This is a genomic window from Faecalibacterium langellae (assembly GCF_002549775.1).
Taxonomy (GTDB): domain Bacteria; phylum Bacillota; class Clostridia; order Oscillospirales; family Ruminococcaceae; genus Faecalibacterium; species Faecalibacterium langellae.
This window is the reverse complement of the sequence record NZ_NMTR01000011.1, coordinates 1-103,062: the sequence shown is the minus strand read 5'-3', so window position 1 is coordinate 103,062 and position 103,062 is coordinate 1. Positions and strand designations below refer to the sequence as shown.

The 103,062-nt window shown below is 60.5% G+C and carries 92 protein-coding genes, 4 tRNA genes, 1 rRNA gene and 1 riboswitch; of the genes, 64 read left to right on the top strand and 33 right to left on the bottom strand.

The window, feature by feature from the left end; genetic code table 11:
* The 3 genes from rrf (at window position 1) to CGS49_RS04270 (ending at window position 1,536) form a co-directional block, all read left to right on the top strand.
* A 5S ribosomal RNA gene (gene rrf / locus CGS49_RS04280) occupies window positions 1-116 on the top strand.
* A gap of 39 nt (window positions 117-155) precedes the next feature.
* A tRNA-Lys gene (locus CGS49_RS04275) sits at window positions 156-231 on the top strand.
* 69 nt (window positions 232-300) lie between these two features.
* Window positions 301-1,536 (top strand): glycerate kinase type-2 family protein, encoded by a 1,236-nt coding sequence (locus CGS49_RS04270; RefSeq protein ID WP_097800675.1) that lies wholly within the window; start codon window positions 301-303, stop codon window positions 1,534-1,536.
* A 132-nt stretch (window positions 1,537-1,668) separates the two neighbouring features.
* On the opposite strand, the gene CGS49_RS04265 is transcribed toward CGS49_RS04270, so the two are convergent.
* The 9 genes from CGS49_RS04265 to CGS49_RS04225 form a co-directional block, all read right to left on the bottom strand.
* Entirely contained in the window at window positions 1,669-2,694 is a 1,026-nt protein-coding gene (locus CGS49_RS04265) for a zinc-binding alcohol dehydrogenase family protein (protein ID WP_097800674.1), read from the bottom strand.
* A 331-nt stretch (window positions 2,695-3,025) separates the two neighbouring features.
* On the bottom strand, window positions 3,026-4,315 hold the full coding sequence (locus CGS49_RS04260; RefSeq protein ID WP_097800673.1) for a TRAP transporter large permease: 1,290 nt from the start codon (window positions 4,313-4,315) through the stop codon (window positions 3,026-3,028).
* Between the two features lie 3 nt (window positions 4,316-4,318).
* Window positions 4,319-4,834 (bottom strand): TRAP transporter small permease, encoded by a 516-nt coding sequence (locus CGS49_RS04255; RefSeq protein WP_097800672.1) that lies wholly within the window; start codon window positions 4,832-4,834, stop codon window positions 4,319-4,321.
* Window positions 4,835-4,950: 116 nt separating this feature from the next.
* Complete coding sequence (dctP, locus tag CGS49_RS04250; RefSeq protein ID WP_097800671.1) at window positions 4,951-6,021, bottom strand: TRAP transporter substrate-binding protein DctP; 1,071 nt, start codon at window positions 6,019-6,021, stop codon at window positions 4,951-4,953.
* A 452-nt stretch (window positions 6,022-6,473) separates the two neighbouring features.
* Window positions 6,474-7,763: a TRAP transporter large permease gene (locus CGS49_RS04245; RefSeq protein ID WP_097800670.1), complete on the bottom strand. Its 1,290-nt coding sequence runs from the start codon at window positions 7,761-7,763 to the stop codon at window positions 6,474-6,476.
* A gap of 16 nt (window positions 7,764-7,779) precedes the next feature.
* On the bottom strand, window positions 7,780-8,286 hold the full coding sequence (locus CGS49_RS04240; protein ID WP_097800669.1) for a TRAP transporter small permease: 507 nt from the start codon (window positions 8,284-8,286) through the stop codon (window positions 7,780-7,782).
* 33 nt (window positions 8,287-8,319) lie between these two features.
* Window positions 8,320-9,381 carry a TRAP transporter substrate-binding protein DctP gene (gene dctP / locus CGS49_RS04235; RefSeq protein ID WP_179859027.1) on the bottom strand — a complete coding sequence of 354 codons (1,062 nt, stop codon included), beginning with the start codon at window positions 9,379-9,381 and terminating at the stop codon, window positions 8,320-8,322.
* A 378-nt stretch (window positions 9,382-9,759) separates the two neighbouring features.
* Window positions 9,760-10,491, bottom strand: coding sequence for an NERD domain-containing protein (locus CGS49_RS04230; RefSeq protein WP_097800667.1), 732 nt, complete (start codon window positions 10,489-10,491; stop codon window positions 9,760-9,762).
* A gap of 42 nt (window positions 10,492-10,533) precedes the next feature.
* Window positions 10,534-11,562, bottom strand: a complete 1,029-nt coding sequence (locus tag CGS49_RS04225) for a zinc-binding alcohol dehydrogenase family protein (RefSeq protein ID WP_242975360.1) — start codon at window positions 11,560-11,562, stop codon at window positions 10,534-10,536.
* Window positions 11,563-11,794: 232 nt separating this feature from the next.
* On the opposite strand from CGS49_RS04225, the gene CGS49_RS04220 reads away from it, so the two are divergent.
* The 5 genes from CGS49_RS04220 (at window position 11,795) to CGS49_RS04200 (ending at window position 16,484) form a co-directional block, all read left to right on the top strand.
* Complete coding sequence (locus CGS49_RS04220) at window positions 11,795-12,520, top strand: GntR family transcriptional regulator (RefSeq protein WP_097800666.1); 726 nt, start codon at window positions 11,795-11,797, stop codon at window positions 12,518-12,520.
* 49 nt (window positions 12,521-12,569) lie between these two features.
* Window positions 12,570-13,250 carry a GntR family transcriptional regulator gene (locus CGS49_RS04215; protein ID WP_097800665.1) on the top strand — a complete coding sequence of 227 codons (681 nt, stop codon included), beginning with the start codon at window positions 12,570-12,572 and terminating at the stop codon, window positions 13,248-13,250.
* A gap of 178 nt (window positions 13,251-13,428) precedes the next feature.
* Complete coding sequence (locus tag CGS49_RS04210; protein WP_097800664.1) at window positions 13,429-14,889, top strand: NAD(P)/FAD-dependent oxidoreductase; 1,461 nt, start codon at window positions 13,429-13,431, stop codon at window positions 14,887-14,889.
* Between the two features lie 3 nt (window positions 14,890-14,892).
* Window positions 14,893-16,125: an NAD(P)/FAD-dependent oxidoreductase gene (locus CGS49_RS04205; protein WP_097800663.1), complete on the top strand. Its 1,233-nt coding sequence runs from the start codon at window positions 14,893-14,895 to the stop codon at window positions 16,123-16,125.
* Window positions 16,122-16,484 carry a DUF1667 domain-containing protein gene (locus tag CGS49_RS04200; protein WP_097800662.1) on the top strand — a complete coding sequence of 121 codons (363 nt, stop codon included), beginning with the start codon at window positions 16,122-16,124 and terminating at the stop codon, window positions 16,482-16,484. The genes CGS49_RS04205 and CGS49_RS04200 overlap by 4 nt, the downstream gene beginning before the upstream one ends.
* 105 nt (window positions 16,485-16,589) lie before the next feature.
* Here the strand turns inward: CGS49_RS04200 and CGS49_RS04195 are convergent, their stop codons facing one another.
* Entirely contained in the window at window positions 16,590-17,150 is a 561-nt protein-coding gene (locus CGS49_RS04195) for a GNAT family N-acetyltransferase (protein WP_097800661.1), read from the bottom strand.
* 243 nt (window positions 17,151-17,393) lie between these two features.
* Here CGS49_RS04195 and CGS49_RS04190 point away from each other — a divergent pair, with 243 nt between their 5' ends.
* On the top strand, window positions 17,394-18,911 hold the full coding sequence (locus CGS49_RS04190) for a sodium/proline symporter (RefSeq protein WP_097800660.1): 1,518 nt from the start codon (window positions 17,394-17,396) through the stop codon (window positions 18,909-18,911).
* Window positions 18,912-19,064: 153 nt separating this feature from the next.
* The gene (locus CGS49_RS04185) at window positions 19,065-19,715 is read left to right on the top strand and encodes a zinc-ribbon domain-containing protein (protein WP_179859026.1); all 651 of its coding nucleotides are present in this window, start codon (window positions 19,065-19,067) and stop codon (window positions 19,713-19,715) included.
* 349 nt (window positions 19,716-20,064) lie between these two features.
* On the opposite strand, the gene pckA is transcribed toward CGS49_RS04185, so the two are convergent.
* Window positions 20,065-21,669: a phosphoenolpyruvate carboxykinase (ATP) gene (gene pckA, locus CGS49_RS04180; RefSeq protein ID WP_097800658.1), complete on the bottom strand. Its 1,605-nt coding sequence runs from the start codon at window positions 21,667-21,669 to the stop codon at window positions 20,065-20,067.
* 389 nt (window positions 21,670-22,058) lie between these two features.
* On the opposite strand from pckA, the gene CGS49_RS04175 reads away from it, so the two are divergent.
* The 4 genes from CGS49_RS04175 to CGS49_RS04160 are packed head-to-tail and all read left to right on the top strand — an operon-like array spanning window position 22,059 to window position 25,492.
* Complete coding sequence (locus CGS49_RS04175; RefSeq protein WP_179859025.1) at window positions 22,059-22,592, top strand: RNA polymerase sigma factor; 534 nt, start codon at window positions 22,059-22,061, stop codon at window positions 22,590-22,592.
* Window positions 22,589-23,350: a hypothetical protein gene (locus CGS49_RS04170; protein WP_097800656.1), complete on the top strand. Its 762-nt coding sequence runs from the start codon at window positions 22,589-22,591 to the stop codon at window positions 23,348-23,350. Before CGS49_RS04175 ends, CGS49_RS04170 begins: the two co-directional genes overlap by 4 nt.
* 13 nt (window positions 23,351-23,363) lie before the next feature.
* Window positions 23,364-24,245 (top strand): ABC transporter ATP-binding protein, encoded by an 882-nt coding sequence (locus CGS49_RS04165; protein WP_097800655.1) that lies wholly within the window; start codon window positions 23,364-23,366, stop codon window positions 24,243-24,245.
* The gene (locus CGS49_RS04160) at window positions 24,242-25,492 is read left to right on the top strand and encodes an ABC transporter permease subunit (RefSeq protein ID WP_097800654.1); all 1,251 of its coding nucleotides are present in this window, start codon (window positions 24,242-24,244) and stop codon (window positions 25,490-25,492) included. Before CGS49_RS04165 ends, CGS49_RS04160 begins: the two co-directional genes overlap by 4 nt.
* 142 nt (window positions 25,493-25,634) lie before the next feature.
* Here CGS49_RS04160 and CGS49_RS14160 read toward each other — a convergent pair whose 3' ends face one another.
* Window positions 25,635-25,775 (bottom strand): hypothetical protein, encoded by a 141-nt coding sequence (locus CGS49_RS14160; protein ID WP_179859024.1) that lies wholly within the window; start codon window positions 25,773-25,775, stop codon window positions 25,635-25,637.
* 121 nt (window positions 25,776-25,896) lie between these two features.
* Here CGS49_RS14160 and CGS49_RS04155 point away from each other — a divergent pair, with 121 nt between their 5' ends.
* The 6 genes from CGS49_RS04155 (at window position 25,897) to CGS49_RS04130 (ending at window position 30,058) form a co-directional block, all read left to right on the top strand.
* On the top strand, window positions 25,897-26,529 hold the full coding sequence (locus tag CGS49_RS04155; RefSeq protein WP_097800653.1) for a hypothetical protein: 633 nt from the start codon (window positions 25,897-25,899) through the stop codon (window positions 26,527-26,529).
* Window positions 26,530-26,617: 88 nt separating this feature from the next.
* Window positions 26,618-26,692: transfer RNA gene (locus tag CGS49_RS04150), tRNA-Glu, on the top strand.
* A gap of 42 nt (window positions 26,693-26,734) precedes the next feature.
* A tRNA-Asn gene (locus tag CGS49_RS04145) sits at window positions 26,735-26,811 on the top strand.
* Between the two features lie 137 nt (window positions 26,812-26,948).
* Window positions 26,949-28,010 carry a tryptophan--tRNA ligase gene (gene trpS, locus CGS49_RS04140; protein ID WP_097800652.1) on the top strand — a complete coding sequence of 354 codons (1,062 nt, stop codon included), beginning with the start codon at window positions 26,949-26,951 and terminating at the stop codon, window positions 28,008-28,010.
* 67 nt (window positions 28,011-28,077) lie between these two features.
* A complete protein-coding gene (gene mgrA / locus CGS49_RS04135) occupies window positions 28,078-29,076 on the top strand; it encodes an L-glyceraldehyde 3-phosphate reductase (protein WP_097800651.1) in 999 nt (332 codons plus the stop codon).
* 220 nt (window positions 29,077-29,296) lie between these two features.
* Complete coding sequence (locus tag CGS49_RS04130; RefSeq protein ID WP_097800650.1) at window positions 29,297-30,058, top strand: SDR family NAD(P)-dependent oxidoreductase; 762 nt, start codon at window positions 29,297-29,299, stop codon at window positions 30,056-30,058.
* A 50-nt stretch (window positions 30,059-30,108) separates the two neighbouring features.
* Here the strand turns inward: CGS49_RS04130 and CGS49_RS04125 are convergent, their stop codons facing one another.
* Window positions 30,109-30,861, bottom strand: coding sequence for an Ig-like domain-containing protein (locus tag CGS49_RS04125; RefSeq protein ID WP_097800649.1), 753 nt, complete (start codon window positions 30,859-30,861; stop codon window positions 30,109-30,111).
* Window positions 30,862-31,255: 394 nt separating this feature from the next.
* On the opposite strand from CGS49_RS04125, the gene CGS49_RS04120 reads away from it, so the two are divergent.
* From CGS49_RS04120 to thrS, 6 genes are all read left to right on the top strand, one after another.
* Window positions 31,256-32,065, top strand: coding sequence for a gluconate 5-dehydrogenase (locus CGS49_RS04120; RefSeq protein ID WP_097800648.1), 810 nt, complete (start codon window positions 31,256-31,258; stop codon window positions 32,063-32,065).
* Window positions 32,066-32,181: 116 nt separating this feature from the next.
* Window positions 32,182-32,526, top strand: a complete 345-nt coding sequence (locus CGS49_RS04115; RefSeq protein ID WP_097800647.1) for a cupin domain-containing protein — start codon at window positions 32,182-32,184, stop codon at window positions 32,524-32,526.
* A 46-nt stretch (window positions 32,527-32,572) separates the two neighbouring features.
* Window positions 32,573-33,208 (top strand): RpiB/LacA/LacB family sugar-phosphate isomerase, encoded by a 636-nt coding sequence (locus CGS49_RS04110; protein WP_097800646.1) that lies wholly within the window; start codon window positions 32,573-32,575, stop codon window positions 33,206-33,208.
* A gap of 18 nt (window positions 33,209-33,226) precedes the next feature.
* Complete coding sequence (locus CGS49_RS04105) at window positions 33,227-33,631, top strand: DUF1622 domain-containing protein (protein WP_097800645.1); 405 nt, start codon at window positions 33,227-33,229, stop codon at window positions 33,629-33,631.
* Between the two features lie 309 nt (window positions 33,632-33,940).
* Window positions 33,941-35,686 (top strand): ammonium transporter, encoded by a 1,746-nt coding sequence (locus CGS49_RS04100; RefSeq protein WP_097800644.1) that lies wholly within the window; start codon window positions 33,941-33,943, stop codon window positions 35,684-35,686.
* A gap of 585 nt (window positions 35,687-36,271) precedes the next feature.
* Window positions 36,272-38,056 (top strand): threonine--tRNA ligase, encoded by a 1,785-nt coding sequence (gene thrS / locus CGS49_RS04095; RefSeq protein WP_097800643.1) that lies wholly within the window; start codon window positions 36,272-36,274, stop codon window positions 38,054-38,056.
* 97 nt (window positions 38,057-38,153) lie between these two features.
* Here the strand turns inward: thrS and CGS49_RS04090 are convergent, their stop codons facing one another.
* Window positions 38,154-38,675: a hypothetical protein gene (locus tag CGS49_RS04090; RefSeq protein ID WP_097800642.1), complete on the bottom strand. Its 522-nt coding sequence runs from the start codon at window positions 38,673-38,675 to the stop codon at window positions 38,154-38,156.
* A gap of 316 nt (window positions 38,676-38,991) precedes the next feature.
* Between CGS49_RS04090 and CGS49_RS04085 the strand changes: the two genes are divergently transcribed.
* A complete protein-coding gene (locus CGS49_RS04085; protein WP_097800641.1) occupies window positions 38,992-39,912 on the top strand; it encodes a nucleotidyltransferase family protein in 921 nt (306 codons plus the stop codon).
* Between the two features lie 63 nt (window positions 39,913-39,975).
* On the opposite strand, the gene CGS49_RS04080 is transcribed toward CGS49_RS04085, so the two are convergent.
* The 4 genes from CGS49_RS04080 to CGS49_RS04065 all read right to left on the bottom strand — a co-directional run bounded on the left by CGS49_RS04080 (window position 39,976) and on the right by CGS49_RS04065 (window position 43,570).
* Complete coding sequence (locus CGS49_RS04080; protein ID WP_097800640.1) at window positions 39,976-41,058, bottom strand: putative ABC transporter permease; 1,083 nt, start codon at window positions 41,056-41,058, stop codon at window positions 39,976-39,978.
* A 118-nt stretch (window positions 41,059-41,176) separates the two neighbouring features.
* Window positions 41,177-41,356, bottom strand: a complete 180-nt coding sequence (locus CGS49_RS04075; protein WP_097800639.1) for a DUF6472 family protein — start codon at window positions 41,354-41,356, stop codon at window positions 41,177-41,179.
* A complete protein-coding gene (gene trmB, locus CGS49_RS04070) occupies window positions 41,349-42,119 on the bottom strand; it encodes a tRNA (guanosine(46)-N7)-methyltransferase TrmB (protein ID WP_097800638.1) in 771 nt (256 codons plus the stop codon). Before trmB ends, CGS49_RS04075 begins: the two co-directional genes overlap by 8 nt.
* A 266-nt stretch (window positions 42,120-42,385) precedes the next feature.
* The gene (locus tag CGS49_RS04065; protein ID WP_097800637.1) at window positions 42,386-43,570 is read right to left on the bottom strand and encodes an alanyl-tRNA editing protein; all 1,185 of its coding nucleotides are present in this window, start codon (window positions 43,568-43,570) and stop codon (window positions 42,386-42,388) included.
* 673 nt (window positions 43,571-44,243) lie between these two features.
* On the opposite strand from CGS49_RS04065, the gene malQ reads away from it, so the two are divergent.
* The 3 genes from malQ (at window position 44,244) to CGS49_RS04050 (ending at window position 47,363) form a co-directional block, all read left to right on the top strand.
* Window positions 44,244-45,785, top strand: a complete 1,542-nt coding sequence (malQ, locus tag CGS49_RS04060; protein WP_097800636.1) for a 4-alpha-glucanotransferase — start codon at window positions 44,244-44,246, stop codon at window positions 45,783-45,785.
* A 290-nt stretch (window positions 45,786-46,075) separates the two neighbouring features.
* Window positions 46,076-46,864, top strand: a complete 789-nt coding sequence (locus tag CGS49_RS04055) for a sensor domain-containing diguanylate cyclase (protein ID WP_097800635.1) — start codon at window positions 46,076-46,078, stop codon at window positions 46,862-46,864.
* 58 nt (window positions 46,865-46,922) lie between these two features.
* Window positions 46,923-47,363 carry a hypothetical protein gene (locus CGS49_RS04050; protein ID WP_097800634.1) on the top strand — a complete coding sequence of 147 codons (441 nt, stop codon included), beginning with the start codon at window positions 46,923-46,925 and terminating at the stop codon, window positions 47,361-47,363.
* Window positions 47,364-47,564: 201 nt separating this feature from the next.
* Here the strand turns inward: CGS49_RS04050 and CGS49_RS04045 are convergent, their stop codons facing one another.
* Window positions 47,565-48,248, bottom strand: a complete 684-nt coding sequence (locus tag CGS49_RS04045; RefSeq protein ID WP_097800633.1) for a 5'-methylthioadenosine/adenosylhomocysteine nucleosidase — start codon at window positions 48,246-48,248, stop codon at window positions 47,565-47,567.
* A gap of 10 nt (window positions 48,249-48,258) precedes the next feature.
* The gene (gene ychF / locus CGS49_RS04040; RefSeq protein WP_097800632.1) at window positions 48,259-49,392 is read right to left on the bottom strand and encodes a redox-regulated ATPase YchF; all 1,134 of its coding nucleotides are present in this window, start codon (window positions 49,390-49,392) and stop codon (window positions 48,259-48,261) included.
* Between the two features lie 217 nt (window positions 49,393-49,609).
* On the opposite strand from ychF, the gene CGS49_RS04035 reads away from it, so the two are divergent.
* Complete coding sequence (locus CGS49_RS04035; RefSeq protein ID WP_097800631.1) at window positions 49,610-50,890, top strand: L-cysteine desulfidase family protein; 1,281 nt, start codon at window positions 49,610-49,612, stop codon at window positions 50,888-50,890.
* 66 nt (window positions 50,891-50,956) lie between these two features.
* Here the strand turns inward: CGS49_RS04035 and CGS49_RS04030 are convergent, their stop codons facing one another.
* Window positions 50,957-51,181, bottom strand: coding sequence for a helix-turn-helix domain-containing protein (locus CGS49_RS04030; protein ID WP_097800630.1), 225 nt, complete (start codon window positions 51,179-51,181; stop codon window positions 50,957-50,959).
* Window positions 51,182-51,319: 138 nt separating this feature from the next.
* Between CGS49_RS04030 and CGS49_RS13910 the strand changes: the two genes are divergently transcribed.
* From CGS49_RS13910 to CGS49_RS03970, 12 genes are all read left to right on the top strand, one after another.
* Complete coding sequence (locus tag CGS49_RS13910) at window positions 51,320-51,928, top strand: leucine-rich repeat domain-containing protein (protein ID WP_143405809.1); 609 nt, start codon at window positions 51,320-51,322, stop codon at window positions 51,926-51,928.
* Window positions 51,929-52,146: 218 nt separating this feature from the next.
* Window positions 52,147-52,845 carry a response regulator transcription factor gene (locus CGS49_RS04020; protein WP_097800628.1) on the top strand — a complete coding sequence of 233 codons (699 nt, stop codon included), beginning with the start codon at window positions 52,147-52,149 and terminating at the stop codon, window positions 52,843-52,845.
* Window positions 52,845-54,365, top strand: a complete 1,521-nt coding sequence (locus CGS49_RS04015) for a sensor histidine kinase (RefSeq protein ID WP_097800627.1) — start codon at window positions 52,845-52,847, stop codon at window positions 54,363-54,365. The genes CGS49_RS04020 and CGS49_RS04015 overlap by 1 nt, the downstream gene beginning before the upstream one ends.
* A gap of 62 nt (window positions 54,366-54,427) precedes the next feature.
* On the top strand, window positions 54,428-54,925 hold the full coding sequence (locus tag CGS49_RS13905) for a hypothetical protein (RefSeq protein WP_143405808.1): 498 nt from the start codon (window positions 54,428-54,430) through the stop codon (window positions 54,923-54,925).
* Window positions 54,926-55,031: 106 nt separating this feature from the next.
* Window positions 55,032-55,682: a ribulose-phosphate 3-epimerase gene (gene rpe, locus CGS49_RS04005; protein ID WP_097800625.1), complete on the top strand. Its 651-nt coding sequence runs from the start codon at window positions 55,032-55,034 to the stop codon at window positions 55,680-55,682.
* Between the two features lie 12 nt (window positions 55,683-55,694).
* A complete protein-coding gene (locus CGS49_RS04000) occupies window positions 55,695-56,714 on the top strand; it encodes an RnfABCDGE type electron transport complex subunit D (RefSeq protein ID WP_097800624.1) in 1,020 nt (339 codons plus the stop codon).
* Window positions 56,711-57,436: an Rnf-Nqr domain containing protein gene (locus CGS49_RS03995; protein WP_097800623.1), complete on the top strand. Its 726-nt coding sequence runs from the start codon at window positions 56,711-56,713 to the stop codon at window positions 57,434-57,436. Before CGS49_RS04000 ends, CGS49_RS03995 begins: the two co-directional genes overlap by 4 nt.
* A complete protein-coding gene (locus CGS49_RS03990) occupies window positions 57,433-58,044 on the top strand; it encodes an electron transport complex protein RnfA (RefSeq protein ID WP_097800622.1) in 612 nt (203 codons plus the stop codon). Before CGS49_RS03995 ends, CGS49_RS03990 begins: the two co-directional genes overlap by 4 nt.
* A 25-nt stretch (window positions 58,045-58,069) precedes the next feature.
* Window positions 58,070-59,152: a putative glycoside hydrolase gene (locus CGS49_RS03985; RefSeq protein ID WP_097800621.1), complete on the top strand. Its 1,083-nt coding sequence runs from the start codon at window positions 58,070-58,072 to the stop codon at window positions 59,150-59,152.
* 46 nt (window positions 59,153-59,198) lie between these two features.
* Window positions 59,199-60,491, top strand: a complete 1,293-nt coding sequence (locus CGS49_RS03980) for a DUF1015 domain-containing protein (RefSeq protein WP_097800620.1) — start codon at window positions 59,199-59,201, stop codon at window positions 60,489-60,491.
* Window positions 60,492-60,676: 185 nt separating this feature from the next.
* Window positions 60,677-62,593, top strand: a complete 1,917-nt coding sequence (locus CGS49_RS03975) for a DEAD/DEAH box helicase (RefSeq protein ID WP_097800619.1) — start codon at window positions 60,677-60,679, stop codon at window positions 62,591-62,593.
* Entirely contained in the window at window positions 62,590-63,438 is an 849-nt protein-coding gene (locus tag CGS49_RS03970) for a putative RNA methyltransferase (protein WP_097800618.1), read from the top strand. Before CGS49_RS03975 ends, CGS49_RS03970 begins: the two co-directional genes overlap by 4 nt.
* Window positions 63,439-63,488: 50 nt before the next feature.
* Here CGS49_RS03970 and CGS49_RS03965 read toward each other — a convergent pair whose 3' ends face one another.
* Complete coding sequence (locus CGS49_RS03965; protein ID WP_097800617.1) at window positions 63,489-64,850, bottom strand: MATE family efflux transporter; 1,362 nt, start codon at window positions 64,848-64,850, stop codon at window positions 63,489-63,491.
* A 158-nt stretch (window positions 64,851-65,008) separates the two neighbouring features.
* Window positions 65,009-65,662, bottom strand: a complete 654-nt coding sequence (locus CGS49_RS03960) for an ECF transporter S component (RefSeq protein ID WP_242975358.1) — start codon at window positions 65,660-65,662, stop codon at window positions 65,009-65,011.
* A gap of 207 nt (window positions 65,663-65,869) precedes the next feature.
* On the opposite strand from CGS49_RS03960, the gene pdxR reads away from it, so the two are divergent.
* Window positions 65,870-67,309 (top strand): MocR-like pyridoxine biosynthesis transcription factor PdxR, encoded by a 1,440-nt coding sequence (pdxR, locus tag CGS49_RS03955; RefSeq protein ID WP_097800615.1) that lies wholly within the window; start codon window positions 65,870-65,872, stop codon window positions 67,307-67,309.
* Here the strand turns inward: pdxR and CGS49_RS03950 are convergent.
* Complete coding sequence (locus tag CGS49_RS03950; protein WP_097800614.1) at window positions 67,216-68,142, bottom strand: hypothetical protein; 927 nt, start codon at window positions 68,140-68,142, stop codon at window positions 67,216-67,218. The two genes, pdxR and CGS49_RS03950, sit on opposite strands and share 94 nt — an antisense overlap.
* 480 nt (window positions 68,143-68,622) lie before the next feature.
* Window positions 68,623-68,720: riboswitch (glycine riboswitch) on the top strand.
* 136 nt (window positions 68,721-68,856) lie between these two features.
* Here CGS49_RS03950 and CGS49_RS03945 point away from each other — a divergent pair.
* The 12 genes from CGS49_RS03945 (at window position 68,857) to CGS49_RS03890 (ending at window position 84,081) form a co-directional block, all read left to right on the top strand.
* The gene (locus tag CGS49_RS03945) at window positions 68,857-70,374 is read left to right on the top strand and encodes an alanine/glycine:cation symporter family protein (RefSeq protein ID WP_097800613.1); all 1,518 of its coding nucleotides are present in this window, start codon (window positions 68,857-68,859) and stop codon (window positions 70,372-70,374) included.
* Window positions 70,375-70,565: 191 nt separating this feature from the next.
* The gene (gene sdaAB, locus CGS49_RS03940; RefSeq protein ID WP_097800612.1) at window positions 70,566-71,234 is read left to right on the top strand and encodes an L-serine ammonia-lyase, iron-sulfur-dependent subunit beta; all 669 of its coding nucleotides are present in this window, start codon (window positions 70,566-70,568) and stop codon (window positions 71,232-71,234) included.
* A 14-nt stretch (window positions 71,235-71,248) separates the two neighbouring features.
* Window positions 71,249-72,130, top strand: a complete 882-nt coding sequence (sdaAA, locus tag CGS49_RS03935; RefSeq protein WP_430407818.1) for an L-serine ammonia-lyase, iron-sulfur-dependent, subunit alpha — start codon at window positions 71,249-71,251, stop codon at window positions 72,128-72,130.
* Between the two features lie 231 nt (window positions 72,131-72,361).
* Window positions 72,362-73,090, top strand: a complete 729-nt coding sequence (gene nagB / locus CGS49_RS03930) for a glucosamine-6-phosphate deaminase (protein ID WP_097800611.1) — start codon at window positions 72,362-72,364, stop codon at window positions 73,088-73,090.
* Between the two features lie 121 nt (window positions 73,091-73,211).
* A complete protein-coding gene (locus CGS49_RS03925; protein WP_097800610.1) occupies window positions 73,212-74,969 on the top strand; it encodes a tyrosine-protein phosphatase in 1,758 nt (585 codons plus the stop codon).
* A gap of 392 nt (window positions 74,970-75,361) precedes the next feature.
* Complete coding sequence (gene rny, locus CGS49_RS03920; protein ID WP_097800609.1) at window positions 75,362-76,933, top strand: ribonuclease Y; 1,572 nt, start codon at window positions 75,362-75,364, stop codon at window positions 76,931-76,933.
* Between the two features lie 235 nt (window positions 76,934-77,168).
* The gene (locus CGS49_RS03915) at window positions 77,169-77,705 is read left to right on the top strand and encodes a hypothetical protein (RefSeq protein WP_097800608.1); all 537 of its coding nucleotides are present in this window, start codon (window positions 77,169-77,171) and stop codon (window positions 77,703-77,705) included.
* Window positions 77,706-78,132: 427 nt separating this feature from the next.
* Window positions 78,133-79,833 (top strand): peptide ABC transporter substrate-binding protein, encoded by a 1,701-nt coding sequence (locus CGS49_RS03910; RefSeq protein WP_097800607.1) that lies wholly within the window; start codon window positions 78,133-78,135, stop codon window positions 79,831-79,833.
* A 163-nt stretch (window positions 79,834-79,996) separates the two neighbouring features.
* Window positions 79,997-80,932 (top strand): ABC transporter permease, encoded by a 936-nt coding sequence (locus CGS49_RS03905; protein ID WP_097800606.1) that lies wholly within the window; start codon window positions 79,997-79,999, stop codon window positions 80,930-80,932.
* 1 nt (window position 80,933) lies between these two features.
* Window positions 80,934-82,037, top strand: coding sequence for an ABC transporter permease (locus CGS49_RS03900; protein ID WP_097800605.1), 1,104 nt, complete (start codon window positions 80,934-80,936; stop codon window positions 82,035-82,037).
* A 13-nt stretch (window positions 82,038-82,050) separates the two neighbouring features.
* Entirely contained in the window at window positions 82,051-83,148 is a 1,098-nt protein-coding gene (locus tag CGS49_RS03895; protein WP_097800604.1) for an ABC transporter ATP-binding protein, read from the top strand.
* The gene (locus tag CGS49_RS03890; RefSeq protein WP_097800603.1) at window positions 83,149-84,081 is read left to right on the top strand and encodes an ABC transporter ATP-binding protein; all 933 of its coding nucleotides are present in this window, start codon (window positions 83,149-83,151) and stop codon (window positions 84,079-84,081) included.
* A 64-nt stretch (window positions 84,082-84,145) separates the two neighbouring features.
* Here CGS49_RS03890 and CGS49_RS03885 read toward each other — a convergent pair.
* Window positions 84,146-84,219: transfer RNA gene (locus CGS49_RS03885), tRNA-Ile, on the bottom strand.
* A 71-nt stretch (window positions 84,220-84,290) separates the two neighbouring features.
* A complete protein-coding gene (locus CGS49_RS03880) occupies window positions 84,291-84,710 on the bottom strand; it encodes a hypothetical protein (RefSeq protein WP_097800602.1) in 420 nt (139 codons plus the stop codon).
* A gap of 132 nt (window positions 84,711-84,842) precedes the next feature.
* Between CGS49_RS03880 and CGS49_RS03875 the strand changes: the two genes are divergently transcribed.
* The 6 genes from CGS49_RS03875 to CGS49_RS03850 all read left to right on the top strand — a co-directional run bounded on the left by CGS49_RS03875 (window position 84,843) and on the right by CGS49_RS03850 (window position 90,338).
* Window positions 84,843-85,343 (top strand): conjugal transfer protein TraD, encoded by a 501-nt coding sequence (locus CGS49_RS03875; RefSeq protein WP_097800601.1) that lies wholly within the window; start codon window positions 84,843-84,845, stop codon window positions 85,341-85,343.
* Window positions 85,340-86,620 (top strand): glycoside hydrolase family 10-like protein, encoded by a 1,281-nt coding sequence (locus tag CGS49_RS03870; protein WP_097800600.1) that lies wholly within the window; start codon window positions 85,340-85,342, stop codon window positions 86,618-86,620. The genes CGS49_RS03875 and CGS49_RS03870 overlap by 4 nt, the downstream gene beginning before the upstream one ends.
* 190 nt (window positions 86,621-86,810) lie before the next feature.
* Complete coding sequence (locus CGS49_RS03865; RefSeq protein ID WP_097800599.1) at window positions 86,811-87,350, top strand: hypothetical protein; 540 nt, start codon at window positions 86,811-86,813, stop codon at window positions 87,348-87,350.
* The gene (locus CGS49_RS03860) at window positions 87,350-88,270 is read left to right on the top strand and encodes a DMT family transporter (RefSeq protein ID WP_097800598.1); all 921 of its coding nucleotides are present in this window, start codon (window positions 87,350-87,352) and stop codon (window positions 88,268-88,270) included. Before CGS49_RS03865 ends, CGS49_RS03860 begins: the two co-directional genes overlap by 1 nt.
* Before the next feature lie 4 nt (window positions 88,271-88,274).
* Window positions 88,275-88,829 carry a M48 family metallopeptidase gene (locus tag CGS49_RS03855; protein ID WP_097800597.1) on the top strand — a complete coding sequence of 185 codons (555 nt, stop codon included), beginning with the start codon at window positions 88,275-88,277 and terminating at the stop codon, window positions 88,827-88,829.
* 18 nt (window positions 88,830-88,847) lie between these two features.
* Window positions 88,848-90,338, top strand: coding sequence for a lipopolysaccharide biosynthesis protein (locus tag CGS49_RS03850; protein ID WP_097800596.1), 1,491 nt, complete (start codon window positions 88,848-88,850; stop codon window positions 90,336-90,338).
* An 80-nt stretch (window positions 90,339-90,418) separates the two neighbouring features.
* Here CGS49_RS03850 and CGS49_RS03845 read toward each other — a convergent pair whose 3' ends face one another.
* From CGS49_RS03845 to CGS49_RS03820, 5 genes are all read right to left on the bottom strand, one after another.
* The gene (locus CGS49_RS03845) at window positions 90,419-92,644 is read right to left on the bottom strand and encodes a right-handed parallel beta-helix repeat-containing protein (protein ID WP_097800595.1); all 2,226 of its coding nucleotides are present in this window, start codon (window positions 92,642-92,644) and stop codon (window positions 90,419-90,421) included.
* Window positions 92,645-92,921: 277 nt separating this feature from the next.
* Window positions 92,922-93,854: an alpha/beta fold hydrolase gene (locus CGS49_RS03840; protein ID WP_097800594.1), complete on the bottom strand. Its 933-nt coding sequence runs from the start codon at window positions 93,852-93,854 to the stop codon at window positions 92,922-92,924.
* 22 nt (window positions 93,855-93,876) lie between these two features.
* A complete protein-coding gene (locus tag CGS49_RS03835; protein WP_097800593.1) occupies window positions 93,877-94,128 on the bottom strand; it encodes an AbrB/MazE/SpoVT family DNA-binding domain-containing protein in 252 nt (83 codons plus the stop codon).
* A 732-nt stretch (window positions 94,129-94,860) separates the two neighbouring features.
* On the bottom strand, window positions 94,861-96,147 hold the full coding sequence (locus CGS49_RS03825) for a cation:proton antiporter (protein WP_242975355.1): 1,287 nt from the start codon (window positions 96,145-96,147) through the stop codon (window positions 94,861-94,863).
* Window positions 96,148-96,498: 351 nt separating this feature from the next.
* Window positions 96,499-97,527: a glycosyltransferase family 2 protein gene (locus CGS49_RS03820; protein ID WP_097800676.1), complete on the bottom strand. Its 1,029-nt coding sequence runs from the start codon at window positions 97,525-97,527 to the stop codon at window positions 96,499-96,501.
* Between the two features lie 227 nt (window positions 97,528-97,754).
* Here CGS49_RS03820 and CGS49_RS03815 point away from each other — a divergent pair, with 227 nt between their 5' ends.
* Window positions 97,755-99,338, top strand: a complete 1,584-nt coding sequence (locus CGS49_RS03815; protein WP_097800590.1) for a RecQ family ATP-dependent DNA helicase — start codon at window positions 97,755-97,757, stop codon at window positions 99,336-99,338.
* A gap of 77 nt (window positions 99,339-99,415) precedes the next feature.
* Here the strand turns inward: CGS49_RS03815 and nrdG are convergent, their stop codons facing one another.
* Complete coding sequence (nrdG, locus tag CGS49_RS03810; RefSeq protein ID WP_097800589.1) at window positions 99,416-99,973, bottom strand: anaerobic ribonucleoside-triphosphate reductase activating protein; 558 nt, start codon at window positions 99,971-99,973, stop codon at window positions 99,416-99,418.
* Window positions 99,974-100,144: 171 nt separating this feature from the next.
* Window positions 100,145-102,316 carry an anaerobic ribonucleoside-triphosphate reductase gene (nrdD, locus tag CGS49_RS03805; RefSeq protein WP_097800588.1) on the bottom strand — a complete coding sequence of 724 codons (2,172 nt, stop codon included), beginning with the start codon at window positions 102,314-102,316 and terminating at the stop codon, window positions 100,145-100,147.
* A 384-nt stretch (window positions 102,317-102,700) separates the two neighbouring features.
* Here nrdD and CGS49_RS13900 point away from each other — a divergent pair, with 384 nt between their 5' ends.
* Window positions 102,701-102,970 carry a hypothetical protein gene (locus CGS49_RS13900; protein ID WP_143405805.1) on the top strand — a complete coding sequence of 90 codons (270 nt, stop codon included), beginning with the start codon at window positions 102,701-102,703 and terminating at the stop codon, window positions 102,968-102,970.
* Window positions 102,971-103,062 lie beyond the last annotated feature (92 nt).

Genomic DNA, 103,062 nt, shown 5'->3' with positions numbered 1-103,062 from the left:
TCGGTGTCGATGACGGTGAGGTTCCACCTGTTCCCATTCCGAACACAGAAGTTAAGCTCACTTGTGCCGAAGATAGTTCGCTGGAAACGGCGCGTGAAAATAGGTAGTCGCCGACTTGAATTTGTCAGGATGAAGAAACCGCATCTTGACAATATGCACCTCTAGCTCAGTTGGTAGAGCAACTGACTCTTAATCAGTGGGCCCAGGGTTCGAGTCCCTGGAGGTGCACCAACAAAAGAGCGTTGAATCGTTTGATTCGACGCTCTTTTTCTATATCAGAAAACTGGGGAGGGCTGTTTTATGGATCGGACACTGCGTGAGGATGCGGATGCCATCATCGCATCCAGCCTGAAGGCGGTTTTGCCGGACGAAGCCGTGCGCCGCGCGCTGGCACAGTTCCGGCCCGGGCGGGGCCGAGTGCTGCTGGTGGCGGCGGGCAAGGCTGCCTGGCAGATGACCCATGCTGCTGTGGAAGCGCTGAGCCGGGTGGATGGCGGTGTGGTCGTGACGAAATACGGCCACGTGAAGGGTGAGATCCCCGGCGTGATCTGCTGCGAGGCGGGCCACCCAGTGCCGGATGAAAACGGGTTTGCGGCCACGGAGAAGGCGCTGGAGCTCGTCCACGGCCTGCAGCCGGAAGACACCGTGCTGTTCCTGCTCTCCGGCGGCGGCAGTGCGCTGTTTGAAAAGCCGCTGCTGCCCGGCGCAGAGCTGCAGGACATCACCGGCCAGCTGCTGGCCAGCGGGGCGGATATCGTGGAGATAAACATCATCCGCAAGCGGCTCTCGGGCGTGAAGGGCGGGCGATTTGCGCAGGCCTGTGCCCCGGCACGGGTGTTCAGCATCGTGCTCAGCGATGTTCTGGGTGACCCGCTGGACATGATCGCCAGCGGCCCGGCCGTGCCGGACACATCCACCTGCGCGCAGGCGCAGGCTGTTGCCGAGAAATATCACCTGCAGCTCTCTGCGCGGGCAAAGGCGCTCCTGGCACAGGAAACACCCAAAGCGCTGGATAACGTGACCACCCGCATCACTGGCAGTGTGCGTGAGCTCTGCGCTGCTGCAGCCGATGCCTGCCGGGCGCGGGGCTATGAGCCCCTTCTGCTGACCGACCGGCTCTGCTGCGAGGCGCGAGAGGCAGGCAGCTTTCTGGGCACCATTGCCCGCACCCACGCAGGGCAGGGGAAAAAGCTGGCTTTCCTTGCGGGCGGCGAAACCGTGGTGCACCTCACCGGCAAGGGCCTTGGCGGCCGCAGCCAGGAGCTGGCCCTTGCCGCAGCCCCGGCCATCGCCGGGCAGAAGGCAGCCGTCTTTTCCGTGGGCAGCGACGGCACCGACGGCCCCACGGATGCCGCCGGAGGCTATGTGGATGGCGACACCGCAGCGGCGCTGGCAGCACGGGGCCTGCGGGTGTTTGACGTGCTGCAAAACAACGATGCCTACCACGCGCTGCAGGCGGTGGGCGGGCTGATCGTCACTGGAGCCACGGGGACCAACGTCAACGATGTGGCTGTGGCACTGGTCGAAGGAGAATAAGCGATACGCAAACAAGCCGTCCGGCGGGAGATTTCCCGAGCCGGACGGCCTGTTCTTTATGGGAGGTTTATAAAGCGCACCGAGAGCGGCGCAAACCGCCCTCAGAGCGCGGAGAATGCAGGAAAAGGGACTTTACTTCTTGAAGGTCAGAACGCCCTTACGGTAGGAAGGATCGTGGCTGTCCACGAAGTCGAAGGCTGCCTGTGCGTCCTCGAAGTTCCAGGTGTGGGAGATGCTGCCGCGCAGATCCACCTTGCCCTCGTTGACCAGGTCGATGACGTCCTGGAACTTGCGGTTCTGCAGGCGGCTGCCGCGGACGTCCAGCTCCTTGGAGGTGATGACGAACTGGTTGACCTCGGTGGGTGCCACGGAGAAGCCCATGGTGATGACGCGGCCGGCATTGCCGGTGGCCTGCAGAGCGGTCAGCAGGCTGCCCTTGACGCAGGCGGCGTCGATGGTCACGGTGGGGCCGTAGCCGTCGGTCAGCTCGTGAGCCTTGGTGGGAACGTCTTCCTTCAGGCTGTTGATAGTGTAGGTTGCGCCGTTCTTCTTGGCTTCCTCCAGCTTTGCGTCGTCGATATCGGTGACGATGATGGCCTTGGGGTTGTACAGCTTGACGATGCGCAGGATGGAGCTGCCCAGAGCGCCGCTGCCAATGATCATGACGGTGTCCTCGCTCTCCAGCTGGGCACGGCTGCAGCACTGCACGGCGATGGTGGTGGGCTCGATCATGACGGCTTCCTCGTCGCTCAGGATCTCAGGCACCAGGTAGCAGTCGCGGTCCGGCACAGCCATGTACTCGCGGTAGCCGCCGTCGATGTGCACGCCGCGCACCTTCAGGTTGCCGCAGACGTTGGGGCGGCCCTTGCGGCAGGCGTAGCAGTGGCCGCAGGCGGTGACCTGGTCGATGATGACGCGGTCGCCCACCTTCACGCGGGTCACGCCCTCGCCGATCTCCTCAACGATGCCCATGTTCTCGTGGCCGATGATGCGGGGATAGGTGGCGGCAGCATTGGTGCCGTGGTAGATGCCCACGTCGGAGCCGCAGATGCCGGCGGCGACCATGCGGACCAGGACATTATTTTCTTTGTCGATCTGAGGCTTCTCGAGATCAACGATCTGCAGTTTATTCGGTTCAACGATCTGAACGCCCTTCATAAAATCTTCCTCCTGAAATTGATGATGGTTTTAAAGATTTTCATGACTTTCTCTGCACGGTGGGCGGATGGCTCCGGGCCGTGCTGACACTAACATATTACCACAGACGAAACGAAAAGTAAATTGCTTTTTGAAAAAAGAAAATATTTTCTTTTTTCCACAAAAACGACCTGTACAACGGCTTTATTTCGTATTTCTGCGGATTTGCAGCGGAAATATGTAACATATCACGGCGGCTAAAATCTGGCTAAAAATAGAAAGCGCCTGCAGCTTTCACCGCAGGCGCTTCCGGACGAAGTAAGAGAGTTTCTCTGAAACGTTAGGGGTGGGATCAGCCCATGAGCAGGTTGGCGACGCCAACGGTCAGGGCAGGCACATAGGTGACCAGGAACAGAACGCCGAAGTTGACGATCAGCAGCGGGACCAGAGCCTTCACGCTGTCGGACAGGGTGCACTTGCCGTAGCGGGAACCGATGTTGGTTGCAGCGAACAGGCAGACGCCAACAGGGGGAGTGCACAGGCCCAGGACCAGGTTCATGACCACGATGATACCGAACTGGATGGGATCGACGCCCACGGCGGTGGCCACAGCCAGCAGGGTGGGGAACAGGATCAGGATGGCGGCGATGGTCTCCATGAACATGCCCACGAAAATCAGGAAGATGTTGATGAGCAGCAGGATCAGGTACTTGTTGGTGGTCAGGCGCAGCATTGCGTCAGCGATCATGCTGGGGATGTGCTCCTTGGTCAGGATGAAGGCAAAGACGTTTGCGAAAGCGACCAGAGCCATGATGGCGGAAGCGGAAGAAACGGTATCCTTCAGGCAGGCGTACATCTCCTTGGGGCCCATCTTGCGGTAGATGAACACAGAGACGACCAGGCCGTAGACCACGCAGATGATGGAAGCTTCGGTCGGGGTGACGATACCGCCCATGATGCCGAACAGGATGATGGCCACCATGATCAGTGCCCAGATGGCTTCCTTGGTTGCGTGCCAGATGTGAGACCAGCTTGCAGCCTTATCACGCTTGGGGTAGTGGCGCTTGACGGACAGCACATAGCAGGTGCCGCACATGCCGAGACCCAGCAGCAGGCCGGGGACGATGCCAGCCATGAACATCTTGGAGACGGACAGGCCGGTCATGGTAGCGGCCATGATCATGGGCACGGACGGGGGAATGATGGGGCCCAGGCAGGAAGATGCAGCGGTGATTGCCACCGAGAAGGGCACGTCGTAGCCCTGGTTGACCATCATGGGGATCTCGACGCCGCCCAGTGCCACGGTATCGGACAGAGCGGTGCCGGAGATGCCGGCGAAGACCATGGATGCCAGAACGTTTGCGTAGGCCAGGCCGCCGGTGATGTGGCCCACCAGTGCGTCTGCAAAGTCCAGCAGCTTCTCAGAGATACCGCCCTGGTTCATCAGGTTGCCGGCAAAGGTGAAGCCGGGGATGCACAGCAGGGTGAAGGAGTCCAGACCCTTGAAGAAGTACTGTGCGAAGTTGATCATCTGGATGTGGGAGCCCAGCATGTAGGCCACGGAAGCGAGGCCCAGACTGAACGCCACGGGCACGCCGATCGCCAGCGCGACGACGAAAACAATAAACAGAACAGCGACCATTGCTTAGTCCTCCTTTTCAGCCGGGGTGTCGTTCCAGCTCAGTGCGGTGCGGACGATGTCCAGCAGGTAGCTCACCGGCAGGATGACGAAGGTGAGGAACTGGGAGAAGTAGATGTACTTCATCGGGATGTTGGTGGCGGTGGAGTTCATTGCGAAGGTGGGGAAGCAGTATTTCGGCTCGGCCATCACCAGGATGATCAGGCACATGGCGAGGATGACGACCTCGATGACCATGTTCAGCACCTTCAGAGCCTTGGGGTTCTTCTTTTTCAAAAAGTCGCCCATGAACTCAACGTTGACGAACTCATGCTTCAAAGCAGCCAGGCCAACGCCGAAGGCCACCATGTAGATGAAGGAATAACGGGCCAGCTCCTCAGTCCAGGAGGGGGCATTGGGCAGGAAGTTGCGGCTGATGACCTGCACCAGAACGCAGAAGCAGAAACCGATGTAGAAGATGGAGCTCAGTGCGTACAGAACTTCCATGTAGCCCTTGATGAACTTATTCAGGCTTTTTTTCATAAAGGATACGACCTCTCTTTCCTTGAGGATGGTATGGACGATAAAGAAGGGGCAGACTGCAAGTCTGTCAGCCTGCCCCGTTGGAACTTAACTTTTTATCGTCAGTCGATCAGCGATCAGGCCAGAGCTTCGATCTCGTCGTAGATCTTCTTCTGGCTGTCGGTCAGGACGGGCAGCACGCCGCTGATCATAGCGTCGGCGAACTCCTTGGTGTCGACCTCGATGAACTCCATGCCCTGCTCCTGCAGCTGGTTGTAGTACTTCTCCTCGTTGTCCAGGAACAGTTCATGCTCGTGTGCCTGGCACTCGGCACCGGCGGCATCCACCACAGCGCGCTGGCTGTCGGACAGGCGGTTGTACTGAGTCAGACCCATTGCAATGTAGACCCATGCACGCAGGTGAGCGGTCAGGATCAGGTAGGGGCAGACCTCGTAGAAGCTCTGGGTCTCGATCATGGCCAGGGGGTTCTCCTGTGCCTCGATGGTGCCCTGCTGCAGAGAGGTGAAGACCTCAGACAGTGCCATGGGGGTGGGCTTTGCGCCCAGAGCCTGGAAAGCGGCAACGGTCATAGCGGACTGCGGGGTGCGGATGACCAGGTTGTTGCAGTCGGCAACGCAGGTCAGCTTCTTGGTGGAGGTGATGTAACGGGGACCACGGGTGAAGTAGCCCAGGCACTTCATGCCGCAGGCCTCCATCAGGCCCTCGAACTCCTGGCCGACTTCACCGGTCAGCACCTTCTCCATCTGCTCATCGCTCTGGATCAGGTAGGGCATGCCGATCATGCCCAGGTCGGGCTGGTAGGTCTGCATGGACTCGCCGGTGAAGGTGATATCCACCGTGCCGCTGTCGGACAGGATGCCCTGGATCATATCGACCTCGGGTCCCAGCTGGCTGTTGGGGAAGACATCGACTTCGATGGTGCCGTTGGAGTTTGCTTCGCAGTACTCCTTGAACTTCAGAGCGCCCTGGTGCCAGGAGTCGCTCTCGTCGTTGATGTGGCCGATGTTGATGACGACCTTATCGCCGGTGACCTCGCCGCCTGCAGCTGCGGTGGAACCGGAAGCTGCGGTGCTGGTGGAAGCGGCAGTGCTGGCGGAGGAGCCGCCGCAGGCAGCCAGACCCATGGCCAGAGCAGAAACACCTGCAACCTTCATGAAGTTGCGACGAGTGATCTTGTGGATACGCATAACATTCTCTCCTTTTACTTCGTAAAAACCTTTTCCGTAAAGTGCTGAGCGGCAGGTTCGTGCGTCTGCGGCTCAGCTTTCCTGCAAATATACTAACATATCAGATGCCCGATGTCCAGAGAAAAAAGCAAAGTTTCTTTGCCAAATTCTTAGCCGAATCTTTGTGCGAAATGTAAAAAATCTTAGGAGCCTTGGATACAACGCCCCAAAATTTTCGTCAAAGAGGGTGGAAATTACAAATAGATTACAATAAAAGTCCTTGTTTGGGAAACAATCCTGCTCCCCGCGCGGAAAAGATCGGCAAAGAGGAGATGATATGTTACGTAAATTTTTGACAATGTCAGAGCCCGGAAAATCCTCTGCGAAAAGCCCGGCCCGGCAAACTGATATGCAAAAAAAAGGCTCCCCCCGCATCGTGCGAGGGGAGCCATAAGGAGAAGAATGAAGCTTTATCAGCCCATGATGAAGTTTGCGACGCCGACGCTCAGAGCGGGCACATAGGTGACCAGGAACAGAACGCCGAAGTTGACGGCCAGCAGCGGCAGCAGTGCGATGACACTGTCAGACAGGGTGCACTTGCCGTAGCGGGAACCGATGTTGGTTGCAGCGAACAGGCAGACACCAACAGGGGGAGTGCACAGGCCCAGGACCAGGTTCATGACCACGATGATGCCGAACTGGATGGGATCGACGCCCACGGCGGTGGCCACAGCCAGCAGGGTGGGGAACAGGATCAGGATGGCGGCGATGGTCTCCATGAACATGCCCACGAAAATCAGGAAGATGTTGATGAGCAGCAGGATCAGGTACTTGTTGGTGGTCAGGCGCAGCATTGCGTCAGCGATCATGCTGGGGATGTGCTCCTTGGTCAGGATGAAGGCAAAGACGTTTGCAAAGGCGACCAGAGCCATGATGGCGGAAGCAGAAGAAACGGTGTCCTTCAGGCAGGCATACATCTCCTTGGGGCCCATCTTGCGGTAGATGAACACAGAGACGAACAGGCCGTAGACCACGCAGATGATGGAAGCCTCGGTCGGGGTGACGATGCCGCCCATGATGCCGAACAGGATGATGGCCACCATGATCAGTGCCCAGATGGCCTCACGGGTGGCGTGCCAGATGTGGCTCCAGGTGGGGGGCGTCTCACGCTTGGGGTAGTGACGCTTGACCGACAGCACATAGCACACGGTGCACATGCCCACGCCCAGCAGGATGCCGGGGACGATGCCGGCCATGAACATCTTGGAGACGGACAGGCCGGTCATGGTAGCGGCCATGATCATGGGCACGGACGGGGGAATGATGGGGCCCAGGCAGGAAGATGCGGCAGTGATGGCGACCGAGAAGGGCACGTCATAGCCCTGATTGACCATCATGGGGATCTCGACGCCGCCCAGTGCGACGGTGTCGGACAGGGCCGTGCCGGAGATACCGGCGAAGACCATGGATGCCAGAACGTTTGCGTAAGCCAGACCGCCGGTGATGTGGCCGACCAGTGCGTCTGCAAAGTCCAGCAGCTTATCGGAGATGCCGCCCTGATTCATCAGGTTGCCGGCAAAGGTGAAGCCGGGGATGCACAGCAGGGTGAAGGAGTCCAGACCCTTGAAAAAATACTGTGCGAAGTTGATCATCTGGATGTGGGAGCCCAGCATGTAGGCCACGGAAGCGAGGCCCAGACTGAACGCCACGGGCACGCCGATCGCCAGTGCGACGACGAAAACAATAAACAGAACTGCAACCATTGCGTTTTGACCTCCTTTACGCAGCCGGCTTCTCGGTCCAGCCGATCAGGGTGCGGACGATGTCCAGCACATAGCTGACGGGCAGCACGATGAAGGTGAGGAACTGGGAGAAGTAGATGTACTTCATGGGGATGTTGGTGGCGGTGGAGTTCATCGCAAAGGTGGGGAAGCAGTATTTCGGCTCGGCCATCACCAGAATGATCAGGCACATGGCGAGGATGATGACCTCGATGACGAGGTTCAGCACATCCAGTGCCTTCTGATTTTTTGCCTTGAGGAAATCGCCGAGGAATTCGACGTTGACGAACTCGTGCTTCAGGGCAGCCAGACCGACACCGAAGGCCACCATGTAAATAAAGGAGTAGCGGGCCAGCTCCTCGGTCCAGGAGGGGGCATTGGGCAGGAAGTTTCGGCTGATGACCTGCACCAGAACGCAGAAGCAGAAGCCTGCATAGAAGATGGAACTCAAGGCGTACAGGATCTCCATGTAGACCTTGATGAATTTATCCAAGCCTTTCTTCATGATTTCAACCTCGTTTCAGATTTCAAAGCCGCATCAGGCCAGAGCTTCGATCTCGTCGTAGATCTTCTTCTGGCTGTCGGTCAGGATGGGCAGCACGCCGTTGACCATGGCATCGGCGAACTCCTTGGTGTCGACCTCGATGAACTCCATACCCTGCTCCTGCAGCTGGTTGTAGTACTTCTCCTCGTTGTCCAGGAACAGCTCGTGCTCGTGTGCCTGGCACTCTGCACCGGCGGCATCCACCACAGCGCGCTGGCTGTCGGACAGGCGGTTGTACTGGGTCAGACCCATTGCAATGTAGACCCATGCACGCAGGTGAGCGGTCAGGATCAGGTAGGGGCAGACCTCGTAGAAGCTCTGGGTCTCGATCATAGCCAGCGGGTTCTCCTGCGCCTCGATGGTGCCCTGCTGCAGAGAGGTGAAGACCTCGGACAGTGCCATGGGGGTGGGCTTTGCGCCGATGGCCTGGAAGGCGGCCACGGTCATGGCAGACTGCGGGGTGCGGATGACCAGGTTGTTGCAGTCGGCAACGTTGGTGATCTTCTTGGTGGAGGTGATGTAGCGCGGGCCACGGGTGAAGTAGCCCAGGCACTTCATGCCGCAGGCCTCCATCAGGCCCTCGAACTCCTGGCCGACTTCGCCGGTCAGGACCTTCTCCATCTGCTCGTCGCTCTGGATCAGGTAGGGCATGCCGATCATGCCAAGGTCCGGCTGGTAGGTCTGCATGGACTCGCCGGTGAAGGTGATATCCACCGTGCCGCTGTCGGACAGGATGCCCTGGATCATATCGACCTCAGGTCCCAGCTGGCTGTTGGGGAAGACATCGACTTCGATGGTGCCGTTGGAGTTTGCTTCGCAGTACTCCTTGAACTTCAGAGCGCCCTGGTGCCAGGAGTCGCTCTGGTCATTGATGTGGCCGATGTTGATGACGACCTTATCGCCGGTCACTTCGCCGCCTGCTGCTGCGCCGGAACCGGCGGTGGAAGCAGCCGTGCTGGTGGAGGAGCTGCCGCCGCAGGCAGCCAGACCCATGGCCAGAGCCGAGACACCGGCGGCCTTCATGAAGTTGCGACGAGTGATCTTGTGGATACGCATAGAAATTCTCTCCTTTTCGTTGGTTTTATCATGCCTGCGCTCTAGGCGGAACGCTGCTGCGCCGGTTCGTGCAGCCGTGCGCCGCGTGCCGTCTGCGACATGTTTCCCTTGGCGATATACTAACATATCAGATTACCGGAGACAAGATGAAACGGCCTTTCTTATCTGAATCTTTACCGGGCGTTCCAGGGGAAGGACCGGTGCGCTTTTCCGTGGACTCGCCCGAAAAAACTTCTGAATGGAGCAGAAAAACCGGATAAAACAAAAAAAGCAGGCCTGTACATGGGTGTCGTACAGGTCTGCTCGAGGAAAGTTCAGAGAATGCGGCAGCAGCGCTCCGCAAAACCGGAAGGCCGCTTGTAACATTTCAGACGCAGATCATTTCTTTTTCTTCTTGGGTTTCTCGGCTTTGTACACCGTCACCAGGCTCTTGAGCTTCACGCCAGTCTCGTGGGTATCCTCCACCGGGCCGGAATGGTAGCGCTCCTGCTCCAGATAGGCGATCATGCCGTCACGGTCGAAGCACTTCTGGGCCGAGATGCCGGTCAGCCGGGCTTCCTTGCTGGTGAACACGGCGATCACCTCCACCGGGATGCCGCTCAGGCCCGCCTTGTCCATGGCGCGGCGCAGCAGCACCTGCTGCTTTTCGCTGGCGGTGACCGGGTTCGGGATGCGGTTGTCCGTGTGGTTGATGTGCTGGCGCCACTGGTCATTGGGCTGGTCGCCGGGGTGGATCTCACCGGCAAAGCCGAAGCAGTTCAGGCCCACCACGCCGCCCGGGGTGACCACCAGCGCCAGCGTAGTGGTCAGCTGGCCGCTTTCCTGAATGGTGCCGGGGTACACCAGCGTATAGTGCTGGCGCTTGGTAAAGGTGATGAGCTGCGAGACGATCGCGGTCAACTCGCCCTGCATGCTGTTGTTCACATGGCGCTCCGGCTTTTTCTCCGGCTCCACCTCAAGCCCCAGCGGGCCGCGCTTTTTCTTGCGGTGCAGCGGGGCCATCAGGGCCTGGGTGAAGCTTTTGGTGCCGTTGCGCGCTGCCACCATGGGCAGGATCAGCAGCAGGATCAGGGCCAGAACGACCACAACAAGAATATTCCATGCGTCCAAAACGGTACTCTCCTTATAAATCAATGTAGGGGAGGGGCGGCTTTACTCCATCGTGACAACGACCTTCATGTAGTTGCCGGGGTTCTTCTCGATGTCGATGATGGTCTCAGGCACTTCCTCCAGCGTGACGGTCTTGGTGAGCAGCTTGAGCATATCCACCTTCTTGGAAGCGATCAGCTCCAGAGCCTCGGGGAACTCGCCGGCGCTGGTGCGGGCACCGCGCAGGTCGATCTCCTTGCGGGTGATGGTGTCGGTGGGCAGGCTGGTCTCCTTCTTGGGCCAGCCGGTGAAGGTGATGCGGCCTGCATGGCTCACGAGGTCCAGCGTGCTGCGGATGGCCGGGTTTGCACCGGAGCACTCCATGACCTGCTGTGCGCCCTCGCCGCCGGTGATCTCGTGCACGCGGGCATTGGCATCTTCCTTGCCGGAGTTGATAGTGTACTCCACGCCCAGAGACTTTGCAAAGTCCAGGCGCTCCTGCACCAGATCCAGCAGGATGGCGTGTGCGCCGTAAGCCTGTGCGACCATGGCAGCTGCCAGACCGATGGGGCCTGCACCGATGATGGCGCAGTACTCGCCGGCCTTCAGGCCGCCGCGGTGGATGCCGTGCAGGCTGATGGTCAGGGGCTCGGCCATGGCAGCCTGCACCCAGCTCATGCCGTCCGGGATCTTGATGAGCATATCAGCGGGGTGGCAGAAGTACTCGGCCATGCCGCCCTCGACGTGCACACCCAGAACATGCAGGTTGTCGCAGCAGTTGGTGCGGCCGATGGAGCAGGGGTAGCAGTGGCCGCAGTACAGGTAGGGGTCCACGACCACGCGGTCGCCCACCTTGATGCCGTTCTTGTTGTTCTCCGGGATGGAGACGACCACACCGGCCAGCTCGTGGCCGATGACGCGGGGATAGCTCACCAGACCGTTGGTGCCGCGGAAAGCGCCGATGTCGCTGCCGCAGATGCCGGCGGCCATGATCTTGATGAGCGCCTCGCCGGGCTTGGGTTCCGGCATGGGGATCTTGACGCAGGAGACCTGCCAGGGTTCTGCAAAGCGGATCGCATTGATTTCAGACATGAGATTGACCTCCTATAGCCAACTGATATGTTACTTTCTGAGCTTATTATAACGCCTTCTGGCCGGAAATGCAACTTGTTTTACGTTTTTTAACCGGAAATTCTGGATTATGGTTGCTTTTTGTAAAAAAGAGTTTTGACAAGTGATATGTTATGCTTTATAATAGAACCAACAAATCTGTGCCCGAGCGCTTTCCCGCCGGAGAGCAAAACGACTGTAAGGGGATTTTTCTATGAAAGATGACAAGGCCCGTTCCCTGCCGCTGCTGATGGACCCGCGTCAGCCGGATGAGAACAACCGGGCTTACGCCTACCGCATCCTGCGCAAAAATATCATGAACATCCAGCTGCAGCCCGGCTGCCAGCTGAGCGAAGCTGACCTGAGCGAGCGGCTGGTCATGAGCCGCACCCCCATCCACGAAGCGCTGATGATGCTCAAGGGCGAATGGCTGGTGGATGTGCTGCCCCAGCGCGGCAGCATCGTCTCCAAAATTTCGATCCAATATATCAACGAAGGCTATGCCATGCGCAAGATGCTGGAACCGGCCTTGCTGCGCAGCCTGTCCGGCCACCTGAACCAGGAGCAGCTCAGCGAGCTGCACGGCCTGCTGGAACAGCAGGATGCTGCGGCCTGCGTCAGCCACGATGTGCTGGGCGATTACTTCATCAACCTGGATAACGAGTTCCACAAGCGCCTGTACACCTATGCCGGTTACGACCGCATCTGGCAGGCCATGCACAACGTCACCACCCACATGGACCGCGTGCGCTATCTGGACACGGCCCTGTGCCAGCTGGATATGGAGACCTTCCGCGAGGAGCACGAGCAGCTGTACAAGTACCTGATGGTGGGCCTGCCCAAGGATGTGGATGTGGACGAGTTCTTTGAGCATCACCTGGGCGCTTATCGGGAGCACTTCCAGAGCCTGCTGGACCGCTTCCCGGATTTCTTCGTCTGAGCGGGGCTGCTTCCTTATATAAGAAGGAAGGGCCCGAAGGAGGGAAAGCATGGATGTGACCGCACAGCGCGGAGAGCATGAATCGGCCAAGAGCTATGTCCTGCGCGTTCTCATCGACAATATCATCAACACCCGGCTGGCCCCGGGCGAAAAGCTGAACGAGCCGGAGCTGTGCGAAAAGCTGGGCGTCAGTCGCACCCCGTTCCGGGAGGCCGAACTGGAACTGGCCCAGCGGCGGCTCATTGAGATCCGGCCCAAGATCGGCACCTATGTGTCCCTCATCGACGCGGGGCTGGTGGAAGAAGTCCGCCACCTGCGCGCGGTGCTGGAAGCCGAGATCGCCGGCATGGCCTGCGAAAAGCTCACCCCGGCGGACCTCGACCACCTGTGGGAGAACGTGGCCATGTGGCACATGTACATCGAGCGCGCACAGGAAGACAAGATTTTTGAGCTGGACAAGGAGTTCCACCGGATGCTCTATGTGCAGTGCGGGTGCCCGTACTGGTACGATCTGGTGGAAAACCTCGCCCCGCACTTTGACCGCACTACCATCCTCAGTTTCCGCTGTCGGCCTGCAAAGGCCATCTATGAAGATCATGTGGGCCTTTTGAAGGCCATTGAACAGAAGGATACGGCAGCAGCGCAGCGCATTGCCGGCCAGCACATGCAGCGCTACACGGAGAACCTTTCCGCCATCCGGAAAGCCTTCCCCGAATATTTCAAAGTCTGAATTGACTGCACATCGTTCAGAAATGCCGCATTCTTGCCGAAGGATGCGGCATATTTTTGTGCAGTTTTTTTCGCAAAAGCCCCTTGACAGAATCCACGAAACGTTATATATTTGATGCAATGAAATATATAACACAACGCCGGATTCCCATACAAGAAAAAGGAGAAAGGTGGATACCATGAAAAAACAATACGATGTGGTCATCATCGGTGCGGGCGTCGTCGGCAGCGCCATCGCGCGCGAGCTGTCCCGCTACAAGCTGAGCATTGCAGTGCTGGAGAAAAATCTGGATGTCTGCAATGAGACCAGCGGCCGCAACTCGGCCGTGGTGCATGGCGGCTTTGCGAACCCCACCGGCAGCCTGAAGGCAAAATGCTGCGTGGAGGGCAACAAGATCATGGATCAGCTGGCCGAGGAGCTGGACTTCCCGTTCAAGCGCTGCGGCAAGGTCCTGGTGGGCAACACCCCCGAGGACATGGAACAGCTGGAGCGCACCATGAAGCAGGGCGCGGTCAACGGCTGCACCGGCCTCGAGATGATCGACGAGAAAAAGCTGCATGAGCTGGTGCCCGCCGTGGTGGGCAAGTTCGCCATGTGGTCCAAGAACAGCGGTATCATGGACCCGTTCCTGTACACCGTGGCTCTGGCTGAGAACGCACATGCCAACGGCGTAGACTTCTTCTTTGACCACAAGGTCACGGCCATCACCCGTGAGAACGAGCTGTACTACCTGCACACCGAGCACGGCGATGTGTGCACCCGCTGGGTGGTCAACGCCGCAGGTCTGGGCGCAAAGCAGATCTCCGACCTGCTGGGCCTGACCGGCTACCGTGTCATCGGCTCCCGCAGCAACTACATCATCCTGCACAAGCGCATGGGCAAGCTGCTGCCTATGCCGGTGTACCCCGTGCCCAGCAACACCTACATGGGCATCCACATCACCCCGACTGTGGACGGCAACGTGACCATCGGCCCGGACGCCGAGAACACCGACGTGCTGGACGACTACAGCGTGCCGCAGGCCAACATGGACAGTCTGGCCGTGGAGGGCGCAAAGCTGTGGCCCCACATCGCCAAGAAAGACCAGATCCGCACCTTCGCCGGCATCCAGCCCAAGTGGGTGGATGAGAACGGTGCCATCCAGGACTGGAAGGTCGAGATCCGCGACGATGTGGCACCCAATGCCGTCAACCTCGTGGGCATCGAGTCTCCGGGTCTGACCGGCAGCGTGCCGCTGGCCCGCTACGTTATCAATATGATGCTGGAGCACGAGAAGTTCGAGGCAAACCCCGACTTCGACCCGCACCACAAAGGCATCGTCAAGTTTGCAGAGTGCACCCCCGAGCAGCAGGCAGAGCTTATCGCCCAGAACCCCGATTACGGCGAGATGATCTGCAGCTGTGAGGAAGTGACCAAGGCGGAGATCATCCAGGCCATCCACAACCCGCTGGGTGTCTCCACCATGACCGGCATCAAGTACCGCACCCGCGCCATGATGGGCGGCTGCCAGGGTGGTTTCTGCCAGATGAAGATCGAGAACTTCATCGAGCAGGAGCTGGGCACTGAGCCGGAGGACATTCGTTACAGCCGTCAGGGCTCGTGGGTCCTGACCGGAACCATGCGGAAGGAGGAGAACTGAGCGATGGAACAGAAAGACGTTGTGATTATCGGCGGTGGTCCCGCAGGTCTTGCCGCAGCTGTCGAGCTGCACAAGCAGGGCATCCGCAACATGATCATTCTGGAGCGCGAGGCGATGCTGGGCGGCATCCTGCGCCAGTGCATCCATGACGGCTTCGGTCTGGGCCGCTTCGGCGAGAGCCTGTCCGGCCCCGAGTATGCACAGGCCTTCATTGATGAAGTGAACAAGCGCGAGATCCCCTATGAGACCAGCGCCACCGTGCTGAGCCTGACGGCGGACCGCGTTGTCACCGCCTCCACCCGCAATGGCCTGCGCCAGTATCAGGCCAAGGCCGTCGTGCTGGCCATGGGCTGCAAGGAGCGCAGCCGCGGCGCACTGGGCATCCCCGGTGAGCGCCCGGCCGGTGTCTTCACCGCCGGCACCGCACAGGCTTACATGAACCTGTACAACCGTATGCCCGGCAAGGAGGTCATCATCCTCGGTTCCGGCGATATCGGCATGATCATGGCCCGCCGCATGACGCTGGAAGGCGCTCATGTGCAGGCAGTGTTCGAACTGATGCCGTATCCCTCCGGCCTGCCGCGCAACATCGTGCAGTGCCTGGATGACTACAACATCCCGCTCTACCTGAGCCATACCGTCACCGAGATCCATGGCCGCGACCGCCTGACCGGCGTGACCATCTCCGAGGTGGATGCAAACCGCCGTCCCATCCCCGGCACCGAGAAGGAGTATAAGTGCGATACCCTGATCCTCTCCGTCGGCCTGATCCCCGAGAACAAGCTGCTGGAAGATGCCGGCATCGCCATTGACCCCCACACCAACGGCGCATTCGTGGACGAGAACCTGCAGACCAACGTGCCCGGCGTGTTCTCTGCCGGCAACGTGCTGCATGTGCACGACCTGGTGGACTTTGTGTCCATGGAGTCCGAAGCGCTGGCACGCCACGCTGCTGCTTATGTTGAGGGCAAGGGCATCGACCCCTGCACGCTGGACGTGAAGTGCGGCGAGGGCGTGGGCCACACCATTCCGCAGAAGGTCAGCGGCAAGAACGATTTCAACCTGTCGCTGCGTGTGCGGAACCACTACCGTGACTGCCGCATCGTGGTGCGCCAGAACGGCGTGGAAGTTGCTGCCAAGAAGATGAAGAAGGCCATTCCTGCAGAGATGATCCAGTTCAAGGTCTCGGGTGCCAAGCTGCAGGAGGAAGGCGCACTGGAGGTGTCGGTCGAATGAAAAAGCAATTTACCTGTATCGTCTGCCCCAACGGCTGCGAGATCGAAGCTGAAGTTGAAAATGGTCAGGTGATCTCGGTCACCGGCCAGACCTGCCCGCGCGGTGAGCAGTATGTCCGTCAGGAGCTGACCGCGCCCCGCCGCACCATTGCCAGCTCGGTGCTGGTCAAGGGCGGCGAGCTGCCCGTCACCAGCGTCCGCCTGACCAAGGCCATCCCCAAGGATATGATCTTCCCGGTGATGGACGAGATCCGCAAGGTGGTCCTGACCGCCCCGGTCAAGGCAGGCACCATCGTGCTGCACAACGTCTGCGGTCTGGAAAGCGATGTCATGGTCACCAAGAACGTTGCCGCAAAGTAAACTCTTTGCACGCTTCTCCAAAATGTAAAAAGCACCCGCTGTCCAAGGCTCGAAGAAAGCCCGGCAGCGGGTGCTTTTGTTCTGCAGAGAGGTCAGAAAAACGGCTCAGTACCGATAGGGCTGGACGGCGGGCTGGTCGGCCTTGTGCTCGCCGATGATCTTTTCCATCCACACCATGTCGTACCAGCGGCCGAACTTGTACCCGCAGTTGCGGAAGGTGCCGCACAGCGCAAAGCCGAGATGTTCGTGGAACTGGGCGCTGTTCCGGGTCAGGTATTCGTCCTCCACCTGCGGGTAGCCGATGCAGGCGTACAGGTTCAGAATGCCCATGGCCTTCAGCCGGTCGGCCAGCGCCTGATACAGCATCCGACCCATGCCGCACTTCTGGGCATTGTGGTCCAGGTAGATGGTCAGCTCGCAGGCCCAGTCGTAGGCGGCGCGGCCCACAAAGGCCCCGGCGTAGGCGTAGCCCTCGATGCGGCCGTCCTTCTCGATGACGAGATACGGATACTTTTCCATGGTGTGCCGCATCCGGCCCTCAAATTCTTCCAGCGAGGGCACGGTGTACTCAAAGGTGATGACCGTGTGCTCGACATAATAGGCGTAAATTTCCAGAATGCGCGGCGCATCGGCGAGGGTCGCATTGCGGACGGTGATATCTGCCATAAAAGCCCCTTCTTTCCCCATAAAGCTAGTCTGATTATAGCACGCGGAAAGGCTGTTATCAATTTGCCCGGCGGGTAAGGGCGACGGATTTTCGGCAGACTTTTTGGCTTTTTCTGTCTAAAACCCGGAAAAACGGCAGTTCACGCGCCTGAATTGCCCGAAAAGCTTGCAGGAATGCGGGTTTTTGTGGTAAAATAAACAATATATTCCCAATGAGGGGAAGAAAGAGAGGGGTAATCTGAAATGATCAACATCTGCATCATTGCCACCATCGTGATCTATCTGGTGGGAATGCTGCTGGTTGGCTTTGTCTATAGCAAATCCAACGAGGACAGCAGCGATTTCTACCTCGGCGGCCGTAAGATGGGCCCGCTGGTCACGGCCATGAGCGCCGAGGCCAGCGATATGTCCAGCTGGCTGCTGATGGGTATGCCGGGCCTTGCGTACCTCACCGGTATTGCATCCCCGGGCTGGACGGCCATCGGCCTTGCCGTGGGCACTTGGCTCAACTGGCTCATCGTGGCCCGCCGCCTGCGCCGCTACTCGGCAAACCTGAACGCCATCACGGTGCCGCAGTTTTTGTCGCTGCGCTTCCATGACCAGCGCAACCTGCTCAACGCCCTGGGCGCGGTCATCATCATCGTGTTCTTCATCCCGTACACCGCCTCCGGCTTTGCGGCCTGCGGCAAGCTGTTCAACAGCCTGTTTGGCGTGGACTACATGATCGCCATGATCCTGTCTGCCGTGGTCATTGTGGGCTACACCATCATGGGCGGCTTCCGCGCCGTGTCCACCACCGACCTGATCCAGTCCGTCGTCATGAGCATGGCCCTGATCGCCGTGCTGGTGTACGGCGTCGGTGTGGCCGGCGGCTGGGATGTGGTGCTGGACAATGCCCGCAGCCTGCCGGGCTACCTGACCATGATGGCCAGCCACAATGTGGCCGATAACAGTGCCACCTCCTACAGCCTGCTGGATATCGCTTCTACCATGGCATGGGGCCTTGGCTATTTCGGCATGCCGCACATCCTGCTGCGCTTTATGGCCATTGAAGATGAGAAGAAGCTGGTGCTCAGCCGCCGCATTGCCAGTGTGTGGGTGGTCATTGCCATGACCGCTTCCATCGTCATCGGCATGGTGGGCCTGGGCATGACCAAGGCGGGTGCGCTGGAATTTTTGAGCGGTTCTTCCAGCGAGACCCTGATCGTGCGCATTGCGAACCTGATCGCCCAGCACGGCGTGCTGGCGGCCATTCTGGCAGGCCTGATCCTGGCCGGCATCCTTGCCGCCACGATGTCCACGGCTGACAGCCAGATGCTGGCAGCGGCTTCCAGTGTGTCCCAGAACATCCTGCAGGAGTTCGGCCACATGAAGCTCAGCGAGAAGCAGAGCCTGTTTGCAGCCCGCCTGACCATCGTCTGCATCAGCGTGGTGGGCGTGGTGCTGGCCCGCGACCCCAACTCCAGCGTGTTTGGCATCGTCAGCTTTGCATGGGCCGGTTTCGGCGGCTCCTACGGTGCCGTGGTGCTGTGTGCCCTGTTCTGGAAGCGCTGCAACTGGCAGGGCGCGCTGGCCGGTATGCTCTCCGGCGGTTTGATGGTCTTCGTGTGGAAGTACATCGTCAGCCCGCTGGGCGGCGTGTTCGGCATCTATGAGCTGCTGCCCGCCTTCCTGACCTCGCTGCTGGTCTGCGTCGTGGTGAGCCTGGTCACCCCGGCTCCTTCGGCCGAGATCGAAGCGGAGTTCGAGGCAGCCAAGTAACATAAAACAAAAAAGCGGGCTTTTGCAAAAGGGGCAAAGGCCCGCTTTTCTGTGTGCGGCAGAAATGCTGCGGATGCCTTGCATTGACGCGCGAAAATTGATAGAATGAGGGTACACCTTTTATTCATACCGGCACACAGGAGGAATGTTTTTATGACGTTTTGCAATCATTGCGGCAAACCCGTCCCGGACAATGCGGCGTTCTGTCCGGGCTGCGGCAGCCGCCTGACCCCCGCCGCACCGAACGGTGCATACAACAGCAATGCGCAGCAGCAGCCGCGCGTGCAGGTCCCGCAGGTGCAGACCCCGCCCACGCAGCAGTACAATGCCCCGCCCGCCCCGGATTTTACCAAACCGCAGGCGCTGCCCATGAACTATTATAAGTTCGCCATCTGGGTGCAGCTGTTCCTGGGCGCACTGGTCTATGCCGTGCAGGGTCTGGGCCTTTTGTTTGGCTTCTGGTACGAGGCGGTGTCGGGCATCAATGCACAGTGGTTCTATCTGTTCTTCCCGGCAATGCACATTGTGGATATCCTGTTCGGCCTGCTGTATCTGGCCATGGCCGTGGGTGCGGTCTACACCCGGCAGCAGATGGCTCATTTCAAAAAGAACGGCCCGGACCTGTATTACCTGTTCCTGATCGCAGGCATGGTGCTGTCGTTCCTGTATGCCGTGCTGCAGGGCATCATCTGCTCGACGGGCAGCGGCATTTCCAGTGCGATCGGCTCGCTGGTCGGCAGCGGCGTTGTGCTGGTGCTGTGCCGCATTTACTTTGAAAAGCGCCGCAGCATGTTCTGCAACTGAGCCGGAGCTCCCCGGAGATCAAAAGCAGCCGCACCGGAAGGTGCGGCTGCTTTTTGTGTGCGCAGAAAAACGCGTTTCCATTGACTTTTCCGCAAAGGTATGGTACTGTTGGTTAGTAATGCTTAACTGCACCTTTGTATGAGGGGGAGAACGCTATGACACCGGAAGAATACAAGAATCTTTCCATCAAGGAATTCACCGAGGCGGCCAAGGTCTACGACAGCGGCCCCGCCAAAAATCGAAACCGCCTGCGCCGCTGCCTTTGCAGCCCGGCAGGCAAACAAAAAAGGACGTGCTCCCTTGCGGGAACACGTCCTTTTATTGCTTACCTAAGTATCAGGCAGTCAGCTTACAGCTGGGGGCCGGCAGAGACCAGAGCCTTGCCGTGCTCGTTGCCTTCGTACTTCTTGAAGTTCTTGATGAAGCGGCTTGCCAGATCCTTAGCCTTCTCCTCCCACTGGGAAGCGTCAGCATAGGTATCGCGGGGATCCAGGATGCCGGTGTCCACACCGTTCAGCACGGTGGGGACTTCGAAGTCGAAGTAGGGGATCTTCTTGGTGGGCACGTTGTTGATATCGCCGTTCAGGATAGCGTCGATGATGCCGCGGGTATCCTTGATGGAGATACGCTTGCCGGTGCCGTTCCAGCCGGTGTTGACCAGGTAAGCCTTTGCGCCGCTGGCCTGCATCTTCTTCACCAGTTCCTCAGCGTACTTGGTGGGATGCAGCTCCAGGAAGGCCTGGCCGAAGCATGCAGAGAAGGTCGGGGTGGGCTCGGTGATGCCGCGCTCGGTGCCTGCCAGCTTTGCAGTGAAGCCGGACAGGAAGTAGTACTGGGTCTGCTCGGGGCTCAGGATAGAGACCGGGGGCAGAACGCCGAATGCGTCAGCAGACAGGAAGATGACGTTCTTGGCTGCAGGTGCAGAAGAAATGGGGCGGACGATGTTCTTGATGTGGTTGATGGGGTAGGACACACGGGTGTTCTCGGTGACGGACTTGTCAGCGAAGTCGATGTGGCCCTCAGCATCCAGGGTGACGTTCTCCAGCAGAGCGTTGCGCTTGATGGCGTTGTAGATATCGGGCTCGGAGTCCTTATCCAGGTTGATGACCTTTGCGTAGCAGCCGCCCTCAAAGTTGAACACGCCGTTGTCGTCCCAGCCGTGCTCGTCATCGCCGATCAGCAGACGCTTGGGATCGGTGGACAGGGTGGTCTTGCCGGTGCCGGACAGACCGAAGAAGATAGCGGTGTTCTCGCCGTTCAGGTCGGTGTTGGCAGAGCAGTGCATGGAAGCCATGCCCTTCAGCGGCAGGAAGTAGTTCATCATGGAGAACATGCCCTTCTTCATCTCGCCGCCGTACCAGGTGTTGACGATGACCTGCTCCTTGCTGGTGATGTTGAACACAACAGCAGTCTCAGAGTTCAGGCCCAGCTCCTTGTAGTTCTCGACCTTGGCCTTGGATGCGTTGTAGACAACGAAATCAGGCTCAAAGTTCTCCAGCTCCTCAGCGGTGGGCTTGATGAACATGTTGGTGACGAAGTGTGCCTGCCATGCAACTTCCATGACAAAGCGGATGGCCATGCGGGTATCCTTGTTGGCACCGCAGAATGCATCCACGACGTACAGGCGCTTGTTGGACAGCTCCTTCTGAGCGATGGCCTTCACAGCAGCCCATGCTTCCTGAGAAGCGGGGTGGTTGTCGTTCTTGTACTCGTCGGAAGTCCACCACACGGTGTCCTTGGAGTTCTCGTCCATGACGATGAACTTGTCCTTGGGGGAACGGCCGGTGTAGATGCCGGTCATAACGTTCACAGCACCCAGCTCGCTGACCTGGCCCTTCTCATAGCCTTCCAGGCCGGGCTTGGTCTCCTCCTCGAACAGCTGCTCGTAGGAAGGGTTGTACACGATCTCGGTCGTGCCGGTAATGCCATACTTGGTAAGATCCAACTTTGCCATATTGCGATACCTCTACTTTCGTTTGATCCTTACGTCCTTTGCAGGGTGCAGCGCTTCCGGTCTGCCGGGCGCTGCGCAAGGGGTTTGCAGTTTGTAAATGCAAATTCTCCTGTTTACCATTATACATAAAAGCCTTGCAAAATCAATAAATAAACCGTACTATTTGCAGAAAAGAAACAAATTTCATTAAGAAATTTAACTGCCTGAAACAATTTCAGGAAACAAAAGCAGGGGGCAAGACCTGAAAAAATAAGGTGGAACGGCGGGAAAACAATTTTTTGATAAAATTTTGACAAGCTGGTATCCATGGAGAAAACGTGACATTTTTCAAAAAAGAAATCCTTTTTGGTCCCTTGTGCGTTTTAATAGACAGAAGGGAGGTGAGCCGGATGCAGACCGAAACGCTGCTGCGCCGTGTCCAGACCGGGGACGCAGACGCACTGGATGCACTGGTGCGGGAATATTATCCGCAGATTTTGAACTACTGCCGCTGGCATGTGCCGGACGCTCAGCAGGCCCAGGACGCCGCGCAGGAGACCTTTTATAAGGCGGTGCGCTGGCTGGACGGCTGCGGCGGCTTTGCCGGGCAGTTCCGGCCCTTCCTTTATAAGATCGCGAAAAACGTCTGCGCCGACTGGCACCGCGCTTCGGCCCGGGACGGCCCCGCGCTGGAAAGCCTGCCCGAGGAGCCGGGTTATCAGGAAGCGGGCTTTGACCAGACCGAAGACGCGCTGAGCCTGCGGGCCCTGACCGCAAGGCTCGACCCGGAGACGCGGGAGCTGGTGCTGCTGCGGTTTGGCCAGCAGCTCAAACTGCGGGAGATCGCGCAGGTGACCGGCCTGCCCATGCGCACGGTGCAGTCCCGCCTGCGTGCCGCGCTCAAGATTTTGAAGAATCAGCTGGAACAGGAGGAATTGCCATGAGTGCATCAAATCGCAAATTGAAGCAGCAGCTCACCCGCGCGCTGGCCGCGCCGCCGCAAAGTCGGACTGCCGCAGTGCCGGAAACGCTGCTGCACCGCTGCCGGGCTGCGTACCACCCGTGCCCGCGCGGGGGCTGGAAAAATCTGCTGTACTGGCAGCTGCGGCTGCTGGGGTGGAAAGCCGCTGGGCTGGAAGCCTTTGCTGCGCTGGCGCTCTACAGTGTGGGCCGGGCGCTGGGCCTGTGGGAAGCCGCATGGAGCCTGCGCAATGCGCTGTTCGGGCTGACGGCCCTTGCCATGTGCACAGCCCTGCTGGGCCTGCCGTTTTTGTGCCGGGCCAGCCAGTACCGGATGCTGGAACTGGAACGCGCCACGCATGTTGGGATCGGCACGCCGCTGGTGCTGCGTTTTCTGCTGCTGCTGGCCGGGGAAGTGGTGCTGCTGGCAGTGCTGGCAATCAGCGTGTACGCAGCCGCGCCGCTCAAACTTGGCCAGCTGGTGTGCCTGCTGGCGGTGCCGTTCCTGCTGGCGAACAACGAGCTGTTGCTGCTTTTGCGCCGCGTGCGCCCGGAACGGCTGGTGCTGGCCGCCGTGCCGCTGTTTGCTGGGCAATTGTGCCTGCTGCGCCTGATCGAGGTCGAAGAAGAATTGCCGCAGCTGCCCGCCGGTCTGCCGCTGGCGGCCGGTGTGCTGGCGGTGTGTCTGGGCGGACAGTGCGCCCGCCTTGCCGCCCGGCCGGAATACGTGGCAGAAATGTGAAAGGAGCCTTTGTATGAAACTGGAAATACGCCATGTGACCAAGCGCTATCGTGACAAGATGGCGGCGGCAGACGTGTCCCTCACCCTGACAGCCGGTGTATGGGGCCTGTTGGGGGCCAACGGTGCGGGCAAGACCACCCTGATGCGGATGCTGGCGGGTATTCTGCGGCCCACCGAGGGGCAGATCTTGTGCGACGGGGTGGAGATCGGCGCGCTGGGCGCAGCCTACCGTGAAAAGCTGGGCTATCTGCCGCAGGAATTCGGGTTCTACCCGGAGTTCACGGTGCAGGACTATCTGGAGTATATGGCCGCGCTGAAGGGCCTGCCCCGGGCCGAAGCCGCCCGGCAAATTGATGCATTGCTGGAGCGCGTGAGCCTTGCCGAGGTGCGCCGCAAAAAAATTGTCAAGCTTTCCGGCGGCATGAAGCGCCGGGTGGGCATCGCACAGGCCCTGCTCAACGACCCGGAAATTCTGATCCTGGACGAGCCCACGGCGGGCCTTGACCCCGGCGAGCGGGTACGGTTCCGCAATCTGCTGTCCGAGTTTGCGCAGGACCGCATCGTTTTGATTTCCACCCACATCGTGTCGGATGTGGAATACATTGCGGCCGAAAACGCCGTGATGAAGGATGGAAAAATCATCGCCGTGGACACCACCGAGGGGCTGGTGCAGCAAATTGAAGGAAAGGTCTGGCAGGGGAGTGCCCCGGCGGGCGAACTGCCCCGGTGGGAGCACTGTTTGCAGGTGGTCAACCTGCGCAACGAGCCGGACGGCACCGTGACACTGCGCTATCTGGCCGAGGCACCGCAGCTGCCCGGCAGCATCCCGGCCCGGCCCAAACTGGAAGACCTGTATCTGTGGCTGTTCCCGGAAGAAACGGAGGCTGTACAATGAACCTGTACAAACTGGAACTGAAGCGGGTGTGCAAGACCCGCATGACCGCCATTCTGCTGGCCATTGCGTTGGTGCTGGCTGTGGTCATGGCATATCTGCCGGTGACCTTTATCGGCTGGACGGAACTGGATGCCAGCGGAAACAAAGTGAGTTACACGGGTCTGAAAGCAATCAGGAAACGGCAGGAGCAGCAGGTATCCGATACCATCACGCCGGATGTTATGCAGGAAGCACTGGAAGCCTATCAGCGGGTGTACCGGCAGTATGATGCAAGCTCCATCAACGATATCCCGGTCGAGGTATTTTATAAAGAACTTGCCCGGTATCAGCCTCTTGTGAACAACGCAAAGGAAGCCTTTGCCGACCCGAAAACCGGCATGGCACCGGGCGTGATGGGGCTGACCGCAGAGGATATGCAGAACTTTTACAGCCAGCTCCCCAAACGGCTGGAATCGGTGATCTGGCTGGAACAAGACGGAAAGCCCGGCTATGAGCAGGCGCAGGCCATTGCACAGAAAAAGTTCGATGCTGTACAAAAACCGTTCACCTATTCATTTGGGGTCAGTTCAGACGCAATGGATTACCAGACCCTGTTGAGCTTGCTGCTCACCCTGCTGTGCGCGGTGATTGCGGCCCCGGTGTTTGCATCGGATGCACAGACCGGGGCGCAGGACATCCAACTGTGCACAAAAAACGGCGGTCTGTGGCTAGCAGCGGCAAAGCTGGCAGCGGCGTTTAGTATCACAGGGGCGGCGTATCTGCTCTGCGGCGTGGTGTGGATCCTGGTCACGAATGCTCTGTTTGGCTGGGAAAGTACCCAAACTTCCGTGCAATGGCTGTTTTCTGTGACCAGCCTGCTGCCGTATACCGTTGGTCAGATGGAGTGGGTCATGCTGGTGGCAAACTTCCTGATCTTCTTTGCGGAGGTGGCCTTTGTGCTGATGGCATCCGTATGGGCCAAGAACAACCTGACCGCTTTGTCTGTGGCGCTGATCAGTGTGGTGGCCCCGCTCATTGTCTATATGGTGGTGCCCGGGTCGCTGGGAGAGTGGTTGTCCACTCTGCTCCCGGCGGGCGGCATCGGCCTGTCCAACGCCCTGCTTTATAAGATGTACAGCTTTGACTTCCTCTTTGCGGGCGGACATGCCTTCTTCCAGGCCGATGTGCTGCGGGTGCTGGCTCCGGTCAAGATCGTGCTGTTTTTAGCCTTGGCGGTGTGGGGCTACCGGAGGAAGATGGTGCGGTGAGCGAACCTGCCGCACCTCTTGACAAAAATCCGCGATGCCACTATACTAAAGACAAAGGAAAGGCACTGGCTGCTCATGTGGTCAGCTCCTTACCGGCATTAAGTCAAAAGATTGACCGCCTGGGTTTGGGAGACAGAGGCGGTCAATCTTTTTTGCTTTTGGAATAATGTTTTGCTTTCGCAGTCGCTTTGGGCCTGCCCCGAAAGACATCCCTTGCGATCATCCAGGTGATCTGGACCACGCCAATAAGAAGGTTCAGTGCGGAAAAAACAATATCTTTCATGCAATTTTCGCGGCAATCCATCCGTTTTTATGGCAAAGGAACTTTGTTTCTGGTATACTGAAACCAGAGAGATATTTTTCCGCCTTTTTACCGGGCCCTTACATATTGAAGGAACACTGCCATGAAAACCATCTACATCCTGCTCACCCGCTCGGGCACGCTGCTGTCCAACCTGGTCTACGCCGTCACCGGGGCAAACTATACCCATGCGTCCCTTGCCTTTGACGAAGACCTTGGCTGCCTGTACAGCTCCACCCGCAAGAATGGCTATACCATGTTCCCGGCAGGCCCCAGCAGGGAATACCTGAACCGGGGCGCGTTCCGCCTGCGGGAAAATGTGCCTTGCGCCCTGTATGCGCTGGAAGTGACGGACGAAGCTTACGCCCGCGCCCGCCGCCGTGCCGACCACATGATGGCCCATGGCAATCTGTACCGGTTCAACGTGCTGGGCCTTGCGCTGTGCGGGCTGCACATCCGGTGGAAGCGCCGCCGCCACTATTTCTGCTCCCAGTTCGTCAGCGAGGTGCTGGAAAAAAGCGGCTCCATGCAGCTGCCCAAGCACAGCACCCTGATGCACCCGAACGACTACACCCGGCTGGAACAGCTGCGCTGTGTCTATGAAGGCCCCCTGGCCGGTCTGCCCCAGCGCCGGAAGATGGCGTTTGACGAGAGCGAGACGGTGGTCAGCGTCTATCTGGGGCTGGCGCTGGGCCTCGTCCGCGCGGGCGTTTCCGGCGTGAAAAACATTTTTTGAAAAAATTGAAATTTTGTGTTGACAAAGTACGACCTCTATGCTAAAATAATCGAGTCGGGAGCGAACGCCCGATGCAAAATGGACGTATGGCCCGTTGGTCAAGCGGTTAAGACAGAGGCCTCTCACGCCTTTAACATCGGTTCGATTCCGGTACGGGTCACCATTTTTTAGTAGTAAAACGGTCGTTTGGCCGTTTTATATAGATGCCTCTTTAGCTCAGTCGGTTAGAGCACCTGACTGTTAATCAGGGTGTCGCCTGTTCGAGTCAGGCAAGAGGCGCCAGCAAAGCGATGGGAATTTTCCATCGCTTTTTTCTTTTTCCCGGCGGCTTTTGTTGACAGGGCCCGCGGGGCGGGATATACTTACAATAATAAATGTAAGTGAAAATCTCTCGTTTCTGAGAGCTAAAGGAGAACACCATGAAAAAAGTTATTCTGACCGGCGACCGTCCTACCGGCCGCCTGCATGTGGGCCACTACGTCGGCTCCCTGAAAGAGCGTGTGCGCCTGCAGAACTCCGGCGAGTACGACGAAATTTACGTCATGATCGCCGATGCACAGGCCCTGACCGACAACGCCGATAACCCCGAGAAGGTGCGCCAGAACATCCTGCAGGTGGCACTGGACTACCTGGCCTGCGGCATCGACCCGGCCAAGACCCACATCTTCATCCAGTCCATGGTGCCCGAGCTCACCGAGCTGAGCTTCTATTACATGAACCTCGTCACCGTGAGCCGCCTGCAGCGCAACCCTACCGTGAAGACCGAGATCCAGATGCGCAACTTTGAGACCAGCATCCCGGTGGGCTTCTTCTGCTACCCCATCAGTCAGGCTGCCGATATCACCGCCTTCAAGGCCACCACCGTGCCCGCCGGTGAGGACCAGAAGCCCATGATCGAGCAGTGCTGCGAGATCGTGCACAAGTTCAACGCTGTCTACGGCGAAACGCTGGTGGAGCCCGAGATCGTTCTGCCCCAGAACGCCGCCTGCCTGCGCCTGCCCGGCATCGACGGCAAGGCCAAGATGAGCAAATCTCTCGGCAACTGCATCTACCTCTCCGAGGAGCCGGAGGACATCAAGAAGAAGGTCATGTCCATGTACACCGACCCGAACCACCTGCGTGTGCAGGACCCCGGCAAGGTGGAGGGCAACCCGGTGTTCATCTATCTGGACGCTTTCTGCCGCCCGGAGCACTTCGCCGAGTTCTGGCCCGAGTACCAGAACCTCGACGAGCTGAAGGCCCACTACCAGCGCGGCGGCCTGGGCGATGTGAAGGTGAAGAAGTTCCTCAACAGCGTCATGCAGGCCGAGCTGGAGCCCATCCGCACCCGCCGCAAGGAGTGGGAGCAGCGCCTGCCGGAAGTGGTGGAAATTCTGAAAGAGGGCAGTGCCTACGCCGAAAAGACTGCCGCCGCCACCCTGGCCGATGTCCGCAAGTCCATGCGCATCGACTACTTTGACAACGATAACCTGCTGAAATAAAAACGAAGGGGGCTGTTACACGGTATCTGTGTAACGGCCCCTTTTTGCACGAAAGGAGTAGGTTCTAATGTATCAGGCATCCGATGCACGCTATTCTTCCATGCCGTATCACCGCTGCGGCAAAAGCGGCCTGCTGCTGCCGGCTGTCTCGCTGGGCTTCTGGCACAATTTTGGCGACACCGGCCACTACGAGACCATGAAGCAGCTCTGCTTCACGGCCTTCGACCACGGCATCACTCACTTTGACCTTGCCAACAACTATGGCCCGGAGCCGGGCAGTGCCGAGAAGAACCTCGGCCGCATCCTGCACGAGAACTTTATGCCCTACCGCGATGAGCTCATCATCAGCACCAAGGCGGGCTACACCATGTGGGACGGCCCCTACGGCGACTGGGGCAGCCGCAAGTATCTGCTGGCAAGCCTGGACCAGAGCTTGAAGCGTCTGGGCCTGGACTACGTGGACATCTACTACCACCACCGCATGGACCCCAACACCCCGCTGGAGGAGACCATGGGGGCCCTTGCCACTGCCGTGCAGAGCGGCAAGGCGCTGTACGCGGGCCTGTCCAATTATAACGGCGAAACGCTGGAAAAGGCCGCCGCCATCCTGAACGAGCTGCATGTGCCCTTCGTCATCAACCAGAACCGCTATTCCATCTTTGACCGCACCATCGAGCAGAATGGCCTGAAGAAGACAGCCGTGCGCCTGAACAAGGGCATCATCGCCTTCAGCCCGCTGGCACAGGGCCTGCTGACCAACCGCTACCTCAACGGCATCCCGGAGGACAGCCGTGTGCGCACCGATGGCCGCTTTTTGAAGGAATCTGCCCTCACCGAAGAAAAACTGGCGCAGATCCGCGCCCTGAACGAGATCGCGGCGTCCCGCGGGCAGACGCTGGCCGAGATGGCGCTGGCGTGGGTCCTGAAGGACGGCGAAGTGACCAGTGTGCTGATCGGTGCCTCCCGCCCGGAGCAGATTCTGGACAACATCAAGGCGCTGGAAAACACCACCTTTACAAAAGAAGAACTGGAAGCCATTGATAAGGCTTCCGGGTTTGCAAAATAATAGGCTTCCCCCTTGGGAAAGACTCTCCCCGGTCGGGGAGAGATGTCGCAATAGCGACAAAGCGGGGAATAGCTGTCGCGAAAGCGACGGATGAGGGAAAGCTATCTTTAGATTTCGCTCGGCTAGAGCAGCATCTGACCACAACTGCCCCTCATCCGTCTGCTCCCGTTGGCCGCATCCACCTTCCCCCGAGGGGGAAGGCTATCCAAAGGAGAATTTTATGTCCAAAACCGTCTGGATCACCGGCGCAAGCTCCGGCATCGGGCAGGAGTTTGCGCGCCGCTACGCAAAAATTGGCTGTCGGCTCATCCTCACCGCCCGCCGCACCGACCGGCTCGAAGCCCTCGCGGCCGAGCTGGGCACGCCCTGCCGCATCCTGCCCGCCGACCTTGCCGACGAAGCGGACTGCGCCCGGCTGTGCGCCGCGCTGGCAGGGGAGAACATCGACATTTTTATCAACAACGCGGGCTTCGGCGTCTGCGGCAGCTATCTGGAAACGGATGCTGCCCGGGAAGAAGAAATGATCAAAGTGAACGTGGCCGCCATGGCCCGGCTGTTCCACTTTGCGGTGCGCAAGATGGACGCGGCAGGCGGCGGCACCATCCTCAACGTGGCATCCTCGGCGGGGCTGCTGCCCGGCGGGCCCTACATGGCGGGCTACTACGCCAGCAAGGCTTATGTGGTCAGTCTGACCCGGGGCGTGGCCGAAGAACTGCGGGAGAACCGCAGCCCGGTATACGTCTGCGCCCTCTGCCCGGGACCGGTGAACACCGAGTTCAACGACCGGGCAGGCGTGGTGTTTGCCCTCAAGGGCATCACGCCGGAGTTTTGCGTGGAGGAAGCCCTGCTGGGTATGATGCACCACAAGACCGTCATCGTGCCGTCGGCCTTCATGCGGCTGTGCACCGGCGCGCAGAAGCTTCTGCCCACCCCGCTGCTGATGCCCATCGTGGCGCGGCAGCAGAAAAAGAAGCTGGGATGATAGAAGAAGACCGGACTGCAGTTTTGCAGTCCGGTCTTTTGCATCTGCTATTAAAGTGCGATGCCCAGCAGCAGGAACAACGCACCCAGAACGCCCATGCCGCCAAGCGCGGCTCTGGTGAGCTGCTTGTCCCGCTTTTCGTAATCTGCGGCGGCCTGCCCGACGTATACGGTGCAGTCTGCGCTGCGGCCCTCCGGGGTGCGGACCGTGACGATGGCTTTTCCGTCAGCCACGGCAGTGACGGTGCCGCTGGCGTCCACGACGGCTACGGAGGGGTCAGAGCTTGTCCATTGCAGTGCCACAGCGGAGGGCTCCTGCACAGCCACAGTGGGGATCAGGTCCTGCTGGCTGCCCACGCTGTGCAGCAGAAGAACGTCTGCATCCAGCGTGACTTTGCCGATCTCGGAAGTGACCGTTACGGTGCAGGTCAGCGTTTCGCCCTGCGTGGTGTATGCATGGATGACTGCTTTGCCGGGGGCCAGCGCCGTGACAAGGCCGCTGGCATCCACCGAAGCGACGGCCGGGGCAGAGCTGCTCCACTGGTAAACGGAACACCCGGCACGGGAGACAGACTTTAGTGCCAGCTGGCGGCGGGGGTTGGGATTCTGCCACGTCTGGGTCATTTCCAGTGCGGTCAGTTCCAGCTCAGAGCGTTCGGTCACGGGCAGTTCCGGCTGCACGGTGATGATGTAAAGTGAGGAGGTCTCGGTCTGGCCGGGGGAGACGGCCCCGGCAGCCAGCGGTGCGGACAGTACCAGACAGCTCAAAGCCAGAGAAGCGAAAATGATTGCGTGTTTTTTCATGGCAGGACTCCTTTTCTTTTGTGAGAATCATTCTTGATCGTGAGAATACAGGAAAGTCGTACTTATGTCAAGAAGAAACAGAGCGATGCCTGCAACTTTGTCAACAAGCCCAAATTTCAGCGCACGGTTTTGTGCGTTCTGATGATGAATGAAAAGTTGCATACAAGTGATTCTGCACTTTTGGCAGATTTGCGCAGTTTTTGATGAAAAAATCTGCCATGCAAAAGAAATTACAGTAAAAATGCGTAAGAAAATGCCTTGACAGCGCCGGAAAAGAATGTTAGTCTAGTATACAAGAGAGGTGCGGCCACGCTTCGGCGTCTGCCGCGCCCTGCAAAGCTGAACGGGGAGATCTTCCCCCGCTGAAAGAACAATTTGATTGGAGGACTTATTTATGGCACAGTGCACTCCCAAATCTTTTGACCTGACCGGCAAGGTGGCTCTGATCACCGGCGCATCCTACGGCATCGGCATGGCTATTGCAAAGGCTATGGCCGCTAACGGTGCGACCATCGTCTTCAACGACATCAAGCAGGAGCTGGTCGATAAGGGCCTGGCTGCTTATGAGGAAGCCGGCATCAAGGCACACGGCTACGTCTGCGACGTGACCGATGAGGACGCTGTCAATGCTCTGGTGGCAAAGATCACCGAGGAAGTCGGCCACATCAACATTCTGGTCAACAACGCCGGCATCATCAAGCGCATCCCCATGACCGAGATGAGCGCTGCCCAGTTCCGTCAGGTCATCGACGTGGACCTGAACGCTCCCTTCATCGTGGCAAAGGCTGTCATCCCCGATATGATCGCTCAGGGCGGCGGCAAGATCATCAACATCTGCTCCATGATGAGCGAGCTGGGCCGTGAGACCGTCTCCGCTTACGCTGCTGCCAAGGGCGGCCTGAAGATGCTCACCAAGAACATCGCTTCCGAGTACGGCGCCTACAACATCCAGTGCAACGGCATCGGACCCGGCTACATTGCTACCCCGCAGACCGCACCCCTGCGCGAGATCCAGCCCGACGGCAGCCGTCATCCCTTCGACCAGTTCATCGTTGCCAAGACCCCCGCAGGCCGCTGGGGCGAGGCCGAGGATCTGGGCGGACCCGCTGTCTTCCTGGCATCTGCCGCTTCTGACTTTGTCAACGGCCTGATCCTGTACGTTGACGGCGGCATCCTGGCTTACATCGGCAAGCAGCCCCAGTAATTGCTGAGGGCGCTCCCGCAGAAAAGCCTGAATCAATGAGCGCGGCGGCAGCCGGGCAGGCCTGGCCTGCTGGCTGCCGCTTTTTGTATTTGTATGCGAAAGGATGTTATGCTATAATGGAAAAACAGCATAAGGACGCGGCGTGGGTCCCCCATGCCGAGATCGAGCCCGAAGTCTGCGGCAAAGGCGTCAAGCGCCGGGTGCTGGCCTACAGCAAGGACGCCATGTGCGTGGAAAACACCTTTGAGACCGGCGGTGTAGGTGCCATGCACTGCCATCCCCACACCCAGATCACCTACATCGTCTCCGGCCGCTACCGCTTCACCATCGGGGACGAGACCCGCGAGGTGGGCCCCGGCGACACCCTGCTCAAGCAGAACGGCGTCATGCACGGCTGCGTCTGCCTGGAAGGCGGCGTGATGCTGGATTTCTTCACCCCCATGCGGGAAGACTTTGTCTGATGCCTGCCCTGCGCAGGAAGTAAAAATAAGAAGGAGATTCACTGTTATGAAGATCGCACTCATCAACGAGAACAGCCAGGCCGCCAAGAACGGCATCATCGAGGCTGCCCTGAAGAAGGTCGTGGAGCCCATGGGCCACGAGGTGGTCAACTACGGCATGTACGCAGCCGACGACAAGGCACAGCTGACCTATGTCCAGTGCGGCATTCTGGCTGCCATCCTGCTGAACAGCGGCGCAGCCGATTACGTCATCACCGGCTGCGGAACCGGCGAGGGTGCCATGCTGGCCCTGAACAGCTTCCCCGGCGTCATCTGCGGCCATGTGGAAGACCCCGTGGATGCCTACACCTTTGCCCACGTCAACGACGGCAACGCCGTTGCCATGCCCTTTGCCAAGGGCTTCGGCTGGGGCGGCGAGCTGAACCTTGAGTACTGCTTCGAGAAGCTGTTCGGCTTCGGCCACGGCCAGGGCTACCCCAAGGAGCGCGTGGAGCCCGAGCAGCGCAACAAGAAGATCCTGGACGGCGTGCGCGCCGTGGCCTTCAAGCCGCTGGTGGAGATCCTGCAGGGCATCGATCAGGACCTGGTGAAGGGTGCCGTTGCCGGTGAGAAGTTCAGCGAGCTGTTCTTTGCTTCCTGCAAGGACGATGCGTTGGCCGCTTACATCAAGACCCTGCTGTAAAGCGCGGGGGATGACACCATGGAATGGCTTTATCATCTGAACGCAGGCGCCACCCACGGGCTGGAAATGTTTCTGGAGACGGCGGTGCCGATGATCGCGGGCCTTGCCGAAGTGATCGGCCTGTTCATCATCATCACCAGCCTTGCCAAGGCGACCTACCACTATGTGCGCGCCACCTTTTTCCACGATCACCACGACTTCCATCATGAGATGAGCAGCGGCCTGACCACCGCGCTGGAATTTCTGATGTCGGCCGAGATCGCCAAGACCTTCCTGCTGCAAAATCTGGAATCGGTCATCCCGCTGGCGGCCACCTTCGCGCTGCGCGCCATGATGAGCCTGATGCTGCACTGGGAAATGCAGGGCGGCCACCGCTCCGGCCGCAAAAAAGAGGAAAATGACGCGGGCGAAGAAAAAGAATGACTCACAAAGTTTTGCCAAACTTTTGCCCGGTCCACTTTCCCTGTGTTGTGAAAAACGTAAAACCTTAACGTGAACTCTTGACAGGGTTGCACAAAGAGACTATACTCGTGCCATCGAAAGCAAAGGCGCTGACGGAAGCAATTCCGCCAGCGCCTTTTGTGTTTCCGGGGATATTGCCGCTCGGGAGGAATAGAGGGCCTTCTGAACGGTGAAAACAACGCTCCTGCGTGCGATCGGCATGAGGAGCGCGGCACGCGCTGCAGGGTTCTGGTGCTTTGCGGCAACACATCGTGGGGAGGTTAGAAAGTTATGTTCAGCTCCGTCAACACCTGTTGGACGCTCGTGGGAGCGTTCCTCGTCTACTTCATGCAGGCGGGCTTCGCCTTGTGTGAAGCCGGTTTTACCCGTGCGAAGAACACCGGCAATATTCTGATGAAGAACATGATGGACTTCTGCATCGGCACCCCGTGCTACTGGCTCATCGGCTTTGGCCTGATGTTCGGCGGCACCGGCGCTCTGATCGGCGGCTTCGACCCGTTCATCCAGGGCGACTACAGCCATCTGGGTCTGGATATCCCGCTGTGGGTCTACATCGTGTTCCAGACCGTGTTCTGCGCAACGGCCGCCACCATCGTCTCCGGCTCCATGGCAGAGCGCACCAACTTCAAGGCTTACTGTGTTTATTCCGCAGCCATCTCGCTGGTGGTTTATCCCATCTGCGGCCACTGGATGTGGGGCGGCGGCTGGCTGCAGAGCATGGGCTTCCATGACTTTGCCGGTTCCGCAGCCGTGCACAACGTGGGCGGCGTCATCGCCCTGCTGGGTGCCTGGATGCTGGGCCCCCGCATTGGCAAGTACGACAAGAACGGCAAGCCCCATGCCATCCCCGGCCACAACCTGACCGCCGGTGCACTGGGCGTGTTCATCCTGTGGTTCTGCTGGTTCGGCTTCAACGGCGGTTCTTCCCTGAGCCTGTCCACCGACGCCACCATGACCCTGACCGGTCTGGTCTGCTTCAACACGAACCTCGCCGCAGCCGTTGCCACCTGCGTGACCATGATCTTCACCTGGGTGCGCTACGGCAAACCCGATGTCTCCATGACCCTGAACGGTTCTCTGGCGGGTCTGGTGGCCATCACCGCAGGCTGCGACACCGTTTCGCCCTTCGGCGCTTTCTTCATCGGTCTGGTGGCCGGTTTCCTCGTTGTGCTGAGCGTTGAGTTCTTCGACAACATCGCCAAGGTGGATGACCCCGTTGGTGCGGTCTCCGTCCACTTTGCAAACGGCGTGTGGGGCACCATCGCCGTGGGCCTGTTCTCCACCGGTGCCAACACCGAGCACGCCGGCCTGTTCTACGGCGGCGGCCTGGCGCAGCTGGGCACCCAGCTGCTGGGTCTGGTCTGCGTGGACCTGTACGTTGTCATCGTGATGTTCATCATCTTCAAGCTCATTGATAAGTTCATCGGCCTGCGCGTTCCGGCCGAGGTGGAGATCGACGGTCTGGATATCCACGAGCACGGTCTGGCATCCGCTTACGCTGGCTTCTCCATCTCCGACGCAAACTCTGCCGCCATGGTGCCCAACGAGAACACCGACCTCGGCGAGGACGATGTGACCAAGGCCACCGACCGCCAGATCAGCGCCGCAGTGCCTGTGGTGCGTGAGCCTTCGCCCGTCATCCACGATGGCGTGTACGACACCGGTATGCACAAGGTGTCCATCATTGCAAAGCTGTCCAAGTTCGATCAGCTCAAGACTGCCCTCAACGATCTGGGCGTCACCGGCATGACCGTTACTCAGGTGATGGGCTGCGGCATCCAGAAGGGCACTTCTGAAAAGTACCGCGGCGTGCCCGTGGACAGCACCCTGCTGCCCAAGATCAAGGTGGAGGTCATCGTCTCCAAGATCAGCGTGGACGCTGTGGTGGAGGCCGCCAAGAAGGCCCTGTACACCGGCCACATCGGCGACGGCAAGATCTTTGTCTACAACGTGACCCGTGTGGTCAAGATCCGCACCGGCGAGGAAGACTTCGCCGCCCTGCAGGATGTGGAGTAACGCTCCACGGCTCTAACAGCTGTCCTGCTGCAGTGCAGGTGCACCGGCCCGACACCGGTTCCTGCCCTGTGGTGTGACAAATAGATTTGTTCTCCTTTTTCCTTTTTTCTGATCCGAAATCTCAAACTGGCAACCAAATCAAAGGCCCCGCTTCTGCGCACAAAGAAGCGGGGCTTTTGGCGTATAAAAAACCGTTCAGCGCAGAAAAATCATTTTTCCAGCATCTATCCCTTGATTTTTTCGCACCGGCGTGCTACAATCAGCGTAGTTTCATCCTGTTGAAAATGTTGATGCGGACAAACCGAAGCTCCGTACCCCATGCCGCAGAGAGGGCTGCCCCGTTTCCGGGTGCTGCAAGCAGCCTGCCATGGCCCCGGCTTCTACCACCGCAGAGTGCAGAGGCGAACCTCTGCCGGGCGTGCCCGTTACAGCGCAGCGAGCGGCGTACCTTTTAGAAAAGGCGCGCAATTCGGGTGGAACCGTGGAACGCTGTTGATGATTTTATCAGGCGCTTCATCCCGTTATTGGTGCGGGGTGAAGCGTCTTTTTTGTTTTTTATTTTATCTTGTCAAAGGAGCAAACACCATGAAGATCATCTATAAGGACGGCCATGTGGACGAGTGCCCGCAGGACCAGGAACTGCACGTCATCCGCCACACCGCAGCCCACATCATGGCACAGGCCATCAAGCGCCTGTACCCGCAGGCTGATTTCGCCTTTGGCCCTGCCACCGAGAACGGCTTCTACTACGATGTCGATCTGGGCGACACCAAGCTCTCCGACGAAGACCTTGCCAACATTGAAAAAGAGATGCGCAAGATCGTCAAGGAGAATCTGCCCATCAAGCCCTTCATCCTGCCCCGCGCCGAGGCCGTCAAGCTGATGGAGGAGCGCAAGGAGAACTACAAGATCGAGCACATGGCTGACCTGGCCGATGAGACCGAGTTCAGCTTCTTCCAGCAGGGCGAGTACGTGGATATGTGCATCGGACCCCACCTGACCTACACCAAGGCGCTGAAGGCCTTCAAGATCACCCAGCAGTCCGGCGCTTACTGGAAGAACGACAAGGAAAACAAGATGCTCACCCGTATCAACGGCGTGGCTTTCCGCAATCAGGAAGAGCTGGACGCATGGGAGAAGGAGCAGCAGGAGGCCCGTGAGCGCGATCACCGCAAGATCGGCAAGGAGATGGGCCTGTTCATGACCGATGATCTGGTGGGCCGCGGCCTGCCCATGTTCCTGCCCGCAGGCTACACCGTCTGGCAGGAGCTGGAGAACTATATCAAGGAGAAGGAGCGTGCACGCGGCTACCTGCACGTGATGACTCCCTGCATCGGCACTGTGAACCTGTATAAGACCTCCGGTCACTGGGATCACTACCGTGAGAACATGTTCCCCGCCATGGAGATGGAGGGCGAGAGCTATGTTCTGCGCCCGATGAACTGCCCCCACCACATGATGATCTACGCAAACCGTCCCCACTCCTACCGTGACCTGCCCATGCGCATCGGTGAGATCGCACACGACTTCCGTTACGAGTCCTCCGGCACCCTGAAGGGCATCGAGCGCGGCCGTCACTTCTGCCAGAACGATGCCCACCTGTTCTGCACCCCGGAGCAGATCAAGAGCGAGGTCGCAAATGTGTGCGACCTGATCTTTGAGGTGTACAAGGACTTCAACATTACCGATTACCGCTGCGTGCTGAGCCTGCGTGATCCTGCCGATAAGAAGAAGTACCACGACGATGATGCCATGTGGAACCATGCAGAGCAGGCCCTGCGCGAAGTGCTGACCGAGCTGGGCATCCACTTCACCGAGGAGATCGGCGAGGCTGCCTTCTACGGCCCCAAGCTGGACGTGAACGTCAAGCCCGCTGTGGGTGCGGAGTACACCCTGTCCACCTGCCAGCTGGACTTCTGCCTGCCCGCCAAGTTCCACCTGACCTATGTGGACAAGGACGGCACCGAGAAGACCCCCGTGGTGCTGCACCGCGCCATCCTGGGCTCTCTGGACCGCTTCATGGCCTACCTGATCGAGGAGACCAAGGGCAAGTTCCCCACCTGGCTGGCTCCCACCCAGGTCAAGGTGCTGCCGGTTTCCGAAAAGACCCTGGACTACGCCCAGGGCGTGACCGAGAAGCTGGCCGAGGCCGGCGTCCGCGTGGTGCTGGACGACGACAACCAGAAGATCGGCTACAAGATCCGTGCTGCACAGCAGGTGGACCGCGTGCCTTATATGCTGGTTCTGGGTGCCAAGGAGGCCGAGGCAGGCAATGTCTCCGTGCGTGACCGCAAGGGCGAGACCACCACGATGGAACTGGATGCATTCATCGCAAAGGTGACTGCCGAGATCCGCAGCCGCAGCCTGTAAGCAGAAGCTTGTAAAATAGACGAAAAACAGGAAAGGCCCTGTTCCGATCGGAACGGGGCCTTTCCTGTTGCTATATGTTCTGTAAAGGGGCAGGAAATTATGCGTTTTCCTTCTGGACGCTCTTGACGGCCAGGGCCTTGGCGGGCTTCATCAGCAGCACGCAGACGCCGTTGAAGATGACGGAACCCACGATGAAGGTGATGAAGAACTGGGGCAGGTGGGTGGCCAGGGCGGTGGTGTCGATGCAGGCCACGGTCAGGTAGGCAAAGCCCACGTTATTCAGCACCTTGGGGGCATAGGGGTGCAGGATGATGAGGATGAACAGCACCACGGCCAGCGGGATGAGGAAGCCGAAGAAGCCGCCCAGCACCGGGGTCAGCGCGGTGATGCTCAGCAGGGCTACGACGGTGAGGACAAGGCCCACCAGACCGCCCAGCTCCACCGTCCAGAAGCGGTCTTTCACGTCGCCTTCCAGTGTGAACATCATGATATTGCTCAGGAAGATGAGCCAGCTGTATTCCATGCCGGTCACGTGGATGATGGCGTTGGCAATGAGGATCCACGCCAGCAGCATCAGGCGGAAGTACAGCAGAAAGCGCTTGGTCACGGCTTCATTCATGATAAAATACCTCTTTCCTGGTTGGATTGGAAAGCGAAACTTTCCTTCAAAACGGATTTTTGGCAGGTAAAACCTGCGGTCGATGCTATCAGTATACAATATTTACATGCTGAAAACAATACTTTCGCAAGAATAAATTGCATATTTTGGAAATTTTACCTTGCCAAAAGGAAAGAGACTTCTCACCCGGCACACTCGCCTTGCTGCGCGTTTTGAGAAAGCGGGTGAATGCTCTTGCCCCCGCCCTGCAACGGGAGTATAATAAGCCAAAGAGCATTCTGCCGCATCTGCGGCTTGAACAGGGGAGGAACCTGATATGAACAAACCGGTACTGGTGGTCATGGCGGCCGGCATGGGCAGCCGTTACGGCGGCATGAAGCAGATCGACCCGGTGGGCCCGAACGGCCAGGTCATCGTGGACTATTCGCTCTACGACGCCCGCCGCGCAGGCTTTGAGACGGTGATCTTCGTCATCAAGCATGAGATCGAGGCGGCGTTCAAGGCCGCCATCGGCGACCGCGTGTCCAAGGCTATGAACGTGAAATACGCCTTCCAGCAGCTGGACGAACTGCCCGCAGGCTTTGCCATCCCGGAGGGGCGCGTCAAGCCCTGGGGCACCTGCCACGCCGTGCTGGCAGCAAAGGACCTCATCGACGGTCCGTTCGCGGTCATCAACGCCGACGACTACTACGGCCCCGAGGCCTTCCGGGTGATGTACGATTACCTGTCCACCCACGAGGACGGCGATTTCTACGACTACTGTATGGTGAGCTACCTGCTCAAAAACACCGTGTCCGAAAACGGCAGCGTGGCCCGCGGCGTGTGCGTCACCAACCCCGATGGCACTTTGCACAGCGTCACCGAGCGCACCCGCATCGAGACTTACGAGGGCGGCGTGCACTACACCGAGGATGGCGGCGCAAGCTGGACCGACCTGCCCGGCGAGACGCCTGTGAGCATGAACCTGTGGGGCTTCGGCCGCAGCTTCCTGGATGAAGCCGAGCAGCGCTTTGCAGGCTGGCTGACCGAGAACCTGCCGAAAAATCCGCTCAAGTGCGAGTATTTCCTGCCGCTTGTGGTGACGGAACTCATCGAAGAAGGCAAGGCAAAAATTCAGGTGCTGCGCAGCACCGATAAATGGTACGGCGTGACCTACCGCGAGGATAAGCCGCTGGTGGTGCAGGCCATTGCCCGCAAGACCGCCGAAGGCCAGTACCCGGAAGATCTCTGGCAGTAAGAGCAGCAAAAATCAAAAGCAGCCGTTCCCCGGCCGGGGAACGGCTGCTTTTTTGCGTGCGGGTCAGGCCTGTTTGTCGGTGTCCTGCGGGTCCTCGTCTTTCTTGGCAAGGAGCTGGCGCAGCGACTTCAGGCTGGTGTTTTTCACGCCGTGCTTCAGGTCCGGGAAGGCGCGGATCATGCGGCGCGGTCCGATGATGCGGGGCGTGCGCAGCAGTTGGGCCTGCATCTCGTCGCTGCGGGCCTGCAGCTCTGCGGCCAGCTGTTCCAGCTTCAGCAGTTCGGCGGCGCGCTCGGCCGTGCCCTTGGCGGCCAGCTGGGCAGCCTTGGCGGCTTCGGCCGCGTTGAGCTTGGCGATCTCCGAAGCGTGCTTGGCGGCGTCCATGGCCTCGTCGGTCTTGGCGCGGACGGCGGCCATGGTCTCACGCAGGCTGCGCTTTTCCGGCGCAGCGTCGCGGGCCTCGGCGGCGGCCAGCTTGAGCTGCAGGCGCTGCTCGTCCAGCTTCTGGTCGGCAGTCAGGGTGGTGATGCCCAGCAGCTGGGTCATGGCGTCGCTCACGGCGTGGATGCTGTCTGCCAGCTGTTCCATGGCGTCCAGCGTCTTGGAAAGGCCGGATGCCGCAAAGGCAGTGACCACCACATCGGCCGCATACACGGCGTAGAGCACGCACATGAGCACAAGCCCGGCGAAGGGCGGGATCATATCCACAAAGCTGGCAATGACCGGGTGGACGATGCGCATGACCACCAGCGTGCCCACGCCCCACAGCAGGCAGAATTCCAGGCAGATGTAGCCGCCGATGTTGAAGGGGAAGTCGCTGTAGTCCCACCAGCGGGTGTGGTAGACCTTATACAGCAGCCAGCCGCCCACCAGTTCCAGGGCGCTGGGCAGGATGACGCCGCCGATGTACAGCAGCAGGATGCTGCCCTGCAGCGGGGTGAGCAGGAACAGTACCAAAATCATGCCAAAACCGTAGATGGGGCACACCGGGCCGTTGAGAAAGCCGCGGTTCACCAGCTGGCCGGTGGTGGCGGCGGCGTAGATGACCTCCAGACACCAGCCGATGCAGGAGTAGATCAGGAAGTACGCCAGGATGTGGTACAGCGAAAAACCGAATACCACGGTGTCCGTCAGAAAGGAAAGCATAAAATACCTCCAACTTTAAGTTCCTCGCCTTCTCCGTCATTGCTGACGCAATGCCACCTCTCCCTTCGGGAGAGCTGTCGAGCGAAGCGAGACTGAGAGGGCGGGATGACTGCTTTTGTCAGATCTGCTTGTTTACAATTTTGTATTCATCGCCCGGTTCAAAGAACGGGCAGGCGGCGGTTGCGTGGGAGAGATAGCGTGCCATCTCGTCCTCGTCCAGGGAGCCGCCCTCGGCGCAGTAATAGCTGCCGTATTCGTCCTGCACGTTGTTCAGGCAGACTTCGCAGGGGTCATTCATGGGCTTCGCCTTCCTGTGCGGCTTTGGCGGCAGCCTCGGCGGCTTCGCGGGCCTGCCGCTTGAGCACCTTGGGTTCGATCCAGGTCACGCTGGCGGGGTCCGGGTTCTTGCGGGCGATCAGGGCCTTGATCTTGATGCCCATTTCGGTGAACATGCCTTCGTGCTCGGTGCGGATGTTCCACGCCGGCTCGTTCTCGTGCAGGTCAAAGGTCATCCACTCGATGTCGTAGCCGGAAGCGGGGAAGTACTCCAGACTGTCGCGGAACAGGTCGTCGTCGTCGGTCTTGAAATAAATTTCGCCGCCGTCCTTCAAAAACTCGCGGTAGTTGATGAGCTGGCGCGGGTAGGTGAGGCGGTGCTTGTGGGAGGAGCCGTTCTTGCTCCACGGGTTGCAGAAGTTGATGTAGATGCGGCTGACTTCGTCCTCGGCGGTGATGACGCCCTTGATGCGCTCGATGTCGGTGCTCATGATCTTGACGTTGTCGATGGGGCGGTTCGCGGCTTGATAGGCGGCTTCGATCTTGCGCTTGGCGAGGATGAGCACCTTGTCGGTGATGTCGATGCCGAGGTAGTTGTTCTCCGGGTGGGCGCAGGCCAGCTGGGAGATGAAGCCGCCTTTGCCGCAGCCCAGCTCCAGCACGAAGGGCTGCTCCGGGCGGGCGTACTGGGCGTGCCACCTGCCGCCCCAGATCAGCGGCTCGTGCACATGGAAGTCGGCTGCCATCAGCTCGTCGTGGGCATAGGGTTTGAAACGCATTCTCATAGTTTGTTGTTCTCCTTGATGTTGTGAACCCTCTCAGCCTCGCATTCGCTCGGCAGCTCCCCCGAAAGGGGGAGCTTTTTGACCATAAGAGGGAAAGCTATTCGGTTTTGCAATAGAAGCCCCCTGAGAGGAAAGACTTCCCCCGGTCGGGACAGATTCTCCCCGCGCCGGGGAGAAATGTCACTGCAGGTGACAAAGAGAGGAACAGATGTCACGCGAGTGACAAAAAGGGGAGCAGTGGCATCGAGCAGCGATGACGGAAGGAGTTATTTCGTCTTTCTTAAAAATTCCTCCACCTGTTCCGGTGCAGCGGCGCAGCTGCCCTGACAGATGCCGGGCTTGCCGCCGCCGCGTCCGTTCAGGGCGGCATTCAGGGCTTTGGTCAGGGCGCGCACGTCGCCGTCGGCCTGCGCGATGCAGTAGCCGGTGCCCTTTTCGGTGGGCGTCAGCGCGGCACACAGGCCGGTGGTGGCTTCGGTCAGGCGCACCGCCAGCCGGTGCAGGCCGTCCGGGTCAAGGCCCGGCACGGTGCGGATGGCATCCTCACCGGGGTTTACCAGCTGGGCAAGGGCGTCAAACAGCTGGGCACACATGCCAAAATGTGTAAACTTGAGAGCAGTATACTCGTCGTAGACACGATGCACGGCCACAGCGGTCTGGTCGGCCTTGGCCGAGAGCAGCGCGCCGATATCGGCCTGCCGGGCGCGCATGGCCTGCGCGGCCAGCAGTGCCCGCTGCCCGCACACCACGCTCAGCCGCACGCCGCCCTTGTAGTTCTCGGATGCCAGAATTTTGATCTGGCCCACCTGCCCGGATGTGGCGGTGTGGGTGCCGCAGCAGGCGCACACGTCCGCGCCCGGGATGGTCACGATGCGCACTTGGCCCTCGATCTCCTTTTTGGAGCGGTAGGTCATCTGGGCCAGCTCCTCCCGGGTCGGGTAGGTGATGACCACCGGCACATTCTGCCAGATGATGCGGTTGGCGGCAAGTTCCGCTGCCTGCAGGCCCTCGGGCGGGATGGGCACACTGGTGTCCATGCGCACGGCTTCGGCCCCGATGTGGAAGCCCACATTCTCGGCCCCGAACATCTGGTGCAGGATGCCGGAAAGGATGTGCTCGCCGGTGTGCTGCTGCATTTTGTCGAACCGCCATTCCCAGTCGATGCGGCCGGTGACGGCGGTGCCGGGCACCGCGCTTTCCGGCAGAGCATCCACGCTGTGCCAGATGATGCCGTCATGCTCGTGCACATCGGTCACGTTCAGCACGGTGCCGTCCGGCAGGGTCAGGGTGCCCCGGTCGGCGGGCTGGCCGCCGCCCTCGGGGTAAAACACCGTGCCGTCCAGCGCGATGCGCCCGCCGCCGGTCTTGGTGTCGGCTTCGGCGGCGAGGATATGGCCTTCGCCCTCGGTGCGGAAGGCGTCGCGTTCAAAATATTTTTCAGTGCGCTGCATAGCGCGAGTACCTCCTGTAGATAGAACGATTGAAAATGCCCTCCGCTTGTGCTCTGGGCATATTCAGCGGAAAAATTATTTTTAATTTCGCGTTTGTCGCGGCCTGCGGGCCGCTCCAAACGCATTTTCACGGGTGGGGTCGTGACCCCAAACTGCATTTGCAGTGCCGCTTTCTACGAAAGCGCGGCGCTGCGGGCGAGCGCTTGCTCCCCCGGGGGGAGCTGTCGCGCAGCGACTGAGGGGCTTTAAATGGAGAAGCGAAAAAAGCGTTAAAGCGATAGCGCCGACTGGCGCAGCGCTAGCTTTTTTGTGCTTCGACTTCTGCTTTAGGATTGTCAAGGGCGAGTAGCCCTTGGCCCGTTGCGGGGTGGGTGGAGTCCAGAGGTAGGGAGGGGGGAGTCGGAACACCCCTCCCTGCCTCTGGCCCAGCGGAGCGTCCCTGCACGCTTGCGGCAAGTAGGAACTTCCCGGCTAAAGCGAAAAGCTTGCGGGCGCGCCAGAGGCTCCCTCCCCGAGGGAGCTGTCAAAACCGTCAGGTTTTGACTGAGGGAGTTCAAAGCGTCATCTTTTTCAGTATACCACGTTTTTTGCCTGTGGAAAATAGTCTGCGGATATGTTATGATAAGAAACAACGATATTCCCATAAAATGTTAAAAATGAGGAAGGTAATAGCATGCGTGAAAGTGGAATCCTGATGCCGGTGTCCAGCCTGCCCGGCCCTTACGGTATTGGCTGCTTTGGCAAGGAAGCATTCAAGTTTGTGGATTTTCTGGCACAAGCGGGCCAGAAGATCTGGCAGATCCTGCCGCTCAGTCCCACCGGCTACGGTGACAGCCCCTATCAGAGCTGCTCGGCCTTTGCGGGCAACCCCTATTTTATCGACCTCGACGCTTTGAAGGAAGAAGGCCTGCTCACCGCCGCCCAGCTCAAGGCCGAAAAATGGGGCACAGACCCCAAAGAGGTGGACTACGGCACTTTGTATGTGAGCCGCTTTAAAGTCCTGCGCACCGCCTACGCCGCATGGCGCAAGCAGTGCACCGGGCTGCACGGCTGCAGCTATTACTTCCCGGATGATTATTATGCCTTTACCCTCGCCAATGAGGAATGGCTGGACGACTACGCCCTGTACATGGCCCTGAAAGTGGCCAACGGCATGAAGAACTGGGTGGAGTGGGACAAGCCCTACCGTCTGCGCGACAGGAAGGCCCTTGCCGCCTTTGCCGCCGAAAACGCGGAGGAGATCGGCTTCTGGAAATTTGTGCAGTACAAGTTCGCCACCCAGTGGCAGGCCGTGAAGGCCTATGCCAACGAAAAGGGCGTAAAGATTTTGGGCGATATCCCCATCTACGTCTCTGCCGACTCGGTGGATGCATGGGTGGGCGGCGCGCTGTTTGAGCTGGATGCCGACGGCGGCTTTGCCCGTGTGGCGGGCTGCCCGCCGGATTACTTCTCTGCCGACGGTCAGCTGTGGGGCAACCCGCTGTACAACTGGGCCTACCACAAAAAGACTGGCTACGCGTGGTGGGTGCGCCGGGTGCGCCACGCACTGGGCATCTACGACCTGCTGCGCATCGACCACTTCCGCGGCTTCGATACCTATTGGGCCATTCCGGCGGACAGCACCACCGCCCGCACCGGCAAGTGGGAGAACGGCCCCGGCATGGAGCTGTTCGATGCGCTGGAAGCTGCCCTTGGCAAGCTGCCCATCATTGCCGAGGACTTGGGCGAACTGTTCCCCAGTGTGCGAAAGCTGCTGGCCGACAGCACCTTCCCGGGCATGAAGGTGCTGCAGTTCGCCTTCAGCGGTGGGGACAGCGAGTATCTGCCCCACAACCACGTCAAGAACAGCGTAGTGTATCCCGGCACCCACGATAACACCACCCTGACCGACTGGTGGGAGAACGGCGCTTCCGAAAAGGAAAAGGCTGCCGCTGCCGCTTACCTGCACCTGACCGGCGTAAAGCCCACCGCAAAGGAGCTGGCGGCCATCCGGACCGATGATGTCCGCATCGCTCTGCTGCGCGCAGCGCTGGGGTCGGTGGCTGACCGGGCCATCATCCCCATGTACGACTGGCTGGGTCTGGGCGCGGAAGCACACCTGAACACCCCGGGCCGCCTGGGCGGCAACTGGGCCTGGCGTGCGGCCTCCGGCTTTGACACCAAGGCACTGGCAAAAACCATTGCCGACGAATGCAGTGTGTATTGCCGCGTATAATCCGAAGGCTGGAAGCGGAAGATGTTCGACAATCTGACGAAAATGTGAAAACTCCGGCAAAAATTTGTGCGTTTTGCTGGTAAACGGTTCGATGCAATGGTATAATGTCGCTAAAGCAAGGCGGCATTATACCGTTTTTTATTTGCTGTCCGGCAGGGCATGACCGCTGCAACGGAATGGCAGAGGAATTTGCGGTATAATGAGCAGAGCGTTTCCCGAAGTGATGCGGGAAACTGGAAATGGCACACAGCGTATGGGAGTGCTGTGTGCGCAGATGATGGGGAAAAATTATGAAAAAAGAATGGACCGAGCAGGACCTGCGCAGTCTGGCACAGACGGCACAGGCGGCCTTTGAAACGGTTACCCTGACCGAAGAACAGCCGGGTGACGGCTGGCAGGACGACGGCCTGCGTGTGGATTACGAGCTGCGCAACGGCCGGGTGGACTGCGTGCTGCGCCGCCAGGTGGAAGCCGACGGCAAGTGCTTTGAACTGCAGATGGCGGCCCCGCTGGCGGGCAATGTCCTGCCCGAGGAGCGTATGACCCCCCGGGAGCGGGAGCTGTGCCGCGAGGATATGAGCCACGACTTCCTCACCGGCGTGTACAACCGCCGCTATCTGGAGACCGTGTTTGCCGCCAAGCTGGAGCAGTGCGCCGCCGAGGGCCGCAAGGCCGCCGTGGCGCTGGTGTCCATTGACAACGGCCAGAAGCTGCGGGACACCTACGGCCAGCCCGTGATGGACCAGCTGCACTGCTTCGTGGGCAACCAGTGGAAAAAGAGCTTCGACACCCCCGCTGCCCGCATCGTCTGCCGCCTGACCGGCAGCATCTTTGTGGTGGGCAGCCTGGACGCCGACGCAAAGCAGCTGGCCGACGAGATGCGCCTGCTCTACGAGCAGATGCCTCACGCCTGCATCACCACGGTGGGCATGATGCACCGGGTGCCCTTCACTCTGAGCTGCGGCGTGGCCGGGCTGGAGGATGTGCAGGCCAAAAACTGGCAGACACTGTACGAAAAATGCGACGAACGCCTGCGGGCGGCCCAGGCCGTCGGCGGCGACTGCATCCGGGAACACTGAATGACAGAATAAAATCCCCCTTCCGGCACAAGCTAAAGCCAGAAGGGGGATTTTTTGTATGGAAAATCAGAAAAACGACAACCTGAACCTTTTGGAAGCTGTGGTGCAGAACACCGAGATGGGCAAGAACACGCTGGAGCAGATCGTGCCCATGACCGACGATGTGCAGTTCAAGGCCGAGCTGCTGCGCCAGCGCAACGTATACCACCAGCTCAATCAGGAAGCCCACACCGCCATCGAGGCCTGCGGCGGCACCGCCCAGGGCCAGAGCGCCATGGCAAAATTCAACACCAAAATGGGCATCAGCATGAAGACCCTGACCGACAAATCTACCCGCAACCTGGCCGAGATGCTCACCCAGGGCAGCGGCATGGGCGTGGTGGACTGCGTAAAGGCCCAGAAGGACTACCCCAACGCCGCCCCGGGCACCAAGCGCCTTGTGCAGCGCCTGCAGGACTTTCAGGAGGACAGCCGGGTAAAGCTGGAACAGTTTTTGTAATGATGTGATCCTTTGCAGGATCATGATGTTTTTCACGGAAAAATGATGGAATGATGTGCGCTGCGGCGCATGAGAAAACGAAGCCGCCTGTCAGGCAGTGATACCTGACAGGCGGCTTTATTGCCGCAGAAGCGGCACATCATTTTGCAAAGCAAAACATCATCTGCGGCAGCAGACATCATACCGCAGGTACATCGTTTTTTACAGGCTCTCCACCATAGCAGCCACGATCTTCGTCGCGGTGGCCACATACTCCGCGATGCTGAATTTCTTCACCACCAGCACTTCGTGGCCGTCCTCGTCGGCGTTGTCGCTCATGGCGCGCAGGATGACGCAGGGCACGCCGTTCTTGGCGGCGATCTGGCTCACGGCGGCACCTTCCATCTCCACGCAGTCGGGGGCACACTTGGCCTCGATGGCGGCTTTGGTCTCGCTGTCGCCCACGAACAGGTCGCCGGTGGCGATCTTGCCCACCAGCGCCTTCACACCCGCGTCGGCGCAGGCCTTTTCGGCGGCGGCGATCAGCGCCGGGTCGCCGGTGTACTCCTTGAGGAACGGCGGGTTCTGGCAGATCATGTCCAGCTGGGCGTCGTGGTACAGCACGGTCTTGCCGATGACCACGTCGCCGATGCCGATCTTGCTGGTCATGTTGCCGGCGATGCCGGAGAAGATGATCTTCTCGGCACCAAATTTGGTGATGAGCACCTGCGTGGTGGCGGCGGCGTTGGCCTTGCCCATACCGGCGCAGCACACCACCACCTGCTTGCCTGCCAGCGTGCCCTTGTGGTACTCCACGCCGCCGTAGGGCTCCAAGGTGACATTTTCCAGCTTTGCACACAGCTGATCGACTTCATCGGGCATTGCGCCCATAATACCGAAAATCATAGGAAACTCCTTACACATTGAACAGGAACTCGATCACATCACCGTCGTTGACGACGTACTCCTTGCCTTCGGTGCGCTGCAGGCCCTTGGCCTTGACGGCGGCATAGTCAAAGTTGTTGGCTTCCAGGTCGCTGTAACCGATGACGCTGGCACGGATGAAGCCGCGCTCGAAATCGCTGTGGATCTTACCGGCTGCCTGCGGAGCCTTGGTGCCCTTGCGGATGGTCCAGGCGCGGCACTCCTTCTTGCCGTCGGTCAGGAAGGAGATCAGGCCCAGCAGGTCATAGCTGGCAGTGATGAGGTTGTCCAGACCGCTGGCTTCGATGCCCATCTCGGCCAGGAACTCCTTCTTTTCCTCGGGGGAGTAATCGGCAATGTCTTCCTCGGTCTTGGCGCAGATGGGGATATAGCGTGCGCCCTCCTCCTTGGCGCGGGCGGCCACCAGCGGGACATACTTGTTATTCTCGATGCCCTCCATCAGGTCGTCCTCGCCCACGTTGCAGGCGTACAGCACCGGCTTTGCGCTCAGCAGGCCCATCTCGTGCAGCACGGTCTGCTGCTCGGTGTCGCTCTCATCAAAGTCAAAGCTGCGGGCGGGCTTGCCGGTGCTCAGGTGGTCGGCCAGCTTCTGCAGCCAGGCGGCCTCGGCGGCAGCGCCCTTGTTGTTGCCGCTCTTGGCGGCCTTTGCCATGCGGCCTGCACGGTTCTGCACCACTTCCAGGTCGGAGAGGATCAGCTCATAGTCGATGGCGTCGATGTCGGCGATGGGGTCCACAGCCTCGGCCTTGGAGACATCCTCCACCACATGGATGATGTTGTCGTCGTCAAAGCAGCGCACCACGTGCACGATGGCGTCGCACTCGCGGATGTGGCCCAGGAACTTATTGCCCAGGCCTGCGCCCTGGCTGGCACCCTTTACCAGACCTGCAATGTCCACGAACTCCACGATAGCGGGGGTCTTTTTGTTGGTCTGCCAGATCTCGGCCAGCTTGTCCAGGCGCTTGTCCGGCACGGCCACGATGCCGCTGTTGGGCTCGATGGTACAGAAGGGGTAGTTGGCAGCTTCCGCATTCTTGGTGGAAGTGATGGCATTGAACAGAGTGGACTTGCCGACGTTGGGAAGTCCCACGATACCGAGTTTCATATAAAATACGCTCCTTACACGTTTTTCTGATACACGCTCTGCCCGGAAAGGGCATAAAAATACATCTATCATTATACGCGAAGAAAACAGCGAGCGCAAGGGCTTTTCCGCGCGGGCGGCCCGCCGGGCAAAAACAAACCATTTTACATCGGGCAGGTTCTATAGTATACTATCCCTATTGGTAAATATTAAAATAACAGGAAAGGCTGGGAAGGATATGGAACGCAGCGACCCGCGCTATCAGGCGTATGTGGGAATTTTGAAAGAGGAGCTCATCCCGGCAATGGGCTGCACCGAGCCCATTGCGCTGGCCTATGCCGCCGCGAAGGCCCGCGAGGTGCTGGGCGTGCTGCCCGAGAGCGTGCAGCTGCAGGTGAGCGGCAGCATCATCAAGAACGTGAAAAGCGTCATCGTGCCCAACACCGGCCACCTGAAGGGCATGGAAGCTGCGGCCGCCGCAGGCATCATCGCCGGTTCCGCCGAGAAGGAGCTGGAGGTCATCGCCGAGGTCAGTGCGGACAAGCAGGCTGCCATCCGGGATTACCTGCAGACGGTGCCCATCTCCATTGAGCACATCGAACAGGGCCATGTGTTCGATATCATCGTCACCGAGCGCTGCGGGCAGGACTACGCCCGGGTGCGCATCGCGGACTTCCACACCAACATCTGCCTGATCGAAAAGGACGGCAAGGTGCTCTACGAAAAGCCGCTGGCGGACGAAGCGGTGCAGGAGAGCAGCCGGGCGGACCGCAGTCTTCTGAACATGAAGGATATCTGGGAGTTTGCCGAGACCGCCGACCTGCGGGATGTGGCCGACCTGCTGGAGCGGCAGATCCGCTACAACAACGCCATCGCGGAAGAAGGCCTTCTGGGCGACTACGGTGCCAACATCGGACGGGTGCTGCTCTCTACTTACGGCAACGATGTCTCCAACCGGGCCAAAGCAAAGGCCGCCGCCGGTTCCGACGCCCGCATGAACGGCTGTGAGTTGCCGGTCATCATCAACTCCGGCAGCGGCAACCAGGGCATCACCTGCTCGGTGCCCCTCATCGAGTACGCCAAGGAGCTGCACAGCGGCAAGGAGAAGCTCTACCGCGCCCTCATCATCTCCAACCTGGTGGCCATCCACGAAAAGACCGGCATCGGCACCCTGTCGGCCTACTGCGGTGCCGTCAGCGCCGGTGCCGGTGCGGGCGCAGGCATCGTCTACCTCTGCGGCGATGGCTACGAAGCGGCCATCCACACGGTGGTCAACGCACTGGCCATCGTGTCCGGCATCGTCTGCGACGGCGCAAAGGCCTCCTGCGCGGCGAAGATCGCCTCCTCGGTGGACGCGGCGCTGCTGGGCTACAACATGTATAAGTGCCATCAGGAGTTCAAGGGCGGCGACGGCATTGTGATGAAGGACATCGAGACCACCATCAAAGGCATCGGCCGCCTGGGCAAGGACGGCATGAAGGAAACCAACGAGGAGATCATCCGGCTGATGATTGAGTGAGAACGAAATCAAACAGAAAAACAGCCTTTCGCGGACGATGGATGCCGGCGGAAGGCTGTTTGTTTTTTATAAGGATTTTGGCGGGGCGGGGTCGTCTGTGCGGTTCAGAAGATAATCGGTCGAGGTCTTGTAAAGATCGGCCAGCTGAACGAGGGTGACGGTGGGGATATCGCGCAGGCCTTGTTCATAGCGGTTGTACTGCGGCTGCGGCATATGCAGGATGGCAGCAAGCTGGCGCTGGGTCAGGTCGTGGTCCTCGCGCAGGTCGCGGATGCGGCGGTAGTATGCCATAAAGTCTTCCTCCTGATATCTGAATGGATATCTTGACAGTACCGCGAAAAGATGGTATTCTGAACATATGATAACCGAATGGGTATCAAACATTCGGAATTATTGAGACCTCAGAAATGCAACGGGAGGAATGCAACAATGAAAAAGATGGAACGCCGCAAATTTTTAAAGCTGGCAGGCACGGCAGCACTTGCGGCATCGCTGAACAGTGTTTTGGCTGGCTGTGGCGGTGGAGCCGGTACGCCGGCGCCTTCCGATCATCAGCCGACGCCGTCGGAACCCGGAAGCAGTTCGTCGGCATCGTCGAACCCGGCATCAAGTTCTTCGGAAGCATCGTCCGGGAACCTTTCGACAAAGATTATCTGGAAAATCTCTGACAATCGGGACGGAACAGCTGTGCTGACAGGATATGATGCTGCGGGAAGTCAGCCTACGGGCGAGCTGACCCTACCGACAGAATGGTCTGGAAGAACAATCGTGGGCCTGAATGGAGGTCTTGGTGGAAAAATTACAAAACTGATCATTCCGGGAACCTACAAAAACGTATGCGTCAACTTAAGGGCGGTTTACATTCCGAGCACTCTGCGGACGATCCAGACGGATTGCTTCTCTGGCTGTAAAAATCTGACGGACGTATACTATCAGGCAAGCTCGCAAGAGTGGGCGTCCATATCGGTTGACAACAACAACACGCTCCTTCAGGCAGCACAGATGCATTATTATGCATCTCTAACAAGTATGAGCTAAAAAATAATGTATAAAAAGCGATCCTGTGATGGAGGGCTTTGCCCTGCTGCGCAGGGGCGCTTTTTTGATGCAAAGATGAAAATGGGAGGCCGACGGCAAAAAATTCATACAAATCCTTCTTTATTTTGTCATAACTCTCCCGTATAATAAAAAGTGGAGACCATTGCCAGTTTTGCCCGCGCGCGGGCATTCAGACATAAAAACGGGAGGAAACCATTATGGCGAACGAAAAGATCCTCGTCGTGGACGACGATACCAACATCTGCGAACTGCTGCGGCTGTACCTGACCAAGGAGGGCTATCAGGTCACGGTGGCCAACGACGGCGAGGAAGGCCTGGAGAAGTTCAATCAGGTCAAACCCGACATGGTGCTGCTGGACGTGATGATGCCCCGCATGGACGGCCTGGAAGTGTGCCGCCGCATCCGCAAGGCAGGCAACACCCCGGTGATGATGCTCACCGCCAAGGGCGAGACCTTTGATAAAGTGCTGGGCCTGGAGCTGGGTGCCGACGACTACATGGTCAAGCCCTTTGACGCCAAGGAAGTGGTGGCCCGCATCAAAGCGGTGCTGCGCCGCTGCCAGACCACCACGGCTGCGGCCGAGAGCACCGAGGGCGTCATTGAATTCGACAACCTGCGGCTGGATATGAACAGCTACGAGCTGCGGGTGAAGGGCAAGGTGGTGGAGGCTCCCCCCAAGGAGCTGGAACTGCTCAACTGCCTGGCCTCCCACCCGAACCGCGTTTACACCCGCGACCAGCTGCTGGACGAGGTGTGGGGCTTTGAGTATTACGGCGACAGCCGCACCATCGACGTGCACGTCAAGCGCCTGCGCGAAAAGCTGGCCGGGGCTTCCGACAAGTGGGAGCTGAAGACCGTGTGGGGCGTGGGCTATAAGTTCGAGGTGCGTCAGTAATGCGCAAAAGTGTTTCCACCGCGTTCTTCTCGCTGGTGTCCACCCTCATGGTGCTGGGCATCGTGCTGATGGGCGCTTCCGAGTGGGTGCTGTTCAAGAACTACTTTGCCAAGGACCGCTACGAAACGCTGGATCAGGTGGTGGGCGTCACCCAGCGCACGGCCCAGTATCTGGCCCAGCAGGCCGCGCTGCCGGAAGGCGACGAGCTGGATGCTTTGAGCACAAAGCTTGAGATCATCGGCGAGAGCGCCGAAGCCTATCTGTTCTTTACGGACAACGACGGCAATGTGATGATCGCATCCAGCCCGGACAAGCTGGAAGCCGACGCCGTGCCGGGCGAGATGATGGAGAAGATCGACGCTTCCGGCCCGGATTACTACCATGTGTTCGGCACGCTGGACGGCGTGCTGAGCGAGAAAAGCTACATCACGGTCAGCGAGATGTGCAACGAACACGGCCAGCCCAGCGGCTATGTGTTCCTGTGCTCCTCCGGCAACCAGCTGACCCAGTTCAAGCAGCAGTTCTGGTCCAACTTCCTGCTTTCTGCCTGCGTGATGCTGCTGTGCGCCAGCCTGCTGACAAAGCTTTTGATGCGCAGCCTGACCGACCCGCTGCAGAAGGTGACGGATGCCGCCCAGCGCTTTGGCGGCGGCGATCTTTCGGTGCGCGTCGAGGGCGTGGAGGGCGAAGGCGAAGTGGCCGACCTTGCCCGCACCTTCAACCGCATGGCCGAGAACATCCAGAACAACGACAACTCCCGGGGCCAGTTCATGGGTAACATCGCCCATGAGCTGCGCACCCCCATGACCACCATCAAGGGCTTTGTGGACGGCATTCTGGACGGCACCATCCCGCCGGACATGCAGAACCACTACCTGCAGCTGGTCAGCGAGGAGACGGGACGTCTGGCGCGGCTCATCCAGAACATGCTGGACCTTTCCAAGCTGGAAAGCGGCGAATATCAGGTCAACGCCCGGATGTTCAACATCTGGGAGACCCTCACCGGCGTGGCGCTCTCGGCCGAGCAGCGCATCAACGACGGCATGATCGAGATCGAAGGCCTGACCATGGACGAAAAGGTGCTGGTCTACGCGGACCCGGACCTGATCCATCAGGTGGCCTACAACCTGCTGGACAACGCTATCAAGTTCACCCCGGCGGGCGGCACCATCCGCTTCCATGTGGAAAAGCTGGGCCCGGAGGCCGAGATCTCCATCTGGAACTCCGGCCAGGGCATCAGCCCGGAGGCGCTGCCCTATGTGTTCCAGCGGTTCTACAAAGAGGACCGCTCCCGCGGCCTGCACGCCCGGGGCGCAGGCCTTGGCCTGAACATCTGCAAGGTACTGGTGAACCTTTCCGGCGGCCAGATCCGGGTGGAGAGCGAACAGGGCGAGTGGTGCAAATTCGTGTTCACCCTGCCCACCGTGGCCCCGAACCCCGGCGGCATGAAGCGCCTGCCGGACGAAGCGGGCGGCGAACCCACCGTGGAAGACCCCGCCAGCATGAAGCCTGTTGAATGAACCCGCAGCCAGACTGCCCCAGCATCGGGGCGGTCTGGCTGCTTTTGCGTTGACGATTGAAAATGGCCGCCGCGTTCGCTTTGGCCATAAATAGCGGAAATAAAATTTTTTATTCGCAAATCGAAAAAATCTGCGGATTTTTTCGATTTGCCTTTTCACGGGAGGGGCCGTCAAGAGAAACGGCATCTGCTGCCGCTGGCTCCCTTCGGGAGCGTCCGCGCAGCAAGGATAAAGATGCAGTTTACCATACCGGCCTTTTGGGTGAAAGTGCGTTTGGAGCGCTCCGCGTTTGCGTAGCAATGAAAGCCCCAGTGGGGCTTTTAAGCGGCGAGCGGTCTGCGTCGGCAGATGGAGGGGCTTTGCCCCGACAAGTTCCGCAGAGCGCGACAAACGCGAAATTAAAAATAAAATTTCCGCTGAAGATGGCCAGAACGAAGTGGAGGCCATTTAAAATGGTCTGCCTGACAAAGGAAATGCCGCAAATGGACAAATCTTGCCATTTACGTCATTTCGGTGAAAAAGACGGCGGCGGGTTTGATTTTTTGCGCGTTTTCATGTAAACTAAAGAGTAACCATGCCTTCGTGGATTTTGCCGCAGAAAATGCGGCGAAATGTGAAACGCATGGGACAAAAACTGCTAAAGATAACGGAGCGTAAAGATATACTATGGCAATCGTAAGTCCTTCGATCCTTTCGGCCGATTTTGGCAAACTGGGTGCGGACTGCCGCATGGTGCTGGACGCCGGTGCGCAGATGCTGCATTACGACGTGATGGACGGCCACTTCGTGCCCAACATCAGCTTTGGCGTGCCGGTGCTCAAGAGCCTGCACAAGAACCTGCCCGATGCCTTCTATGACGTGCATCTGATGATCAGCCACCCGCTGCAGTATGCCGAAGCCTTCATCAAGGCGGGTGCGACCCTGTACAACTTCCACCTCGAGTGCGAAGACGACATCCAGCAGACCATCGACGCCGTGAAGGCGCTGGGCTGCAAGGTGGGCCTGACCATCAAGCCCGGCACTCAGCCGGAAGCGCTGGCACCGTATCTGGACCAGCTGGACCTTGTGCTGGTGATGAGCGTGGAGCCCGGCTTCGGCGGGCAGAAGTTCATGCCCTCGGCGCTGGAGAAGCTCTCCTGGCTCAAGGCCGAGCGGGAAAAGCGCGGCCTTGCCTACCTGCTGGAAGTGGACGGCGGTGTGGACAGCACCACCGCACCCCTGTGCGTGGCCGCCGGTGTGGACATTCTGGTGGCGGGCAGCGCCGTGTTCGGCGCGGCCGACCCGGCTGCAGCCGTGCAGCGCCTTGCCGCCCTTTGAGAGGTGCCGTGTATGGATGAAGCTTTGATCCAAGAGCAGGAAGCCCAGCTGCAGAAGACCGGCCGCTACTACAAGCACATCTGCTTTATGGCCATTCCGCTGCTGTGCATGTCCTGCTACCTGTACGGTCTGCGCCCGCTGCTGCTGTGCGGCATCGCGGTGCTCACCGGAAATTTGTGCGACCGTCTGGTGTCGCTGCTGCGCCGCCGCGTGTATCAGGCCAGCGATTTTTCCAACGAGAGCTTCGGCCTTGTCATCGCCCTGCTCATGCCCGCCACGGTGGACATCTATGTGCTGGTGGCGGCGGTGCTGGCCGGTGTGCTCATCGGCAAGGAGATCTTCGGCGGCTACGGCAGCTACCCCTTTAACCCTGCCGCTGTGGGCTATGTGGTGGCAGCGGTGTCCTGGCCGGAACAGGTGTTCCGCTATCCGCAGCCCTACACCGCCATCCCGCTGTGGGATGCCTCGTCGGTGCCGATATCCAGCGCCATCGAGGACACCCTGCGCAGCGGCGGTATGCTGAACATCGGTTCGCTGGCGCTGGGGCTGGGCGAATATGCCGCCCCCATGGGCACCGGCGCAGCCCTGATCATTCTGGCCTGCGGGCTGTTTTTGTGGACGCAGAAGGATGCCCACATGTCGGCATCCGTGAGCTTTCTGGCCACCTGTGCACTCATCGCCTTCTTCTTCCCGCGGCAGGCAGGCCTGGCCGACAGCGCCGTGCTGACGAACGCCCTGCCCCGTCTGCAGTGCATGCGGGACGAGCTGCTCACCGGTGCCATCCTGTTCAGCGCGGTGTTCCTGCTCAACGAGCCCTACACCTGTGCCCACCACCGGATGGGCCGGGTGCTGTACGGCGTGCTGGTGGGCCTTGTGTCCATGGGCTTCCGCTACTATGGCGTGTATGAGACCGGCGTGTGCTTTGCACTGCTGGTGGTCAACAGCATTTCGGCCTGGATCGACCGCACCGAGACGGGCCTGTACCGCATGACCCATCGGCAGCCCGGGCCGGGAAAGGAGGCCGCACAATGAGAAAAGTGACGGCAGAACTCATCGTAAAAGACCCGGCCAAGTTTGCCCACCACGACCGCGTATTTCTGAATAACCCGGTGGTCATGCAGGGCATGGGCCTGGCCCCGCTGGTGGTGCTTGCCACCTCCGGCCAGAACGCCGTGATGCTGGCCGCCGCCGTGGCGCTGCTGCTGGTGCCCTCCCGCGTGGTGGCCTGCCTTTTGAGCCGTCTGGTACCCCTGCGGGACGAAGACCCCTCGCAGGAAGAACTGCAGAAAAAGCTGCTGCCCCGTGCACTGATCTATGCCTTCAGCCCGGCGGTGGTGTATCTGGCGGCGTACCCCATCCTGAACGCCGTGTTCGGCACGGGCCTTTTGAGCCTGGGCATCTACCTGCCCCTGCTCACGGTGGAGCCGCTTTTGACCTACCGCTTCGGCCGCGTGCAGGAGACGGTGCACAAGGCGGTGTCCAAGGGCCTCCGCATCACGGTGGGCTATGCGCTTTTGCTGGTGCTGCTGGGCTGCGTGCGCGAATGGCTGAGTGCGGGCACCGTGTTCGGGGCTGCTGTGGGCAGCCGGGCGCTGCTGCCCATGGCCAGCATGCCGGCGGGCGGCTTCATCGTGCTGGGCGTGCTGTGCGCCGTCTGGCGTGCGCTGGCGAAAAAGCGCCGTGAATATCTGGAAAAGGAAGCCCGCAGCCTTGTGGCCGTGAATCACCAGAAGGAGGCGGAGCACGGAGAATGAGAGACGTTGTGATCACTTCGGCTGAATTTTTCAGCTATGCCGTGCTGGCGGTGTTTGCGCAGAACGCCGTCTTTACCCGTGCGCTGGGCGTTTCGCGCCTGGTGCAGCTGGTGGGCGACGACCGCACCAGCAGCTGGCTGTTCGGCCTGCAGCTGTGCATCACCCAGGTGCTGGTGGCCCCCATCGCCTGGTATGCGGGCAGCGGGATCGCCCCGCTGGCAAACCGTGCCCAGCTGCGCCCGCTGGTGTATATCGCCAGCATCGCGGTGGTGTGCTTTGCCGAGTATGCGGTGCTGTGGCTGGCAAAGGGCCTGCCCCACCGCAGCGCCCTGCTGCGCATCCTGCCGCTGGCCGCGCTGAACAGCTGTGTGCTGGGCACTGTGCTGGTGGAGCGCACCCAGAGCTTTACGCTGGGCCAGAGCTGGGGCTTCGGCTTTGGCAGCGGCCTTGGCTATGTGCTGGCCGTGCTGCTGGTGACGGAGGCCCGCCACCGCCTGCGCAGCAAGGCCATCCCGGAAGCGTTCCGGGGCCTGCCCATCACGCTGGTCTACATCGGCGTGCTGGCGCTGGCGATCTATGGTTTTACCGGACATTCGGTGATCCTGTAACATCGGCAGGAAAGGAGAATGCACTATGGCAAGATACAAACGCAGGCCGAAGGTCAAGCGTTACCACCGCAGCTTCTACAGCCGCACCGCCCGCATCAAGCGGGGCGTGGGCATCGTGGTGCTGGTGCTGGCGGTGCTGGGCGCGGCCTGGCTGGCAGCACCCCATGTGCTGGACTGGGCCACCCACACCTGGTACACTGTGGTGAAGAACCGCGATCTGGAAGCGGAATCCGCCTCCCGCGCGGCGTCTTCGGAAGCGGCGGCCTCCTCTGCTGCGGCCGAGGCAGCTTCCTCGCAGGCGGCCTCGGAGCCCGCAGAGCCGGAGCTGGACGGCAAAGCCATCACCGGCGGCAGCTGGGCCGAGGTGGATGTGACCACCCTGACCGATGACGCCGCCATCCGTGCCGCGGCGCAGCAGCTGAAGGCTGCGGGCGCAGACTACGGCGTCGTGACCCTGAAGGATGCATCCGGCACGGTCTACTATGCGTCTGCGGTGGCGGCTGCTGCCAACGGCATCGTGGAGAGCCCGGCCGACCCGGCCCGCATCGCGGCCATCTTCCGGGAGGAGGGCATCATCCCGGTGGCGCAGATCGCGGCCTTCAAGGACCCCATCTCCTCCCGCACCGACCGCAGCATGGCCATCCATTACGGCGACGGCCTGTGGCTGGACGCCCAGAAGGACGGCAATGCCTGGCTGAACCCCTACTCCGCTGCGGCAGTGGAGTATGTGGGCGACCTGGTGGCGGAAGTGCAGGGCATGGGCTTTGAGCAGGTGATCCTGACCAATGTCCAGTTCCCGAAGCTCAGCCGCAAACAGGACTACGGCGAGACCGGCGGCGTCTCCCGTGCGGATCAGCTCAAGGCGGACATCGCTGCCCTGCAGAGCCGCTTTGCAGGCAGTGTGACATTGTGGTTCAGCTATACGCTGGACCAGTGCAATACCAGCAGCGTGGCGCTGGATGTGCCCGCTGTGACCCTGGGCATGGACAACCTGCTGGTGACGGCGGACAAGGCGCTGGATGCCGACAGCCGCACCGCGCTGGAACAGTCTGCCGCCGAACAGGGCGTGCAGCACCTGGTACTGCACAGCACCGACACGTTCCAGTAAGTTTTTTGGAACGTTTCTGGCTTTTATAGAGAGGGAGGAATCTGCTATGAATTCGAAATCCTGCTTTGCACCGGCCCACATCCTTCTGCCTTCTGCGCAGATCCCGCTGGAACAGTGGGGCTGCATCGCCTGCGACCAGTTCACCAGCGACCGCGAATACTGGCAGAAGGCCGAGGCTGCCGCAGCAGGCAGCCCCAGCACCCTGAACCTGATTTTGCCGGAAGTCTATCTGGAGGACGGCGACGCGGACGCCCGTGTTGAAACGATCCACGCCACCATGAAGGATTACGAGCAGAACGTGCTCACCCGCAGCGTGGACGGTTTTATCTACGTCGAGCGCACCGAGCAGAGCGGCCGGGTGCGGCAGGGCCTTGTGGGCATGGTGGATCTGGAAGCCTACAGCTACCGCCGCGGCGCACCCTGCGCCGTGCGCCCCAGCGAGAGCACGGTGGAAAGCCGCATCCCGCCCCGCATGAAGGTGCGCACCGGCGCGGCGCTGGAAACGCCCCACATCATGATGCTGGCCGATGACCCGGGCTGCACCCTCATCGAGCCGGTGGCGGCGCATAAGGCGGAGCTGCCCAAGGTGTATGAGGGTGAGCTGATGCTGGGCGGCGGCCACATCGCAGGATGGGCTGTGGAGGACCCTGCCCTCATCGCGCAGATCGAGCATGCGCTGGACGTGCTGGGCAGCCAGGAAGAATTTGACAAAAAGTACCCGGATGCCACCCGCCGCGACCCGCTGACCCTGGCTGTGGGCGACGGCAACCACTCGCTGGCCACCGCAAAGGCCTGCTGGGAGGAACTGAAAAAGACCCTGACGCCGGAGCAGGCCGCGAACCATCCGGCCCGCTGGTGTCTGGCAGAGGTGTGCAACGTGCACTCGCCCGCCATCGAGATCGAGCCCATCCACCGCGTGCTGTTCAATGTGGACTGTGCGGCGGTGCTGCTGGCGCTGATCACCTGGAGCGACGCCAACATGGCAGGCTGCTGCTTTGGCGGCAGCAAGAAGCAGCCCTTCACGCTGGCCGGGCCCCACATGGCCAATGTGCTCAGCTTTGAGGACCCCACCGCCCCGCTGACCGTGGGCACCATCGACGAATTCATTGAATACTACCTCGAACACCACAAGGAGGCCCGCGTGGATTACGTCCACGACGAGCCTGCCGTCCGTGCCCTGTGCAAGAAGGGCGCTGTGGCGTTCCTGATGCCGCCGTTTGCCAAGAGCGACCTGTTCAAGGGCGTCGTGATGGGCGGTGTGCTGCCCCGCAAGACCTTCAGCATGGGCCACGCGGAGGAAAAGCGGTACTACATCGAGTGCCGGAAAATTGTAAAATAAGAACGCTCCCCCAAAAGCCTTCCCCCAGCCGGGGGAAGGTGGCATTGAGCAAAGCGAAATGACGGATGAGGGTGATGGGACAGCAGATGTGTGCAACTGACGCGCCCTCATCAGTCTGCTGTGCAGACAGCTTCCCCCGACCGGGGGAAGCCAATGGGGAAGTGCCACTTGAAATTAGGAGAACCATGACATTTAAAGAATTGAATCTGTCCGCCCCGCTGCTGCGCGCTGTGCAGGAGGCGGGCTACGAGACCCCGTCGCCCATCCAGGCGGCTGCCATCCCGCCGGTGCTGTCCGGCCGGGATCTGATGGGCTGCGCCCAGACCGGCACCGGCAAGACGGCTGCCTTTGCGCTGCCCATGCTGGACCGCCTCACAGCCAACCCGCCCCGCCGCAAGGGGGCTATCCGGGCCCTGATCCTCACGCCCACCCGCGAGCTTGCTTTGCAGATCGGCGAGAGCTTTGAAGCCTACGGCAAGTACCTCAAGCTGCGCAGCACCGTCATCTTTGGCGGCGTGGGCCAGGCACCGCAGGTGGAAGCGCTGAAAAAGGGCGTGGACATCCTCATTGCCTGCCCGGGACGCCTGAACGACCTGATCGGTCAGGGCTTCATTGATCTGTCGGACCTTGAAATTTTCGTGCTGGACGAAGCCGACCGCATGCTGGATATGGGCTTTGTGCACGATGTGAAAAAGGTGATCGCCAAGCTGCCCAAGGAGCGCCAGAACCTGATGTTCAGCGCCACCATGCCCGCCGAGATCGAGCAGCTGGCCGCCGGCATCCTGCGCAAGCCCGCCTTCGTCAAGGTGGACCCGGTGTCCAGCACGGTGGACCGCATCCAGCAGAGCCTTTACCATGTGGAGAAGGGCAACAAGAAGTTCCTGCTGCCCTGGCTCATCAAGAACCTGCAGCCCCCCGTGGTGAACGCGCTGGTGTTCAGCCGCACCAAGCACGGCGCGGATAAGATCGCCAAAGACCTCACCAAGCAGGGCATCCCGGCAGCGGCCATCCACGGCAACAAGAGCCAGACCGCCCGCGTCACCGCGCTGGAAAACTTCAAGGCCGGGAAGACCCGCGTGCTGGTGGCCACCGATATAGCCGCCCGCGGCATCGACATCAGTGAGCTGTCCCATGTGTTCAACTACGACCTGCCCGAGGTGCCGGAGACCTACGTGCACCGCATCGGCCGCACGGCCCGCGCCGGTGCCGACGGCACGGCTGTCAGCTTCTGCGCGCCCGAGGAGCAGGAGTATCTGGCGGGCATCGAAAAGCTGAACCGCCGCAAGATCCCCGTGGTGAGCGGCCACCCCTGGGACGGCGTGCCCGCCCCGGTGCGCCCGGAGCCGCCCGTGCGCGGCAAAAAGCCGAAGGCGGCTGCCGCACAGGCCGACACGCAGCCCGAACCGCAGGCACAGAAGGCCGCCAAGGCTGAAAAACCTGCAGCCGCAAAGGCAAAGCCTGAAAAAAAGGCTGCCGCCGCGCCCAAGGCGCAGGCAAAGCAGCCCGCAAAACTGGAAAAAGAGGAACAACCCATGGATGATACCAAGCGTACTTCCGGCGGACGCAGCAATGACCGCCGTTCCAATAATAACAGCCGCCCCCGCCGGGAACAGAATGCCCCGGCCCGCGGCAGCAATGCACAGCCCAAGTTCGACCCCCACTTTGTGAGCGCGCCGGAGGCCACCCCGCTGCGCTCTGCCAAGAAGACCCCGGCAGCCCCTGCTGCCCCGGCCATCCGCAGTGCCGCTCAGCCGGCCCAGAACAATGCACAGGGCCAGCAGAAGGGCCGCCGCAATGACCGCAGTGACCGCCCGGCCCGTGGTGCCCAGAACGGCCAGAGCACCCAGAATGCAGAGCAGAGCCGCAGCCGAAATGACCAGCGCGGCCGCAGCCAGAACGCTGGCCGCAGTGCCCAGCCCGCCCGCGCCCCCAAGGCAGAGCCTGCCCGCCGGGGCCGCGGCGCTGCCGCCCGCGATGAGGACCCGGGCCTTGTGCTCATCAGCCGCCGCCCGCCGCAGCAGAAGTTCACGAACTTTGAGGAGTATATGAACGCCCACGGCGGTGCCACCGCCCCCATTGAGGACCACAGCGACGAAGTATGAGCAGAAGTGAACCGTTCGCCCCGTGGCAGTGCCCGCTGTGCGGCGCGCGCCTTTCCGGGGACAGCGTCCTGAAATGCGAAAAAAGCCACTGCTTTGACCGCGCCAAAGAGGGCTACTGGCATCTTCTGCCGGTGCAGAGCATGCGCACCAAAGCTCCCGGCGACAGCAAAGAGATGGTGGCGGCCCGCCGCGCCTTTCTGAACGCCGGGTACTACGGCATCTTCGGCAAGGCGCTGGGCGAGCTGTGCGTCGAGTATGGCGTGCCTGCCGCCCCGGATGCGCCGCTGCACCTGCTGGATGCAGGCTGCGGCGAGGGCTGGTACGACCGGTGCATCGCGCAGAAATTTGCCGAGACCGGCCGCCCGCTGCAGCTGGCGGGCTTTGACATCGCAAAGCCGGCGGTGCGTCTGGCCGCGAAGGCCCTGCCCACCGCGCAGTACGCCGTGGCGTCCAGCTTTGGCCAGCCCGTGCGCACCGGCTGGGCCGATCTGCTGCTGAACTGCTTTTCGCCCTTTGCGCAGGAGGAATTTCTGCGGGTGCTGCGCCCGGGCGGGCGGATGATCTACGTGGTGCCCGGGGCCGAGCACCTTTATCAGATGAAGGCGGTGCTGTACGAAAAGCCCTACAAGAACCCGGTGCAGGAGATCGCCTACGAAGGCTTCAAGGCCATCGGAGAGCGGGAAGTTGCGGGGCGCATCACGGTGCCCCACGGCCAGCTGGAAGCGCTGTTCGCCATGACGCCTTATTACTGGAAGACCCCGCGCGGCGGTGCCGAGCGTCTGGCCGCACTGCCGGAACTGGAAACGGAAATTTCGTTCCGGTTCCTGGTGTTTGAAAAACTTTGAGAAATAAAAAACTCCCCCGGCAACGCCGGGGGAGTTTTTGCGTCATAACGTCAGGTATGATATTCCATCCATTTGCCTTTCCAGGCGTAAAGAGCCATCAGCACGGCACCCAGCCCCCAGCTGACCGGGTACAACAGGAAGATGCCGTTGATGGTGGAAAAGGAGGGCAGCACCCACTGGATCCACACAATGCGGAACAGGCACAGCGACACCAGCAGCACCACCATGGGCGGCACGCTGGCCCCGGTGCCGCGCACCGCGCCTGCCAGCCCGTGCAGGATGCTGAGCAGGAAGTAGAACGGGCAGAACCAGTGCATGGCCAGCTTACCGAAGGCAATGACGGCTTCGTCCCGGGTGAACAGGTGCAGAATGAAGTCCTGTCCGGCCAGCAGAGCCGCGCCGGTGCACAGGGTGTAAAGGATGCCGATGCCCAAGGTCACCCAGACGGCCTTTTTCACCCGGTCCAGCCGCCCGGCACCGTAGTTCTGGCCCACAAAGGTGGTGGCCGCCATGCTGATGCTGGTCACGGGCAGGATGTTGAAGCCGTCGATCTTCATGTAAGCGCCGAACCCTGCCATGGCGGCGGCACCGTAGCCGTTCACACCGGCCTGCACCAGCACGTTGGAAATGGAGATGACCATGTTCTGGATGCCGGTGGGCAGGCCCACCCGGATGATGCGGCCTGCCATGCTGCGGTGCAGCCGGATGCCGGAAAGCTCCACATGGCAGGCGTCGTCGGTCTTCATCAAAAAGCGCAGGCTCAGCACGCAGGAGACCAGCTGGCTCAGGTCGGTGGCGATGGCGGCACCGGCCACCCCCATTTTCAGCCCGGCGATGAGCACCAGGTCCAGCACGATGTTGGTCACCGACGCAGCGGCCAGATACACCAGTGACCGGCGGGAGTTGCCCGCCGCGTTCAGGATGCCGGCCGTCATGTTATACACCACGCTGAACAGCACGCCGCCGAAGTAAAGCCGCAGGTAGGTCACTGCGTCGCCCATCACCTCGGCGGGGGTATTCATGGCGGTAAGCAGCGCCCGGCAGCAGGCTACGCCGCCGATGGTCAGCACAAGGCCCATGAGGACCGCAATGGCCAGCGAGGTGTGCACGGCCTCCCGGGTCTCTTTGTGGTCCCCGGCACCCAGATACTGGGAGATGACAACGCCCGCACCCACGGCCACACCCTGGCTGAAGCCGATCAGCAGGTAGATGGGTGAGCCACTGGAGCCCACGGCGGCCAGCGCATTGCTGCCCACAAAATTGCCCACAATGATGCTGTCGGCGGTGTTGTACATCTGCTGCAGCAGGTTGCCCAGGATCAGCGGCAGGGCAAACAGCAGCAGGTTCTTCACGATGCTGCCCTCGGTCATCAGGTTGGTGTTCTGGTTGGATGGTGCTTTGACAGCAGCCATGATGGATCCTCCTCTCAAAAATCGACTGTATTTTTAAGCATAGCACAAATGCGGCAGCTGCACAAGAACGCAGAAAACACCACTGCCCCCGCCGCCGGAGGATAGGAGATGTCCGGCAAAGCGAGGGCAGCGGTGCTGTATCAGGATAGAGAGATAGCTTAGTGTTTTTCGCCCTTGGGCAGCAGACCGGCGCGCTCCAGAGCCGGACGCAGGGCGAGGTACAGGATGACAGCGCACACGGTGGAGGCCACGCTGTTCACGAAGGTGACGCCGCCGGCGATCTTGGAGAGCGCCTGCGCCACGGTGTATTCCTGACCGAAGATGTACACATTGCGGAAGTAGCCCAGGAACGGGTCGGTGACCACGTTCAGCAGCAGGCCGGAACCGGCGGCCGCGATGACCTTGACGAGGTAGCCTGCGCTGTGCTTATCGAGATCGCGCAGCTTGAAGGCCTTGTGGGCCACGGCACCACAGGTGATGCCGATGATGAACTTGAGCACGAAGGTGGTGATGGCATAGCCCGGGTCACCGGCCAGGATGTCGGCCAGGGCCAGACCGATGGCACCGGCCAGACCGCCGGAAACGCCGTCCAGCAGCAGGGCGGTCAGGGCCGTGAAGGTGTTGCCCAGATGGAACGAGGAGCCGCCGTAGAACGGGATGCGGAAGAACAGGTAAGCCACAAGGCTCAGCGCGGCCATGACGCCGGTGAGGGCCAGCTCCTTGGTAGTAAAGGTGCGCTTATACAGCACACTGGCAAACAGAATGACGATGACAACGACTGCCAGCAGCAGCCACATTGCGGTAGTAGACATGATGTACGTTCCCTCCAATTTCCAATGAAAGCTCCAAAGACTCTCATTTTCCCGCGGACTTGCAGATAAACCTACAATCCTACTTGACATTTGGGTGTCCGGCGGGTATGCTCCTATTATACGCAGAACTGGCACCATGAAAATACCCAGAACAAAGTTTTTTTATGGGGTCAGTTTGGCAGAATGCCCAGACAGGAGGAAGGTTTTATGGTCCATCTGACCACGGCACTGGATGCAGACTCCGGCGTGCCATTGTACGAGCAACTCTATCGCAGCCTGGCCGGGGAGATGCGCAGCGGCACGCTGGCGGCGGGCACCCGGATGCCCGGCAAGCGGCGGCTGGCGGCGGAGCTGTCCGTCTCGGTGAACACAGTGGATGCCGCCTACCAGATGCTGGCGGCGGAAGGGTATCTGGAATCGCGGGAGCGCAGCGGCTTTTATGTACAGGAATATCTGGCCCTGCCGCAGGCGGCCGCGCCGGAAGCCGCAGCGCTGCCCAGACAGCCGCAGCCCCAGCCGCCCGCGCCGCCGGTGCGATACGATCTTTCCACCCGGGGTGTGGACCCGGGGCTGTTCCCGTTCCGCACCTGGGCGCGGCTGCAGAAGGAGCTGCTGTATTCCTCGCCCGAGCTGCTCACCCACGGCGATGCCCAGGGCGACCCGGCTTTGCGGCAGGCGCTGGCCGATTATCTTTCCGAGTATCGCGGCGTGCAGTGCGGGCCGCACCAGATCGTGGTGGGTGCGGGATTGGAATACCTGCTGGGCCTGCTGGCCCCGCTGCTGCCCGGCCCGGCGGCAGTGGAGACGCCGGGCTACCCCCGTGCAAAGCAGGTGCTGGAAAACAACGGCGTGCCCTGCTGCTGTGTGCCGGTGGACGGCGACGGCCTTTCGGTGGCGGCACTGAACCGCTCGGATGCGGCGGTGTGCTACGTCACGCCCAGCCATCAGTTCCCCACCGGCGTCACCATGCCGGCAGGCCGCCGGGCAGAGCTTTTGCACTGGGCGGCCCGCAAACCGAGGCAGCGGTACATTATAGAGGACGACTACGACTCCGAGTTCCGTTTCGACACCCGCCCGCTGCCCAGCCTGCAGGGCATGGCGGGCGCGGACGGCCCGGTGGTGTACCTTTCCACCTGCTCCCGCAGCCTCGCGCCCAGCATCCGCATCGCCTACATGGTGCTGCCGGAGCATCTGCTGCCCGCCTGGCGGGAAAAGTACCGGCTCTATTCCGGCACGGTGAGCCGCTTCGAGCAGCAGACGCTGGCCCGGTTCATCACCGAGGGCTACTTCACCCGGCATCTGGCCCGGGAACGGGTGGCCTACAAGGCCCGGCGCGACGCCCTGACCGCAGCGTTGACGGCAGCTTTCGCACCGGGTGAGCTGACCCTCGCAGGGCTGCACACCGGGCTGCACCTGCTGGCAGCGCTCAGGGACCCGCCGCCGGATGCCGCCCTGCGCCGCGCCGCTGCGGCTGCGGGCATGGAGCTGGGCCTGCTGAGTGACTACGACCTGACCGGCGACGCACCTTCGGCAGCGGGCACGCTGGTGCTGGGTTACGGTTCGCTGAAAGACGACGCCTGCGCCTCGGTGGGCGAGACGTTGAAGAAGGTCTGCACCGCCGCGCGGGAAGCATCGGTGACGGTGTAAGTGCCGGTGGCCGTGTCCCAATCGCCGGGCAGGGCTTGTGCTTCGATGCTGGCGGCGTTGTTCGCGAGGAATTCCAATGTGCGCTCCAGCGTGTCGTAGTCCAGTGCGGTCAGGTCAGTGAGCAGGGAAGAACTGACCCCGCGCAGGGCGTCCGGCAGGGTGGTGGGCAGCAGGTCGAGGTTCTGCCGGAAAAAGGCGTCCCACACGGCGGCCCGGGCGGCGGCGGTGCGCTGGGGTGAAAGGGCCGCATCGGCCTGCAGCTGGCAGAGCAGTTCGTGGGCGTCCCCGGCCGAGATGCCCTGCACCGCCCGGCTGCGGCCATAGCGGGCCAGCTCGTCGTCGGTCAGCGCGCCGGAAAGGCTCACCCGCACCGGCCCGTAGCGGCCCGCGATGCGTTCCAGCACAGCAGGCGAGAGGGCCAGGTAATGGGTATCCTGCGGCAGGGCCAGCGTTTCAGTCAGGGCTTCGCGGCAGCGGGCCGGGCCTGCGGCGGTGTAGCACTGGGCGAGGGTGGCTTCGCCCTCGGCAAAGGGCACAGTCAGCACAGAGGGCACGCTGAGCAGGTGCACGCAGTTCTGGCTGGCGTTCAGGTAGGCCAGCAGAAAGCTGGGCTGTTCGCCGGGCACGCACAGCAGCACGGTGAGCTGGTCGTCGGCCTTCGGCAGCCGGATGAGGATGCCGCTCTCACTGCGGGCGGCTTGCCGCAGCTGGGTGTGCAATTGCTGGCGGCTGAGCAGCGCCGTGCCGCCCACCAGCGGCACCAGCACCAAAAGGGTCGCCAGCAGCGACGCCCAGAACGGGTCCCAGCCCCGGCGCTTGTGCCGTTTGTGCATGAAACATCCCTGCCTTTCCGGTGGGGAGTATTGACTGGAATGGAAGGGAATATGCAATTTTCCGGCCAGTAGGCAGGGAGTTTCTCCGAGGACCGTCCGCTGGGGTGGGACCCTGTTGCCCGAAGGGCAATAGGGCGGGCGATGGAATGGCCTGCAACAACAGAGACCGCCGCCAGTGGCGGAAACAGGGAGCTGTTGTTGGGGCCGTGGCCAGCAAGCTGCGAGCGAATGTGAAGCAGATGCTGGGTGCCACAACCCGTACTCGTGTCCGAGGAGAAAGCTACCGGCACGCTGGCCTTACTACGCCGCTGTGAAAAGTCATACAAAAATAAAATTCACCCTGTGGCATAACAGATGAAACCGCCGCATAAATTGGAGTGAATGTCTTGCGCAGGCGGACAAAATATGGTATCATCTTTCTATCGCGCACATCTGTGCGCAGCAGGAGAACTGAAAAGACGTGTGCGGCAAAGGGAAAGATCCGCGCACTCTGGAGAAACCCGCGCAGCGGGTGCCGAAGGTGTAAGGCCGCCGGGAAAGCGGCTGTATCTCTCAGGCAAAAGGACAGAGCATCGTCTTTTGCGCACAAGGGCGTGCGGCCGGGAACACGGCGCACCCGGCGGCGGAAAGAAATGAGAGCGCTCCGGATTTTGCGGGCAGAGCCTTTGGCGGGCTTTGCCCGTTTTGTTTTTGTGTATAGGGGGAAAGAGAGTTATGGTCGAGATCGTCACGCAGGTGAACAACGCCGTCAACGGCGTGGTGTGGGGGCCCTTCGGGCTGGCACTGCTGTTCTGCACCGGGTTCTGGATGAGCGCCCGCACGGGCTTTTTCCAGTTCCGCAAAATGGGCTACTGGCTCAGGCACACCATCGGTGCCATTTTCACCAACAAGGATGTCACCACCCACACCAGCAAAGAGGATATGGCCATCAGCCAGTTCCAGAGCATGTGCACCGCGCTGGCGGGCACCATCGGCACCGGCAACATCGTGGGTGTGGCCACGGCCATCGTCTCCGGCGGCCCGGGTGCTATCTTCTGGATGTGGGTCATGGCATTGCTTGGCATGATGACCAGCTTTTCCGAGAACGTACTGGGCGTCTACTACCGCCGCAAGAACGAAAAAGGCGAGTGGTCGGGCGGTGCCATGTATTACCTCACCGACGGCCTGGGCGCGAAGAAGGGCTGCAAGCAGCTGGGCAAGGTGCTGGCTGTGCTGTTTGCCTGCTTTTGCATCCTGGCGTCCTTCGGCATCGGTAACATGAGCCAGATCAACTCCATTGCCGGCAACATGAACGCGGCCTTCGGTGTGCCCACCCTCGTCACCGGCCTGTGCCTGATGGTGGTCACGGCCCTCATCGTCATCGGCGGGCTGAAGCGTGTGGCCGCCGTCACCGAAAAGCTGGTGCCCCTCATGGCGCTGTTCTACATCGCAGGTGCCCTCGTCATCGTGGTGGTGCACGCGGGCAATATCCCGGCGGCCTTTGCCGCCATCTTCAAGGGTGCCTTCAACCTGAACGCCGCCGGCGGCGGTGCGCTGGGCTACGGCATCAGCCAGACCATCACCTGGGGCTTCAAGCGCGGCGCCTTCTCCAACGAAGCGGGCCTGGGCTCTGCGGTCATGGTCAACTCCGCCTCCAACGTCAAGGAGCCGGTGCATCAGGGCATGTGGGGCGTGTTTGAGGTGTTCGCGGATACCATCGTGGTCTGCACCCTCACGGCACTGGTCATTCTGACCACCGGTGTGGTCGATTTGGAAAGCGGAGCCGTGCTGGCCGGTGTGCAGGACAACGCGCTGGTGGGCCAGGCATTCACCGCTGCCTTCGGCAGCTTTGGCCCCAAGTTCATCGCCATTTCCATCCTGCTGTTCGCCTACTCCACCACCCTCGGCTGGAGCCACTACGGCACCAAAGCTGTGGAATATCTGTTCGGCACCACCGGCAGCCGCATCTATAAAGTGGTCTTCGTGGGCATGACCGTGGTGGGTGCCACCATGAAGCTGGGCCTTGCGTGGGACCTGTCCGACACCTTCAACGGCCTGATGATGATCCCGAACCTCATCGGCGTGCTGGCACTGTCCGGCACCGTGGTGGCCATCACCCGCAACTACTTCGACCGCCGCGTGAAGGGCAAAGACATCGAGCCCATGTGGTCGGCCTTCCCGGAGTACCAGAAGCAGGAAGAAGCCGAAGCCGCCGCCGAGGAGGCAGAGCAGGAGAAGGCCGCGAACCAGTAAACGCAAAAACCAAAAATGTCAGCCGCAGGGCCGTCCGCAGACGCGGGCGGCCCTGCTTTTGCCTGCCCCGCCTTGCGAAGTGTGTGCATCCGTGATACACTGAGGGCAAAAGGAGAGCATTTGCTGAAAAACGATTTTCCAAAGAGCGGGCGTGTGCGGCCCCTCGGACAGACAAGGAGAGGACAAGCCCCATGGCATTCATCAGCGTTTTCGATGTTCTGGGCCCGAACATGATCGGCCCGTCCAGTTCCCACACCGCAGGCGCGGAGATCATCGCCTTTCTGGCCCAGAAGATGATCGCCCCGCCGCTGCGCCGGGCAGACTTTACCCTGTACGGCTCCTTCGCCAAAACTTACCACGGCCACGGCACCGACCGCGCCCTGCTGGGCGGTATCATGGGCTTTTCGGCCGATGACACCCGCATCCGGGATTCCTTCGCCATCGCCGAACAGCGGGGCCTTGTCTACAGCTTTACCCCCAACGAGACCGAGACCGACCTTCACCCCAACACGGTGGACATCCGCATGGAGAACGCCGCCGGGCAGGTGATGACCGTGCGCGGCGAGTCGCTGGGCGGCGGCAAGGTGCGCATCGTGCGCATCAACGGCGTGGCGGTGGACTTTACTGGCGAGTACAACGCCCTCATCGTGGTGCAGCAGGACAAGCCCGGCGTGGTGGCCCACATCACCAAAATTCTCAGCGACCGCGGCGTGAACATCGCGTTCATGCGCCTGTTCCGCGAGGAAAAGGGCCACACCGCCTACACCATCGTGGAGTCGGACGAGCGCCTGCCCGAGGACGTGGCGCAGCTGCTGCAGGAGAACCCGAACATCCACGATGTGATGGTCGTGCAGCCGTAAGGAGGGGGAGCGAAATGAACATGGATTTCAAATCCGCAAAGGAACTGCTGGCGCTGTGCGCCGAGAACGCACTGCCCATCTCCGAGGTGATGCGCCGGCGCGAATGCCTGCTGGGCGAAGTGGAGCAGGACGCCGTGGACCGCCGCATGGCAAAAGCGTGGGACATCATGCGCGCTTCTGCCACCCAGCCGCTGGAAACGCCCATCAAATCCATGGGCGGGCTCATCGGCGGCGAGGCGAAGACCCTGCAGGCCCACGCGGCCGAGGGCAAGGGCATCTGCGGCGACGTGCTGCAGAAGGCCATGACCTACGCCATGGCCGTGCTGGAAGTGAACGCCTCCATGGGCCTGATCGTGGCCGCGCCCACGGCCGGCTCGGCGGGCGTGGTGCCGGGCCTGCTGCTGGCCCTGCAGGAGTGCTATGACCTGCCGGATGGGCGCATCGTGGAGGCGCTGTTCAACGCCGGTGCGGTGGGCTACCTTGCCATGCGCAACGCCACCGTGGCCGGTGCCGTGGGCGGCTGTCAGGCCGAGGTGGGCATCGCGTCGGCCATGGCGGCGTCGGCCGCCGTGGAACTGCTGGGCGGCACGCCGCAGCAGTGTCTGGATGCGGCTTCCACCGTGCTGATGAACATGCTGGGCCTTGTGTGCGACCCGGTGGGGGGCCTTGTGGAGTACCCCTGCCAGAACCGCAACGCCGCCGGTGTGGCCAACGCCCTTGTTGCGGCGGAGATGGCCCTTTCCGGCATCCGGCAGCTGATCCCCTTTGACCAGATGCTGGATGCCATGTACGCCGTGGGCAAGCGCCTGCCCGCCGAGCTGCGCGAGACCGCCCTTGGCGGCTGTGCCGCCACCCCCGCCGCCTGTGCCGCCTGCGGCCTGTGCAGCGGGAACTGATCTTTCAACATGCAGCGCCGCCGGTGTGGAAACGCCCGGCGGCGTTTTTGCGCGTTCGTGACCGGAAATGCCGGCCCAAACGGCGGGGCTTTGCATCTTTTTGTGCAAACACACCGAAAAGATGGCCGGGATGACTGGCGCTTGTCTGCGAAATGTGATAAACTAAACGCAGAAGTGCTCTGCGCAGCCCGTGCAGAGCGGCAAAAAAGATGATAAGTGAGGTCGTTTGTAATGAAGATCATTCGTGCAAAAGATTATGCGGATATGTCCCGCAAGGCAGCCAATATCATTTCGGCACAGGTCATTATGAAGCCGAACTGCGTGCTGGGCCTGGCCACCGGCGGCACCCCCGTGGGCGCATATGCCCAGCTGGTGGAGTGGTACAACAAGGGCGACATTGATTTCTCCGAGGTCACCACCGTCAACCTGGACGAGTACCGCGGCCTGCCCAAGGAGCACCCGGAAAGCTACTGGAGCTTCATGCACAAGAACCTGTTCGACAAGGTGAACATCGACCCGGCCAAGATCAACCTGCCGGACGGCACCAACCCCGACGCCGAGGACGCCTGCACCAAGTACAACCAGATCATCCACGCTGTGGGCGGCATCGACCTGCAGCTGCTGGGCATCGGCCACGACGGCCACATCGGCTTCAACGAGCCGGGTGAGGCCTTTGAGCTGGAGACCCACTGTGTGGACCTGACCCAGGAGACCATTGAGGCCAACAAGCGCTTCTTTGACGGCAACGTGGACCTTGTGCCCAAGCAGGCCTACACCATGGGCATCAAGACCATCATGCAGGCGCGCAAGGTGCTGATGGTGGCCAACGGCAAAGGCAAGGCCGAGATCATCAAGAAAGCCTTCTTCGGCCCCGTCACCCCGGAGGTGCCCGCCAGCATCCTGCAGATGCACCCGGACTTCATCCTTGTGGGCGATGAGGAAGCCCTGAGCCTGATCTGATCGTTTTGCGCTCCGGCTGCCGCACAGTGTGATGCTGTGCGGCAGCTTTTTGTTTCCAGCGGCTTTACAATCAGGCCAAAAGGCGGTATTCTTTATATGATACTTTTCTCAGGAGGAAACCATGGACATCCGCCAGCTGCACTATTTTTTGGTCTTGTGCGATGAAATGAACTACAGCCGCGCGGCACAGCGGCTGTTTTTGTCGCGGCAGGCTCTGCGCCAGAGCATCACGGCGCTGGAAGCAGAGCTGTGCGGCCCGCTGTTCCTCAGCGCGCACCACAAGCTCACCCTCACCGACCGCGGCATCAGCCTGCAGCGCCACGCGGCGCCGGTGGTGGAGCAGTTCCAGCAGATGCAGGCGGCGCTGCGGGCCGAGATCCAGTCCGCCCAGCCGGTGTGCATCGGCATCAGTGTGTCGCTGGTGCCGGACTACCTGCCCGGGCTGGAAACGCAGCTGGACAAGTTCCGCCAGCAGTACCCCCATGTGGAGATGCGCTTCCGCATGATGGACAACGACGCTGTGGCCGACGAAGTGGAGCAGGGCGAGCTGGACGCGGGCCTTGTCATCGACCTGGGGTGCGCCGCGCCGGTGCTGGCCCGCACCACCCTGCGGGCGGACCCGGCCTGCCTGCTGGTGCCCCGGGGCCACCCGTTCTGGGAGAAGGAGAGCATCCCCCTTGCCGACCTGCGGGGCCAGCGGGTGCTGCTGCCCAGCCTGCGGCAGGACCTGTTCAGCCCGCTGTGGTCGGCCTGCGCCCGGGCGGGCTTTGCGCCCAACGCCGAGATCGGCCCCAGCTTTTACCAGGCCTACTACCTGGTACAGGAGCAGCTGTGCACCTGCCTGACCCGCTATGAGCCCGGTGCCCGGCGGGAGCTGGACCGCGTGCGCGATGTGCTGCTGGAAGACCTGCCGCCCCTGTGCGTTTCGCTGGTGCAGCGGCGGGACACGAGCTCTGCCTACATCGACCTGCTGCGCAGCTACCTGATGGAGGTGCTGGGGGCTTCGGCCAGCCTGCCGCCGCGCCGGGGCCGCCCGGCAAAGCCCTTCTACAACTTCCCGGTGCTGTCCAGCGCGGCAGCAAAGCCTGCCCCGGCCCACCCGGCTCCGGGCACCCAGCTGGCGTTTGCGGGCGGGAACAACTTCCGCGAGCTGGGCGGCTATCTGGCCGACGAAGGCAAGCACGTGAAGTGGGGGCAAATTTACCGCGGCATCCCCACGGGCAAGCTCACCGGCGAGGCCGACCGCAGACTGCTGGATTCGCTGGGCCTGCGGCTCATTCTGGACCTGCGCAGCAGCGGGGAAGCAAAGAAGGAGCCGGACTATGTGCCGGACGGCGCGCGCCTGGTGCAGATCTGCGGCCTGTGCGCCGAGGACGGTGCCGAGATCGCCTTTGCGCCCGGCGACATTGAAAAGCTGATGCAGACCGCAGAGGAAGGCGAGAGCATCTCCCAGCGGCTGTACCGCCGAATGCTCACCGGCAACAAGGCGTTCAAAGAGCTGTTCCGCGCGCTGGAAGCGGGCGAGACGCCCATCCTGTTCCACTGCACGTCCGGCAAGGACCGCACCGGTGTGGCTGCCATGCTGATCCTGCTGGCACTGGGCGCGTCGGACGAAGTGATCTGCGCCGATTTTGAACAGACCAATGCCTGCCGCAAGGCCGAGATCGACGCGGTGCTGGCCGAGCACGCGGCCGAGATCGCGGCAGACCCTGCCTGCCGGGTGCGCTATTATGCCATGGCGGGCGTGGACCCGGCGGCGGCCCCCTTTGTGCTGGACACCATCCGCAGGAAGTTCGGCAGCGCGGAGAACTATCTGGAAACGGAATACGGCCTGACCCCGGCGCGCCTGATGCGCCTGCGCCGGATGTATCTGGAATAACAAAACGCTCTGTCCGGCCCGGCAGCAGGTCCTGCCCGGGCCGGACATTTTTGTTTTTGTGCACAAAATGTTGCGCAGGGAGCCTTTTCCCCTTGACAAGCGGGCAAATGTTTCGTACTATAATCAGTAGTATGGAATAAAAGACGCTGGATGCAGGTCGTCCCGTGAACCCCGAGTTCTTTCAGGCATGTGATGCCTGTTTATTATAAGACAGAACCGTAGAGAGAAAAGCTGCAGTCTGCCCGCACGGTGCTCCCACCGCGCGTGTGGTTCTGCTGTCACTTTTTGGATTGAAAGCTCACTTATAGACCCGTTTGAAGCCTACACCTGCCGTGCAGCGTCTCCTGCTTATGATTCAAGACCTGAATTTTAACAAAGGAGAGTGAAACGCGATGACCGCGATTGGAGTGATCGTGGCCCTGATCGCTGCTGTGATCGGCGTTGGTGCGGGCTATTTTATTGGCTATAACAACCGTAAAAAGACCGCCGAAGCCCAGATCGGCAGCGCAGAGGCCGAAGCGACCCGCCTGGTGAACGAGGCGATCAAGACCGCTGAACAGAAGCGCAAGGAAGCGGTTCTGGAAGCAAAGGACGAGGCCTTCAAGCTGAAGGCGGAGGTGGACGCCCAGAAGGCGGAAGCCGACAAGGAGATCAAGCAGCGCCGTGCGGAGATCAGCCGTCAGGAGAACCGCATCGACCAGAAGGAAACGGCGCTGGACCGCAAGACCGAAGCGCTGGAGAAAAAGGAAGAAGAACTGAAAAAGCGCTCGGCGGAAGCCGAGGAGCGCCTGGCCGAGATCGACGCCCTGCGCGCCAAGGAGCTGGAGCGTCTGGAAACGCTGGCCGGTCTGAGCCAGGAGGACGCCCGCGAAGTGCTGCTGCACAAGGTGGACGAGGAGCTCACCCACGAAAAGGCTGTGCGCGTCGCCGCCTACGAGACCGACCTGAAGGAGAACTGCGACAACATTGCCCGCAACCTGATCGGTCAGGCCGTCAGCCGCTGCGCTGCCGACCACTGCAGCGAGACCACCGTCAGCGTGGTGCCGCTGCCCAGCGATGAAATGAAGGGCCGCATCATCGGCCGCGAGGGCCGCAACATCCGCGCGCTGGAGACTGCTACCGGTGTGGACCTGATCATCGACGATACCCCGGAGGCCATCACCCTGTCCTCCTTCGACCAGACCCGCCGCGAAGTGGCCCGCATGACCCTGGAACGCCTGATCGGCGACGGCCGTATCCACCCCGCCCGCATCGAGGAGACGGTGGAGAAGTGCCGCCACGAGCTGGAGCTGCAGATGAAGCGCGAGGGCGAGCGCGCGGTGATGGAGCTGGGCATCCACGGCCTGCACCCGGACCTGATCAAGCTGATCGGCCGGTTGAAGTACCGCACCAGCTTCGGCCAGAACGCCCTGACCCACAGCATGGAAGTGGCCTGGCTGGCCGGCCTGCTGGCAGGCGAGATGGGCGTGAACGTCACGCTGGCACGCCGCGCCGGTCTGCTGCATGACATCGGCAAGGCACTGGACCACGAGATCGAGGGCAGCCATGTCCAGATCGGTGTGGACATCTGCCGCAAGTACAAAGAGAACACCCAGATCATCCACGCCATTGAGGCCCACCACGGTGACGTGGAGCCCAAGACCCCGCTGGCCTTCATCATTCAGGCGGCCGATGCCATCAGCGCCGCACGCCCGGGTGCCCGCCGCGAGAACGTGGAAAGCTACGTCAAGCGTCTGGAAAACCTGGAAGAAATTTCTTCCAGTTTCGAGGGCGTGGAGCAGGCCTTTGCCGTGCAGGCGGGCCGCGAAGTGCGCATCATGGTCAAGCCCGACGTCATCAGCGACGATCAGGTCATCCTGCTGGCACGCTCCATCGCAAAGAAGATCGAGGACACGCTGGATTACCCCGGCCAGATCAAGGTCAACGTCATCCGCGAGAGCCGCGCCGTCGAATACGCGAAATAAGATTTTGGCATCAGAGGGCCGCCGCACAGGAATGTGCGGCGGCCCTTTTTAGCAGGCGCGCCCTCTCCGTCTGCTCCCGTTGGTCGCATCCACCTCTCCCTTTGGGAGAGCTGCTGAGCGCAGCGAAGCTGAGAGGGCGTTCCTGCACAGCGAATTTTTCTTATTCATAAATACTTGCAATTCCCTGTCGAAAAGGGTATCATGGAGAAAACGCACCGAAAGGAGACGGATCTACATGAAACACGCAAAGAGATTTCTGGCCGCGCTGCTGGCAGGGGTGCTGGCGCTGGCGGCGTTCACCGGCTGCAGCGGGCTGCTGAACTTTGCCACGGTACAGGTCAACACGGAGGAAGCTCAGGCCCTGATGAAGCGGGTCAGCCCGGCTTTGCAGTACGACACCCAGCTGGAATACGCCGCCGAGCGCATCGCCCAGTGGATGACCGAGGAAGTGACCAACCTGACCACTGCGGACGGGCAGCTGGTCCGCAAGGTGCAGCTGGACCCGGGCACCGGCAACATGAACCCGGGCATCAGCGTCAACGAATTCATCTCCGACTCCACCAATGGGTCGCTCTATCTCTCGTCGAACGTGAAGATCGCCCTGACCATGGACAACAGCGGCAACCCGTACTATGACCCGGGCCGCCTGTATGCACCGGCAGCACAGGACGCCGTGGAGGCCCTGCGCAGCGAGGCCGAAGGCTGCAGCAGGATGGGCGCGGTGTTCATTGAATACAGCGGCGGGACCTATGTGGTGGCGCTGTTCCTGTAACAAAAACAAAGGCTCAGCTCCCTTCCGATGCGCGGCGTCGGGAGGGAGTTTTTCTGTGCGCAGAAAGCGGACAAAATGGGCGAAACAGTACGACTTATGCATAAAATGCAAAAATATACAGGTGAAATTTCTTCAACTGTTTTCCTGAAAAACACAAAAAACTCATGTTTCAGTAAAAGTGTGCGCTGCACGGGAACAGGAAGCCTTTAAAACTGCACAAAAATCGAAAGCAATTTTTGGATGACCATTGGTCAAACCACAGAAAAGCGGTCGGAAGCCTTTCTTTTTTGGGCGGAACAGCGTATAATGCGGGTATCGCACAAAGGTGTGCCAAGCCCCGGAGGAGGGGCGAAACCCTTTGTGCATTTTTCAGTTCCTGCCGCTTCAGTTTGTTAAAGCAGCAGAGTAAGAGAGAGAGGGAAAGATTATGAAATTCGATCGTCGTATTTCTCGCCGCAGCTTCCTGGCTGCTGCAGGCGTATCGGCTGCTGCACTGGCTCTGACTGCCTGCGGCGGCTCCTCCAGCACCGCCGCTTCCGGCTCCACTGCATCTTCCGGTGCAGCTGCCGGCTCCGCTGAGGGCGGCGTGCTGAACATCATGCTGGAGACCGAAGTCCAGTCTCTGGACCCCCAGCTGGCTACCGATGGTACTTCCTTCGAGGTCATCGCTGATTACACCGACGGCCTGATGCAGATGGACGAGAACGGTGCAGCTGTGGAGGCTCTGGCAGAGAGCTATGAGCTGAGCGAGGACGGCAAGACCTACACCTTCCACCTGAAGGATGCAAAGTGGTCCAACGGCGATGCCGTTACCGCAGCCGACTTCGTCTTCGGCTGGCAGCGTGCGGTTGACCCCGCAAACGCTTCTGAGTATTCTTACATGCTGAGCGATATCGGTCAGGTGGTCAACGCCGCCGAGATCATTGCAGGCGACAAGCCCGTCACCGATCTGGGAGTTACCGCTGTGGACGACAAGACCCTGAAGGTGGAGCTGAATGTTCCGGTCAGCTACTTCCTGAGCCTGATGTACTTCCCCACCTTCTACCCCATGAACCAGAAGTTCTTTGAGAGCTGCGGCGATACCTACGGCACCAGCGCAGATACCGTGCTGTCCAACGGTGCATTCGTGCTGACCAGCTACGAGCCGGCTGCCACCGCTTTTGAGCTGGTGAAGAACGCCGACTACTACGATGCCGACCGCATTGCGCTGGACGGCCTGAACTATCAGGTCATCAAGGACAGCCAGCAGGCTCTGATGAGCTATCAGAACGGTGATCTGGATATCACTCTGCTGAACGGCGAGCAGGTCGAGCAGGTCAAGGATGACCCCGAGTTCACCAGCGTGGGTGCCGGCTACCTGTGGTACATCAGCCCCAACATCGACGCTGTGCCGGATCTGGCAAACCTGAACCTGCGCCGCGCCATCACCTTTGCACTGAATCGTGATTCCATCACTAATGACGTGCTGAAGGACGGTTCTTCTCCCGCCTACACCGCAGTGCCCGCACAGTTCGCCACCGGCCCCGACGGCAGCGATTTCAGCGCCGACCAGACCAAGTTTGCAGAGTTCTGCGCATACGATCCCGATAAGGCTGCAGAGTACTATGAGCAGGCCAAGGCCGAGCTGGGCAAGGATTCCTTCTCCTTCACCATGATCGTCGATGCCGACGATGCTCCCCAGAAGGTCGCTCAGGTCGTTCAGGAGCAGCTGCAGACCACCCTGCCCGGCTTTACTCTGGAGCTGAAGGTGGAGCCCAAGAAGCAGCGCGTGCAGGATCTGCAGGACGGCACCTTTGAGCTGGGTCTGACCCGCTGGGGCCCCGACTACGCCGATCCCATGACCTATCTGGGCATGTGGGTCACCGGCAACTCCAACAACTACGGTCTGTGGAGCGATGCTGACTACGATGCCATCATCGCAGAGTGCACCACCGGCGATCTGTGCACCGATCCCGAAGGCCGCTGGGAGGCAATGTATGACGCTGAGTCCATCGTTCTGGAGCAGGCAGTCATCTTCCCGCTGTATGGCCAGTGCAATGCTGAGATGATCTCCTCCGCCGTTACCGGCATCGAGCATCACCCCTGCGCTCTGAACCGTGTTTACAAGAACACCACCAAGAACGCCTAAGTCTGACGTAAGATAAAAATGCCGCACAGTGGCAGCGTGATTGCCGCTGTGCGACTTTTTGGCTTTTACACTGTCCGCGTCCGGCGCACGGCTGACCGCGGCAGGCGGGAGCCGTTCTGCCCCGTGCGGGGCGGAGAAGAAACTTTAAGGGGGTCTACCCAACGTGAAAAAATACACGCTCAAGCGTATCATCACTTCGTTGTTTACGCTGCTGGCCATCCTGCTGGTGTTGTTCATCCTCATGCAGCTGATGCCCGGTTCGCCCTTCAACGATGAAAAGCTGACGCCGGAAATGCGCGCATCCCTGTACGCAAAGTACGGTCTGGATCAGCCGATCTATGTGCAGTTCTTCCGTTATGTGACCAACATGCTGCGCGGTGACTTCGGCGTCAGCTACAATATCTCCAAGAACACGCCCATCTCCCAGCTGATCCAGTCCCGTCTGCCCATTTCCATCCGTGTGGGCGGCATGGCTGTCACACTGGGTGCCGTGGTGGGCCTTGTCCTCGGCATCATCGCAGCCCTCAAGCGCGACACCATCTTTGACACCCTGGCCACCATCATTTCGGTCATCGGTGTGTCGGTGCCGTCTTACGTGATCGCGCTGGCCCTGAGCTACACCTTCGGCTTCAAGCTGAAGTGGTTCCCCATGCTGTTCTCTGCAAAGGACGTGTTCGGCTCCAGCGTGCTGCCCAGCATCTCGCTTTCCATGTTCACCATGGCATCCATTGCCCGCTTTACCCGCAGTGAGATGATCGAAGTGCTGGATTCCGACTACATGCTGCTGGCTGAGAGCAAGGGCATTTCCGGCCCGGCGCTGATCTTCCGCCACGCTCTGCGCAACGCCCTGATCCCCATCATCACGGTCCTGGCTCCGCTGATCGTTGATCTGATGACCGGTTCTCTGGTGGTGGAGAAGATCTTCGCCATCCCCGGCGTGGGCAGCCTGCTGGTGACCGCCATCCAGTCCAACGACTACAACGTGGTCATCAGCCTGAGCTTCATCTACAGCGCCATGTACATTGGCATCATGCTGGTCGTTGACCTGCTGTACGGCATCATCGACCCGCGCATCCGCTTGGCAAAGGGGGACGACTGATATGGCAGAAAAAGCAATTCGCCTTGGCGGCGAATCCACTGCGGACGCCATCGTCAGCGCCGTGGATACCATGTATTCTGAGCACACCTTCGACGAAAAGGACTTCGTGCTCAAGCACAACGACGACGAGATCGCCGTGGACTCCAACTTTGCGGCCCAGAGCTTCTGGAAGGATGTGCGGGTGCGCTTCTTCCGCAAAAAGAGCGCCGTGTTCGGCATGATCCTCGTTGTCTTTATCGTGCTGCTGGCGGCATTTGGCCCCGGCATGAACGAGTATACCTACTCCGGTCAGGAACTGAGCCAGAAGAACTTTGCGCCCCGTGTACAGGTGCTGGAAAACTTCGGCATCTTCAACGGTGACGAAAAGATGAGCACCACCACCGGCTCCAAGACGGTCAATGCCTATGTGGAAAAGGGCAAGGAGGACGTCTACTACTGGTTCGGCAGCGACACCTATGGCCGCGATATCTGGACCCGCACCTGGGAAGGTGCCCGTGTCTCGCTGATCATCGCGGTGGCCGCCGCCGTCATTGATATGGTCATCGGCATGAGCTATGGCCTGATCTCCGGCTACTTCGGCGGCAAGGTGGATATGGTGATGCAGCGTTTTCTGGAAGTGGCCAACGGCATCCCCCGTCTGGTCATCGTCACGCTGCTTCTGCTGGTGCTGAAGCCCGGCATGATCACCATTATCTTTGCCCTGATGCTCACCGAGTGGGTGGGCATGAGCCGCATTGCCCGCGCCGAGATGCTCAAGCTGAAGGATCAGGAGTTCGTCCTGGCCTCCCGCACGCTGGGCGCCGGCAGCTTCTTCATCATCTTTAAAGAAGTGCTGCCCAACATCATCGGACCCATCATCACCCAGGTCATGTTCAGCATCCCGACGGCTATCTTCACCGAGGCGTTCCTGTCCTTCGTTGGTCTGGGCATCCCGGTGCCGCAGTGCTCGCTGGGCTCTCTGATCAGTGAGCTGTACAACAGCTTCACCACCCACCCCTACCAGATCATCCCGCCCATGGTCGTCATGAGCCTGCTGATGATGAGCTTCAACCTCGTGGCCGACGGCCTGCGCGAAGCACTGGACCCCAAGATGAAGAGTATGTAAGGAGGAACACCCCATGCCTGAAAACAAAAAAGAACAGGTCCTGTCGGTGCGAGACCTGGACATTACCTTTAAGACCACCGCAGGCCCGGTGCACGCCATCCGCGGCGTGAACATCGACCTGTACAAGGGCGAGACGGTCGCTCTGGTGGGCGAATCCGGCTCCGGCAAGTCGGTCACCATGAAGGCCGCCATGGGCATTCTGGCTCAGAACGCCATCGTGAACAGCGGCTCCATCGAGTTCAGCTACCATCACGCCGACGGCAGCCCCGAGACCGTGGACCTGCTGCAGAAGGATAAAAAGTGGATCCGCCGCCACATCAACGGCAAGCGCATCGCCATGGTGTTCCAGGACCCCATGACCAGCCTGGACCCCACCATGCAGATCGGCAAGCAGATCATGGAAGGCATGCTGTGGCACTACAAGATGCCCAAGGATGCCGCCTACAAGAAGGCTGTGCAGCTGCTGGAGGAAGTGGGCATCACCGATGCTGAAAAGCGCATGAAAAGCTACCCGCACCAGCTGTCCGGCGGTATGCGCCAGCGCGTGGTCATCGCCATTGCACTGGCCTGCGACCCCGACCTGCTGATCTGTGACGAGCCCACCACCGCACTGGACGTGACCATTCAGGCCAAGATTCTGGAGCTGATCCGCAGCATCCAGCGCGAGCGCGGTATTTCGGTCATCTACATCACCCACGATCTGGGCGTTGTGGCAAAAGTGGCCGATTATGTCGATGTCATGTACGCCGGCAAGATCGTGGAGACCGGCACCATCAACGAAATTTTCTACGAGCCGCGCCACCCCTATACCTGGGGCCTGCTGTCCGCCATGCCTGATCTGGACACCGCAGACGACCGCCTGTACACCATCCCGGGTTCGCCGCCGAACCTGCTGCATGAGAAGCCGGGCGACGCCTTTGCGCCGCGCAACCACTTTGCCCTGAACATCGACGACGAAGTGGACCCGCCTATGTTCAAGATCAGCGATACCCACTATGCAGCCACCTGGCTGCTGGACCCCCGTGCACCCAAGGTGGAGATGCCGCCTGAGCTTGCTCAGCGCATCGAGCGTATGCGTGCCGAGGCAGAAAAGATCAAGGAGGCGGAATAAATGGCAGAACAGAACGCTGCTCCGCTGCTGAAGGTGGAAGGCCTGAAGCAGTATTTCCGCGTGAGCAAGAGCTTTACCGTCAAGGCCGTGGAAGATGTCAGCTTTGAAATTTATCCCGGCGAGACCTACGGTCTGGTGGGCGAGTCCGGTTCCGGCAAGTCCACCATCGGCCGCAGCGTCATCCGCCTGTATGACCCTACCGCCGGCAAGATCACCTTTGACGGGCAGGACATCAGCGGCAAGCTGAGCCACAGCCAGAACAACACTCTGCGCACCCAGATGCAGATGATCTTCCAGGACCCCATGGCCTCCCTGAACCCCCGCAAGAAGGTGGAGGATATCATCGGCGAAGGTCTGGACATCCACCACATGTACAAGACCAAAGAGGAACGCCGCGACAAGGTGGAGAAAATTCTGGCGAAGGTGGGCCTTGCCCCCGAACACGCCGAGCGTTACCCTCACCAGTTCTCCGGCGGCCAGCGCCAGCGCGTCGGCATTGCCCGGGCGTTGATTATGAACCCCAAGCTGATCATTGCCGACGAGTGCATCTCGGCTCTGGACGTGTCCATCCAGGCACAGGTGGTCAACCTGATGAAGGACATTCAGCAGGAGACCGGCACGGCCTACCTGTTCATTGCACACGACCTGTCCATGGTCAAGTACATCTCGGACCGCATCGGCGTGCTGCATCTGGGCCACCTGCTGGAGACAGGCACCACCGAAGAAATTTTCGAGAACCCCATCCACCCGTATACCCGCAGCCTGCTGTCGGCTATCCCGCTGCCGAACCCCGTTGTGGAGAAGCGCCGCGTGGCCGAGACCTACGACTACGCCACTTCCGGCATCGACTACAACAAGGGCACCAATCACCTCGTGAGCGGCAGCCATTATGTCAAGTGCACCGACGAAGAATTTGCCAAGTGGTGCAAGTGAAAACGTTCAAACTCTGACGGATAACAAAAAAGAACACCCCTTTGTGGGGTGTTCTTTTTTGTTATGGGCCAGCCAGGACTTGAACCCGGGACCAAGCGGTTATGAGCCGCCAGCTCTGACCAACTGAGCTACTAGCCCGCAAATGCTGCACTGCAGCATCTATCAGTATACCAAATTCTGCGCAAAATGAAAAGCGTTTGCCCGAAAGTTTATTTGGTGCGGTGGGCGTCCAGCTTCTGCTGCAGGAAGGTGTCCAGCATTTCCTGCGGGAACAGCGGCTCCTTGTAGCCAAATGCTTCGCGGATGAAGATCAGGGTCACCACGGTCTGGCGGCCGGGGTCCAGCCGCAGGGTATAAAGGGTGTCCAGCGGCTGCTGGGTGGGTTGGTGCAGCGTCAGGTGCAGCAGGAAGCCGCCGTCCTTTTCGCGGCGGCAGTCGTAGGCAAACACGTCGGTGTCCCTGTGCTCGTCCAGACGGTCGAAGCATTCGTCCAGCGCAAGGTCGGTACGGAACTCCGACAGGCCGGACGGGCCGTACTGGCTGCGGCGGCCAGACTCCCGCCGGGAGAGCAGAAAGACGATCACGCCCAGCACGGCGGCGAGAAAAAGGATGGAAACAGCGGCGTTCATGGCGCACCTCCGAAAGAGTTTTCCTTATTGTAACACAACGCGCGGACTTTTGTGCTATAATATTTTTAATTCTTTGAAAATTTTGACTTTTTGACAAAGGGCCTGCGCCACAGCGCGGGCGGGAGGAACGCAATGAAGCTCAAATTCACACGCAAGACCTGGTACTTTTTCCTGCTGGCAGCTGCGGCCATGTCCATGCTGGGCGGCTTTGCCGTGCTGGGCGGCATGGATTTTTCGGGGCTGGAGCTGATCGTGTTCTGCATCACCGGCATCGCGGTGCTGTTTCTGGCCGCGCAGAAGGGTGCCCCGGCCAAGGATAAGCGCAATTACACGCTGGTGTTCGTGCTGCTGATGCTCAGCAAGCTGGCTGCCGGGGGCTGGGCGGGCGACCTGTGCTCGGCGCTGGTGTGGCCCAGCCTGCTGGCCATTGAGTACAGCCACGGCAGGCCCGTTCAGCGCCAGCTGCAGCTGGTGTGCATCGCGGAGGCCATGCGGGTGGTGTTCTGGATGATGACGAAATACGCCGGTATGAGCAGCTTTGCCTTCTGGACGAACCTGATGTTCGTGCTGCTGGCCTGCGCCCGCGGCTGGGCGGCACTGGTGCTCTACAAGACCCAGGAGGAGACCCTGTGACCCAGCGGCGCAGGTCCAAAAAGACGGAAGTGAAACCGCGCCGCTTCGGGCGGCGTGCCTTTCTGCTGGGCGCAGGTGCGGCCTGCGTGGGGGCGGGGCTCTGGCTGCGGCGGAAAGACCTTTCCGCACCGGATAAAACGCAGGAAGATCAACTACCCGTTCAGAACCCGGCCTTGCCTGCCGGGGAGTGGCGGGCCGTGTGGGTGAGCTACCTGGAATGGGCGGCCATGGATTTTTCCTCGGCCGATGCCTTCCGGGCCGGGTGTGCCGAAATGCTGGACAACTGCGCGGGCCTTGGGCTGAACACGGTGCTGGCGCAGGTGCGGCCCTTCGGGGACGCGCTGTATAAAAGCCAGCTGTTCCCGTGGAGCCACCTGTGCACCGGCACCCAGGGGCAGGACCCCGGCTTTGACCCGCTGGATATCCTGCTGCAGGAGGCCCACAGCCGCGGGCTCTCGGTGGAAGCGTGGGTGAACCCCTACCGGCTGCGGTCGTCGGCCGCCATGCCGCCGAACCTGGCGGAGAACAACCTTGCCAGCACTCACCCGGAGTGGGTCTGCGCCGTGGGAGAGGGGCTTTACCTGAACCCGGCCGAGCCCGCTGCGGCGGACTATGTGGTGCAGGGCGTGGCAGAACTTGTGCAGAACTATGCGGTGGATGGCATCCACTTTGACGATTACTTTTACCCCGCCACGGAGGAGAGCATCGACGCGGCGCAGTTTGCGGCGTCCGGTGCGGCCGACCTTGCCGCCTGGCGGCGGGAGAACGTGAGCGCCCTGGTGCGGAAGGTGTACCGCACCGTGAAGGCCGCCGACCCGACGCTGCGGTTCGGCATCAGTCCGCAGGGGAATCCCGACAATGATCTCAACGGCCAGTACAGCGACGTGACCGGCTGGCTGGCGTCCGGCGGCGAAGAACAGGCAGTGGATTACCTCTGCCCGCAGGTGTACTGGGGCTATGGTTATACGCTGCAAAGCGGCAGCACCCGCTTCGCCTTTGAGAACATCGTGCCTGCCTGGCTGGCCTACCCCCGGGCAGAGGGCGTGGTCCTCTACTTTGGGCTGGGGGCCTACCGGGTGGGCGTGGGCGACGGCGGGGCCAACGCCGACAGCGTGAGCGGTTGGAGCACCGGCAGCGCGCTGGCCCGGCAGGTGGAGGACCTGCGCGGGCAGAACGCGGACGGCTGGGCGTTGTACCGTTACGGCAGCCTGTTCGGGGCCGGGGCACCGGCGCTGGCTGCCGCCGAGTGCGAAGCCCTGCGGTCGCTGAACGGCTGAAAAGTGAAAAATCGGGCGGCAAACCGCACAAAAAGAAAAGCCCCGGTGGGGCGTTTCTTGCCCGGCGGCGCGGGACAAATATCTTGTACCGCACCGCAAAATGCGGTATACTATATCTGTATCTGCCCGGCGAAAGATGCGGGGCGGGAGGATGAAAACAAAAGGAAGCATCTGCTTCGTGAGGAACGCTATGAAGATGAAAAAACGGCTTTTGGCATTGCTGCTAGCAGCGGTGCTGGTCATGAGCCTGACCGGCTGCAAGGAAACGCTGAAAAATGTGGCCCAGAAGGTCACCGGCAGCAGCAATCAGGTGCAGGAAGAAGACACCACCCGCTGGGCGGACGCCACCAGTGATCAGCTGATCATTCAGGGCATCGCGGACGCATCGGCCAAGTTTGACACGGCCGTGGTGGACGGCACCCTGTATGCGGTGTTCAACGGCATCTGGACCCGCCAGACCAGCTACTTTACCGTGCCCTCCGGCACACTGAACATCATGGGCTGCGGCACCGCCGAGGGCACCCAGAAGTTCAAGGTGGCCCTGTGGAAAAAGGTGGACGGCGGTGCCGAGTATGTGCCGGACAGCACCTATTATATCAAGACCGACGGCCAGAACTACACCTGCACCGTCTCCGGGCTGGACCCGGCGGCGCAGTACCGGGTGACCATCTCCTATGACTCCAGCCGCTACTACCTGTACGGCCTGCTGAAGGTGGAGGGTGTCGGCTGATGAAGACACAGACCAAAAATTCCCTGCTTCTGCTGCTGTGCTCCTTTATCTGGGGTACGGCCTTTGTGGCTCAGAGCGCCGGTTCCGGCATGGGAGCCTACAGCTTTCTGGCCGGGCGCAGCTGGCTTGCCGTGGTGGTGCTGATCCCCACGGTGCTGGTGTTTGACGCCATCCGCCGCAAAAACGGCACCGATGCAAAGCCCAAGACCGCCGCAGAAAAGAAAAAGCTGCTGACGGCGGGCCTTGTGTGCGGCACCTTTCTGTTCGCGGCGTCCGCGGCGCAGCAGATCGGCATCACCCTCAACCCGTCCACGGCCAAGGCCGGCTTCCTGACGGCCATGTATGTGGTGCTGGTGCCGGTGTTCGGCCTGTTTTTGGGCCGCAGGGGCAGCGCACAGCTGTGGGTGAGCATGGTGGTTGCCGTGCTGGGGCTGTATCTGCTGTGCATGAAGAACGGCTTTGGCAGCATCGAGTCCAGCGACTGGGTGCTGCTGAGCTGCGCGGTGCTGTTCAGCTTCCAGATCATGGCGGTGGACCACTTTGCCCCGCAGGTGGACGGCGTGCGGCTGAGCCTGCTGCAGTTCTTTGTGGTGGCGGTGGAGAGCACCGTGGCGGCGTTTCTGTTCGAAGCGCCCACGGCGGCACAGTTTGCCGAGAACGCGCTGCCCATTTTCTACTGCGGTGTGCTGTCCAGCGGTGTGGCCTACACGCTGCAGATCTTAGGCCAGCAGGACCTGAACCCCGCCATCGCCAGCCTGATCATGTGCCTCGAAAGCGTGTTCAGTGCGCTGGGCGGCTGGCTGCTGCTCAGCCAGAGCCTTTCCGCGCGGGAAGCCTTTGGCTGTGCGCTGATCTTTGCCGCCGTGGTGCTGGCCCAGCTGCCGCTGGAAGTGCTGCACCGCGCCAAAAAGGCATCCTGACCCCGTGGCGAAGCAGCAGCCCGTGCCGCAGCTGCGCACGGCAGGCGGCATCCGGTATGAGCTGACCCGCAAACGGGTGAAAAACCTGAACATCCGGGTGCGGGAGGACGGCACCGTGGCGGTGAGCATCCCGCTGCGCACGAGCGCAGAGGCTGCCGACCGCTTTGTGGCCGCACGCGCCGCGTGGGTGCAGCAGGCACAGGCCCGTGCCCGGCGGCGCAGCCTGCAGGACGCCCGGCCCCTGCCGGACAAAGAGACCGCGCTGGCCCACTTTACCGCCATGAGCGATAAAGTCTACCCGGCTTTTGCCGGGGTGCTGGGCGGGCAGAAGCCAACCATCAAGGTACGCAGCATGACCAGCCGGTGGGGCGTGTGCCACATGGCAAAGCGGCAGATCACCTTTGCGCTGCAGCTGTACAACCAGCCGGAAGCGGCACAAATTTATGTGGTGGTGCACGAATACTGCCACTTTCTGCAGCCGAACCACAGCCCGGCCTTCTGGGCCGAGGTGGCAAAGCTGCTGCCGGACTGGAAGGCCCGGCGGAATCTTTTGAAGTAAAACAGGAGGGGAGTTCCCTTGGAAAACGAAAATAAGTCCGGCGATAAATATTCCAAACTGGCCGGCAACACGCTGATCTTTGCGATCAGCAGCTTTTCGTCGAAGCTGCTGACGTTGATCGTTCAGCCGTTCCTCACCTACGCCATGGCCGAGGTCTCGGACCTGGGCCTTTCCAAAATTCTGAGCCAGTACGCGAACCTGCTCATCCCGTTCGTGTCCATGGGCATGTCCAACGCCATCATCCGCTTCGGACTGGACAAGGGCAACAGTGAAAAGCAGGTGTTCACCAACGGCCTGCTCACCATTCTGGGCGGCTTTGGCATTCTGGTGCTGTGCTGGCCCGTGGCGCGGTTTTTGCCCGATATGGCGCAGTACGGCCTGCTCATTTACATCTATGTGCTTATGAGCTGCCTGCGCACGCTGTGCACCCAGTTCGTGCGCAGCCGCCAGTGGAACAAGCTGGTGGCCGTGGACGGCGTGCTGTGCACCGTGGCCACCATGGCCTTCTATGTGCTGTATCTGGTGGGCTTCAAGTGGGGTGCCAACGGCTACCTGCTGGCCATCATCAGCGGCGACCTTGTCAGCGTGCTGTTCCTCATGTTCACCGGCAAGCTGTGGAACTATGTGGAGCTCAAGGGCCTCAACAAGGACCTGTGGAAGCAGATGCTGCGCTTCTCGCTGCCCATGATCCCGGCGCAGATCAGCTTCTGGATCATCAACGCGTCGGACCTGTTCTTTGTGCGTGAGATGTGCAACGGGCTGGACGGCCGCGACGGCAACGCATGGAGCGGCCTGCTCTCCACCGGCTACTTCCTGCCCACCATCCTGACCACCCTGGGCCTGATCTTCTACGACGCGTGGCAGCTTTCTGCTGTGACCGAGGAAGACGGCCGCGCAAAGTTCTTCACCAAAATTTTCCGCACCTATTCCAGCGTGCTGTTCTGCTGCGCGGCGGGCATCATCTGGCTGTGCCGCCCGGTCATGCACGTTATGAAGTCCAACTACTACTACGCCTGGCACTTTGTGCCCTTTTTGGCGCTGGCTTCCACCTGCAGCTGCTTCAACCAGTTCCTGAACAGCGTGTATGTTGTGAACAAGAAGTCTTCCCGCAGCATGATCACCATGATGGCGGGTGCCATCAGCAACTGCATCATGAACTACTTCTTCATCAAAGCCTGGGGCCCTGTGGGCGCGACCTACGCCTCCTTCCTGGGTCTGGGTCTGGTGTTCACCCTGCGCGCCATCGACGCCCACCGCATGATCGGGATGCATGTGCACCCGGGCCGTGTGGCCGTCAATGCGGCGGCGCTGCTGTTCGAAGCCTTCGTGCTGCTGGCGGAAACGCCGCTCTACGGCCTGTGGACCGGCCTGATCACCGCAGCCATCATCCTGTACAACTTTGCCGGTGTGTGGGCCATGGCCCGCGTGCTGCTGCCCAAGCTCCTGGGCCGCCGCGGCAAGGCGCTGGTGAAGGTGATCGACGGCTGGATCGCCCCGAAAAAAGCATAAGTTTTCTAAAAACAGCAAATCCCCCGGGACCGCAGTTCCGGGGGATTTTTGTGTCTTTGAGGGAATGGCTCCGGGCAGGCTCAGTGGCGGCAGCGGCGGCCGGTCAGGCTGGCCCAGGCACCGGCGGCGGTGAGGGCGATGCCGCTCAGGGCCATGGCCAGGGCAGCGAACAGGCTGGTTCCGGTCTGGGGCAGATGCGTGCCGCTGGGGGCAACGGTCTGCGTGGGCGTGCTGATGGGAGTCACAGGGGTCTCGCCGGGGGCCTCGGGCACTTCCGGGCTCTCGGGTGTTTCCGGGGTGATGGGGGTCGGCTCGGGATCAGGCGTGGGGTTCGGGCCCGGCGTCGGCTCCGGGTCGGGGGTGGGCTCCGGAGGGATCACCGCGTGGGCGGCCTTGAGAGCGAGGGCCTTGCCGCCGACGGTGATGACATAATCTCCGTTTTCATCCTGCAGGATCGTATAGTCCGAGCCATCCAGCAGAGTGTCCAGATTCATGATGAACTTCGGGATCTCATTGCCGTCCGCATCCACGGTGGCATCGGCATTCCAGCGATTGTTTCCATCTTCGTCGCCATCAATATACCAGCCATCAATGGTGTGGCCGCAGTCCACCAGTGTCCAGTCGTCGTCCTTGCTGACCCGGCGCAGGACCAGCACATTCCGGTTCTTGTCCTCGGTGGAACCGGCCGTCAGATACAGGTCAGCCCCGGCCGTACCGGCATGGTTGTTGAGCAGGTAACCGGCCAGCCGGACCGTAACGCCGTTGTCGGCGTAGATGCCGCCGCCCAGCTGTCCGGCCGTGTTGCCGGAGATGACGACGGTGCTGCCGATGTCAAGCACTTCCTGCTCAACGGTGTTGGTCACGCTGCCCGCAATCGTGCGGTTGGGCATGGAGTTGCGGATATAGATGCCGCCGCCATTTTTGCCGCTGTTTTTCTGGATGGTATTGCCGCAGACGGTGGTATCCGGGGCGGTCTCGCTCTGTTCAGGGCGGGAAAGATAAATGCCGCCGCCGTCCTGTCCGGCCGTATTCTCCAGAATGGTGTTGCCCGAAAGGGTGACGTCAGTGCTGCCGGAAGTGGAAACGGAGATGCCGCCGCCCTGCGCAGTGGCGCTGTTGCCCGAAAGGGTGCTGCCGGTGATGGAGACCGAGCCGTCGGTGACGGCAGCATAAACACCGCCGCCCTGTGCAGTGCTGGTGTTGCCAGAGATCACGCTGTCCTTGATGGTGAGGGAAGCGTTTTCGACGGTCCCGCCGTGCTTGCCGCCCATGCTGACGCCGCCGCCGGAACCATTGGCTGCGGTGTTATCCGTGATTCGGCAGTGGTCGATGGTAAGATCGCCGCTGTCCGCGCAGACACCGCCGCCGCCATAGCCGGAGGTGTCGTTCCGGTTGCCGGTAATGGTGAGGTCCTTCAGCAGAATCTCGGAGCCCTCGGCACCGGTGATCTTCACGCCGCTCTCCGTGCCGCCGGTAATGGTGCCGTTCACGATCTCGACGGTGCCGCGGGAGCCATCGGCTTTCTTTCCGCTCAGGTCAACGGTAATGGTGCCGGTGACGGTCTTTTTGTTCAGGTTCAGCCGGATCCAGTCAAAGATGGTCAGGCTGCCGGTGTAGTCTTCCTGCAGGATGATCTCCTGACCGGCTTTGGCATTCTTCACGACCGTTTCAAAATCGCCCATCACGGTGCCGTCTTCGTTGGAAGCCTGGGTGTTCAGGGCGACCTGCCGGGTCTCGCCGGGCAGCATCACGCTGATGCCGCCGGGCTGTATGGCGGGCGCGGCAATGCCGGGCTGCACGGCAGGCTGTGCGGCGTCCGGGCGGGCAATGGCGATCTCTGGGGGCTCAGGCGTTTCAGCGTCTTCGGCAGCATCGGCATCCTCCGCTGTTTCCTCAGCGGAATCGGCGGCATCTTTGGGATCTTCTGCCGCTTCCGCAGGCTCTCCGGCCGCGTCTGCGGGTGCTTCTGCAGCGGGCATGTCTACCACCACCGGGCGCGCCCCGGGCAGGGCAGGCAGGACCGCCGCATCCCCGGCGGGGGCGGCTTCCGGCTCCTGAGCGGGAGGTTCCTCGGTGCTCTGGGCAGGCGTTTCTTCCACAGGGTCCGCGGCAGCTTCGGCGGCGGGTTCTTCCGCAGCAACCGTTTCCGGGGACGGCTTGTCCTCGGTGGCAGTGTCGGCAGCGGCAGAGGGCTGCACATCGGCGGCGGCTTCGGGGGCTTCTGCCCCTGCGGAAAGCGGGCTGGCGGCCACACAGGCGGTGAGGGCCAGCGACATGGCGGCCAGTTTGAATTTTTTGTTTGTCATACGATCCATCTCCTTGCTGATCAGATGCACACGATAAAAGCGTGATAAACGGTACTTTTCACATCGCGCCCTTCTGTCATCGGGGCTGGAACAGTTATTGCATACCATTTTCTGGAAAAACTGTCAATCCAATCGACGAAAGGGGAGAAAACAAGACAAACATTCGCAAAATGCGGCACGGTCTGCAAGACCGCCGAAAGCGAAAAAATGCCAAAAAGACGCAAAAAATCCCGCCATCCGAAGGGGATGACAGGATAAGGATGCGGGAATGCAGGCGTCAGCGGGAAAGCTGCTTTTCCAGCCAGTCGCCGATGTCTTGGAATACTTCCTGGTGGTTCGTTTCCACCAGCAGTTCGTGGCGGGCACCGGGGTAGAACTTGCTCTCGATGTTCTGCACGCCGACGCTTTCCAGGCTCTGGATGGCGCGGCGCACGCCCTTGCCCTGCTCGCCCACGGGGTCGGCATCACCGGCCAGGAACAAAAGCGGCAGGTCTTTGGGCATCTGCGCGAGGAAGGCCGGGTCATGCAAACGCAGGATGCCGCTGAACATGCTATAGTAGGCGTTCAGCGTGAAGGTGAAGGTGCAGCGCTCGTCGGCCAGATACTTGTCCACCTCGGCGGCGTCGCGGTTGAGCCAGTCGTGGGTGGTGCGGCCCTCCAGCCCCTTGTTGTAGCCCAGGAAGGACAGGTTCGCCACCAGCTTGCTGCGGTAGTGCCAGCCGTGGAAGGCGGCCAGCACCCGGCAGGTGGTCTTGGCAAACTGCACCAGCGCCTTGGGCTGGAAGCCGGTGCCCATGATGATGGCACCATCCAGCTCGCGGCCATACTCGCACAAGTACTGCCGCGCGTAGAAGGAGCCCATGCTGTGGCCCAGCAGGAAATACGGCACATCGGGGTAGAGCTCCTTGGTGCGCATGGTCATGGCGTGCAGGTCGGCCAGCACGGCGCGGTTGCCGTCCGGCTCGGCGAAGTAGCCGTAGTCGTCCTTTGAGCGGATGGACCCGCCATGGCCCAGATGGTCGTGGCCGGTGACCAGGATGCCCCGCCCGGCAAGGTACTCGGCCAGGGGTTTGTAGCGGTCGATGAACTCCACCATGCCGTGGGACAGCTGAAGAACGGCCCGCACTTCACCTTCCGGCACACAGCGGAACGCGTGCAGCGTCCGCCCCGGAACGGTGGAGGGGACCGTGAAGTCGATCATCGGACTCATGAGGGAGCCTCCTTTGTGTGAATTACAGCGCGCCGATCTTGCGGCGGCAGGCCGGGCAGATGCAGTAACCTGCAAACTGGACGGCACCGTCGTCCACCTCGCCGCAGAAATCGCAGCTGCCTGCGGGGCGGTGCTTCTTGAGCACGATGGCATCGCCATCCACGAAGATCTCAAGCTTGGTGTCGGTATCCAGGCGCAGGTTGGTGCGCAGTTCTTTGGGCAGAACAATGCGCCCCAGCGCGTCGATGCCGCGGACAATGCCGGTGCTTTTCATAGTATACCATTCTCCTTTTTCATGATCGCAAACTGGTGAAAAAATGCCGCGCAAAACGGCATCTTTGCGACATGCAGGCTGCACCTTCCGGGCACGCCTGCGCTACACTGCAATGACAGCCAATGACACAACAGGAAAATCATGCCAATGCTGACAAGCTTAGTATACAAAAAATAATATTTTTCGTCAATGATTCCGTGTCAATTCGACAAGAAGCAACCTTTTGTGTAGAACGGTGGAGAGAAAGAAATGTTTTCTGCACAGAGAGGGAAAGTTTCGGATTTTCTGGGAAATGCTTCACCGGACGAAGATGTTCTCTTTTGACGGACAAAAGAGAACCAGAAAGGACGGCGGTGCCCGGAGGGCATGAAAGCCCCAGTGGGGCTTTTAAGCCGCAGACCGGTTTGCGAAGCAAATGCCGCGTGTTCAGCGCGGCAAGGTCGCAGCGATTTCGACGCGCTGGAGCCGACGGGTTGCGGCACCCTGCGTCTGCTTCGTGCCTTGGGCGGCACTCGCATCCTGCAGGCCGCTGCCCCAACAGCTCCTCCCTGCATCCGCCGCTGGCGCGATGCTCCCGCAGGGAGCCAGCGGCAGCAGATGCCGTTTGCCGTTACGACTCCTCCCGTGAAAAAACAAAAAAGAAAAGCCCGCAGGCTTTTCTTTTTTGCAAATTAAAAATAATTTTTCCGCTATGATTGTCAGAGCGAAGCGGAGACAATTCTAAATCGTTGTTTACTCCACTGCGACCGGCGTTTCCGGCTTGTTCTCCACGCGGGCGCTGGTGCGGCCCTCGGGACGAATTTCTCCGGCAGCAGTCAGGGACATCTTGGTCAGCGTGGGGCCCACCAGCTCGTACACCAGCACCGAGAACAGCACCACGTTGCGCACCATGTGGCCGTCCGACAGCTGGGAAGCCGTGGCCGCCATGCCCAGCGCCACACCGGCCTGCGGCAGCAGGGTGATGCCCAGACACTTCTGGATATCCGGGCTGCAGCGGGTGGCGCGGCAGCTCAGCCAGGAGCCGCTGATCTTGCCGGCCGAGCGGGCCGCGATGTACACCACACCGATGAGCAGCACCAGCGGGTTTGCAAGGATGGTCAGGTCAAGCTCGGCACCGGAAAGCACGAAGAACAGGATATTGATGGGGGACACCCAGCGGTCCAGGCGGTCCATGAGTTCCTCTGAGGTGGGGCAGATGTTGCAGAACACGGTGCCGGTCATCATGCAGACCAGCAGCAGCGAGAAGCCGCAGCGGGTGCCATTGATCTCGAACTCGGTCATGGAAAGGCCCACCGTCAGCAGCACGAAGGCCACCGAAAGGCTCATGCGCTTGGAGCGGGAGTGGAAGTAGACCTCCAGCAGGTTCAGCACATAACCGGCGGCCGCGCCCAGTGCCAGCGACAGAATGATCTCCAGCAGCGGCTCGAGGATGACGCTCACCGGGTCGATGCGGCCCTGCTCCAGCGCGTTTGCCACGCCGTAGGAAGCCGAGAACAGCACTAGGCCCACGGCATCGTCGATGGCCACCACCATCAGCAGCAGGTGGGTCAGCGGGCCGGAAGCTTTGTACTGCTTGACCACCATCAGGGTGGCGGCGGGTGCGGTAGCGGCGGCAATAGAGCCCAGCGTGATGGCCGACGCCATGGAGATGACGTCCGGGCGGGCAAAGTGCAGCGCGATGAGGGCCGCGTCCACCAGCGCCGTGGTGATGACGGCCTGCGCAATGCCCACCGTGACGGCCTGGCGGCCCATGCGCTTGAGGGCACTCAGGCGGAACTCGTTGCCGATGACGAAGGCGATGAAGCCCAGCGCCACCTGGGTGATGATGCCGTAGCCTTCCACAGCGGCAAGGCTGTCAAAGCCGAAGCCGATGCGGCCGAGGCCCAGCCGCCCCAGAAAAAACGGGCCCAGCAGCAGCCCGGCGACCAGATACGAGGTGACAGCCGGAAGGTGCACCGCCTTTGCAAGACGGGACATCAGCAGGCCTGCGATGAGCGCGAGGGACAGACAGATCAGCATTTGCTCCATGGGTCGTTGTGCGGGAACCGGCCATGATCCGCAGGCGGCTCCCATTCCTCCTTGTCAAAAAATGAACGAAGCCGCGCGCGAAAGGGAAAACCGAAAGGGGAACGCACTGCGGCCGGACAAAAAATGCATACAAATCCAGTATACTCGCCGCAGCGGCAAAAAGCAACGGTTGTCCGGAAAATTGGCAAAGAAATTTTGCCGAAAGACCTGCGCAGTCAACCCCTGACGGGTTTGTCGGTCCCTCCGGGAGGGGGCGCTTTTGCAAGGGGAACCGGGAAATGCAAAAAAGCTCTCCCTTTCGGGAGAGCAGGCTGCGAATTCAGGAGAGGACGGAGAGCCCCTTTAGTTGAATTTGAAGATCTTGCGGGCGGTGCGGTAAGCGCCGAGGATGACCTTATCGCTGCCGGGGAACTTCATGTTGGTCAGGCCGCCCAGGTTGAACTTGACGGCATTGTACACGCCGGTGCTGGTGTTGGCCTTCAGGTACTGCCACAGCTCGGTGCGCTTTGCCTTGGCCTCGTCGGTGCCGTCCAGCAGCAGGAAGATGTCGCTGATGGCCATCATCACCGAGAGGTAATGCACCATGTAGGAGCGCAGGCGCTTCTGATCCTTCAGAGCGTCCAGGTCCTGGCAGGCGATCATGTGTTTGGTGACCCGCAGCTGCTGGTCCACACGCTTGACCATGACGCTCTCGTTCACGCTCTGGTCGGCGCGGCCGATGAAGTAGCGGTACAGGTCCAGGTCCATATAATACATGCTCTTGACGTAGGGCAGGGGCTGATAGACGAAGATGTTGTCCACATAGAAGGTGTGCTTGGGCAGCACCATGCCGCACTGGCGCAGCACCCCGGTGCGGTACATCACCGAGTGCATCAGCAGGTTCTGGTCCGGGCGGAAGTGGCCCACATGCATCCAGCTGAACAGGCGGTTCTCGGGGAAGACGTTGGTGTAGCGCACGGTGTGGCTGGTGCCGTCCTCCACATGCTCATAGACGTAGTTGCAGATCATCAGGTCCGGTGCGGTGCCGCGGGCCACCAGGGTGGTCAGCTTTGCCAGCACCTTCTTCAGGGCATCGGTGTCCAGCCAGTCGTCACTGTCCACCACCTTGTAGTACAGGCCGGTGGCGTTGCGGATGCCCTGGTTGACGCCCTCGCCGTGGCCGCCGTTCTCCTGATGGATGGCCTTGACGATGGTGGGGTACTTGGCGGCATATTCGTCGCAGATGGCCGGGGTCTCGTCCTTGACGGAACCGTCGTCCACCAGAATGATCTCGGCCTGCTCGCCTGCGGACAGCAGCGTTTCGATGCAGTGGCGCATGTAGGCTGCAGAGTTGTAGCAGGGGACCGCAAAGGTGATAAGTTTCTGCATAATAAAAGATGCTCCTTTTTCTTCGAGTCCGGCACAGCGTCGGCCGGGATGGAGAGATGTAGCCTTATTATAGCATTTTCGCGCCTGAAAAGCTATCGTTTGCAAAAATTAACCGTGGCTTTTCGTGCTTTTTGCCGGAAATCGGCGTGTTTTCCTGCGCAAAAGGCGGCTTTTGTGGTATACTGGTACAGTTTGGAAGGCACCGCTCATCTATTATAACGGAGGAACTCATGGAAAACCCGCACAGCATCCTGAAAAAAGTTTTTGGCTACGACAGCTTCCGCCCCGGGCAGGAGCAGATCGTGCAGCGGCTGCTGGCCGGGCAGGATGTTCTGGCCGTGATGCCCACCGGTGCGGGCAAATCCATCTGCTATCAGGTGCCGGCGCTGCTTTTGCCGGGCATCACCATCGTGGTGTCGCCGCTGGTGAGCCTGATGAAGGATCAGGTGGGAGCCCTTGTGCAGGCTGGTGTGGCGGCGGCTTTTTTGAACAACAGCCTCACCGACAACCAGAAGGCCCTGATGCTGCACCGTGCCCGGGAGGGCTGGTACAAGATCATCTATGTGGCCCCGGAACGACTGGAGATGCCGGGCTTCCAGCGGCTGGTGCAGGAGCGGGAGATCAGCATGGTGACGGTGGACGAGGCCCACTGCATCAGCCAGTGGGGGCAGGACTTCCGCCCCAGCTACCTGCGCATCCGGGATTTTGTGGCGAGCCTGCCCCAGCGTCCGGTGGTGGGGGCGTTCACGGCCACGGCCACCGCCCATGTGCGGGACGACATCCGGGAACATCTGGCTTTGCAGAAGCCCTACGAGGTGACCACCAGCTTTGACCGGCCCAACCTCTACTTCGAGACCCGGCGGGCCCTGCCCAGCCAGAAGCCCAAGGAGCTTTTGGACCTTGTGCTCAAAGAGGGCGACAACGCGGGCATCGTCTACTGCAGCACCACAAAGCAGGTGGATGAGACGGCCCGCCTGCTGCAGAGCCGGGGGATCCGGGCCGCCGCCTACCACGCCAAGCTGGACGCCGATACCCGGCGGAAGAATCAGGACGATTTCCTCTACGACCGGGTGCAGATCATGGTGGCCACAAACGCCTTTGGCATGGGTATTGATAAACCCAACGTGCGGTTCGTCATCCACTATAATATGCCGAAGGACCTCGAGAGCTACTATCAGGAGGCGGGCCGCGCCGGCCGCGACGGGCAGCCCGCCCGGTGCACGCTGCTTTACTCCGGCACCGATGTGCGCACCATTCGGTTCTTTATCGAGAAGGAGCTGGAAGCAGACAACGGCCTGCCCGCAGACGTGAAGGCCGAAGCCGCCCGCAAGGCCGAGGAGCGGCTCAAGTACATGACATTTTATTCCACCACGCCCAAGTGCCTGCGGGGCTTTCTGCTGCAGTATTTCGGCGAAGCGGCCCCGGCCAAGTGCGGCAACTGCTCCTGCTGCCTGGCCGAGGAGCAGGAAGCCCAGCTGCAGCTGGAATACTCCCGCCGCCGCGCCGCCGACAATGCCCGCCGCCTGGCCGAAAAGCCGCGCCGCAGCAAGTCGACCGCGGCCGCAGGCGAGCTGAGCGAATTCGACGAAAAGCTGCTGAACGCCCTCTATGCCCAGCGCAAGCGTCTGGCGGGCAAGCAGAACGTACCGGCCTTCGTGGTGTTCAGCGATGCCACCCTGCGGGAGATGGCCGTGAAAAAGCCTATGAGCATCGACGAGCTGCTGAACATCAGCGGCGTGGGCGAAAAGAAAGCCGCCCGCTACGGCAATGCCTTCCTGCGCATCATCGAGGATGCGGTGGGCAGCCGGGAATAAAGACAAAAGAAAAGAGCATCCGATTTTCCACAGTGCTTTCATGAAACGTGAAAAATTGGGCGCTCTTTCTGTTTTGGTTATTTGTCCATCGTGTGGGTGGCGAACACCTTTTCGTCCTCCCACCACACGGGCTGCCCGGCGGCAAGGGTCTTTTTCACATCCAGCAGACGCTGGTTGCTGCTGCCGCGGAAGCGCAGGGAGATATCGTGTTTGGCCTCGACGAACTCACCATCCACCAGCACATCCAGCAGGCTGAGCAGCTCGTCGGTGGCTTCGCACCGGGCAAGGCTGGGCTCTTTGCCGGTGAGCTGCTCCCAGGTGTAGCCGGAGTAGCACCACACCGTTTTGTTCGGGTACAGGGCCTTGAAGTTGCGCACAAAGGGCAGCAGCTCCCGCTGGTTCTCCGGTTCCATGGGTTCGCCGCCCAGCAGGGAAAGCCCGGCGATGTAGTCCGGCTGGCAGGAGGCAAACACCTCGTTGCGGGTGGCTTTGTCAAAGGGCTGGCCGTAGCCGAAGTCCCATGCCACAGCATTGAAGCACCCCGGGCAGTGGTGGCGGCAGCCGGACACGAACACGCTGGTGCGCACGCCCGGGCCGTTGGCGATGTCGTAATATTTAATGGTTGCGTAGTTCATAAGTGATTCCCGTAATTTGCAAATAAGTTTTCAATGGACAGGAAGCTTGCCGTTGCGGCCCTTCCGGTGAAAATACGTTTGGAGCGGCCCGCAGGCCGCTCCAAACGTGAAATCAAAAATAATATTTCCGCTGTTATGCCTAGAGCGAAGCGGAGGGCATTCAAATCATAATTACAGATGCAGCACGCGGTCCTTGATCTCCTGCGTGCGGCCCTGGTTCCAGAACTGAGTGCCGATGTAGCCGCAGGTGCGGCGGGCAACGTTCAGCTTGTTCTGGTCACGGTTGCCGCACTTGGGGCACTCCCACACCAGCTTGCCGTCGTCTTCCACGATCTTGATCTCGCCGTCGTAGCCGCACACCTGACAGTAATCGGACTTGGTGTTCAGCTCGGCATACATGATGTTGTCGTAGATGAACTGCAGCACGCTCATGACGGCTTCCAAGTTGTCCTGCATGTTGGGCACTTCCACATAGCTGATGGCACCGCCCGGAGACAGACGCTGGAAGTCGGACTCGAACTTCAGCTTGGTGAAGGCGTCGATCTGCTCCGAGACGTGGACATGGTAGCTGTTGGTGATATAGTTCTTGTCGGTGATGCCGGGCACGATGCCGAAGCGCTTCTGCAGGCACTTGGCGAACTTGTAGGTGGTGGATTCCAGCGGGGTGCCGTAGAGGGAGTAGTCGATGTTCTCGGCCTTCTTCCACTCGTTGCACTTGTCGTTCATGTGCTGCATCACGCTCAGGGCAAAGGGCTTGGCACCGGCGTCGGTGTGGCTCTTGCCGGTCATATACTTCACACACTCATACAGGCCGGCATAGCCCAGGCTGATGGTGGAGTAGCCGCCGAACAGCAGTTTGTCGATCTTTTCACCCTTCTTCAGGCGGGCCAGTGCGCCGTACTGCCACAGGATGGGCGCGGCGTCGCTGGGGGTGCCCAGCAGACGCTTGTGGCGTGCCTGCAGGGCGCGGTGGCACAGGGCCAGCCGCTCGTCGAAGATCTTCCAGAACTTCTCAAAGTTGCCCTTGGAGCTCAGGGCGACATCCACCAGATTGATGGTGACCACACCCTGATTGAAGCGGCCGTAGTATTTGGGTTTACCGGTCTCGGGGTCCACATAAGGGGTCAGGAAGCTGCGGCAGCCCATGCAGGTGTAGCAGTGGCCCTCGCCGTTTTTGTCCACCTTCAGTTCCAGCATCTTCTTTTCGGAGATGTAGTCGGGCACCATGCGTTTGGCGGTGCACTTGGCGGCCAGCTCGGTCAGATAATAATACGGGGTGCCGGGGCGGATGTTGTCCTCCTCCAGCACATAGATCAGCTTGGGGAAGGCGGGGGTGATCCACACACCGGCCTCGTTCTTCACGCCCTGATAGCGCTGACGGATGGTCTCCTCAATAATGATGGCAAGGTCGGCCTTCTCCTGCGCGTTGCGGGCCTCGCCCAGGTACATGAACACGGTGATGAACGGCGCCTGGCCGTTGGTGGTCATCAGGGTGACCACCTGATACTGGATGGTCTGCACGCCGCGGTTGATCTCGCTGCGCAGGCGGCGCTCCACGATCTCCTTCTTGCGCTCGGTGGAGACGTTCAGGCCTTCCATCTCCAGCTCCACCTCGGCGGCGATCTTCTTGCGGGAGACATCCACGAAGGGGGCCAGGTGGGTCAGGCTGATGCTCTGGCCGCCGTACTGGTTGGACGCCACCTGCGCGATGATCTGGGTGGCAATGTTGCAGGCGGTGGAAAAGCTGTGGGGCTTTTCAATATAGGTGCCGGAGATCACGGTGCCGTTCTGCAGCATGTCCTCCAGGTTCACCAGGTCGCAGTTGTGCATGTGCTGGGCAAAGTAGTCGGAATCGTGGAAGTGGATCAGGCCTTCCTGATGGGCCTTCACGATCTCCGGGTCCAGCAGCAGGCGGGCAGTCAGGTCCTTGGAGATCTCGCCGGCCATGTAGTCGCGCTGCACGCTGTTCACGGTGGGGTTCTTGTTGGCGTTCTCCTGCTTGACTTCCTCGTTCTGGCACTCGATCAGGCTCAGGATGCGCTCGTCCGTGGTGTTGGTCTGGCGCTTCAGGCTCTGGACATAACGATAGGTGATATAGTGGCGGGCAACATCATGGGCCTTGATGTCCATGAGCTGGTTCTCCACCATATCCTGCACTTCTTCCACGCTGACGGCGCGGTTCAGCGCCTGGCACTGGTCGGTGACATCTGCTGCGATCTGGGTGATCTGGTCTTTGGTCAGACGGCTCTGGCCGCCCACCGAATCGCTGGCTTTGGTGACAGCGGTGATGATCTTGGTAATATCAAAGGGAACCTCTGCGCCGTTGCGTTTGATGATCTTCATAAGCTCTCCTCCAACTGACAGTGTGAACGGGCACCTCTTACAATAAGAGATACCCGTTTGCGCACACGATATCCAACAAACTGAATGTAGCTCTATTCTATCACTATCTAGTGGCAAGTCAAGAAAAATACCACTACATTTTGCGTTTTGGAGCTTTGCCCAAAATTCATGGACAATTTTCAGGATAAAATCTGAGCAAAGACCTCTTGACAAGGAACATGCATTTCCGCGGTGTAATATCGCAAAATATTATACGGCGAAAGCCTTATATTACATTATATAAGGGAAAATGCATCGGTCGGAATGGCACGGAGAGGCAGACGGTTTTGAGCCGGGCCCCGGCCCGCCGCGCCTGCGGTAGCAGGCGCGGCGCATTTCCCCCTTATGGCAGGTAGTGGTTTTGCGGTGTATGCAAAAAACTTGGAAAAAAGTTGTCAAAAAGTGTTGACAGGAGGGGCGGGGTGTGGTATTATACTTGAGCGCCAAGCGCTGAACGAAAAGAACGACTTCTTCAAGTTCAGCACGAAGCCCTTGAAAAGAACCAATGAGCGTCAAGAAAGACCGGTTAGCGCCGAGAAACTTCAAGATGATTCAAGTTCAGAAAGTTCAAAAGCTTCGAAAAAAGGACTTGACAAAAAACCACTTCGGTGGTAAAATAAACAGGTCGTCAGCCGAACGGCTGAGGCGCACAGGACCTTGAAAATTGAACAATATCGAAAAACTTGTAAGGAACCTTTATGTGTTTG

Coding starts and splice junctions, on each gene's coding strand:
- CGS49_RS04245 (WP_097800670.1), bottom strand. CDS start 7,763: ATGGTTGCAGTTCTGTTTATTGTTTTCGTCGTCGCACTGGCGATCGGC.
- CGS49_RS03825 (WP_242975355.1), bottom strand. CDS start 96,147: ATGCTGATCTGTCTGTCCCTCGCGCTCATCGCAGGCCTGCTGATGTCC.
- CGS49_RS04090 (WP_097800642.1), bottom strand. CDS start 38,675: ATGAATGAAGCCGTGACCAAGCGCTTTCTGCTGTACTTCCGCCTGATG.
- CGS49_RS04195 (WP_097800661.1), bottom strand. CDS start 17,150: ATGGCAGATATCACCGTCCGCAATGCGACCCTCGCCGATGCGCCGCGC.
- CGS49_RS04120 (WP_097800648.1), top strand. CDS start 31,256: ATGGCACAGTGCACTCCCAAATCTTTTGACCTGACCGGCAAGGTGGCT.
- CGS49_RS03980 (WP_097800620.1), top strand. CDS start 59,199: ATGAATTCGAAATCCTGCTTTGCACCGGCCCACATCCTTCTGCCTTCT.
- CGS49_RS04035 (WP_097800631.1), top strand. CDS start 49,610: ATGGAACGCAGCGACCCGCGCTATCAGGCGTATGTGGGAATTTTGAAA.
- CGS49_RS04075 (WP_097800639.1), bottom strand. CDS start 41,356: ATGAATGACCCCTGCGAAGTCTGCCTGAACAACGTGCAGGACGAATAC.
- CGS49_RS03860 (WP_097800598.1), top strand. CDS start 87,350: ATGAAGACACAGACCAAAAATTCCCTGCTTCTGCTGCTGTGCTCCTTT.
- trpS (WP_097800652.1), top strand. CDS start 26,949: ATGAAAAAAGTTATTCTGACCGGCGACCGTCCTACCGGCCGCCTGCAT.
- CGS49_RS03815 (WP_097800590.1), top strand. CDS start 97,755: ATGGAAAACCCGCACAGCATCCTGAAAAAAGTTTTTGGCTACGACAGC.
- CGS49_RS04155 (WP_097800653.1), top strand. CDS start 25,897: ATGAAAACCATCTACATCCTGCTCACCCGCTCGGGCACGCTGCTGTCC.
- CGS49_RS04105 (WP_097800645.1), top strand. CDS start 33,227: ATGGAATGGCTTTATCATCTGAACGCAGGCGCCACCCACGGGCTGGAA.
- mgrA (WP_097800651.1), top strand. CDS start 28,078: ATGTATCAGGCATCCGATGCACGCTATTCTTCCATGCCGTATCACCGC.
- CGS49_RS03950 (WP_097800614.1), bottom strand. CDS start 68,142: ATGCACAAACGGCACAAGCGCCGGGGCTGGGACCCGTTCTGGGCGTCG.
- CGS49_RS04240 (WP_097800669.1), bottom strand. CDS start 8,286: ATGAAGAAAGGCTTGGATAAATTCATCAAGGTCTACATGGAGATCCTG.
- CGS49_RS03840 (WP_097800594.1), bottom strand. CDS start 93,854: ATGAGTCCGATGATCGACTTCACGGTCCCCTCCACCGTTCCGGGGCGG.
- CGS49_RS04050 (WP_097800634.1), top strand. CDS start 46,923: ATGGAAAATCAGAAAAACGACAACCTGAACCTTTTGGAAGCTGTGGTG.
- CGS49_RS03890 (WP_097800603.1), top strand. CDS start 83,149: ATGGCAGAACAGAACGCTGCTCCGCTGCTGAAGGTGGAAGGCCTGAAG.
- CGS49_RS04185 (WP_179859026.1), top strand. CDS start 19,065: ATGACGTTTTGCAATCATTGCGGCAAACCCGTCCCGGACAATGCGGCG.
- CGS49_RS03970 (WP_097800618.1), top strand. CDS start 62,590: ATGAGCAGAAGTGAACCGTTCGCCCCGTGGCAGTGCCCGCTGTGCGGC.
- sdaAA (WP_430407818.1), top strand. CDS start 71,249: ATGAACATGGATTTCAAATCCGCAAAGGAACTGCTGGCGCTGTGCGCC.
- dctP (WP_179859027.1), bottom strand. CDS start 9,381: ATGCGTATCCACAAGATCACTCGTCGCAACTTCATGAAGGCCGCCGGT.
- ychF (WP_097800632.1), bottom strand. CDS start 49,392: ATGAAACTCGGTATCGTGGGACTTCCCAACGTCGGCAAGTCCACTCTG.
- CGS49_RS03965 (WP_097800617.1), bottom strand. CDS start 64,850: ATGGCTGCTGTCAAAGCACCATCCAACCAGAACACCAACCTGATGACC.
- rny (WP_097800609.1), top strand. CDS start 75,362: ATGACCGCGATTGGAGTGATCGTGGCCCTGATCGCTGCTGTGATCGGC.
- CGS49_RS04130 (WP_097800650.1), top strand. CDS start 29,297: ATGTCCAAAACCGTCTGGATCACCGGCGCAAGCTCCGGCATCGGGCAG.
- CGS49_RS04165 (WP_097800655.1), top strand. CDS start 23,364: ATGAAACTGGAAATACGCCATGTGACCAAGCGCTATCGTGACAAGATG.
- CGS49_RS13910 (WP_143405809.1), top strand. CDS start 51,320: ATGAAAAAGATGGAACGCCGCAAATTTTTAAAGCTGGCAGGCACGGCA.
- CGS49_RS04030 (WP_097800630.1), bottom strand. CDS start 51,181: ATGGCATACTACCGCCGCATCCGCGACCTGCGCGAGGACCACGACCTG.
- CGS49_RS13905 (WP_143405808.1), top strand. CDS start 54,428: ATGGCCGCCGCGTTCGCTTTGGCCATAAATAGCGGAAATAAAATTTTT.
- CGS49_RS03845 (WP_097800595.1), bottom strand. CDS start 92,644: ATGACAAACAAAAAATTCAAACTGGCCGCCATGTCGCTGGCCCTCACC.
- CGS49_RS04190 (WP_097800660.1), top strand. CDS start 17,394: ATGATCAACATCTGCATCATTGCCACCATCGTGATCTATCTGGTGGGA.
- CGS49_RS03990 (WP_097800622.1), top strand. CDS start 57,433: ATGAGAGACGTTGTGATCACTTCGGCTGAATTTTTCAGCTATGCCGTG.
- CGS49_RS03910 (WP_097800607.1), top strand. CDS start 78,133: ATGAAATTCGATCGTCGTATTTCTCGCCGCAGCTTCCTGGCTGCTGCA.
- CGS49_RS03925 (WP_097800610.1), top strand. CDS start 73,212: ATGGACATCCGCCAGCTGCACTATTTTTTGGTCTTGTGCGATGAAATG.
- CGS49_RS04080 (WP_097800640.1), bottom strand. CDS start 41,058: ATGCTTTCCTTTCTGACGGACACCGTGGTATTCGGTTTTTCGCTGTAC.
- CGS49_RS04200 (WP_097800662.1), top strand. CDS start 16,122: ATGAAAAAGCAATTTACCTGTATCGTCTGCCCCAACGGCTGCGAGATC.
- pckA (WP_097800658.1), bottom strand. CDS start 21,669: ATGGCAAAGTTGGATCTTACCAAGTATGGCATTACCGGCACGACCGAG.
- CGS49_RS03835 (WP_097800593.1), bottom strand. CDS start 94,128: ATGAAAAGCACCGGCATTGTCCGCGGCATCGACGCGCTGGGGCGCATT.
- sdaAB (WP_097800612.1), top strand. CDS start 70,566: ATGGCATTCATCAGCGTTTTCGATGTTCTGGGCCCGAACATGATCGGC.
- CGS49_RS04055 (WP_097800635.1), top strand. CDS start 46,076: ATGAAAAAAGAATGGACCGAGCAGGACCTGCGCAGTCTGGCACAGACG.
- CGS49_RS03995 (WP_097800623.1), top strand. CDS start 56,711: ATGAGAAAAGTGACGGCAGAACTCATCGTAAAAGACCCGGCCAAGTTT.
- CGS49_RS03960 (WP_242975358.1), bottom strand. CDS start 65,662: ATGTCTACTACCGCAATGTGGCTGCTGCTGGCAGTCGTTGTCATCGTC.
- CGS49_RS03945 (WP_097800613.1), top strand. CDS start 68,857: ATGGTCGAGATCGTCACGCAGGTGAACAACGCCGTCAACGGCGTGGTG.
- CGS49_RS04205 (WP_097800663.1), top strand. CDS start 14,893: ATGGAACAGAAAGACGTTGTGATTATCGGCGGTGGTCCCGCAGGTCTT.
- CGS49_RS03875 (WP_097800601.1), top strand. CDS start 84,843: ATGAAGCTCAAATTCACACGCAAGACCTGGTACTTTTTCCTGCTGGCA.
- CGS49_RS03865 (WP_097800599.1), top strand. CDS start 86,811: ATGAAGATGAAAAAACGGCTTTTGGCATTGCTGCTAGCAGCGGTGCTG.
- CGS49_RS04225 (WP_242975360.1), bottom strand. CDS start 11,562: ATGTCTGAAATCAATGCGATCCGCTTTGCAGAACCCTGGCAGGTCTCC.
- CGS49_RS04255 (WP_097800672.1), bottom strand. CDS start 4,834: ATGAAAAAAAGCCTGAATAAGTTCATCAAGGGCTACATGGAAGTTCTG.
- rpe (WP_097800625.1), top strand. CDS start 55,032: ATGGCAATCGTAAGTCCTTCGATCCTTTCGGCCGATTTTGGCAAACTG.
- CGS49_RS04015 (WP_097800627.1), top strand. CDS start 52,845: ATGCGCAAAAGTGTTTCCACCGCGTTCTTCTCGCTGGTGTCCACCCTC.
- CGS49_RS04160 (WP_097800654.1), top strand. CDS start 24,242: ATGAACCTGTACAAACTGGAACTGAAGCGGGTGTGCAAGACCCGCATG.
- CGS49_RS04020 (WP_097800628.1), top strand. CDS start 52,147: ATGGCGAACGAAAAGATCCTCGTCGTGGACGACGATACCAACATCTGC.
- CGS49_RS04170 (WP_097800656.1), top strand. CDS start 22,589: ATGAGTGCATCAAATCGCAAATTGAAGCAGCAGCTCACCCGCGCGCTG.
- nagB (WP_097800611.1), top strand. CDS start 72,362: ATGAAGATCATTCGTGCAAAAGATTATGCGGATATGTCCCGCAAGGCA.
- CGS49_RS04260 (WP_097800673.1), bottom strand. CDS start 4,315: ATGGTCGCTGTTCTGTTTATTGTTTTCGTCGTCGCGCTGGCGATCGGC.
- CGS49_RS14160 (WP_179859024.1), bottom strand. CDS start 25,775: ATGAAAGATATTGTTTTTTCCGCACTGAACCTTCTTATTGGCGTGGTC.
- CGS49_RS04000 (WP_097800624.1), top strand. CDS start 55,695: ATGGATGAAGCTTTGATCCAAGAGCAGGAAGCCCAGCTGCAGAAGACC.
- CGS49_RS03895 (WP_097800604.1), top strand. CDS start 82,051: ATGCCTGAAAACAAAAAAGAACAGGTCCTGTCGGTGCGAGACCTGGAC.
- CGS49_RS04100 (WP_097800644.1), top strand. CDS start 33,941: ATGTTCAGCTCCGTCAACACCTGTTGGACGCTCGTGGGAGCGTTCCTC.
- thrS (WP_097800643.1), top strand. CDS start 36,272: ATGAAGATCATCTATAAGGACGGCCATGTGGACGAGTGCCCGCAGGAC.
- CGS49_RS04175 (WP_179859025.1), top strand. CDS start 22,059: ATGCAGACCGAAACGCTGCTGCGCCGTGTCCAGACCGGGGACGCAGAC.
- CGS49_RS04270 (WP_097800675.1), top strand. CDS start 301: ATGGATCGGACACTGCGTGAGGATGCGGATGCCATCATCGCATCCAGC.
- CGS49_RS03880 (WP_097800602.1), bottom strand. CDS start 84,710: ATGAACGCCGCTGTTTCCATCCTTTTTCTCGCCGCCGTGCTGGGCGTG.
- CGS49_RS04045 (WP_097800633.1), bottom strand. CDS start 48,248: ATGATTTTCGGTATTATGGGCGCAATGCCCGATGAAGTCGATCAGCTG.
- CGS49_RS04210 (WP_097800664.1), top strand. CDS start 13,429: ATGAAAAAACAATACGATGTGGTCATCATCGGTGCGGGCGTCGTCGGC.
- CGS49_RS03975 (WP_097800619.1), top strand. CDS start 60,677: ATGACATTTAAAGAATTGAATCTGTCCGCCCCGCTGCTGCGCGCTGTG.
- CGS49_RS04065 (WP_097800637.1), bottom strand. CDS start 43,570: ATGCAGCGCACTGAAAAATATTTTGAACGCGACGCCTTCCGCACCGAG.
- CGS49_RS04125 (WP_097800649.1), bottom strand. CDS start 30,861: ATGAAAAAACACGCAATCATTTTCGCTTCTCTGGCTTTGAGCTGTCTG.
- malQ (WP_097800636.1), top strand. CDS start 44,244: ATGCGTGAAAGTGGAATCCTGATGCCGGTGTCCAGCCTGCCCGGCCCT.
- nrdG (WP_097800589.1), bottom strand. CDS start 99,973: ATGAACTACGCAACCATTAAATATTACGACATCGCCAACGGCCCGGGC.
- CGS49_RS04265 (WP_097800674.1), bottom strand. CDS start 2,694: ATGAAGGGCGTTCAGATCGTTGAACCGAATAAACTGCAGATCGTTGAT.
- CGS49_RS04215 (WP_097800665.1), top strand. CDS start 12,570: ATGGATGTGACCGCACAGCGCGGAGAGCATGAATCGGCCAAGAGCTAT.
- trmB (WP_097800638.1), bottom strand. CDS start 42,119: ATGAGAATGCGTTTCAAACCCTATGCCCACGACGAGCTGATGGCAGCC.
- CGS49_RS13900 (WP_143405805.1), top strand. CDS start 102,701: ATGGCAGGTAGTGGTTTTGCGGTGTATGCAAAAAACTTGGAAAAAAGT.
- CGS49_RS03985 (WP_097800621.1), top strand. CDS start 58,070: ATGGCAAGATACAAACGCAGGCCGAAGGTCAAGCGTTACCACCGCAGC.
- CGS49_RS03900 (WP_097800605.1), top strand. CDS start 80,934: ATGGCAGAAAAAGCAATTCGCCTTGGCGGCGAATCCACTGCGGACGCC.
- CGS49_RS04115 (WP_097800647.1), top strand. CDS start 32,182: ATGGAAAAACAGCATAAGGACGCGGCGTGGGTCCCCCATGCCGAGATC.
- dctP (WP_097800671.1), bottom strand. CDS start 6,021: ATGCGTATCCACAAGATCACTCGTCGCAACTTCATGAAGGTTGCAGGT.
- CGS49_RS03915 (WP_097800608.1), top strand. CDS start 77,169: ATGAAACACGCAAAGAGATTTCTGGCCGCGCTGCTGGCAGGGGTGCTG.
- CGS49_RS04085 (WP_097800641.1), top strand. CDS start 38,992: ATGAACAAACCGGTACTGGTGGTCATGGCGGCCGGCATGGGCAGCCGT.
- CGS49_RS04220 (WP_097800666.1), top strand. CDS start 11,795: ATGAAAGATGACAAGGCCCGTTCCCTGCCGCTGCTGATGGACCCGCGT.
- CGS49_RS04110 (WP_097800646.1), top strand. CDS start 32,573: ATGAAGATCGCACTCATCAACGAGAACAGCCAGGCCGCCAAGAACGGC.
- nrdD (WP_097800588.1), bottom strand. CDS start 102,316: ATGAAGATCATCAAACGCAACGGCGCAGAGGTTCCCTTTGATATTACC.
- pdxR (WP_097800615.1), top strand. CDS start 65,870: ATGGTCCATCTGACCACGGCACTGGATGCAGACTCCGGCGTGCCATTG.